Origin of the sequence: Bacillus sp. GbtcB10 (assembly GCF_019091365.1) — a bacterium.
In the GTDB taxonomy this organism is placed as follows: Bacteria; Bacillota; Bacilli; order Bacillales; family Bacillaceae; genus Bacillus; species Bacillus altitudinis.
In genome coordinates, this window is the sequence record NZ_JAGXJP010000001.1 from 774,422 (window position 1) to 869,707 (window position 95,286).

Below are 95,286 nucleotides of genomic sequence, written 5' to 3' on the forward strand. Positions count from 1 at the left end.
CAAACGTTCAAAGTATCAAAAATCGGTACAATTGCTGGTGGCTATGTCACTGAAGGTACCATTACTAGAGACAGTGGTATCCGCTTAATTCGTGATGGCGTCGTCATCTTTGAAGGTGAAGTCGACGTATTAAAACGATTCAAAGACGATGTGAAAGAAGTTTCACAAGGCTATGAATGTGGTATTACCATTAAGAAATACAATGATATCCGTGAAGGTGATGTCATGGAATCATTCGTTATGCAAGAAATCGAAAGAAAATGATCGGTTATACCGAGTGTGAGTGTATGATCTATGATGCATCCTCACTGAAGGAAAAACGTGCGGTTCTGCAGCGTATCATGACAAGAACGCGCCATAAATTCAATGTGACCATTGCTGAAATGGACTATCAGGATACATGGCAGCGTACTTCGATCGGAATCGCCGTCATTTCCTCCTCCCGGGTTCAAGTGGAAAAGGAACTTCAGCGTGTGTTAAGCTTTATTGATTCTTTTCCGGAAATTGAACGAACGATCACGAAAACTGAGTGGTTTTAATTAGAGGTGATAAGATCATGAGTATGAGAGCAACCCGTGTGGGTGAGCAAATGAAAAAAGAATTAGGCGACATCCTTGGCAGAAAGCTAAAAGATCCAAGAATCGGCTTTTTGACTGTAACGGATGTTGAAGTATCCGGTGATTTGCAAATTGCTAAAGTCTATATTTCTGTTCTTGGCGACGAGAAGAAAAGAGAGGAAACCTTAAAAGGCCTTGCAAAGGCGAAAGGGTATATCCGCTCTGAAATTGGCAATCGAATCAGACTTCGCAAAACACCAGAGCTTCACTTTGAATTCGATGAGTCTGTAGACTACGGTAACCGAATTGAAAGCCTGATTGCTGAACTAAACACAAAAGATCACGAATAAGACGTTGAAATAAGGATAGGCGATGATCGTCTGTCCTTTTTCATCGTTTATGAAAGGAGAGAACGCAGGTGCAAAACGGTGTTCTTTTATTACATAAAGAAAGAGGCATGACCTCTCACGACTGTGTGTTTAAAGTGAGAAAGATTTTACACACAAAAAAAGTGGGACATACAGGGACACTCGATCCAGAGGTTTCAGGTGTTCTGCCTATTTGTATTGGACGAGCGACAAAAATTGTGGAGTACTTAACAGATAAATCGAAAACGTATGATGCGGAAATCACCATTGGATTTTCTACAACGACAGAAGACCAAACAGGTGAAGTAGTAGAAGAAAAAAAGGTACCGGTACCGATGTCAGAAGATGACATTGATGCTGCGTTGAAACAATTTGAAGGAACCATTGAACAGATCCCTCCGATGTTTTCTGCTGTGAAAATTGGCGGAAAAAAGCTCTATGAATATGCAAGGCAAGGCATTGAAATTGAACGTCCAAGCCGTGAAATTACCATTCATCGCATCGAGCGGACAACACCTGTCACATTTGAAAATGGTAAGGTATCATTTAGATTCACCGTACTGTGTTCAAAAGGCACATATGTGAGAACGTTAGCCGTCGATATCGGAAAAAAACTTGGGTTTCCAGCCCACATGTCTCACCTCATTCGCATAGGATCTGGTGACTTTACGTTAGATGAATGTATCACTCTTGATGAGTTGCGGGAGATCAGCGAGAAAGGAACGGTTGAGGAACATCTTGTGCCGATCGAGCGTGCGCTCAATCATTTGCCGAAATGGGAGATAAATGATACATTAGCAAGTAAAGTGGAAAACGGTGCAGTCCTACCTATGCCTGATGAATTTGCTCATTTTGCAGAGGAAGATCGTGTCGCTGTCTTTGCTCCTTCAGGCCGTTGTATGGCGATTTATATGAAGCACCCGACCAAACAGAACCTGATGAAGCCGGCGAAGATTTTATCACAGGACAAGCAATCTTAAAGAAAAGGTGACCATCTCGTGAAGACTATACATATTTCACACCCACATACATTGAATCAAAAGGATCAAGTCCCGTCTGTGATGGCTTTAGGGTATTTTGACGGTGTTCACCTCGGACACCAAAAAGTGATTGATGCAGCGAAAAACATTGCGGAAAAAGAGGGTTTAGCTCTAGCTGTCATGACTTTTCATCCACATCCATCACATGTTCTGCAAAAAGCACGTGAACCAAAAGACTTAATCACACCGCTTGAGGATAAGATTGATTTTATCGAACAATTAGGTGCTGACTACTTATACATTGTGCAATTCAGCGAAAGCTTTGCAGCACTGTCTCCTCAAGAGTTTGTCGATCAGTATTTGGACGAACTGAATGTGAAGCATGCAGTCGCTGGTTTCGATTTTACATTCGGCCGGTTTGGCGCAGGCACAATGGAAACGTTTGATGAATACGGGAAAGGGCGGATTGCTGCGACCATTGTACCTAAGCTTTCCAACCAAGACCGGAAAGTCAGCTCGACCCTTATACGTTCCGCATTGAAAAATGGAGACGTTGAATATGTGAGTGAGCTTTTAGGGAAACCGTATCAGCTGCGAGGCATTGTGATTCATGGAGATAAACGAGGACGCACGATTGGCTTCCCAACCGCCAATGTTGGTTTATCTGCTGAATACATCATCCCGCCAACAGGCGTATATGCAGTGAGAGCGGAAGTGAAAGGCAAGGTGTATGACGGTGTTTGTAACGTTGGCTACAAACCAACATTTTACGAAAAACGTCCTGATCAGCCTGCGATTGAAGTGAACCTTTTTGATTTTAACGAAGAAATTTATGGTGAACCGATTAAATTACAGTGGTACAAGCGGATTCGCAGTGAACAAAAGTTTAACGGTATCCAAGAATTAACGGCTCAAATTAGTCAAGATAAAGAAGAAGCGATTCAGTTTTTTCAAGATCATCTTCATTAAACAAAAAAATCGCAGAAAAACCGCTCTATCATTTGCAAAATCGGCATATTTTTAGTATGATAATTCCTGTAGCTTTAAAACCACTTACTTGGCAGGCCGACTTCACCGACGGTTGCGAGGTAGATGGGGCTAACATGATTTGGAGGTGAAACAGGATGGCTATTACTCAAGAGCGTAAAACTCAATTAATTAATGAGTTCAAAACACACGAATCTGATACTGGATCTCCAGAAGTTCAGATCGCTGTCCTAACAGAATCAATTAACAACTTGAACGAGCATTTACGTACTCATAAGAAAGATCACCACTCACGTCGCGGTCTTTTGAAAATGGTAGGTAGACGTCGTAATCTTCTTACGTATCTACGTAATAAAGACGTAACTCGTTACCGTGAGTTAATTAACAAACTAGGCTTACGTCGATAATCGTAAAAAGCGGGAGGATTCCCGCTTTTTTATCGTATAATCACTAATATTTTATGGTTAAAATGTTGAAAGAATGGCAAAAACCCTTCTACATACAGCTTTCACATTGATATGTGAAAATCATTTTGTTCATAATAAGAAATAACCTAAAAACTTTACGACAAGAGAGGAGTTTATCTCAGAATGGGACAAGAGAAACAAGTCTTCACCATAGACTGGGCTGGACGTCAACTGACAGTTGAAACTGGCCAGCTTGCAAAGCAAGCAAACGGAGCGGTTCTCGTACGCTACGGAGATACGGCTGTGCTTAGCTCAGCAACAGCTTCTAAAGAACCAAAACCACTTGATTTTTTCCCGCTCACTGTAAACTACGAAGAAAGATTATATGCAGTTGGTAAAATTCCTGGTGGTTTCATTAAAAGAGAAGGCCGCCCAAGTGAAAAAGCAATCCTTGCGAGCCGCTTAATTGACAGACCGATCCGTCCACTATTTGCAGACGGATTTAGAAATGAAGTACAAGTCATTAGTATTGTCATGAGTGTGGATCAAGATTGTTCATCTGAAATGGCTGCAATGTTTGGCTCATCTTTAGCTTTATGTGTGTCTGACATTCCATTTGAGGGACCAATCGCTGGCGTGACAGTAGGACGAGTAGATGGAAAGCTCATCATCAACCCAAATGTTGAGCAGCTTGAACAAAGCGATATCAACCTTGTTGTAGCTGGAACAAAAGATGCAATCAACATGGTAGAAGCTGGTGCTGATGAAGTACCAGAAGAAACAATGCTTGAAGCCATCATGTACGGCCATCAAGAGATCAAACGCTTAATCGAATTCCAAGAAGAAATTGTAAAAGCTGTCGGTAAAGAAAAAATCGATATTCCTTTATATGAAGTCGATCAAGCATTAGCAGAGGAAGTAAAACAACTTGCTGAAGCGGATCTACTGAAAGCGATTCAAGTACATGAGAAGCATGCTCGTGAAGATGCCATCAGTGCTGTGAAAAAAGCTGTCGTTCAAAAATTTGAAGAAGAAGAGCGTGACGAAGCAACGATTAAACAAGCGAAGGATGTCTTAAACAAGCTTGTGAAAAACGAAGTTCGCCGCCTTATTACCGAAGAGAAAGTACGTCCAGATGGACGCGGTGTCGATCAAATCCGTCCACTTTCTTCAGAAGTAGGACTTCTTCCAAGAACGCACGGTTCAGGATTGTTTACAAGGGGCCAAACACAGGCACTCAGTATTTGTACATTAGGTGCACTTGGTGATGTACAGATTCTTGATGGTCTTGGTGTTGAAGAGTCTAAGCGATTCATGCACCATTATAACTTCCCGCAATTCAGTGTTGGTGAGACCGGCCCAATGCGTGGTCCAGGCCGTCGTGAGATTGGACATGGTGCGCTAGGCGAACGTGCATTAGAGCCAGTCATTCCATCTGAAAAAGATTTCCCTTATACGGTTCGCCTTGTGTCTGAGGTGTTAGAATCAAACGGTTCTACTTCACAAGCAAGTATTTGTGCGAGCACACTTGCGATGATGGATGCAGGTGTTCCAATTAAAGCACCAGTTGCAGGGATTGCAATGGGACTTGTTAAATCTGGTGAATACTACACAGTGCTGACAGACATTCAAGGAATGGAAGATGCACTTGGAGATATGGACTTTAAAGTAGCAGGTACATCTAAAGGTGTAACAGCGCTTCAAATGGACATCAAAATCGATGGTCTATCAAAAGACATTTTAGAAGAAGCACTTCAACAAGCGAAAAAAGGAAGAATGGAAATTTTAGATAGCATGCTGTCAACGATTCCAGCTTCTAGAGGAGAATTGTCACGTTATGCACCAAAAATCTTAACGATGACAATCAATCCAGATAAAATTCGCGATGTCATTGGACCAAGCGGTAAACAAATCAATAAAATCATTGAAGATACCGGTGTGAAAATTGATATTGAACAAGACGGTACAATCTTTATCTCTTCTACTGAAGAAGACATGAACCAAAAAGCGAAGAAAATCATTGAAGATCTTGTCAGAGAAGTTGAAGTTGGCCAACTTTACTTAGGTAAAGTAAAACGAATTGAAAAATTCGGTGCCTTCCTTGAAATCTTCAGCGGCAAAGATGGACTTGTTCATATTTCTGAGCTTGCACTTGAACGTGTTGGCAAAGTAGAAGATGTCGTGAAGATTGGTGACGAACTACTCGTCAAAGTCACTGAGATCGATAAACAAGGCCGTGTAAACCTTTCTCGTAAAGCTGTTTTACGTGAAGAAAAGGAAAAAGAAGAAAAGCAGTCTTAATGAGAACAAATAAAATGTGTTAGAAGCCAGGTATCCGTGCCAGGCTTCTTTCTTTTCTTGCGCGTAACAATAGTTCTAGCTTGTTTCTCCCCATCATAATTTGTGGTAAAGGGGAGGGACAACCATTGAAAAAAACGATACCATTCTTTGTGTTTGTATTTTTACTGCTCGTGTCATATCAAACGATGAAGCAGCCGGCTGCTGTTACATATATGAATTCAATGAAAGAGCACGCCGAGGTAGCATCTGTTTCAAAAGATATTCTGTATCAAGAGATCGAATCGAAGTCTTCTGACTATGAAGAGAAGCCGCAAAATGCTAAGATTGATAAAGTGTGGAAAAAGATGCCTGGTTTAAATGGACAGACAGTCGATATCGATGCTTCTTACGAAAAAATGAAAAAACAGGGCTCTTTCGATGAAAAGCTGCTTGTTTTTAAAGAAACAAAACCCTCTGTCCATTTACATGAACTTGGTGCTGAACCTATCTATAAGGGACATCCAGACAAAAAGATGAATGCATTCCTGATCAATGTAGCTTGGGGCGACGAGCATTTAACAAAGATGTTGAATACACTAGAAAAGCATCAAGTGAAGGCAACCTTTTTCTTAGAAGGCAAATGGGTGAAAAACAGTCCAGACCTTGCTAAAAAAATCGTGGCAGATGGTCATGAAATTGGAAATCATTCATACAATCACCCGGATATGCGCACACTGACAAGAGAACGAGCATTAGAGCAGATGATTAAAACAAATCGCCAAATTGAAGAATCCCTTGGGAAAAAACCGATATGGTTTGCGCCTCCAAGCGGCAGCTTTAAAGAAGAAACAGTAAAGCTTGCGAAACAAGAAGGAATGGAAACCATTATGTGGACAGTAGACACGATCGACTGGCAAAAACCATCACCAGCTGTATTACAAAAACGAGTGCTTGGGAAAATTCACAATGGGGCGATGATATTAATGCATCCAACAGACGCAACAGCGAGAAGTCTTGACGCACTTATCACTCAAATCAAAGAAAGAGGATATGAATTAGGAACGGTTTCTGACCTTCTAAGTGAAAAAAGACATCCGTGATGCGATCTGTTTGTTGAATAGGAGGAGCAAAACTTGGTCAAAACGTATACATGCCAAAACGGAGTAAGAATTGTACTTGAAAACAATCCCACTGTAAGGTCTGTCGCAATTGGCGTCTGGATTGGAACAGGTTCTAGACATGAGACACCAGAAGTAAATGGGATCTCACACTTTTTAGAGCATATGTTCTTTAAAGGAACAAGGACGAGATCTGCACGTGATATCGCAGAATCCTTTGACCGCATTGGTGGTCAAGTGAATGCCTTTACGTCAAAAGAATATACTTGCTATTATGCAAAGGTACTTGATTCACATGCTGGGTATGCCCTCGATGTATTGAGTGACATGTTTTTCAACTCTGCTTTTGACGAAGAAGAACTGAAGAAAGAAAAAAATGTGGTCTATGAAGAAATTAAAATGTATGAAGATACTCCTGATGACATCGTTCATGATTTGTTAAGCAAAGCCATTTACGGTGATCATTCATTAGGTTATCCGATTTTAGGGACAGAGGAAACACTCTCTACTTTTAACGGTGATTCCCTTCGAAAATATATGGATGAATTCTATACGCCGGATCGCGTCGTCATCTCTGTTGCAGGGAACGTCGATGACACTTTCATTCGTGAGGTAGAAACATTATTTGGCTCGTATGAAGGAAAGGGGAAAAAGCAGCCTGTCGAAGCCCCGCAATTCCACTATGACAAACTGACACGCAAAAAGGAAACAGAACAGGCGCACCTTTGCATGGGCTTTAACGGACTTCCTGCTGGAGATCAGGGCATCTATGACTTAATCGTCTTAAATAATGTTCTAGGCGGTAGCATGAGCAGCCGGTTGTTCCAAGACGTAAGAGAAGATAAAGGACTTGCGTATTCTGTATTCAGCTATCATAGTTCATTTGCAGATAACGGAATGCTGACGATCTATGGTGGAACTGGAGCGAAGCAGCTGAACCTGCTATCTGAAACCATCTTACAAACATTAGACGTCTTAAAACGTGAGGGAATTACGCAGAAAGAACTTGAAAACTCTAAGGAGCAAATGAAAGGCAACCTCATGCTCAGTCTTGAAAGCACAAACAGCAAGATGAGCCGAAATGGTAAAAATGAATTACTCCTTGGCAAACATCGTACGCTTGATGAAATTATTGATGAAATCAATCGCGTCTCATTAGACGGCGTGAATAATTTATCGAAAAGAATCTTTACAGAAGATTATGCGCTCTCGCTTATTAGTCCAACGGGTGATCAGCCATCATAATGTAAACAACACGGCAGACTTCTCAAGAGGTCTGCCGTTTATTGTATACCAAGAAGAAAGGGGCCCTGCGTTCATGAAACACGAAAAACTGAAACAGCTATCTCCGCTTCTTAAACAAGCCATCTCTTTCCAGCCGATGACATCTGGATTTTCGGGAGACCGCACCTTTTTGGTCATAACGCCTAGTGAAAAGCTAGTACTCAAGCTATCAGACATTCAGAAATATTCCAGTTTGAAAAAGAAAGCGTCCATTCAGCAGAAGTTAAAAAATCGAGGCGTTATTTGTTCTGAAGTGATGGAGGTCGGAGTGAGTGCTGAACAAAACTGTACCTTTCGTATTTTTCCATTTATCGAAGGAGAGATTGCTAGAGCATCCATTCATCTGCTCACAGAAGAAGAGCAGTATGAAATCGGAAGGCGGGCAGGCAGAGACTTGAGTATCATGCATACATGCGATGCCCCTTTTTATGCAGCCCCTTGGGATAAGAAGGTATTAGCGAAACATGAACGGTATGTATATGCCTATCAATCAAGTGGAGTTGCCTTTTCCCATGATCAATTCGTATTAGATTTTATTCAGTCACATGCTGATGTAGTTAAAGAGAGACCAAACCAGTTCCAGCACGATGATTTTCATGTAGGGAATATCATCATACAACGTCATCAATATGCGGGTGTGATCGACTTTGATCAATCCGACTGGGGTGATCCGATTCATGACTTTTATAAACTGTCTTTATTCAGTCGAGAAAGCAGCATTCCATTTTCAGCCGGGCAATTGGATGCCTATTTAAGTACGCAGACAACACATGATTTTTGGCTTCTTTTTTCCATCTATACAGCCATGAGCTGTTTTTCTTCTATTGTTTGGACGTTATCCTATGACCCGGGGCATGTAAAAGACATGGTGAATCGAGTGGAGAGAATGCTGACAGACCATAAGCGTTTTACTCAACTGACGCCAGTTTGGTATACAGATTGGCTTGATTCGTGCGTGTAGAACGGGACGGTCTATTCACCCTCCGTGCTGCATATATGATATGGAAGGGGAGTGATGCGATTTTGAGGCTGAGTGAGCTGTCAGGAAAAGAGATCGTCGATATTAAAAGAGCGGAGCGGCTTGGCGTGCTTGGACAAACCGACCTTGAAATAAATGAACAGGACGGTCAAATTACAGCACTCATCATACCTTCCGTCAAATGGTTTGGCTTTCGAAAACAAGGAAATGACATCCGCGTTCCGTGGAATCACATTCAAAAAATAGGATCAGATATGATCATTCTCGATGTGCCTGAAGAACTTCAGCCGCACGGAGAAAAAGAGCACCCATCATAAAAGGGTGCTCTTTTTCTTTTCTCTCCCCGATTTGTTCACAGGCTGAATCCTCTCCTCATATGCTGAAAGGGAGATTCGGAAAATATTACAGACTTTTTTAAATAAAGAAGGTGAACGGTCAGTATGTTGAGCGGTTTAACGGTTGCGGTGATCGGGGGAGATGCTAGGCAGCTTGAAATCATTCGCAAGCTGTCACAGCAGCATGCCAAAGTGTTTTTGGTCGGATTTGATCAGCTGGATCATGGATTTATTGGTGCTGAAAAGCTGAAAATGTCAGAGCTTCCATTTGAACAAGTGGATAGTATGATCCTTCCGGTATCAGGTGCTACAGACGAAGGGGTCGTTGCCACCGTTTTTTCAAATGAGAAGGTCGTGCTAGAAGCTAAATATTTAGAAAGAACCCCTGCACATTGTACCTTGTACTCAGGTATTTCTAATATGTACTTAGACAATATGGCAAAGCAGGTGAACCGGAAGCTTGTGAAGCTGTTTGAGCGAGATGATATTGCCATATATAACTCTATTCCAACAGTTGAAGGGATTATTATGATGGCTATTCAGCAAACGGACTATACGATTCATGGGTCACATGTCGCTGTTCTCGGACTTGGTCGAACAGGGCTCACCATTGCCCGCACTTTTCGGGCGCTAGGTGCGGAAGTGAAAGTTGGTGCTGCGGATACAGCCCATTTAGCGCGAGCCTTTGAGATGGGACTTGATCCATTTTCAATGGACCGTTTAAAAGATGAAGTTACGGATGTCGACATCATCATTAATACGATTCCAAGCTTAGTATTAGATTCATCTGTCATCGTCAGCATGACACCAAAGACACTCATTTTGGATATCGCCTCCCGCCCAGGTGGAACAGACTTTGACTTTGCACAAAAGCATGGAGTGAAGGCACTTCTTGCACCAGGACTTCCAGGGATTGTGGCACCAAAGACAGCCGGACAGATCATTGCAAAAGTGCTTTCTGGTCTCTTATGTGAACTTGCGGAGGAAAAAAGGGGGATGGAATCATGACTACACTAAAAGGGAAAAGAATTGGCTTTGGTTTAACAGGTTCTCACTGCACGTACGAAGCTGTTTTTCCGCAAATCGAATCACTCGTGAAAGAAGGGGCAGAAGTGCGTCCTGTCGTGTCATATACAGTGCAAAATACGAATACGAGATTCGGAGAAGGAGCGGACTGGATTGAGCGGATTGAGAAGCTGACAGGATTTCAAGCGATTGACTCAATCGTCAAAGCAGAGCCGCTTGGACCAAAACTTCCACTTGATTGTATGGTCATTGCACCTTTAACAGGCAATTCAATGGCGAAATTTGCAAATGCACTAACAGACAGTCCAGTCTTAATGGCTGCTAAGGCGACCATTCGTAATCATCGCCCTGTCGTTTTAGGCATTTCCACCAATGATGCATTAGGTTTAAATGGTACAAATCTCATGAGACTCATGTCGACAAAGAACATTTTCTTTATTCCATTCGGCCAAGATGATCCATTCAAAAAACCGACTTCCATGGTAGCGCATATGGATCTACTGACGAAAACAGTAGAAGAGGCGCTCGAGCATAGACAAATTCAGCCCATTTTAATTGGATCAAACGAATAATAGATTCACTAGAAAATCATGAAAGATTCAAAAAAGGTACTTCAAGCCTTGCTTTTCTATGGTAAAATAAAATGTAAAAAGTCATAGGATGGCCATCCGAAAGAAAAGAATCATGGATGGGTCGGAAGGAGTTTTACTGATGGGAAGAGGATTGCATGTAGCTGTAGTTGGAGCGACTGGAGCTGTCGGTCAACAAATGTTAAAAACACTAGCTGACAGAGATTTTGAAATGGATACACTTACCCTACTATCCTCAAAACGTTCTGCTGGAACAAAAGTGACATTCAGAGGTCAAGAGTATACCGTTCAAGAAGCAACACCTGAAAGCTTTGAAGGGGTCAATATTGCACTATTCAGTGCGGGAGGAAATGTTTCCAAAGCGCTAGCTCCTGAAGCAGTCAAACGAGGTGCAATTGTTGTCGATAATACAAGTGCTTTTCGTATGGACGAAAATACCCCTCTTGTCGTACCAGAGGTAAACGAAAAAGATTTGCATGACCATCAAGGGATCATTGCAAACCCTAACTGTTCAACGATTCAAATGGTGGCGGCGCTAGAACCGCTTCGTCAAGCGTATGGCATGAAAAAAGTCATTGTGTCTACTTACCAAGCAGTATCAGGTGCAGGACATGAAGCCATAGACGAACTGTACAGCCAGTCGCAAGCCATTTTAAATAAAGAAGATGTGAAACCAGAAGTCATGCCTTATCAAATTGCCTTTAATGCGATTCCGCAAATTGATAAATTCCAAGATAATGGCTATACATTTGAAGAAATGAAAATGATCAATGAAACGAAAAAAATCATGCATTTGCCAGAGCTAGAAGTAGCGGCAACATGTGTGAGACTGCCAATTGAAACGGGTCATTCAGAATCGGTTTACGTTGAACTTAAATCAAATGACGCAACGGTTGATGACATCAAGTCTATCCTAAAAGATGCACCAGGCATCACATTACAAGATGATCCGTCTCAGCAAATTTATCCAATGCCTGCAGATGCTGTTGGTAAAAACGACGTATTTGTCGGCCGCATTCGGAAGGATTTGGATCGTCCAAATGGCTTCCATATGTGGATTGTATCTGATAACCTGCTAAAAGGCGCTGCATGGAACTCCGTTCAAATTGCAGAAAGCTTACGAGCATTAAAATTAGTTTAACATTCAATGGATGATGAGGACGAATAGAAGAGAGTTAGGCATCTTTCGCCTGCTCTCTTCTGTTACGTCAGAATGAACTTGGAGTGAAAACAGTGAAAATAATTGTCCAAAAATTTGGCGGTACATCTGTCAAAGATGATCAAGGGAGAAAAAGGGCACTTGCACATATCTTATCTGCAAAAGAGAAAGGCTATAAATCGGTCGTTGTCGTGTCTGCGATGGGACGAAAAGGCGATCCTTATGCTACAGATACACTGCTAGGTCTGCTTTACGGCAGTGCGCAGCATATGACAAACCGAGAAAAAGATTTACTCGTGTCTTGCGGAGAAAATATTTCAGCTGTTGTTTTTTCAAGTATGCTGAATGAAAACGGGCTAAAGGCTGTTGCGATGACTGGATCACAGGCAGGCTTTGTGACGGATAAAGAACATACAAATGCGAAAATTATTGACATGAAGTGTGAACGTCTTGAGGCGGCACTTTCAGAGCATGATGTGGTTGTCGTAGCTGGATTCCAAGGCGCTGCAAAAAATGGAGACGTGACAACAATCGGACGAGGCGGCAGTGATACGTCAGCTGCTGCGTTAGGCGCTGCATTGCAGGCAGATTTCATCGATATTTTTACAGATGTAGAAGGGGTCATGACAGCAGATCCCCGTATCGTAGAAAATGCAAAACCACTGAGAGTCGTGACATACACAGAAATTTGTAACCTCGCATACCAAGGGGCAAAAGTCATTCACCCGAGAGCTGTTGAAATTGCCATGCAAGCAAAAGTACCAATGAGGGTCCGTTCAACATACTCTGATGATGAGGGCACACTCGTGACATCACACTACTCAGATAAAATGAGTCATGATGTGTACGACCGCCTGATTACGGGTATTGCACATGTCAATGATGTCACACAAATCAAAGTCCCAGCTAAAGAGGGACAGTACAGCGTACAAACAGAAGTCTTTAAAGCAATGGCAAATGCCCAAATCAGTGTCGATTTCTTCAACATTACACCGAGCGAAATCGTCTATACGGTGACAGGTGCAATGACTGAAAAAGCAACGGCGATCCTAAAAGATCTGGGCTATACGCCGATTGTCACGACAAACTGTGCAAAGGTATCAGCTGTTGGAGCAGGCATTATGGGTGTACCAGGTGTCACATCTAAAATTGTATCTGCACTATCTGAGCAAAATATTCCGATCTTACAGTCCGCTGACAGTCATACGACGATTTGGGTGTTAGTGAACGAAGAAAACATGAGAGCGGCTGTCAATGCCCTTCATGAAGTGTTTGAACTTTCAAGATAAATGTGATTGAATCATGATGAGGTGAAAAAAATGAATTTCGGAAATATCGCAACAGCTATGATTACACCTTTTGATAAAAAGGGCAACATTGATTTCCAAAAGCTATCAATTCTCATTGATTACTTGTTAAAAAACGGCAGTGACTCTTTAGTCGTTGCAGGGACAACAGGCGAATCGCCAACTTTATCGACTGAAGAAAAAGTCGCTCTTTTTCAGCAATCGGTGAAATTAGCAAATGGTCGTTGTAAAATCATTGCAGGAACAGGCAGTAATAACACAAATGCGTCTATTAAACTAACGAAAAAAGCAGAAGAAGCGGGCGTTGATGCAGTGATGCTTGTCGTACCTTACTACAACAAGCCATCACAGGAAGGCATGTATGCACACTTTAAAGCAATTGCCGAGTCTACATCTCTTCCTGTCATGCTTTACAATGTACCAGGAAGAACGGTTGCTTCATTAGCACCAGAAACAACGATTAAGCTTGCGCAAATACCGAACATTGTCGCAATCAAAGAAGCAAGCGGTGATCTAGATGCCATGACAAAAATCATTGCAGAGACACCAGAAGATTTTGACGTTTACTCTGGTGACGACAGCCTAACGCTTCCTGCGGTTGCGATTGGTGCAAGAGGAGTTGTCTCTGTGGCTTCTCATATCGTAGGCCTTGATATGCAGCAAATGCTAAAAAGCTACGCTTCAGGACAAACAGCGAATGCGGCATTGATTCATCAAAAGCTGGTGCCGATCATGAACCAGCTTTTCTCAGCGCCAAATCCAACGCCTGTCAAAACAGCTCTTCAGCTGAAAGGATTAGATGTCGGATCCGTTCGACTCCCGCTTTTACCTTTATCAGAAGAAGAAAGACTGAATTTAAGCAGCGTATTAAACAGCTGATCAAAACAAAAAAATTCGTAAGCGGTCATTCTCAGATGTCCCTGGGTATGACCGTTTTTTATACATAAACACTTTCTTAAAATGTGACTTCATCTTGTTTTCTAAAATTAGATTCAGTTATAATAGCATTAAGCGATGATGGACGGGCTTGAGACTAGGAGGATAAGAATTTTGAAAAAGAAAAATACAGAGAACGTAAGAATTATTGCACTGGGAGGCGTTGGAGAAATCGGGAAAAACTTATATGTCATTGAGATTGATTCCGACATATATGTTGTAGATGCAGGACTCATGCATCCAGAAAACGAAATGCTAGGCATTGACGTGGTCATTCCTGATATCTCTTATTTAACAGAACGAGCTGATCGGGTGAAAGCAATTTTTCTTACCCACGGACATGATGAAGCAATCGGAGGCGTATTCCATTGCTTAAGCAAATTGTCTGTACCAGTTTACGGCACGAAGCTGACCCTTGCGTTACTTCGAGAAAAGTTAAAGCAATACGGCTTCAATCAAAAAGCTGATTTGCGCGAGGTTCATGCAAAGTCAGTCATTACATTTGAAACAACAAAGGTATCGTTCTTTAGAACGAATCACAGTATTCCTGATTCAGTCGGAATCAGCTTCAAAACATCTCTTGGTTCAATCGTATGCACAGGTGATTTTAAATTTGATCAAACCCCAGCGCTTAACCAAGCCTGTGACATCGGAGAGATTGCGAAAATTGGAAACAATGGCGTTTTAGCACTTCTTTCAGACAGTGCAAATGCTGAAAAACCAGGCTATACACCTTCTGAGGCGCTCGTCCAAGACGAAATCTCAAATGCGATGTACAATGCTGAAAATCGTGTGATTGTCGCTGTATCTTCATCAAATATTAACCGTGTACAGCAAATCATTAATGCCACAAACCAAAATGGCCGTAAGCTTGCAGTAGCAGGAAAAAATATGATGACAACGCTTCAGCTTGCGATCAAACTTGGTTATGTGACAGCAGACGAAGAATTATTTGTTCCAGTCCAAGAAGTGAAAAAAATGGCGAAAAACAGTGTGGTCATTCTCACAGCAGGAAGCCACGGTGAGCCTCTCGCTGCTTTAACAAAAATGGCGAAACAAAATCACAAACAGCTTCATATTGAAAAAGATGACACGGTTGTGATTGCGTCTACACCTCTTCCGGGACAAGAACTCACCTATTCAAAAACGGTGGATTTCCTTACAAGAAGCGGAGCACAAGTGATTTTTGCTCAAAAACGAGTGCATGTATCTGGACATGGCTGTCAAGAAGAGTTAAAGCTCATGCTGAACTTACTGAAGCCGAAGTATTTAATTCCTGTAAATGGGGAATATCGCATGCAAAAAGCACATTCTCGTATTGCTGAAGAAGTGGGCATGAAACGAAGCGACATTTTCTTAATTGATAAAGGGGATGTTGTGGAATTTAGAGGTCAAAACGTCAAAATCGGTGAAAAAGTACACCAAGGGAACATTTTGATCGACGGTCTTGGCGTTGGTGACATCGGGAATATTGTCTTACGTGATAGACGCCTATTGTCTCAAGATGGCATCTTAATTGTAGTCATTACACTCGATAAACAAAAGAAACAATTAATTTCTGGACCTGAGATCATCACAAGAGGATTTGTTTATGTAAGAGAATCCGAAGAGCTGATTGTGAAAGCAACAGAAATGGTCAAAGGGATTGTGAAAGAGCAAACGGAAAACTCAATTGTTGAATGGTCAACACTGAAACAATCCATGCGCGATGTACTAAATCAATTCCTATATGAAAAAACTAAACGTAAGCCAATGATCATTCCAATTATTATGGAAGTGTGATGAGAAAAGCCCAAGGAGCACAAGCTCTTTGGGCTTTTTTGATGTGACATGATGAATGCGGATGGAATGTGACGATCTTGTTCATAATAGGAGGAGAGTTTTTAGGAAAGGATGGAGACAAATGGACGAACAGAATGAACAGCAGCCTGAGCGAAAACCAGAAGAAAAAGATAGCATTATGAGCAAAATACAACAGCTTGGTGAAACAGCCGTCCCGCAGTTGTCACAAGATACAAACATACATTGCCTCACCATTATTGGACAAATTGAAGGGCACATGCAGCTGCCGCCACAAAATAAAACAACCAAATACGAACATGTCATTCCACAAATCGTAGCAGTTGAACAAAACCCAAAAATTGAAGGACTTCTAATTATTTTAAATACAGTCGGCGGCGATGTAGAAGCAGGACTAGCCATTGCGGAAATGCTCGCTTCTTTATCCAAACCGACTGTATCCATTGTGCTTGGCGGCGGCCACTCTATTGGGGTCCCAATCGCCGTATCGTGTGATTATTCATACATTGCCGAAACAGCAACGATGACCATTCACCCTGTACGCTTAACCGGTCTAGTCATTGGTGTTCCGCAAACCTTTGAATACTTAGATAAAATGCAGGAAAGGGTCATTAATTTTGTCACGAGTCACTCAAACATTACAGAAGAGAAATTTAAAGAGCTTATGTTCTCTAAAGGCAATTTAACAAGAGACATCGGGACAAATGTCGTTGGTCATGAGGCGGCTGAATACGGACTGATGCATGAAGTCGGCGGCGTTGGACAAGCGATTAAAAAGCTGAACGAGCTTATTGGCGAACGGGCTGCACAAAACGAGGGGCTGATCCAATGATTTTATATACAACTATGCCTTATGAAGCCATTTACGCTGAGGAACAAGGAGAGCGCAAACTCCAGCAGGTATACATTCAGGGCGTGCCAGTGATGGTTGAAATGAAAGAAGATGAAGCGGAAATCGTTCAAGTAATGAGTACCAATCCAATGGACTTTTTGAATCAAGAGCTTGCACCAGGTAAGCGATTGAAGTTACATTTAGGCACCAATCAAACCGACTCATATGAATGATTCTATGCTATAATAAAGGGAAAACTTACAACAAGATGCAGCCAAAACCAGGCTGCTTTCTTTCTGATCTTTTCGTAGGTTATATTTTCTTTTGTAGTAAGGTGATGAGTATGGCGAAAAAGAGAAAACGTAAAACAAGAAAAAAACAAAATAAACAGCTAAAACTGAAATATGAACTAAATGGGTTAGTCTGTATTGCCATAGCGATCATTGCCATTTTACAGCTAGGTGTAGTTGGACAAACCTTTGTACATCTATTCCGATTCTTTGCAGGTGAATGGTTTATTCTCTGCCTTATCGGATTATTTCTTTTTGGTGTGACGATCTTTTGGAAAAAACAAATTCCTGATTTACTGACAAGAAGAAAAGCAGGTTTATACTGCATCATTGCGAGTATCTTGCTTTTGTCCCATGTGAAGCTTTTTCAGCATCTTTCAGCTGCAGGCGTGATAGGTTCTCAAAGTGTAATCAGAAATACGTTTGAGTTATTCTTAATGGATATGAAAGGTGAGACAGGCTCGCCCGATTTAGGAGGCGGTATGATCGGTGCTGTATTATTTGCGGCCTCCTATTTCTTGTTTGCACAAGCAGGGTCGCAAATCATGGCCATTGTGCTAATGCTGATCGGCATTGTGCTGATCACAAACCGGTCACTGCAAGAAATGGTCAAAAAAGTGACGCTGCCTGTATCACAATTTTTGGTGAAGCAGTGGAAAGCATTTATTGAAGATATGAAAGGCATAAGGCAGGCGAAAAAGAATGCACCTGCGCAGAAAACAAGTGAAAAGAAAAAACGTTCACGGTTGCAAGAAGAGACCGAAGAAGATCATGATCATATCTTGATCGAGGAAGAAGAGCAAGCTTCTGACAATCGTCAGCCGATTATCTCAAGTTTTGCTGATCGAGATGACATGCTCACACCGCAAGTTCAAAAAGATCAGCCGGTCAATGAGCCAGATCCTCTTCAAGAAACTGTACAAGGCACTCCGTCTCATGATACAGGGGATGAACCGAAAGAAGCTCCGCCTATGACGTTTACGGAGCTTGAAAACAAGGATTATGAGCTGCCATCGCTTGATATTTTAGCTGAGCCGCAGCATTCAGGTCAGCAAACAGATAAGAAGAATATTTATGAAAATGCAAGAAAGCTTGAAAAGACCTTCCAAAGCTTTGGTGTAAAAGCAAAAGTGACACAAGTTCATTTAGGGCCGGCCGTCACAAAATATGAAGTATACCCTGATGTCGGCGTGAAGGTAAGTAAGATCGTCAACTTGAGTGATGATTTAGCCCTTGCATTAGCAGCAAAAGACATTCGAATTGAAGCGCCGATTCCTGGTAAATCCGCCATCGGAATTGAAGTGCCCAACGCAGAAATTGCAATGGTTTCTTTAAAAGAGGTTTTAGAATCGAAACAAAATGACCGCCCAAATGCCAAGCTGCTCATCGGACTGGGCCGAAATATTTCTGGTGAAGCTGTGCTTGCTGAAATGAACAAAATGCCGCATTTACTTGTGGCTGGCTCAACAGGGAGCGGAAAAAGCGTATGTATCAATGGCATTATCACAAGTATTCTCATGAGAGCAAAACCTCATGAAGTGAAGATGATGATGATTGACCCGAAAATGGTTGAATTAAATGTTTATAATGGCATCCCGCATCTGTTGGCTCCAGTTGTGACTGATCCTAAGAAAGCCTCACAGGCACTTAAAAAAGTGGTTAGTGAAATGGAGCGCCGTTATGAATTGTTTTCTCATACGGGCACAAGAAATATTGAAGGGTACAATGATTACATTAAACGAATGAATCAATCAGAAGAGGCGAAGCAGCCAGAACTACCTTATATTGTCGTCATTGTAGACGAGCTTGCTGATTTAATGATGGTTGCTTCCTCTGATGTAGAAGATTCCATTACAAGGCTTTCTCAAATGGCACGTGCTGCGGGGATTCATTTAATTATTGCTACACAAAGGCCTTCTGTTGATGTCATTACAGGTGTCATTAAAGCAAATATCCCTTCCCGTATTGCATTTAGCGTATCGTCACAAACCGATTCAAGGACCATTCTTGATATGGGAGGCGCAGAAAAATTGCTGGGTAGAGGGGATATGTTGTTCTTACCTGTCGGTGCGAACAAACCAGTTCGTGTACAAGGCGCCTTTTTATCAGATGAAGAAGTGGAACATGTCGTTGATCATGTCATCACACAGCAAAAAGCACAATATCAAGAAGAAATGATCCCAAGTGAAGAAACGCAAGATCAGCTTGGGGCTGTGGACGACGACTTATATGATGAAGCAGTTGAACTGATCATTGGCATGCAGACGGCCTCTGTTTCTATGCTGCAAAGGAGGTTCCGCATCGGTTATACCCGTGCTGCACGTCTTATTGACGCAATGGAAGAGCGCGGGGTTGTCGGACCATATGAAGGAAGTAAACCGAGAGAAGTCCTCCTCTCAAAAGAACAACATGACGAGCTCTCTTCATAATTCGAAGAGAGCTTTCCTAACATGAAGTTAACGATATATTGATTATGTTAACTGGATGTCAGACTATTTATTTATTTGCAAAAACGTGATATAGTTATGTTCATCTTATCTCGGAATAGAGATTTCTCATCTTATCATTTGCATTGATTAGACGGAGGGAAAACATGTCGACCAAAACAGACAATCGCCATTTATATTTGAAAGTGATTGACCGTATTAAAGAAGATATTCAAACAGGTGTATATGCCGAAAAAGAAAAGCTGCCTTCTGAGTTTGAGCTCTCAAAGCTTTTAGGCGTGAGCAGAGCGACCCTTCGTGAAGCCCTTCGTATATTAGAAGAAGAGAAGTATTTAATTAGAAGGCATGGTGTGGGAACTTTCGTCAACTCAAGACCGCTTTTTTCTACTGGCATTGAACAGCTGACAAGTGTCACAAAAATGATTGAACAGGTCAATATGACGCCAGGTACCATCTTTTTGTCCTCACAAGAAGGAGAGCCGACAGAGAATGATGTCATTCGTTTTCAGTGTGATGAATCCGAGAAGGTTTTTTCAATGGAACGCGTTCGAACAGCAGATGGACAGCCAGTCGTCTATTGTTTAGATAAAATTCCGGTCAAACATCTTCCCGCTTCTTTTACTCATGAGGAAGAATCGCTTTTTGAGCTGTTTGGCAGAGAACCGCACAGCGGAATTAAATATGCAGTGGCAGACATCGAACCGATTGGTTATCACGATCAGGTTTCACCGATACTAGAATGTGACCCAGAAACAGCCTTACTATTACTGAAACAAATGCACTATGATCAAGATGATCAGCCGGTCTTATACTCGCTCAATTATTTTCGAGCGGATAAATTCAGCTTCCATGTCATACGTAAACGATTTTAACAAAGCAGTCGCTTCCATAGGCGGTTGCTTTTTGTTTGCCCATACATAAAACCCGTGAAACATGCCACACTAATACGTAACAGTATATAGAATTGGGTGAATGATGTTGGGCGAGAAAACAGTCAGTAAAAAGAATATTATTGCATTATCATCAGTGCCTCTAATCATGACACTTGGGAACTCGATGCTAATACCCGTATTACCAGAGATAGAAAAGAAACTCTCGATCACTTCCTTTCAAGTGTCACTCATTATTACGGTATACTCCGTAGTGGCGATTTTGTGTATTCCGATTGCCGGTTATTTATCTGACCGAATTGGGCGGAAAAAGGTACTTTTGCCGTGTCTTTTAATCGCAGGACTTGGAGGAGCTGTGGCAGCTGTTGCCTCAACCATCATGAAAGAACCCTATATGTGGATTCTATTTGGCAGGGTCCTTCAAGGAGTTGGCTCAGCCGGGGCAGCACCTGTCGTCATGCCGTTTATTGGCGATTTGTTTCACGATGATGAAGAGGTAAGTGCGGGACTTGGAGCCATTGAAACTTCTAATACAGCTGGAAAGGTACTAAGTCCTATTATTGGGGCACTTCTCGCTTCTTGGTTTTGGTTTGTACCGTTTTGGTTCATTCCATTCTTTTCAATCATCAGCTTTGTGATGGTACTGTTTATGGTTGAATCCGCAAAGAAAGAGGAAGATCCGCCTACATTTAAAGAGTTTTTAAAATCAACAAAGACGATTTTTAAGCATGAAGGACGTTGGCTTTATGCCATTTTTGCTATTGGCGGTTTTATTATGTTTCTTCTTTTTGGCGTGCTCTTTTATTTATCAGATAACCTAGAGGCGGCGTATCAAATAACGGGTGTCAAAAAAGGCTTGCTGCTAAGCATCCCGCTCCTTTTTTTATCAATCAGCTCGTACATTGCAGGGAAAACAATTGGAAAAGAAAAGGGGAAAATGAGGATATTTCTCATCGTTGGTATGGCTCTTTTATCACTTTCGTATATATTTTTATGGTGGAATCACAGTTTTTACGTGTTGTTTGTCTGCTTAAGTATTGGCGGCGTAGGGATTGGCATTGTGCTTCCAGCACTTGATGCGTTGATAACAGAAGGGATTGAAAAAGAGCAGTGCGGAACCATTACGTCATTTTATAGCAGCATGCGGTTTATCGGTGTTGCTTTAGGGCCTCCAATTTACGCATTTCTGATGGATAAAGGAGACGCCATCGTTTTTATTCTATCGACCATATGTAGTCTCATTTCATTATTTTTGGTCCTCTTTTTTATCCAGCCAGATGAAAAGGATGAAAGTGAACAATTGAAAACGGTTTAAACATAGAAAAAAGACGGTATTTTGCCATCTTTTTTCTTTTTTATAAATTGACATGTAAAATTTTGATAGTTAAACTAATGTATAGTAATATCTTTTAAATTATCCCAAATAGGAGGTGTTCAAAAACATTCATTTTCTGTCTTTGTTTTAAGGCAGAAATTGAGCTCGTGGCTGATGATGGATATGCGTTTCTTCAACACGAAAGGACAATTGAATAGGTCATCCTGCCATTAGCACGTTGAAGGAGACGAAGTCAGCACTTCAGACACGCTCAAAAACAGCAAATTGATTGATGAACTAGAAGGAGCTTGAAGCAGCTATGTTGCAAATAATTAAAGCAAGATGGATTGTATTAATGGTGTGGATGATAACAGCTGTGATTCTGTTTATTACTGCGCCCAATTTAGAGGAATTAACAAGAGAAAAAGGGCAGTTAAAGGTTCCAGAGGGGACACCAACAGCTGAGGCACTTCACTTATTGGATAAGCTTTCAGATCATAATGGGAAAAAAGATACTGGTGTGATTGTATTCTCCGAACAACATTTGTTCCCTGCAAAAGAGCAGGAATTAAAAAAGGCTTTAGCTGCACTCATGACACATGCCCCAGAACTCCACATTGACGGAATTACTTCGTATTTTCATGTAGAACGTGACATTCAAAAACAACTTTTATCAAAGGATAAAAGTACACTTCTTGTTCCATTCAAATTCGACCACTACGAAACAAAAGCTGTGAAGGTTAAAGAACGAATTGAGGAAGTTTTAAAGCCCTACAACGTCTCATATGAAATGACAGGTCAAAAATTTGTGGACTCAGATGTCATTAAAAGCTCTCAACAAGGTCTGAAGAAAACTGAACTTATTACGATGATTTTTATTTTCTTTATTTTAATAATTGTATTCAGATCGATACTGGCACCTGTTGTTCCGCTTATTACGATTGGCATTTCTTATGCTGTCAGCCGGTGTATTGTGGCTTTTCTCGTAGAATATACACCATTTCCTATTTCTAATTTCACTCAGATTTTTATGGTAGCTATTATGTTCGGTATAGGAACGGATTATTGTATATTACTTTTAAGCCGTTTTAAAGAGGAGATTGGTCAGGGGCGTGATGTCAAAGAATCGATTATCATCACGTATCAATGTGCAGGGAAAACAGTCTTTTTCAGCGGTTTAGCTGTGTTAGTCGGCTTCTCAAGTATTGGTTTTGCAAAATTCCAATTGTACCAATCAGCCGTCAGCGTTGCCGTAGGCGTTGGCATCCTGCTCATTGCACTTGTGACAATCGTTCCCTTTTTTATGTCGGTTTTCGGAAAATCCCTTTTTTGGCCGTCTAAAAGAGAAAACATTCGTCATCCACAAAGTAAGATATGGGAATGGGCAGGGCGCTTTTCATTTAAAAGACCGCTCATCAGCTTAGGTGTAGTTGCACTCATCACTGTTCCTCCGATTCTGATGTATGACGGCACTCTTTCTTATAATAGTTTAAATGAGATTGGAACTAAGTATGAGTCAGTGTCTGCATTTAATACGATATCTGAGCAATTTGGCTTTGGTGAAGCGCTGCCGCTGAATGTGCTTGTCGAAAGTGACAATGAGCTCGATAATCAAGAAAAGATTGTCATGATTGAAAAACTCACCCGTAAGTTAAATGACATTGAGGAAGTAAAAGCGGTTCGCAGTGTCACTCGCCCGGTTGGAGATGGGTTAAGTCAGCTCTACGTTACCTCTCAAGCGAAAGAGCTGGGAGGAGAGCTTGGGAAAGGTCATGAGGGCATCGGGAAAATTACAGATGGCTTGACCGAAACAAACTTAGCACTTCTCAAACAAAAACCAAAAATTGAAGAATCCGCTAAAGGGATTGATCAGTTGATTGATGGGACAAAAGCCATCAAAGGCGGGATCGGAGAAGTGAGGAAATCACTCATTTCTTTAGAGGATGGTGTTAGGCGCAGTAAAGAGGGCGTAGGAACCATTCGCACTGAAATCAAACAAGCGAAAAAAGAATTAGAGCAAGAATACCGCAGAAGTGAAACCATGATTCAAGACCTTGAACGAGTCGTAAGCACACTCGAAGGTCACGCAACATCAAATGAGCAACTGATGACAACGATTAAGAAAGTGAAACAATCCTATGAAAACGTATCATTTGAAGGACTTGAAAACCGGCTTCCAGAAATCAAAGATATGAATGAATATAAAGAAATCAAAAAAGTATTCAAAGACACAAAAGGAATGCTCGATCAAGCTGGAGAGCAAATGAGCGTCTATGAAGAGGAAGCATCTGCCTTTAAACAAAAGATCAAGAAAGCAGATCAAGTCATTCAAACGTTCTCAAGCAAGCAAAAAGAAATCAAACAACAAGTAAAGGCGCTGATGACAGGTCTAGATCAAATTTATGATGGTCTTGATGAAACGAATAAAGGACAAAAACAGCTCATCAAAGAAATGCCTAAAATTGAAGATGGTGCAGATCAACTGACTGATGGCCAAAAAGCCGTGAAAAAAGGGTTTAACCAGCTATCATCTAAACTCTCACTATTAACAGATGGATTAGATGAAAGTATTTCCGGACTTGAGCAAGTAAAAAGCGGCTTTACCGAGGCGGACAGCTACTTAAAACAGCTTCAGGAAGCACCAGATGAAGAAGTAACGGGCTGGTTTATACCAGAAGAAGTACTGAAACGCCATGAATTTAAGAAAATATTTAATACGTATATGTCCCCAGATCGTAAATTAACAACCTTTGAAGTGATTTTAAATGTAAATCCATACAGCAATGAAGCAATGAAAGGTGTAGCAAAAATTGAAGAAACCCTTGATCAATATTTACCTGTAAGTGGTTTGAAAAACGCCAACTACGGTGTATCTGGTATCTCCAGTTTAAATGTTGACTTAAAAGAAACGTCAGACGGTGACTTTATTAGAACGGTTATTTTCATGTTAATTGGTATCTTTATTATTTTAGTTATATTATTAAGGTCAATCGTCATGCCGATATACTTAACACTGTCACTCATATTAACGTATTTTACATCCATTGGCTTAACAGAATGGATTTTCAAAACATTCTTTGGCTACGATGGTGTCAGCTGGGCTGTTCCATTTTTCAGCTTTGTGATCCTTGTGACCCTCGGCATTGATTATTCGATCTTCCTCATGGATCGTTTTAATGAATGGAAGGGAGAGCATGTTCAAGCATCCATGATATCAGCGATGAGAAATATGGGGTCGGTCATTATTTCAGCAGTTGCTATTTTAGCGGGTACTTTTGCTGCGATGCTGCCCTCGGGTGTATTATCATTAGTTGAAATTGCAACGGTCGTACTCATTGGACTTTTATTATATGCTTTTGTTGTTCTACCACTCTTTATCCCGGTCATGGTTCGCATCTTTGGAAAATGGAATTGGTGGCCGTTTAGAATGAAATAACAACCTGCGTCTCTGCTTTTAGCAGAGGCGTTTTTATTTCCTATCCTTTCCTCTGATTGATATAATGACTATTAAATGGCTGTTTCACGTATATATCAGCTATGTTCTAATACATAATAAATAGGATGAACAAAGGAGGTTTCTCATGACGTACTTACAAGAGAAGACATTTGATACACCTGGTCTTCATACTCATATTGTCAAAACAGAAAAATTTAAAACCGTGACGATCCTTTTTAAAATGCTTGCGCCTTTATCCAAAGATGACGTCACCATGCGTTCTCTTTTCCCGCATGTGCTTTTAAGAGGAACAGAAAAAATGCCGAAAACGGGAGAGCTTCGTGCTTATTTCGACGAGCTCTATGGGGCGACCGTTTCCGCAGACATGGCGAAAAAAGGTGAAAATCACATCATTACCTTTCGTCTAGAAATGGCGAATGAAAAATATTTAAAGGATCAAACCCCTTTACTAGAAAAAGGGATTGCCTTACTTTCTGAACTATTATTCCACCCGTACGTGGAAAACGGGGTATTTCATGAATTGTACGTTGAGCAAGAAAAACGAACATTGAAACAGCGCATTCAAGCCGTTTATGATGACAAAATGCGCTATTCAAACTTAAGACTTGTGCAGGAAATGTGTAAAGGTGAGCCATATGCACTGCACGTCAATGGTGAAATGGAAGACGTCGAAGCGATTACGTCAGAAGCGCTCTTTAAAGCATACGAGCATGCACTTCAGTCAAACCAGCTGGATCTCTATGTTGTGGGAGACGTTGATGAACAAGACATCAATCGAATGGTCTCGCAATACTTTAAAACAAGTGAAAGAGAGCCGGTCAAACAAAATACCGAATCATCAAGATTACAAATAGAGCCAAAAGAAGTCATTGATGAAGAGGACGTAAAACAAGGAAAGCTAAACATTGGTTTTCGCACACATACAACGATAGCGGATAAAGATTATCCGGCGCTGCATTTGTTTAATGGCATATTCGGCGGCTTCTCGCATTCAAAGCTATTTATCAATGTGCGCGAAAAAGCAAGTCTTGCGTACTATGCTGTTTCTAGACTTGAGAGCTTTAAAGGTTTGATGATGGTCATGTCAGGAATTGAAGTCGGCAACTATCAGCAGGCAGTAGACATCATCAAAGAACAATTTGATGCCATGCAAAAAGGCGATTTTTCTGATGAAGCAATTGAACAGACAAAGGCTGTCGTCAAAAACCAGTTGCTCGAAACAATTGATACGTCTTATGGAACAGCGGAATACTTATATCAGCATGCCGTCGTGCCAACAGGGGAGAGCCTCGATTCCTTTTTAGATGCGTTAGACAGAGTGACAAAAGAGGACATCATCAAAGTGGGTCAAAAAATCGAATGGGATACGACCTATTTTCTTAAAGGAACGGAGGGTGCTTCATGACAGTGAAAACAATTCAATTCGATCAGCTGCAAGAGACGGTATATCACGAAAAAATGGACAGCGGACTAGACGTCTATGTGCTGCCAAAGCAAGGGTTTAACAAAACATATGCAACCTTCACAACAAAATATGGCTCTGTCGACAATGAATTTGTGCCGCTTGGCAAAGAAGACATGATCCGAGTGCCTGATGGAATTGCCCATTTCTTAGAGCATAAGCTGTTTGAAAAAGAAGATGGTGATGTGTTTCATACATTTAGTAAACAGGGAGCAGCCGCAAACGCATTTACGACGTTTACGAGAACGGCATACTTATTTTCAAGCACGGCCAATGTCGAACAGAATCTTGAAACACTCATTGATTTTGTGCAAGAGCCTTATTTTACTGAAAAAACGGTCGAAAAAGAAAAAGGCATCATTGGTCAAGAAATCAACATGTATGATGACAATCCAGATTGGCGTTTATTCTTTGGTCTGATCGAAAACCTCTATCAAGAGCACCCAGTGAGAATTGATATTGCTGGAACCGTTGAAAGCATTGCGCCAATTACGAAAGACCATTTATATGAATGCTACGAAACGTTCTATCACCCAAGCAATATGCTTCTTTTTGTAGTAGGTCCTGTTGATCCGGCGCAAATTTTAGACCAAGTAAGAGCGAATCAGGCAAAAAAACCATTTACCGATCAGCCGGATATTCAGCGGAAAGAGATCAATGAACCTGATCGTGTATACCGAAAAGAATACGAACTGAAAATGAATGTACAAGGCTCTAAGTGTATGTTTGGTTTGAAAACGAAAAACCCGCATAAAAAAGGAAAACAGCTCCTCAAACATGAGCTTGGCATGAATCTTATTTTAGAGACATTGTTTGGTAAAAGTTCTCTGCAATATGAGCGTATGTATGAAAAAGGCTTGATTGATGAGACATTCAGTTACGATTATACGGAAGAAGGCGGTTTTGGCTTCACTTCAGTTGGCGGAGATACAAATGACCCTGATCAACTCGCAGATGAATTAAAAGAAACGCTTCTTCAAGCAAAAAGCCTGATCACAGAAGAAAAGATTGAACTTGCTCGCAAGAAAAAAATTGGCAGCTTTTTAAAAGCGATGAACTCTCCAGAGTACATCGCCAATCAATTCACTCGATACGCATTCTTAGAAATGAGCTTATTTGATGTCGTGCCAGTACTGGAGCAAATCCAATTAACAGATATTCAGGAAATCTTAGACGAAGAAATTGATGAAGAAAGAATGTCAGTTTTCAAAGTCGTGCCGAAAGCAAAATAAATGAAAAAAAGACAAACTCAACGTATAAGAGTTTGTCTTTTTTGTGTCCAGCTAAAGAAAGCGCTTTATATGCGAAGATATTGATTGACAATTGTTTTGGGTATTAGTTAAACTCTTTAATAGTTAAACAATCAAACTAAAGGAGCAGCATATGGTACAAAATAAAATTGCCCAGCTCATCCAGAGATATGCGGACGTCTATCTCATGATGGAGAAAAAAGTATCGAGTATGATCACGGAAAAGCTCGATAAAGAACTGACACTTGATCAATATTACTCGCTTCGATACATCAATTTACACCCAGGATGTACATCAACAGACCTTGCCAACGAATGTAATGTCAACAAAAGTGCTGTGACATCCATGACCAATCGTCTTTTTAATAAAGATTATATTTATCGTGAGCATGATCAAGCTGACCGAAGAAACGTTCATCTCTATGTAACGCCCGAAGGAAAAGATGTAGTCAGCCGAATGGAAAAGCAGCTTCAGGATCTTGTTCGGTCATATTTAGAAAAATTTGATGAAAAAGAAATCGAATCATTTATTCAAACATATGAAAAGATTTATCAGATTATCATCGAAGAGGAGGCACAACATAGTAATGAGAGCAATCATAAAGGGTAGATGGCTGATCACGATCCTTTGGGTCGTACTAGCGGCTGTATTATTAATCACCGCTCCTAATATGGCGCAATTAACAAAAGAAAAAGGGCAGATTTCTGTTCCAGATGGTTATCCTTCTTCCTACGCCGATCAATTATTAAAGAACATGTCTGAAAATGGGGATACGGAAAAATCGATCGTCATTGTCTTTCAAGGAAAGGATATCGTCAAAGAAAGAGAAGCCTCTTTAAAGAAAGCGATGGAGATTTTAGAAAAGGATCAAGATCTCCATGTTGAAGACATCACTTCTTATTTTGATGCAAACAAAGATATTAAAAAACAGATGCTCTCTAAAGATCAAACAACACTTCTTGTTCCAGTTACATACGACTCGAACAAAATCAAAGCATCCGATTTTAAAGAAAGAGTCAATGAAAAGCTTAAGAGCCTGAACCTGAAATTTGAAATGACAGGGCAGCCGCTAATCGACGATGATGTCATCACAAGCTCACAAGAAGGTCTGAAAAAAACAGAATTCATTACAATTGGGTTTATTTTAATTGTTCTTGTGCTTGTCTTTAGATCCGCAGTGGCACCATTCGTTCCTTTAGTGGCCGTAGCGCTTTCCTATTTGGTCAGCCAATCCATTGTGGCTTACCTAGTAAAGTATGTTGATTTTCCGCTCTCGACCTTTACCCAAATTTTTATGGTCGCCATCATGTTTGGGATTGGAACCGACTACTGCATCCTGTTGCTAAGCCGGTTTAAAGAAGAACTATCTCACGGAAAAGATAAGATTGAGGCGATTATTACAACATATAAGACGGCAGGTAAAACCGTTTTATTCAGCGGAATTGCTGTCCTCATTGGTTTTACGTGTATCGGTTTAGCCGAATTCCAACTGTATAAATCAGCTGTAGCCGTGGCGGTTGGTGTCGCCGTGTTAATTGTGGCACTGCTCACTGTCGTTCCATTCTTTATGGCGGTTTTAGGAAAAGTGTTATTTTGGCCGATCAAAGGCGATATTGCCCACCCGCAATCGAAAATGTGGGAAACAGCTGGTCGTTTTTCATTTAAGAAACCACTTCTCAGCTTGCTAATCGTTGCAATTATTACCCTTCCAGCGATTCTCATGTATAAAGGGACACTTTCATATAACAACCTAGACGAAATCGGCAATAAATACGAATCCGTCAATGCATTTAATACGATCTCTGACAAATTTGGACCAGGTGAAGCCCTTCCAGCAACAGTTGTCGTGAAATCATCCGATCTTTTAGACAATAACGAAGGTCTGATTGCTATTGAAAAACTTAGTCGTGCGATTGAACAAACAGATGGCGTGAGTAAAGTGAGAAGTGCCACTCGTCCTGTTGGTAAAGGACTGAATGATCTGTACGTGAAATCTCAAGCCAAAGAGCTAAATAGCGGGCTTGATAAAAGTAACGAAGGGTTGAAAAAGATCCAAGATGCTCTTACAACCATGAGTAAATCCATCGAGGATCAAACACCACAAATTAAAGCGTCAGGAAAAGGCATTAACAAATTGATTACTGGAACCGAATCCGTAAAATCAGGTATTCAAAACGTCGAAAAATCGATGAGAGATCTGCAAAACGGAATTGATCAAAACAAAAAAGGTGTTTCTGAAATTAAAGAAAGAATAAAGGGTGCGAAAAAGGAATTAACAGATCAAGTCGCACAAGTAAATCAGCAAGTAGCACTGTATAAAAGCATTTCCAAAGAATTAAAAGCCGCATTGGCACAAGTCGATACGTCATCCTCTGCCGCAGCGGATGTGAAAGCTTTGATCAGTCAAGCGAATAAACAGTTCAGTACACTTGAGCAGCAAATTCCGCAGGTGAAAGAAAACCAATCATATCAAGCCATCAAAGCTTCATATAACGAACTTTCTGCTACTTTGCAAGAAGGCGCTAAACAGGCAGACAGTTATGCAAAACAAGCAAAAGAAGCAAAAAAACAGCTTGAAACAGCAGATGCTTTTATCGCAAATGCCTCAGAACAACAAAAAGTGTTTACAAATCAAATTGATGAGCTGATTGCTGGCTTAGAAGCCATTGAAAACGGGCTAGATCAAACGTCTAAAGGCCAAGGAAAGTTAGCTGATAGTATGCCTAAACTTGCAAATGGAGCCGGCGACATCATTAATGGTCAAAAACAAATGAAAGAAAAAATTGGCGGCTTTGGTGACGATCTGACCAAGCTGACGGATGGTCTAAACAAAAGTGTAGACGGCCTTGAGAAAATTTCAAACGGCTTAATGGGTGCAGGAGACTACTTAGATGAACTGAAAAACGCACCAGATCAAGACATGGCCGGTTGGTTTATTCCAAAAGATGTCCTAAAAAATAAAGCATTCAAGCAAGTGTTCGATTCCTACATGTCGGATGACCGCAAAATGACAAAGATTGACGTCATTTTAGAAGACAATCCATATGGAAACGACGCCATGAAAACAATTAAACAAGTAGAAGCTTCGGTCAAACGTGCACTTCCTGAAACAAACCTAAAAGATGTTTCATTTGGCGTATCTGGTGTATCAAGTATGAACGCTGATTTAAAACAGCTGTCAGACCAAGACTTCAATAAGACGGTTCTTTACATGATGATCGGTATTTTCTTAATACTAGTGATTCTCTTCCGTTCGCTCGTGATGCCGCTTTACTTAGTTGGATCGCTGATTTTAACGTACTTTACCGCCATCGGTATAACCGAATTTATTTTCACCCATTTCTTCGGATATCCAGGCATCAACTGGGCTGTTCCATTCTTTGGCTTTGTCATCTTAATGGCGCTTGGAGTCGATTATTCAATTTTCTTAATGGAACGTTTCAATGAATACAAAACAAAAGACATCCAGTTTGCCATGACTGAATCAATGAAAAATATGGGATCTGTTATTATGTCTGCTGCCGTCATTTTGGCAGGAACATTTGCAGCGATGCTACCTTCAGGTGTATTGTCACTCTTACAAATTGCAACACTTGTTCTAACTGGACTTTTATTGTATGCACTCGTTGTGCTACCATTGTTCGTACCTGTGATGGTCAAATTGTTCGGTTCAGCCAATTGGTTCCCATTTAAACGAAAAGAATAAGGATTCCATAAAGAAAGTAGGAACAAAGTATGAGTCGTTGGGCGCTGATTACTGGTGCCAGTGGCGGAATTGGGCAGGCGGCAGCCAAAAAGCTTGCCCAAGAAGGCTGCCATCTGATGCTCCATTATCATCAAAATGAACAAGCGGCTAGTCGTCTTTCCGCTGATCTCAAAGAAACATATCAAGTAGAAACGCACGTCGTTCAAGCTGATTTAGCGAAAACAGGCGGAGCAGCAGAGCTTGTCAGCCGCCTGCCGCTTGATCCAGATATTCTTGTTTTAAATAGCGGAAAGAGTCATGTTGGTTTAGTGACAGATACTGAAAAAGAAGTTCTAGCCAGCATGGTGCAGCTTCATGTGACAAGTCCATATGAGCTTACCCAATCTATTTTGCCTGCCATGATTCAAAAAAAGTCAGGTCATATTATTTCAGTTAGCTCAATATGGGGAGAAACGGGTGCCTCGTGTGAAGTACTGTACAGTATGGTCAAGGGTGCTCAAAATGCCTTCATTAAAGGGCTTGCCAAAGAGCTTGCCCCAAGTGGAATTAGAGCAAATGCAGTCTCACCAGGTGCGGTTCAGACTGATATGATGAAATGCTTCACACAAGAAGACCTTGCGATGATGGAAGAGGAGATTCCGCTCGGCCGTCTTGCCGCACCTGAAGAGATAGCCGATGCCATTTGGTTTCTTGCCTCCAAGCAGTCAAGTTATATCACAGGTCAAATTTTATCTGTGAATGGCGGCTGGTACTGTTAAAAAACGTGTATAATTCGTCTCTCCATGACAAAAGCTATGGCTGTAATTCATCTTTTCGAATGGAGGAATCGACATGTCTGTACTTGAGAGCTGGGACCATTGGAAAAACTTTTTAGGTGACCGTTTAAATCATGCACAGGATAAAGGTTTATCAGATGATACCATCAATAACCTTGCGTATGAAATTGGCGGATACCTGGCTAATGAAGTTGAAGCAAAGAATGAGCAAGAAAGAGTACTTTCTGATCTTTGGAGCGTTGCATCAGAAGATGAGCAGCGTGCCATTGCAAACATGATGGTCAAGCTAGTTGAAAATAATAGCTCGCACTAAACAAAAAGAGAGGTCGTTTGTGCCTCTCTTTTTATTTTAAACGTTTAGCAACATTGTGCTTTCTAAAAATGTGAAAATGCTTTATGATAAAGGAAGGTAAAAATTTGCCACAATGAAGGGGGTAATATCATTTGGCAAAGCTCGAATGGTATTTTGAATATGAGATACAGGTGAACCGTCCCGGACTTTTAGGAGACATTTCTTCTTTAATGGGGATGCTTTCAATTAATATTGTGACAATTAATGGTGTTGATGTATCAAGACGCGGCATGCTTCTTCGATGTGACCACACAGATCAAATTAAGCGGCTTGAATCAATTTTAAATACAATGGAAACGATAAAAGTAACGAAACTAAGACAGCCAAAACTTCGTGACCGTTTAGCTGTTCGTCATGGAAGATACATTCAGCGTGATGCGGATGACAAAAAGACGTTCCGTTTTGAAAGGGACGAGCTTGGTCTTCTTGTTGATTTTATGGCTGAATTATTTAAAAAAGAAGGACATAAATTGATTGGAATTCGCGGAATGCCGCGGGTTGGAAAAACAGAATCAATTGTTGCTTCAAGTGTATGTGCCAGTAAGAGATGGCTGTTTGTATCGTCGACTCTTTTGAAACAGACCATTCGCAGTCAGCTGATTGCAGATGAATACAGCCCAGATAACGTCTTTATTATTGATGGGATTGTGTCGACAAGAAGAGGTTCTGAAAAGCACTTGCAGCTTTTAAGAGAAATTATGAGACTGCCTGCTACAAAGGTGGTAGAGCATCCAGATATCTTTATTCAAAATTCAGAATATACAATGGATGATTTCGACTACATCATTGAATTGCGTAATAGTGCAGACGAAGAAATTACATACGAGCACGCTGAAGAACCACAAGTGTTTGATCATTCTGGTTTTTCTGGCTTCGATTTTTAATATGGTAATGGTAGGTGTTTGTTTTGACTGAATTGGGAAAACGGCTCGTTGAGGCCAGAGAGGAAAAAGGGATGTCGCTGGAGGATCTGATGGCGGCTACCAAAATCCAAAAGCGCTATTTGCTAGCAATAGAACAAGGAAACTATGATATCATTCCAGGTAAATTTTACGTCAGAGCGTTTATTAAACAATATGCCGAAGCCGTTGGACTGAATCCTGAACAATTGTTCGAAGAGTTTCGTAAAGATGTACCAAGTACGTATAACGATGAAGTGTCTGATAAATTATCAAATATTAAACCGCAAAGAGAGCTGCCAAAGCCTGCCTCAAAGGTACTGGAGCTGCTTCCGACGATTTTAATCATTGGAGGGATCCTTGTGGTGATCGCTATCATTTATGTGATCGTTCAAGCGGTTAATCATGATAGCGGACAGAAAAATAATCAGGCGGCTCCTCAGCAATCAGAATCAAAATACGAAGTGTCTGAGGATTCATCGCTGGCAAAGGATCAAAAGAAAAAGGAAAAAGCTTCGTCAGATGATCAAGAAAAATCATCTGAAAAAGACGATTCCTCAAAGGATTCATCTAAAGACGATGAAGATGTTTCTTTGAAGGCGACGAATACAGAGGGTTCTACTACAACGTATGAAGTATCAGGTGCAGAAGAGATGGAGCTAACCATTTCTGCCTCACAAGCTTCATGGCTTCGTGTGAGAGACGAATCTGGAAAAGTGCTGAAGATGGGTGAATTGAAAGATGGCGAATCGTTTAAAACAGACTTGACTGATCTTTCCCAAGTCGATATCCGCTTAGGAAATGCATCGGGAATCGATATTAAAGTCAATGACGAAACGCTGAAGTACGAATTAGACCCTAAAAACACCATGACACAAAACATTGTGATTGTGAATAAAGGAAAGGAAAAGTCATCTTAAGCAAGTAGATGACTTTTCTTTTGTTCCTACTATTATATACATAAAAAAATGCTTTATTGGAGGATTGGAATTCATGTTTAACTTACCGAATAAAATTACTCTTTCTAGGATCGCCTTGATTCCTGTGTTTATGTTGATTATGCTTGCTCCATTAGATTGGGGTGTTGCGCGCTTTGGTGACGTCAGTATCGAAGTCACTCACCTTGTTGGAGCGATCCTGTTTATTGTCGCTTCGACAACCGACTGGATTGATGGTTACTATGCACGTAAGCTCAATTTAGTCACAAACTTTGGTAAATTTTTAGATCCGCTTGCAGATAAATTGCTTGTTTCAGCGGCTTTAATTATACTTGTTCAATACAACCTCACACCGGCATGGATGGCAATTGTGATCATTAGCCGAGAATTTGCTGTAACAGGCCTAAGGCTTGTCTTAGCTGGAGGCGGTGAAGTGGTCGCAGCCAATATGCTTGGAAAAGTGAAGACGTGGGCGCAAATCATTGCGATTTCGGCACTTCTTTTGCATAACCTGCCGTTTGAACTTGTATCATTCCCATTTGGTGATCTTGCCATGTGGGTAGCGGTGTTCTTCACTGTTGTCTCAGGCTGGGATTACTTTGCGAAAAACTGGGAAGCCTTAAAGAATTCTAACTAAAAAGGACGTGTACGCTTTGAAGTCAGAGAGAAAAGCAGAAATTATTGCAGTCGGTTCCGAACTTTTGCTAGGGCAAATTACGAATACGAATGCACAATTCATCAGCAAACAACTAGCTGAAATTGGTGTGAATGTTTATTACCACACAGCAGTTGGTGACAATCCAGAGCGTTTAAAAAGGGCCATTCAAGTGGCACAGGAAAGATCGAATTTTATTATCTTCTCAGGGGGTCTTGGACCAACGAAAGATGATTTAACAAAAGAAACCATTGCAAATACGCTCGGTAAAGAGCTTGTGCTAAATGAAGAAGCATTTGAGTCTATTCAAGAGTACTTCCGTAAAACCGGACGTGATATGTCGCCGAACAACCGTAAACAGGCGCTCGTTCTAGAGGGATCTGATGTGCTCGTAAACCGTTTCGGAATGGCACCTGGTATGTTTATACAAGAGGGAGATACGTTTTACATTCTGCTCCCTGGACCGCCAAGTGAATTGCACCCGATGTTTGAAAACGAAGCGAAGCCGCTTATTTCTGAAAAACTCGGCCTAAAGGAAAAAATCGTGTCTGTTGTCTTGCGTTTCTTTGGCATCGGTGAATCTCAACTGGAAACAGATCTTGAAGATTTAATTGATGCACAGACCAATCCAACGATTGCACCGCTTGCAGCTGACGGGGAAGTGACGCTAAGGCTGACAGCCAAGCATGAGGATGAAAAAGAAACAGAGCGTCTGTTAAAAGAAACAGAAGCACAAATTTTAGAACGGGTCGGCGAGTACTTCTACGGATATGGTGATACATCTCTTGCCTTTGAAGCTTCAAAGGCCTTGCATGAACACGGGAAAACAGTAGCAGCGGCTGAAAGCCTGACTGGTGGTATGTTTTCAGAGTGGCTGACAGATCTCGAAGGGGCATCATCCATTTTAAACGGCAGTGTGGTTTGTTACACAAATCAAGTCAAGCAGCAAGTGCTGGGCTGCCGTGAAGAAACATTGTCTTCTCATGGTGCTGTCAGCAAAGAGTGTGCTTTAGAGCTCGCAGAAGGCGTTAGAAAACTGACGGGAAGCGATATCGGTATTAGCTTTACAGGTGTGGCAGGTCCTGAACCACACGAAGGACAGCCGGTTGGAAAAGTATTTATCGGGCTATCGACAAAAGATCAGACAGACGTGTTTGAATGGATGTTTACTGGCAGTCGATCAGGCATTCGCAAGCGTGCTGTGAAATATGGTTTGCACCACCTTCTCAAATTATTAAAAGAAAGTTAATTTTGTTTTTTATGAGGTTTACTCCTTTATAAAAGAGCGTTTTTTCTAATAGAAACAGCTCTTTTCTTAAATAATCTGCCAAGAAAAAATCGAATATGTGTTCGTTTTTTTCTTGGCAAATGACGTAAAACAAGGTATAGTATAGATAGTGGAATTGATAAAGGAGGAAACAATAGAATGAGTGATCGTCAAGCAGCCTTAGATATGGCTCTTAAACAAATAGAAAAACAGTTTGGTAAAGGCTCTATTATGAAACTAGGAGAGCAAACAGATACACGTATTTCAACAGTACCTAGTGGTTCGTTAGCACTTGATACTGCGCTTGGAATAGGTGGATACCCTCGCGGCCGTATTATTGAAGTATATGGTCCAGAGAGTTCTGGTAAAACGACAGTAGCACTTCATGCGATTGCTGAGGTTCAGCAGCAGGGAGGACAAGCTGCATTTATCGATGCGGAGCATGCGCTAGATCCAGTTTACGCTCAAAAATTAGGTGTCAACATTGATGAGTTGTTACTTTCTCAGCCGGATACAGGAGAACAAGCACTTGAAATTGCAGAAGCACTTGTTCGTAGTGGTGCAGTTGATATTGTTGTCATTGACTCAGTAGCTGCTCTTGTACCAAAAGCAGAGATCGAAGGAGACATGGGAGATTCACACGTTGGTCTTCAAGCACGTTTGATGTCTCAAGCACTTCGTAAACTATCTGGTGCTATCAACAAATCAAAAACAATTGCGATCTTTATTAACCAAATTCGTGAAAAAGTAGGGGTTATGTTTGGTAATCCTGAAACAACGCCTGGTGGACGTGCACTTAAGTTCTATTCATCTGTTCGTTTAGAAGTACGCCGTGCTGAACAGTTGAAACAAGGGAACGACATCATGGGGAACAAAACGAGAATTAAAGTTGTGAAAAACAAAGTGGCACCGCCATTCCGTATTGCCGAAGTAGACATTATGTACGGTGAAGGTATCTCGAAAGAGGGAGAAATCATCGACCTTGGAAGCGAACTAGATATCGTACAAAAGAGCGGGGCTTGGTATTCTTATCAAGAGGAACGTCTTGGACAAGGACGTGAAAATGCGAAGCAATTCCTAAAAGAGAATAAAGACATTCTACTTATGATTCAAGAGCAGATCAGGGAGCACTACGGTTTGGATACAAACGGAGTGAAATCAACTGACGAAGAAGGACAAGAAGAATTGGAATTGAATGACTAAAAAGACGCTGAAAAGCGTCTTTTTTTTACAATTACATAACAGCTAGCGGGTCAAAAGTTCTGTCTTTGCTTGAAATAACGACTTACGCCTCAGTCTGACTAGCTTGACAAGTATTTCCGACACAATTACAATGGGAATGTATCACTTGTTTTTCTTAACATGATTGATAACTAATTTAAACTTGACAAGGGCAGTGAGGATCTCATTCCCTGTGAAGGCCCTGTATGTTGAGACACAAAACAATGTACATGCCGACACTTTATTTGTAAAACCAAGTTCATAGCAAGAGGAGGTGAAAATATGTCGCCTACGATGTTTACGATCATCTCCATTTTGCTGAGCCTAATCTGTTTAGTTGTTGGCTACTTTGTTCGTAAAATCATTGCAGAAGCAAAAATATCCGGCGCAAGAAACATGGCCGAACAAATTGTTGAGGATGCAAAGCGTGATGCGGAAGCATTGAAGAAAGAAGCGCTCTTAGAAGCGAAAGATGAAATTCATTCGTTTCGTGTAGAGGCGGAGCAAGAAGTTCGTGAAAGACGTAATGAGCTTCAAAGACAAGAAAACCGTTTACTTCAAAAAGAGGAAAACCTTGATCGCAAGGACGAGACTTTAGATAAACGGGAGTCCCTGTTGGAGAAGAGAGATCATTCTCTGAATGAACGACAACAACATATTGAAGAGATGGAAAGCAAAGTGGATGATATGATTCGTTTGCAGAAAGCTGAGTTGGAGCGTATTTCTAGTCTAACTCGAGATGAAGCGAAACAAATCATTCTGGATCAAGTTGAAAATGAGCTTTCCCACGACATTGCAGTCATGACGAAAGAATCTGAAAACCGGGCGAAAGAAGAGGCTGATAAAAAAGCGAAAAACATTCTTTCACTTGCGTTACAGCGTTGTGCAGCTGATCATGTAGCTGAAACAACGGTATCTGTAGTCAATCTTCCAAATGATGAGATGAAAGGTCGTATTATCGGACGTGAAGGACGAAATATCCGTACGTTAGAAACGTTAACAGGTATTGACCTGATCATTGATGATACACCTGAAGCTGTCATCTTATCGGGCTTTGATCCGATAAGACGTGAAACAGCGAGGATAGCTCTGGACAAGCTAGTCCAGGATGGACGTATTCATCCTGCACGAATTGAAGAAATGGTGGAAAAATCACGCCGTGAAGTCGATGATTATATCCGCGAGATGGGTGAGCAAACGACATTTGAAGTCGGAGTTCACGGTTTGCATCCGGATCTCATCAAAATTCTCGGTCGCTTAAAATTCCGTACAAGTTATGGACAAAATGTCCTGAAGCATTCAATTGAGGTTGCACATCTTGCAGGTCTCATGGCTTCAGAGCTTGGAGAAGATGCAAAGCTTGCAAAACGAGCAGGTCTTCTGCATGACATTGGAAAAGCCATTGATCATGAAGTAGAAGGAAGCCACGTGGAAATTGGCGTTGAGCTTGCGACGAAATATAAAGAGCATCCTGTTGTCATCAACAGTATTGCATCTCACCATGGTGACCAAGAACCGACATCTATTATCGCTGTTCTTGTTGCGGCAGCCGATGCATTATCTGCAGCACGCCCTGGTGCAAGAAGTGAGACGCTTGAAAATTACATTCGGAGACTTGAGAAATTAGAAGACATCTCTGAATCTTATGAAGGTGTTGAAAAATCGTTTGCGATACAAGCTGGACGTGAAGTGCGTATTATGGTGAAGCCAGATTCAATTAATGATCTTGAAGCTCACCGTCTAGCAAGGGATATTCGTAAGCGGATTGAGGACGAGCTCGATTACCCTGGTCACATTAAAGTGACAGTTATTCGAGAAACTCGCGCAGTAGAGTATGCAAAATAGAGCGGTGCGCTTAGCGCCGCTTTATTTTTTTGTGTAAATATGCAACACTGATAAGAAGATCATTTTATAAGAGAAAGGGTTCAAAACGTATGAAAATATTATTTGTTGGAGATATCGTTGGTTCACCTGGCAGAGATACACTGAAAGAATACTTGCCAAAGCTAAAGAAAAAATATCAGCCGCACTTTACGATTGTCAATGGAGAAAATGCGGCTCATGGGAAAGGCCTTACTGAAAAAATCTATCACGAGCTGCTTCAAGCTGGGGCTGATGTGCTCACGATGGGGAACCATACATGGGATAAAAGAGACATTTTCGATTTCATCGATGATGCACCCCATATTGTTCGTCCGGCAAACTTCCCGCAAGGTACACCAGGGAAAGGGCTCACTTTTATTAAAAAACAAGGTAAAGAACTAGCTGTCATCAACTTGCAAGGCCGCACATTTTTACCTCCGATTGACTGCCCATTTCAAAAAGTAGATGAGCTTATAGCAGAAGCTTCAAAACGTACACCGTTTATTTTTATTGATTTTCATGGTGAAGCCACAAGTGAAAAGCAAGCAATGGGTTGGTATACAGATGGCCGTGCATCATGTGTCGTTGGAACACATACACATGTTCAAACAGCAGATAACCGTGTCTTGCCAAAAGGAACTGCTTATATTTCGGATGTTGGCATGACTGGTCCTTATGACGGTATTTTAGGTGTTGATCGGGAAACGATTATTAAACGATTTAAAACGAGCCTCCCTGTCCGTTTTGAAATTGCAGAAGGCCGCACGACATTAAGTGCAGTGATCGTAGAAATTGACGAATCGTCGAAAAAAGCTGTCAAAATTGATCGAATTTTGATAAATGATGACCATATTTTCTTTGAATAAATATTCACATATTTATTTCAGAAAAATATTAATCAGAAAGAAGGAATATGCGCCCTCTATCGTGAATATAGTAAAAATGGTAGGTAGCCTGCTATTTTTGAAAAACATTTTGGGGATGGATTTTCAAAAAAATAGCAACATCTAACAAAGATTGTTCTAATGAACACTCACTTATCCATTGTAAATTTAAGGGGGAGCAAAAATGGAAATTTTAAAAGTTTCAGCAAAGTCAAATCCAAATTCAGTAGCAGGAGCATTAGCCGGCGTTTTACGTGAACGCGGTGCAGCGGAAATACAGGCTATCGGCGCTGGAGCACTGAATCAGGCGGTCAAGGCTGTCGCCATTGCAAGGGGATTTGTTGCGCCTAGCGGAGTGGATTTGATATGCATTCCAGCCTTTACTGACATTCTTATCGATGGAGAAGAAAGAACAGCAATCAAACTGATTGTTGAACCACGATAATTCTAATTTTATTATTTTCAACCTGCTTACATCATGTAAGCAGGTTGTTTTTGTTTACCGCTATACATTTCTTATATAACATATTTCTTTCACAAAATAGATAGAAAATGACATATTAGAGCTTGCATTTTTTCACCATGATGATAAATTAAGATTAAGTTGAAAATACTTCATCAAAAATAAATATTTAAGTAGGTGAAATAATGATCGAAGCTTTTTTAAAAAGAGGAAAGCTTGTTTTTATTTTATTTTTTATCGTTCTCATTGCTGGAGGTTATTTGTTTACACAGCTTCCTAAACGAGAACTGCCAGAGTTTCAAGCGAATATTGTAACCATTTCGACTGTTTTTCCTGGTGCAGATGCAAAACAGGTAGAAAGTGATGTCACCAATAAGCTTGAGTCGGCCATTTCTGATATCAATGGTGTAGAGAAGACAAGCTCTGTTTCTGCTATTGGTTTCTCAAATATTGTGCTTGAAATTGATGATCAAGCCGATTTTCAAAAGGTGGCAAGTCAAATCAAGAGTGAAACCACAAATGCCGCCTCTTCTTTTCCAGATGGTGTGATGGAGCCAGATGTAAAGGATGAGTTTGGCAACGTGCCAGTTGGTTCTTATATGATTGTAGCAAGTAACTCATCTGATTTAGCAAAAAGTCAGGAATCGCTGCGTGCGTTAAAAGAAAAAGTGGAGGACATCAAAGGTGTTGATGGAGTCGTCATCAAAGGGTTCAATGACAAACAAGCAATATTGAACTTGGATTCAAGTAAACTGGAGGATAACGGGTTAAACGTGACCGATGTCACAAATGCCATCAATCAAGAATTTGACACATCCCCTCTAGGTGACGTCCAGGCAGATGGAGAAAAGGTCAAGCTGTCCATTGATGCCTATGATCGTTTAGATCAAATCAAAAAGATTGAGATCTTCTCAAAAACGAGCCGAGAGCCTGTTACAATCGGTCAGTTTGGTCGTTTAAAAGAAGTAGAAAAAGAGAAAAGTGATATCGTTTCATATAATGGAAAGCCAGCCTATTCATTTACAGTCAATATCAAGCCAGGACTGGATATTCCTAATATGTATGACAAAGTCAGTGCGGTCATTGAAAAAGAGAAAGAGCTGCCAAATGGTGTGGATTGGATAGACTACTATTCACAAAAAAGTGAAGTAGATGCTATTTTTAACGATTTAATCAAAGAAGCGATCGTGGCCGTCATCGCCGTCATTGTCGTCACCACACTTGGTCTAACCATTGGTGGTGCGTTTATCGTTTCACTTGCGATTCCGCTATCCATAACGATCGGAACCATCCCGCTGCCGTTTTTACAAGTGGACCTTAATCAAATTTCAATTATTGGCTTTATCATTGCGCTAGGGATACTTGTAGATGACGCCATTGTCGTCAACGATAATATTTTAAGGCAGATGAAAAAATACGAAAGTCCGCTTAAAGGAACAATTGCAGGTGTAAAAGAAGTGGCTGGATCTATTTTAACGTCAACACTGGCTGTTGTCTTTGCCTTCTTGCCGCTTGTTTTCCTTTCTGGTGCGAACGGTTCATTTATTCGAGCGTTACCGTCTGTTCTAGTCACAACTGTACTTGCGTCAATGGTCATTTCATTGACACTTGTGCCAGTGTATCAATATACAGCAAATCGAAAAAGAAAGAACAAGAAGATTCAAAAAGAACCGGGCTTTTTAGGCAAACCATTAAAAAGATTAGCCGATTTTTATGCAGATCGAGTACTGACAAACATCGTGAAGCGACCACTTCTCATTGGATTAAGTGGTTTGCTCGTTGCCACACTTGCCTTTTTGCTTATTTTCGCCACACCATTTGAGTTTTTCCCTGCGGCGAATAAGAAAGAAGTGGTTGTCACTGTGACACTTCCAAGTGAAACAACCTTAGATAAAACGAATGACACATTAGAGAAAATAGAACAAGAGATCAAACAGCAAAAAGGCATTGAAGAGACGGCCATTTTTGCAGGCGGCGGTGTGCCGAACTTGTTTAATGAAAGTATCTCAAACGCAAGTGATCATACGGGTCAGGTTGTTGTCAGAGTAGACAATGAGCAGATGACAAGCAAGGCATTGATCGATCGTATGACAGAGCCATTGCGAAAGAAATTTAAAGATGCTGATATCTTTATGAAAACCATTGTTCAAGGACCACCAACGGGAGCGCCTGTGACCGTCACTGTTGCAGGAGAACAATTTTCAAAACTCGTTGATGTGAAAGAGAAGCTCACAAAAGAAATGAAAGAAAGCGGAGCGAGCCTGATCACAGACGATGTCAATCAGCCGGTGAAAACCATCTCATTTGAATTAAATCGTGACCGAATGGCAGAGGATGGGCTCACTGCTCAGTTTGTCAGCAGACAGCTTGGCCTTGTTACAGAAGGAATTCCATTAGGCACATTTAAACAAGGAACAGATGACATCGACCTCGTAGTGAAACAAGACATGAGCACACATCAAAACGGACTGAAGCTAAAAGACATCAAGGTGCCTGTGAGTGCAAATGAGGGTGGCATGCCTCAACTTGAGCCGCTTAGCCGATACGTAAAAGAAAAAGAAACAGAGCAATTTGAAAGCATTCCGCATGAAAACGGGATGCCAACGATCACGTTAAAGGCATATCCTGGTACATCAGATACGTTTAAAGACGATATGACGGAAGTCGTAAATGAAGTTGGGAAAAGCGATGCGGCGAACAATTTGACCATTTCTCAGGGTGGAGAAAATGAAGATCAAACTCAATTCTTTATTGAAATTAGTCTCTTATTTGGGGTAGTCCTTCTGCTCATTTATGTGACCATCGCTTTCCAGTTCAATTCACTCATGCTGCCGCTTTTAGTTCTTGGAACGGTTTACTTAGCGATATCCGGAGCCATTATTGGACTATTTGTCACTCAAACGCCGTTTAGCTTTATGGCCACAATGGGGATTGTCTCATTGGCAGGTATTGTTGTCCGAAATGCGGTCGTTTTGTTTGAATTTATTGAACAGCGGCGCAAGCAAGGTCTCGGTCAACAGGCAGCTGTGATTGAAGCGGGGAGAGCAAGGATTAGACCTATTTTGCTGACAGCATTTACAGCACTTGTCGCTCTTATGCCCGTTGCTTTAAGTAATGACCCACTCTTTAAGCCGCTAGCGATCTGCATCGTATCAGGTGTCTTTTTCTCAACGATTCTGACACTACTGATTGTGCCGGCTTTATATGTAGCCGTTTCAAAAAAACGCTGACAACTTAAAAGCAAATCTCCTTTTATTCGGAGATTTGCTTTTTTTTTAGAAAAATATCTAAAAAAATATGTGGAGTGTTCATTTGTCTTCTCCTGAAAGACATCGGTATTTACGTCTAAAATAAGACATGATAAGATCGGATTGGGAGAAGTTTTTTAACAAAGGGGTTGTACGTCATGTGTGGAACGATGAAAGCGATTGTTAAAAAAGAAAGCGCTTACGGAGCGGCGATGATGGAAATGCCGTTTCCAGAAATAAGTGATCATGAAGTGCTTATCCAGGTAAAGGCTACATCGATATGCGGAACGGATGTGCATATTTATAATTGGGATGATTGGGCGAAGGGGAGAGTCAAAGCACCGTACATTTTTGGTCATGAATTCACAGGGGAAGTTGTCAAAAGGGGGAACCAAGTCTCACGAGCAAAAGTAGGGGACTTTGTATCGGCTGAGACGCATATTGTCTGTAATCAGTGTTATATGTGTTTAACGGGTCAGCAGCATTTATGCAGCGAAACGAAAATTTTAGGGGTCGACATTGATGGCTGTTTTGCTGAATATGTCAAAGTACCAGAACAAAATGTGTGGCATAATCCAGCTCAAATGCCAGTGGAACTTGCATCTATTCAAGAACCGCTTGGAAATGCTGTTCATACAGTTCTGCATACACCTGTTTCAGGAAAGTCAGTGGCGGTTTTTGGCTGTGGGCCCATTGGTTTAATGGCGATTGCGGTTGCAAAAGCCTCCGGGGCTGTCCAAGTGTTCGCTGTTGATAAAAATGAATACAGACTGGATCTTGCCCGTAAAATGGGTGCAGATCATATCGTGGATATCGGAAAAGATGATCCTGTTGCCATGATCAAGCAGCTCACGCGGATGGAAGGGGCAGACGTGATGTGTGAGATGTCAGGACATCCCGTTGCGATTAATCAAGCACTCGAAGCTTGTGCAAATGGAGGGAAAGTGAATATACTAAGTTTGCCAGAGCGGCCGGTAACCATTGACATTACGAATCAAATTGTTTTTAGGGGATTAACCGTGCAAGGGATCACGGGGAGAAAAATGTTTGAGACGTGGCGTCAAGTATCTGAACTTTTAAGAACGAATACCATTGATGTACAGCCGGTTGTCACCCATACGCTGCCATTTGAAGATTTTGAAAAGGGATTTGAACTCATGAGAAATGGTACGTGCGGGAAGGTCGTACTGATCATGCCATCATATCAAAGGGGGACGAAATGATGAAAGAATTTACGTATTTACAAGATGAATTGGGCACAATGAAGCAGCAAGGCACCCATCAAACACTGAAAGAAATCGATTCCAAACAATCATCCACGGTGACATTAAATGAACAATCCGTCATACAACTCTCTTCAAATAACTACTTAGGTCTCACCTCACATCCAAGGCTGATGAAAGCGGCAAAAGAGGCGATTGATGAATTCGGTGCTGGAACAGGATCTGTACGAACCATTGCTGGAACGATGACAATGCATGAACGGCTTGAAAAAAAGCTCGCAGCTTTTAAAAAGACAGAGGCAGCCCTCGTATTCCAATCAGGCTTTACGACCAACCAAGGGGTCTTATCCAGTATTCTCACAAAAGATGATATTGTCATTTCAGATGAGCTGAACCATGCCTCAATCATCGATGGGATTCGCTTAACAAAGGCAGATAAAAAAGTATATGCTCATTCTAATATGGAAGAGCTTGAGAAAATATTAAAGAAATCGATGAATTACCGCGTCCGTCTTATCGTGACAGATGGTGTGTTCTCAATGGATGGAGATATTGCACCGCTTCCTGAGATTGTAAGACTTGCAGAAGCATATGATGCCTTTGTGATGGTAGACGATGCCCATGCGTCTGGAGTACTTGGTGAAAATGGCCGCGGAACAGTGAATCATTTTCAACTTGACGGCAGAGTGCATATTCAGGTTGGCACACTTAGTAAGGCAGTTGGTGTGCTAGGCGGTTACGTCGCTGGTTCTGCCGTTTTAATCGACTATTTAAAGCATAAAGCAAGACCGTTTTTATTCAGCACCTCACATCCGCCGGCTGTCACAAGAGCCTGTGAAGAAGCCATTGAAGTGTTGTTAGACGAACCGGAGCGCATTGAAACACTTTGGGAGAACGCGGCCTATTTTAAAGAAAAAGTCATCGGTCTTGGATTTGAGGTGGCACCAACAGAAACGCCTATTATTCCGATGATGATTGGAGACGAGGCACTCACTTTCCGTTTTTCAAAAGCATTAATCGAGCGCGGCGTTTTCGCTCAAGGCATTGCTTTTCCAACTGTAGCGAAAGGAAAAGCGAGAATTAGAGCCATCATCACAGCAGAGCACACAAAAGAAGAGCTTGACCGTGCACTGACAATCATCGAAGAAGAAGCAAAAAAACTGAATATACTTGATTGAGAGAGCTGAGGCTCTCTTTTCTTTTGCGCTAATCTTTCCATATTTCATCAAATCTACCGTTTGTTATGTATAATGTATGTAAAAAGATCTATTGAGGTAAGTGGTGAGACAAATGTTATTTAATAAAGAAGATTTTCATGAACAATTTTTAGATTATAAGAATAAAGGGAGAACAGATAAAAACCATCCTTTTCACAACATGTTTAATAAAGAAATCCCAAACAACATTCGTTATGAATTAGAAAAACGCCATATGAGGAATTTGGATAGAATTGATATTAAATCTTCTACAGGAAATGGGAAAGTTGCAGAATGTTTTTGGATTGCACTTTTAGACAAGAGATTAACCACAAATCCTAATTCCCAAAAAACAACGACACAAAAAGGAATATTTATTGTTATTTTATTCGCTGAGAACGGGGAAGATTTTTATTTAACAATTGAAACTGGAACTGAAAATTTATCTCTATCTGAAATTAAGGAAGAGACAGCCATTTGGAGGGAAAGGCTACAGCCTGAATTAAAGCATCATAAAAGACTAGAGGGCTTTCATATAGGTGATTTTCATTTAGGTAAATCATTAAGACCTAAAAAATATGTAGCAAGCTCATTGGTCTTTAAAAAGTATAATATTGATCATTTTGACCATCACCAATTAATACAAGATATCAATTCTTTAAATGAGTTTTTTTATGATTTTGTTTACGAAGTATATTTGGATCAGGACCTTATTCCAAAAGTGGAACATCAGAACAAATTTAAAAGAAAAAGAATCATTCATAGAGATGTTTATAAACAATTAAGAGAAGAAAGATCAAAGCAAAACGAAGAGACGGGTAGAATAGCAGAGCAATTTGTTTATCATAAGGAAATAGAGCAATTAAAAGCAGTGGGAAGTGAACAATTAGCGGAAGCTGTCGTTTGGGTAGCTGAAACAGAAGATGGTCACGGATTTGATATCAAATCTTATTACCCCGATGGAAAAGAGAAGCTTATAGAAGTAAAAGGATCTAAACTGACTCACCATGACTTTCCATTCTTCTTATCTGAACAAGAAAGAATGGTAGCAGAAGAAGAAAAAGAATCATATGTAATTACTTTAGTTGAGAGTGTCGGTACACAGCAGATGAAGATTGTCAAAGAAATACAAAACCCTTTAGGAAAAGACGATCTTCATCTGAAGCCTACTCAATATTCATGTAAAATTCGTGTGGATTGAAAAGTGTGGACACATATGAATTTATTTTCAATTCACGACAAAATAGTCTATACTGTAGGGTGGAGCTTGGTTTGAAAGGAGTACAAATTCATGAATGAAGAGCAGAGAAAAGCGAGCGGACAAGTAAGTTCATCGGACAAAAAATCCGAGAAGGACTACAGCCAGTATTTTGAAGCTGTGTACATTCCGCCTTCCTTAAAAGATGCAAAAAAACGGGGTAAAGAAGAAGTCGAATACAATCAATTTCAAATTGACGAGCGTTTTCAAGGGTTAGGAAACGGCCGCAAGTTTTATATTCGCACATATGGCTGTCAAATGAATGAGCATGACACAGAAGTGATGGCTGGTATTTTTATGGCGCTTGGTTATGAACCAACAAATTCGACTGAAGATGCGAATGTCATCTTATTAAACACTTGTGCCATTCGTGAGAATGCAGAAAACAAAGTGTTTGGAGAGCTTGGTCATTTAAAAGCATTAAAGCGTGAAAAGCCAGATTTAATCTTAGGCGTCTGCGGATGCATGTCACAAGAAGAATCGGTCGTTAACCGTATTTTAAAGAAACACCCATTTGTTGACTTGATTTTCGGTACCCACAACATTCACCGCCTGCCAGAGCTATTATCTGAATGCTACCTTTCAAAAGAAATGGTCATTGAGGTTTGGTCTAAAGAAGGCGATGTGATTGAAAATCTTCCGAGAGCCCGCCAAGGAAAAATTAAGGGCTGGGTGAATATTATGTACGGCTGTGATAAATTCTGTACATACTGTATCGTCCCTTACACGCGCGGTAAGGAAAGAAGCCGCCGTCCGGATGAAATTATTCAAGAGGTCAGACGCTTAGCAGCAGAAGGATATAAAGAAATTACCCTTCTTGGTCAAAACGTGAATGCGTATGGAAAAGATTTTGAAGACATGGAATATGGTCTTGGTCACCTAATGGATGAGCTGCGTAAAATCGATATTCCACGTATCCGTTTTACAACAAGCCACCCGCGTGACTTTGATGATCACTTAATTGAAGTGCTTGCCAAAGGCGGAAACCTTCTCGATCATATTCATTTGCCGGTTCAATCAGGAAGTTCTTCTGTGCTGAAACTCATGGCAAGAAAATACGACCGTGAACGTTACCTTGACCTAGTGCGCAAAATCAAAGAGGCAATGCCAAATGCTTCATTAACAACGGACATTATCGTTGGGTTCCCAAATGAAACAGATGAGCAGTTTGAAGAGACGCTTTCCCTCTATCGTGAGGTTGAGTTTGATGCGGCTTATACGTTCATTTACTCTCCAAGAGAAGGAACACCAGCAGCCAATATGAAAGACAACGTGCCAATGCGTGTCAAAAAAGAACGTCTGCAGCGCCTGAATGCACTCGTAAATGAAATTTCTGCGAAAAAAATGAAGGAATATGAAGGGCAGACTGTCGAAGTATTAGTAGAGGGTGAAAGTAAAAACAACCCTGAGATCCTAGCCGGATATACAAGTAAAAGCAAGCTTGTGAATTTTAAAGCACCAAAAGAAGCGATTGGCAACATCGTCAAAGTGAAAATCACACAAGCCAAAACTTGGTCTCTTGACGGAGAAATGGTTGGAGAAGCTATCGAGGTGAATTAAAATGACGCTTTATTCAAAGAAAGAGATTGTCGAGCGCGCAAGAGAGCTCGCGAAAATGATTTCTGAAACAGAAGAAGTTGATTTCTTCAAAAAAGCAGAAGCGCAAATCAATGAAAATACAAAAATTGCAGCGATCATTAATCAAATTAAGGCGCTTCAAAAGCAAGCTGTGAATTTAAAGCATTATGGCAAACATGAAGCCTTAAAACAAGTGGAAGAAAAAATTGATGCCCTGCAAGAAGAACTGGATGAGATCCCAGTGATTCAAGAATTCAAAGAATCACAAACAGAGGTTAATTCCCTGCTTCAGCTTGTAGCGCACACGATTTCTAATCAAGTAACGGATGAAATCATTCTTTCAACCGGCGGTGACCTCTTATTAGGAGAAACCGGTTCAAAAGTGAAAAACTCATCCCAAAGTTGCTCCATTAAATGAGAAAACCCCGCAGATGCGGGGTTTTTTGTTTTCTGATGTAAGAATTGCATACCTTCTTTCTCCTTCAGCTTCCATCAACCCCAATCTCTCACTCTCCAACTTTTCCAATTTTCAAGGCAAGTTTATGGGCGACCATGCATACACTGAAACAGAAATGAATTTAATTGAACATGAGACTCAAAATCGTGACACACTAGACGAATGCCCAGCATAAGATAAAACGATCAAGAACAAGGAGGCATGCCGGAATGTCTGAATACAGAGAAATTATTACAAAAGCGGTGGTTGCAAAAGGGAGGAAATTTACCCAAAGCACACACACCATTTCTCCATCGCAAAAACCAACCAGCATCCTAGGCGGTTGGATCATTAATCATAAGTATGATGCTGAAAAGGTCGGTAAAACAGTTGAGATTGAAGGTACATTTGATATTAACGTGTGGTATTCTTACGCAGACAACACGAAAACCGAAGTGGTCACAGAACGTGTAAAATATGTAGATATCATCAAACTGAGATATAAAGATAAAAACTTCCTTGATGATGAGCACGAAGTGATTGCGAAAGTCTTACAGCAGCCCAATTGCTTAGAAGTCACGATTTCTCCAAATGGCAATAAAATTGTCGTTCAAGCAGAGCGTGAATTCATTGCTGAAGTAGTAGGGGAAACCAAAATTGTTGTAGAAGTCAATTCAAGCTGGAAAGAAAAAGATGATCACGAATGGGAAGAAGAAGTGGATGAGGAATTAGAAGATATTCATCCAGAATTCCTCGCGGGTGATCCAGAAGAGTAATTGATGACTAGGGCGCATATCCCCCTAGTTTTTTTGTGCTTTGATCTAGGGAAAAAAGGTGAATTTTTATGCTATAATGAAAGATGGTATGAATTCGAAAGTAATATAGTGAGGGATTAGAAATATGGCAAGTTATACGCCCATGATACAGCAATATTTAAAGATCAAGGCAGATTACCAAGATGCCTTTTTATTTTTTCGCTTAGGCGATTTTTATGAAATGTTTTTTGATGATGCAAAAGAAGCAGCACAAGAATTAGAAATTACGTTAACAAGCAGGGATGGCGGCACGATTCCAATGTGTGGTGTTCCATATCATTCTGCGTCTGCATACATAGAACAACTGATAGAAAAAGGCTATAAAGTCGCCATTTGTGAGCAGGTGGAAGACCCTAAAACGGCAAAAGGTGTGGTCAAAAGAGAGGTCGTTCAACTGATTACACCAGGTACGGTCATGGATGGCAAAGGACTGAATGAAAACGAAAATAACTTTATCGCGTCTGTTTCCAGCTTTCAAAATGGCTACGGTCTTGCGCTTTCCGATTTATCAACAGGTGAAAACATGGCGGCTTTCATTGAACGGTTAGATGAAGTTGTGTCTGAAATTTATTCTGTCGGTGCAAAAGAGATTGTGGTATCAAAGCAGCTCGAGGAAGAAACGGTGAAAACCCTGAAGGAACGCTGCCAAGCGACCATCTCATACGAAGATAGCGCTGAATTAATAGATGAAGCTGAACGACTCGTTGCTCATCTTGACGAACATCTGAAAATAGCATTTTTAACACTCTATGCATACTTAAGAAGAACGCAAAAAAGGAGTCTTGATCATCTTCAGCAAGTTCAAGTGTTTCAGCTTGAACAAACGATGAAAATTGATCTTTACTCAAAGCGAAACCTGGAATTAACAGAAACCATCCGTTCAAAAAGCAAGAAGGGTTCTTTATTATGGCTCTTAGATGAAACAAAAACGGCAATGGGCGGAAGATTGCTGAAGCAATGGATCGATCGTCCGCTCATCCGCCTTTCACAAATCAAAGAACGCCAGGAAATGGTGCAAATTCTGATGGAACATTTCTTTGAGCGAGAGGATCTGCGAGAACGTTTAAAGCAAGTGTATGATCTTGAACGTCTAGCAGGCCGTGTGGCATTTGGAAATGTGAATGCCCGTGATCTTATTCAATTGAAAGAATCTCTCAAGCAAGTGCCGGCTATTAAAGAGCTTGTCCATTCTCTCCCAGAGGATATGGCGAAATCTAGAGCAAATGACATTGACCCATGCGGTGATTTACTTGATTTATTAGAAGATGCTCTTTATGAGAATCCGCCGATGACGTTAAAAGAAGGCAATTTGATTAAAGACGGCTACAATGCAAAATTAGATGAATATCGTGATGCGAGCCGAAACGGGAAAGATTGGATTGCTCGTCTTGAACAGCAAGAAAGAGAATATACAGGCATTCGATCGTTGAAAGTCGGCTTTAATAAAGTGTTTGGCTACTATATCGAAGTGACCCGTGCAAATACGCATTTATTAGAAGAAGGCCGTTATGAAAGAAAACAAACCCTTGCCAATGCAGAGCGGTATATTACACCTGAATTGAAAGAAAAAGAAGCCCTTATTCTTGAGGCGGAATCAAATATTAGTGAATTGGAATATGAACTATTTTCTGCGCTTCGGGAACAAGTAAAAGCGTATATTCCTAGATTACAGCTGCTCGCAAAACAAATGAGTGAGCTTGATGCGCTGCAATGCTTTGCGACTGTGAGTGAAAAGCGGCGTTATGTTCGCCCTGAATTTTCATCAGATGAAGTGGAAGTCATTGATGGACGTCATCCTGTTGTTGAAAAAGTGATGGATCATCAAGAGTATGTGCCGAATGACTGCCAAATGGGCAAAGGGAGACAAACCTTGCTCATTACTGGTCCGAATATGTCAGGGAAAAGCACGTATATGAGACAAATGGCATTGATCTCGATTCTTGCGCAAATTGGCTGTTTTGTGCCAGCATCAAAGGCAACCCTTCCGATTTTTGATCAAATCTTTACACGCATTGGGGCGGCAGATGATTTGATTTCTGGTCAAAGTACTTTTATGGTAGAGATGCTCGAAGCAAAAAATGCGATGGTACATGCGACAAAGAACAGTTTGATTTTATTTGATGAAATTGGACGCGGGACAAGCACTTATGATGGAATGGCTCTTGCACAGGCAATCATTGAATTTGTGCATGATCATATTGGTGCCAAAACCCTTTTCTCCACTCATTATCATGAACTGACGGTACTGGAATCCCAATTAAGCGAACTGAAAAATGTCCACGTACGAGCAGAAGAACATGAAGGGACAGTTGTTTTCTTACATCAAATCAAAGAAGGGGCAGCGGATAAAAGCTACGGCATCCATGTAGCGCAGCTTGCTGAACTGCCTGATGCGATCATTGATCGAGCCCAGACCATCTTAACGGAGCTTGAGAGCGGATCACATGAAGTGATTCCGAGCGTCTCTAAAGCCCCGAAACAAGAAATGGCTGAGGAAAAACAGCAGCTTTCTTTCTTTGAAGTGGAAGAAAAACCGCAAACAAAACCTGTGCTGAAAAACAAAGATCAAGCAGTGATCGAAGAATTGAAGTCATTTAATTTAATGGATATGACACCGCTTGAAGCGATGACAAAGCTATATGAATTGCAAAAGAAATTATAATGTAAGGTGAGGTGAGCAAGAAATGGCAAAGATTATTCAGTTATCCGATGACCTATCAAATAAAATTGCAGCTGGTGAAGTGGTCGAACGCCCGGCTTCGGTCGTGAAAGAGCTCGTGGAAAATGCGATCGATGCTAGTAGTACTGTCATTGAAATCGATGTAGAAGAAGCAGGACTTTCTTCTATTAGAATTATTGATAATGGGGTGGGAATCGATGCTGAAGATTGTAAGCTCGCCTTTCAGCGTCATGCGACGAGTAAAATCAAAGATGAAAATGATCTGTTTCGTGTCAGGACGCTCGGTTTCAGGGGGGAGGCGCTGCCAAGTATTGCCTCCGTCTCTCACTTAGAAATGAAGACAAGTACCGGTGAAGGTGCTGGAACACACTTAGCTCTCCAAGGCGGGAAGATCATTTCGGAGAAAAAAACCACTGGCCGTCGCGGCACGGAAATTGTAGTCACCAATTTATTTTATAATACGCCAGCCCGTCTAAAATACATGAAAACGGTTCATACGGAGCTTGGCAACATTTCTGATGTTGTGAACCGAATTGCACTTGCTCATCCAGAAGTGTCGATTCGTTTGCGACATCAAGGAAAAGTGCTGCTTCAAACAAATGGAAACGGAGATGTGCGGCATGTGCTTGCGGCCATTTATGGAACGGCAGTGGCCAAAAAAATGCTGCCACTACATGTACAATCACTTGATTTTGAAGTGAAAGGCTATATTTCCTTACCAGAAGTGACAAGGGCATCACGTAATTATATGTCTTCTGTTGTCAACGGTAGATATGTCAAGCATTTCCCGCTGGTGAAAGCCATTCATGAAGGATACCATACACTGCTCCCGATCGGACGCCATCCAATTACATTTATTGAGATGAAGATGGACCCCATTTTAGTCGATGTGAACGTACATCCTTCTAAACTTGAAGTCAGACTAAGTAAAGAGCAAGAACTTCATGAGTTGATCAAACAAGGGATTAAGGACGTCTTTCAAAAGCAACAGCTCATTCCAAGTGCTTCAGTGCCAAAAAAAGCACCAATGCCAGCAGTGAAAAATGAGCAACAGTCCTTATCTTTTGATTCTAAACAAACAATGAAAAGCCGAATGGAAACACCTGTTTCCTATGAGCCGGACTCACTCGCATCGGCTGTATACGAGACTAGTCAGAACGACACATACGGGGTGCGTGAACCGGAAAGTACGGAAGCGCCTTTACCAGCATCGTCTGAAGAAACGTTTGACCATGTATATGTAGAGGAATCTGCAGCTTCGCATGAACAACATGACGAAGTGATACTGGAAGAGAGTGCAGCCCAGCATCAGGCTGAAAGTGAACGTGTCCCTGTGATGTATCCGATTGGACAAATGCATGGAACGTATATTTTGGCCCAAAATGAACGCGGTCTTTATATCATCGATCAGCACGCTGCCCAAGAGCGAATCAAGTATGAGTACTTTCGTGAAAAGGTAGGAGACATTGAACAGGAAGTGCAAGAAATGCTTGTTCCATTAACCTTTCACTACTCAAAAAACGATATGTTGATTATTGAAGAGCATATCGATATTTTAGCAAAAGTAGGGGTCTTCTTAGAGCCATTCGGATCAGGCAGTTATATCGTTCGATCGCATCCGCAGTGGTTTCCTAAAGGGGAAGAGGCTGAACTCATCGAAGAAATCATTCAGCAAGTACTTGATGAAAAGCGTGTGGATATCAAGAAACTGAGAGAAGAAGCGGCGATCATGATGAGCTGTAAAGGCTCGATTAAAGCAAATCGTCATTTGCGTCACGATGAAATCAAAGCCTTATTAGATGAACTTCGCCAAACACAAGACCCATTTACATGTCCGCATGGCCGGCCGATTATGATTCATCATTCCACTTATGAAATGGAGAAGATGTTTAAACGTGTGATGTAGCAGGATTTTAGCTGGTGGGTGAATCGGTTTGCCCACCAATTAATTTTTCAATCCGATAGTTTGGTTCCTGTTGTTGTGATGTGAAGATAAACATCCGCTGTCATGTTGTAAGGATAACCCCTTTCCTTAAATGGATAGGGGTTTTTGTTATTTGGTTATACGATTAGGTGAAGCGTGATATGATTGTAAAAAAAAGGGAATGTGATGACATTAAAAAAAGCGTCAATATAGGTTACTTTCTTTTGCTTTTATCTTTTTTTGTCGTATATTTTTTGCTTCCAGTCGATCAACTATTTACCGCAATGATGATTCTAACCTTACTATTTGGCGTATATCAATTTGTGATTTTTAAAAAACTAAAAGAGCAAAAATAACAATAAAAAACGCCATATATAGGTTTGCCAACTAATGATGACAGACCATCATGAGATATGGTGTAACAATTATATAAAATGCAGTAAGCACAGCGAAGAGATATGATAAATGAGAAAAAGCGCTCTAAGAGCGCTTTTTCGTTTAGCATCCGCAAGGATTTGGCGGTGTGACGACAACTGGTCGTTTATTAATATCAATCGTATCCTCTGCATAAAATGTGGAACCAATGCTGATCGCACGATTTTCTGCGCGGAACGTATATGTACCTGCAGCAGGAAGTACTTTATGAGAAAGTTGTAATGTATATTGGGAACTTCCGAATAAATCGAAACGAGCTGGAATGCGAACAGTTTTTCCATTGTTCAAAATGTAACTGTCTTTTAAAGCTTTTCCGTTGATAATATCTTTTGTTGTGGCTTGAAAACCTGCTGGTAAAGTAAATTCAACTGCACCAATACTAAGAACAGAATTTGGACGGTAAGTCAGGTCAATGTCAGAAAAAGACCATTCTTGTTTACTTGCTCCTGTGATTTTTGCATAAAGTGCAGCTGGTCGTGCATTTGTTGAAGCTTTGCCTTCCTCTGTTTTAGCCCCTTCAGCTGATGCGGCTAGCGGTACTGAGAGTGCCATGACCAATGTCAGCATCCCCATCATAATGATTGTCCATGTTTTCTTCATTTCTTCCTTCCCCCTTGGTTGATTATAGGTAAATAATAGATGATTACATCCATTATTTACCTATAAGGTTACCATATTCCTATATGTCATTAAATGGTATTTTATACCCTTATTTTGCTTGTTTTTTAGTAATAACGGGGTAGGAATGCATTTGGTTGGTTCATTCCGTAAGCATTTCCTGTCATATGATGATTTGCCGGCATCATCATTTGCATATCATGATAGCCGTATGGCTGGTGGGGAGCCATACCATAACCGCCGTAGTGACCGAAGTGATGGTGATCGTTCATCTGTACATTTGAATAGGGATCATACTGCTTCGTAAAAGGAGAATAGGCTGAATGATGATGCGGGTGGTGTCCGCTATAAGCATCTTTTTTACCGGTATGATAATGATTTGGCATATTCATAGGGTCATGCATGTTTGGTGCGATCATATGCTCATGATTGGCTGTATACACATTTTCAAACGTGTGATAGGGATTTCCTTGATGGTAATGGTTGGTTTGGTTATTCATATTGTTCATTTTGTATCTCATCCTTTTTTTCAGGTTGCCATATCTTATGAACTGCACCTGTTTCATGAGCCTATCCATATGAAAGAAAAGAACGACATGTAACAAAAAAACCGGCTTTTCAGCCGGGAAAACAAAAAGCAGGTGTAGCGTCAAACACTAAAATGAGAAGCTATGTCTTTTTCTGCGACGCTTCTTACATCTGCTGCAGACACTTTTAGGAAAATAATGGGGATCGTAGCTTCTTGAAGTATCCCAAAAATCGCTCTCAAACCAATCATCTTTTTTATGATAAAACTTCTTTTTTTCACACGGATCCATATGGTGATGATCGTCATGCTTTTTATAGCATTTTGAGTGGGAATGTTTGCTCTTGCATTTGCACATTGTCATCCCTCCTAAATGTGACTCAATGCTAGTATATGCAAGAAAGGTGTACGAGGACTGGATGGTGGCGCTCCTTTTGTAAAAAAAGGCTAATTCTTTAAAAACTCAAATAAAAAGAATTGACTAGTGCTAAATTAACATGATAAAATATAAATTTTTATCCTCTGCTGAAATGTGTTATAATGATATTGTGAATACTTTCGGAGGTGGCGGATTTGTTTCAAATAGGTGATAAAATTGTTTATCCAATGCATGGAGCCGGTGTGATTGAAGGAATGGAAGAAAAAGAGATTTTAGGTAAGACGCAGGAATATTTTCTGATTCAAATGCCGAATATGCAGATGATGGTCCCAAAAGGCAGAATCAATCAACTAGGTATACGTCCGGTAGCTGATCAAGCTACGCTGAAAGTTGTGATGAACAATTTTGCAGAAGAAACAAACGACGACACGCTTACTTGGAAGCAAAGATATGATGAAAATCTGAAAAAGCTAAAAACAGGTTCGATTGAAGATGGCGCAGACGTTGTCAAAGATCTGATGAGACGTAATCAGAAAAAAGCCTTAAATTCTAGTGAAAAGAAGATGCTTGAAGATGCACGGGGCATGTTAGTGAGCGAAATTTCACTTGCACAAGGCATGTCGCAAGATGAAGTGCTGACAGCATTAGAGAATGAATTAAGAGTTTAATGCTGGATATACAGAGACTGGCTGTAAACAGAAGGAGATATTCCTTTTGTTTACAGCTTTTTTATTTGAAAAAAAGATGAAAATTCCCAATTTTGTAGGTGTTTTTGACTAAAACTAAAATGAGGTCATAGGATTTAGTTTTTACTTGGACAAGAACCGTTTTAAAGAAGCCGAAAATACCTAGGGCAACATAAAAAAACAGGTAAGTTCTCCTGATTCATGAAAAGGAGCCGGACATTCTTTGTATTCTTTTAGCGATTGATAGTAAAATAATGCGATAAGATGACATCGAAGAGAATGAAAAGGAGCTGTGAAATGAAAAGACTACTCATAAGTGGATTCATCTTTCTCATCCTGTGTGCTCTTTTAATGGTGAAATGCAGCCATTCTATCCAAGAAAATAAAGAGCAAAAACAACATCATGAAGAAGTAGAAAAGTATAAGAAAGAGCGAAAAAAAGGGGATCAATATGAAAGTTTTAAACAGCTTATACGGCATGAAAGAGACGGCTATGAGATAGAGTTTCACGAAAAAGGGGGAAGTGACTTACTTGTCTTTTCTCCTCACGGCGGCGAAATTGAACCAGGAACAAGTGAAATTGTAGAAGCATTTGAAAAGAAGTACTCCACGTATTTATTTGAAGGGACAAAACAAGACAACAATCGTGACTTGCATATCACTAGTACAAAATTCGATGAACCGATTTTGGTTCAAATGATTAAAACATATCCCTTTTCTATATCTATCCACGGCTATAAAAGTGATAGAAGACATACACTTGTGGGTGGGACAAACGAAAAAATGCAAGAAGCGGTTGTGCGAGAACTAAAAGACCGGGGCTTCTCCGCAGAGCTCGTGCAAAAAGGCGAGCGCCTCTCTGGAACGGATCCAAACAACATTAATAATCAAAATGCAAGTGGAGAAAGTGTCCAGTTAGAAATTAGTACGGCGCAGAGAAAAGCCTTTTTTGACAACTTTGATACGAGAAAAGGAAAGAAAAAAGCATTTAGTCGCTATGTCAGTGGTTTAAAAGAAGTGCTTAGAGAATTCGACCCTTCTTCGTAGAAAAATGTTTTGATGGGCAAAAGTACTCTCTTTAAACTTGGTAAAAAAGATAGAAATGTGCAAAATCAACATAAAATATGAAATAAATGACAATTTGCCTTAAAATCATAAATTATGTAAAATAATAGTTATCAGTTTGATATGATAGAATGGGGCTGAAGTGGATGGCACACAAAATACCATCTTCCGAAGTAGGTGTAAAAATCAATCAATGGTACACACATATTTGCAAATTTGAAGTTGATCAGGCAAACGATATGAAGCGCCTTGTTGAAGAAGACATTCATGAGATGGAAGAAGATCAAGATTTATTACTCTATTATTCTCTCATGGATTTTCGCCATCAAATGATGCTTCAGCACTTAACGCCAGTCCATGCAGGGAATGAATCGCTTCAAGCGGTTTCTTTTCCAAAAGAAATTGAAGAGGCAGAAGATGAGATGACGGGTTTATTGGGCTATTACTTTCATTTTTTCCATGGAATGTATGCATTTACCCAGCACCGGTATATCGAAGCCATTTCCTATTATAAGCATGCGGAACATCAGCTGATCTTAGTGACAGATGAGATCGAAAAAGCGGAATTTTATTATAAAATTGCTGAAGTATACTATCATATGAAACAAACCTATTTTTCTATGCATTATGCGAAAAAAGCGAGAGACATCTATAAGAAACATCAGCTTTATGGAAAAAGAAGCATTCAATGCGATTTTGTGATGGCAGGTAATTGGATTGATGTAAGTCAGCATCAAAAAGCGCTCCCTTATTTAGAAAAAGCTTTAAAAGTGTGTGAATCAATGGAAAGAAAAGAATGCACATCTTATTTTAAGGCGATGGCCCTCAATAACTTAGGAACTTGTCATTATAGTATGGGAACCTACCATACAGCGACGGTCTTCTTTGAACAAGCCATTTCACTTTATCAAAAAGATCAAGCTGCAACGATGATCAAATCATTGTTTTCACTGGCTCTTACTTGTTTTAAACTCGAAGATATGGAGCGAGCGAGTGAGGCTATAAAGGAAGGCATGAATCAGGCATCTATATTGGGAGATGAAATTTATCAATTGAAATTCCAATTTTTACAGGCACTCTATATAGAAACAGACAGCTCTGAACAATTGAGATCAGCCCTTTTGGGACTACGAAACAAAAAAATGTTTGCTGATTTAGAGGAATTGGCACTTGATGCGGCTAATTATTATAAGGAACGCGACATGTACAAGGAATCTTCCACTTTTTTTGAAATTGTGATCGAAGCGCGTACGCACATTCAAAAAGGAGATGAGATGTATGAGAACGAAGCATAACATGTCAGCTGCTCAAGTAGAAGAAAGACTTCACACATAAAAACAGACAAAACAACACCCTTTACGAAAAACGTAAAGGGCTTTTTTATTTATTCTTGGATGGCTTTTTCTGCGTCGATGGCACCTGCTCCGTAAATCATTGGGTCCTCTCCAGACCACTTGCTTGTATTTTCTTTTAATAAGGCTTTGACTTCATCAGGTGTTAAATCTGGTGAATGCTCTAATAATAGTGCGCAGATACCGGCACAAATGGGTGTCGCCATCGAAGTGCCAGATAACGTCGTATAATCATCATCGACTCTACTTGATTTATCTAGTTTATCTAGGAATGATCTTGGTGATCTAAGAGAGACGATATTGACTCCTGGTGCGAGGAGGTCGGGCTTTGTTTCACCGTAGACCGTTGGACCTCTGCTCGAAAATGGTGCCACGACATCGTCACTTGATTCTGGCGTATTTCGATCATCATAGGCTCCGACCGTAATGACTTTTTGACTCACGGCAGGGCTTGCGATTGTTTGACTGTTAGGACCGGAGTTCCCAGCAGCAACGCATACAACAATCCCTTGATCCCAAGCTGCATTGACAGCGCGCACCATCGGATCGTCTTGTTCGTCATCATAACGCTGCGCATCGCCGCCTAGCGACATACTGATAATGTGAATTGGATCATCAGGATGGTCTTCGTTGAACTGTATGCACCATTCAACACCTTCTATAATAGTAGAAAGTGATCCAGCGCCTTGTTTATTTAACACTTTTACCCCAATGATATTGGCTTTTGGAGCGGGTCCTTTGTATAAGCCGTCTGAGGCAGCTCCGTCTCCAGCCACATCCCCAGCGCAATGCGTTCCATGACCGTTATCATCGTAAGGTTTCGTTTTTTGTTTGACTAAATCTACAAAGTCGCGAATTCTTCCATCTAAGTCCTCATGTGGGTATATGCCTGTGTCAACGACCGCTACCGTAATGCCTTCACCGGTTAAGGTTGTGCCATTTCGAACGACTTCATCCGCATGACTTGATTGTGTCGCCACATCCAGCAGTGCATGTACCTGTCTGTCTAAATATATTTTGCGAATATGCTCCCCATTTGCTAAGAGTTCCTCTAAAGCAGCAGGGGTAAGATCAGCTGCGCAGCAGTTAATATGTGAAAAATGTTTTTTGATGTTTGTTTTTCTGCTTTTTTTCATTAGCTGCTTTGTGCTTTGAATACCTGCTTCGACTGCATCTTCTTTAAATTCAATGATGACCCGAAGCTTCTTGCTCTTCTTTAACCTTCCTTCAAAAAAACGATGAAGAAAACAAGGCGTCCACTTAAAAGGCTTATAGAGGTGAAGGACGGTCTCTCTTAAAGGCTGATCCAATTTACTAGCATGTGTTCTGACCATTTGTACCATGGAAAATCCAAACATGTGATGCCCTCCATTCTAGCTATCCATTCTCGTACACTCTTACGTTATGAACATGACAGCATCTTTGTTCGGATTCTTGTCCCTTCTTTTGTTCATATTGGCGGCTGACTCATTCCCTTTAAAAAGAAAAGCGCTTACATTTTGTAAAATAATAGAAAAAGGTGGAAATCATATTAAAACTGCCGATGATAGGTGGGAGAGTTCTTCTTAGAGAACCAGTAAAACAGAGGATTCTGCAGAAAAAAGGGGGGTTCTAGACAGGGTCAATGCTCATACAAATGTGATTCATTCCAGATGAAAAAAATCAAATTCGCATAAAAAAAAGACGAATTAAAGAAAACAGACTGGGTAGGACTAGGTCATTTTAAACATAACTTCATTTGTTTGTCATACTATTCTAACTCTGTTTTCAATCAGGAAAGGCGTTTCTGTGTATATAAATGCAATTATCTTATTTTTGAGGAATCTCATGATCTAGAGTGTTATGATCAAATTTGAAGAGAAAATGTGGAAAAAATGAAAAGAAATGATGATTCAATATTAATCATAGAAACGGCTTAGAAATCTGTTAAAGGAGAACGGGAATGAAGAAGTTTTTTGCTTTGCTTCTCCTGCTTGTCATCGGATGGGGCGTCTATTATACCATGCAAGCACAGGAACATGATGAGCCAGTGTCATCAGGTGGAGAAGACGAAAGCGGTTCAAATGATATGTATCGCAATTTTAAAGAACTGGAAGAGAATGAATCAACAGATCATTATCAAATCACATCCAATCCAGTGCCCGGCAGCCGTCTTCTAGTGATGTCGCCTCATGGCGGGAGAATCGAAGGCGGCGTTAGTGAGATTGTCCATTTTTTTGATAACGATTTTTCTACGTACTTATTTGAAGGTTTTAGAGAAAATGCATCAGAACTTCATATTACAAGTACAAACTTCGATGAACCAATCGGAGTCGCACAGGCAAAAGCACATGATTATGTATTAGCTGTTCATGGATATAAAGGGGAGCCGGGAATTGACCACACCCTTGTTGGCGGAACAGACTATGACCGTGCTGAAAAAATTGTGAACTCATTAGAGCGCAACGGTTTTTCTGCTGAACTTGCAGTTGCACACGCAACCCTAAGCGGAACGAGCAATCATAATATTAATAATCTTACAAAAACAGGGCAAAGTGTACAGCTTGAGATTAGTAGAAGTCAACGGGAAGCGTTATTTGACAGTTTCGATTTTCGGTATCGATCGAGTACAAAAAACGAGACGTTCTACCGGTATGTCAGGGCGATTCGCACGGTGCTGGATGAAGAATATACGTAAGGATGGTGCACATCTTAAGACAGCAAGGTGAATTCTTGTTACACTATAAAAAGTGATAACAAAAGGAGAGACAGATATGGCGCGTCATCATTTTCATCTTCAGGCAAGCTGGCCTGGTCTGCGTAACGATGTGGGGACAATCGAATGTGAACAGTTAAAGACGAAGATTTCCATTCCAAAAGAAATGGATGGACCGGGTATCGGAACAAATCCAGATGAGATGCTCCTAGGTGCAGCAGCCACATGTTATATCATTACACTTGCAGCCATGATGGAGCGGAGTCAATTAGAGAAAGAGGATTTATCGATGAGCTCTGAGGCAGTTGTCGATGTGACAAACGGTGTGTTTACATATGAGAAAATCATTCACCGTCCTGTCATCATTCTCAAAGAGTCTGCTACTGCACAGGACATAGAACGAGCTCGTAAGCTTGCACATAAAGCTGAAAGCTCATGTATGATCTCTAGAGCTGTGCAAGGGAATGTCCATATTTCTTTAGAAGAAACCATCAAAGCGGGTCATTAAGACAAAAAAGTCATTTTCTCTTGATTAATGGAGAAAATGACTTTTTTTATGACGTCCATTCGGTTTGATCGAATGATTCTTTCTTTTGTTTTTTGGATTGATTTAAGACAATGACGCCGCATATGACAAGTGCAAGACCAATGAATCCTTTCATATGAATGGTTTCGTTAAATAGCACGAGGCCCACAAGAGCAGTAAGTGCTGTACCGACCCCAGACCAAGTGGCATATGCAGATGACAGCTCAATTGTTTTGAGTGCCAAACTGAGAAAGGTAAAGGCGCACCCAAATCCGATCAGGACCCCCATACTCGGCAGCACCTGTGTAAAACCTTGCGAAAGCTTCAGCATCGTACTGCCAAAAACCTCTGTCAAAATGGCTCCTGTTAAATAAAGCATTCCTTTCATATCACTTCACATCCTTTAAGACATATTTAATAGTACGACCCCTGAAACAAGCATTGCCATTCCAATAAGTGCTTGACGGTTCAAGGTTTCTTTGAAAAAGAGCACGCCAAAAAAAGCCGTGAGGACGGTACCTACCCCAGACCATGTGGCGTAAGACATGCTAAGTGGAATGATATTTAGGGTCAATGACAGCATGTAAAAAGCAAGTGTATAGCCAGCGACAACGACAGCGCTAGGTTTAAAGCGTGTGAAACCATTTGATAGTTTCAGCATCGCTGCCCCAATCGCTTCTGAAAAAATGGCGATAGCCAAAAAAAGATATCCGAGGATCATCATCATCCCTCCTCTAAAATGTGTAAAATCCGATGAAGTAAAAGGGTTTTTTCCTCTCGATTCAATGGTTCAAGCTGAAACATTTCTGAAAACCATATGCCATCACAGGCAAGACGGATCAATTGGCTAAGTGCAGGGTCATTGATTTCCTCGGCTGCTTTTTCTTTAAATTCCGCATAAAAATGACGCCAAGGATTTAATAACGCTTCATCAAATGACATGGTTGCCAGCATACTTGTACATAGCTGTGTGGTGTTTTGCCTATCAAGATCATTTAATGTGGCCAATATATAGGCACGTACATAAGGCGCCTTTTCGTTTTTGTATGTTTCCTGATACGTGTCAAGCTGCTGACGAAAAGAGGCAACCGCATGCTCATTCATTTGCTGGATCAGGTCTTCCTTGCTCGAAAAATGATACAGTAGCCCGGCTTTGGTCATATTTGCATGTTCTGCCACCTGCTGAAGGGTGAGCTGACTCAATCCTTCTTTTAGAATGGTGTGAGCTGCTGCCTCAAAAATTTGTTCTTTTTTCGTTTTAGACATAAAAAAAACACCTACTTTACTGAACGGTCGGTAAAGTAAATGTTAACCTATGAAAAACAAATGTGTCAATCGATTCATTTTATAAGAGGATGTTTTCACTAAATCGTCATATTTAATAATAAGGGTATGGTCCATATGGCGGGTATGGCGGTGGATAAGGATAACCATAGCCATATCCTGGAGCAAGAAGCGACCCAGCTAGAAGCCCTCCAGCAAAACCACCTAAAAATGGCGGTCCAAAAAATCCAGGTCTCCCATAGCCAAAACCAGGGCGCCCAAAACCAAACCCAGGTCTTCCAAAACCAAATCCAGGGCGTCCAAATCCAAAAGGTCTTCTCATCTCATCTTGAACAAACGGTGCGTCAAAATAATTCATAAAAAAAGACTCCTTTCACATAAAATCACTGTAACTGACATCAGTGTATTCGAGTGGCCCACTTGTGTTTGGGTGAATGCCTAAAATAAGGAGGAATGTAAAAAATGGGCCTGTATCCGTCTGATTGGGCTAAATGTCCACCTCATGCACATGCTTATAAAGCGCGAACGGATGTAACCGAAGAACATTATCATTTAATAGAAGGTATTTCTCAGCCTGTGAATGGAAGCAGTACCGACAGACATACTCATTATTACCGGGGGATCACGTCATTTGAAAGAGGGCATTTTCATAGATATTATGGCGTCACTGGACCTGCTATCCCAAGAGTGGACGGGACGCACTACCATGAAATTGAGGAAGTCACGTTTTCTGCCTATACCGACTCTGTCCCGATTCCATACGGGGGAGTCGTTTACAGTCCAGATGAAGAAAGGCCAACGCATAAGCACCGTTTAAAAGGAAAGACATATGAAGTGGTCGGGAATGAACCACTTGGCTGGTGACGGGAGGATATAGGAGAGAAAGAGAAGTTATGCTATACTGTAGGCAGTTTGTAAAAGAGAGTGATGTTATGAAAAAACAACCAGTGATTGTATTAGTAGGTCCGACGGCTGTCGGAAAAACAAAGCTGAGCATTGATATAGCGAAAGCATTTAATGGAGAAATTATCAGCGGGGATTCCATGCAGATCTATAAAGGGATGGATATTGGCACAGCGAAAATCACCCCTGAAGAAATGAATGGCGTTCCGCACCATTTAATCGATATTAAACAACCGGATGAATCGTTTTCTACAGCTGAATTTCAGCAGCTTGTCCGCTTAAAAATCAAAGAGATTGCTGCGAGAGGAAAAACGCCCATGATTGTTGGTGGAACTGGGCTATATATTCAGTCTGTTTTATATGATTACACGTTTACTGATGAGAAAAGTGATCCTGCTTTTAGAGAAGAGATGACGCTGTTTAAGCAGCAGCATGGACCGATCAAGCTGTATGAAAAGCTAAAAGAAGCCGATCCTGACGCTGCAAAAGCGATTCATCCGAATAACGTCCGCCGCGTGATCAGAGCGCTTGAAATCATCCATACAACAGGTCAGAAAATGTCTGATATGCAAAACGGGCATCAAGAAGTTCCTCTTTATGACACTGCCTTCATTGGGCTGAAAATGGACCGAGAGCTTTTGTACGAGCGCATTCATCAAAGAATTGATATGATGTTAGATGAAGGCTTAATTGAAGAAGTGAGCGCACTTTATCAATCTGGTTTGAAAGATTGTCAGTCTGTTCAAGCGATCGGTTATAAAGAGTTGTATGCCTATTTTCAAGGCGACTGCTCACTTGATGAAGCCATCCAGCAATTAAAACAAAATTCCCGCAGATATGCGAAGCGTCAGTTTACGTGGTTCCGTAATAAAATGGATGTCACCTGGTTTGATATGACACCACCTTGCCACTTTTCGGACAAAAAAGAGGAAATTTTCGCATATATAGCAGGAAAGCTTGGACTTAAAGCGAAACTGTAGTTATCAGAATCAAGGAGGACGAAACATGAAACCGATTAATATTCAGGACCAATTTTTGAATCAGATCCGCAAAGACAATACATTTGTCACAGTATTTTTACTGAATGGCTTTCAGCTTCGCGGTCAAGTAAAGGGATTTGACAATTTCACGGTGCTGCTTGAGACAGAAGGGAAGCAGCAGCTTATTTATAAACATGCGATTTCAACATTTGCACCTCAAAAAAATGTAAATCTTGAATTAGAATAAACACCCGTTTTCACCAATAGCCCCATGCAGCTGCGAATAAACCGGCCGAAACCCGCTACGTTTTTTGTCAGTGCAGAGGGGCTATTTTGCATGCCATGAAACTTTTCTGTCCAAGTTGCGTATAAATCCTTATTGGTCATTTAAAAGGTGAGGGGATTTATATGGAAAATGCAGAGCTTGAATTGAGAAGGATTCGAGTGATCCTTCTTTTGATTGGAATCGTTGTCTTATTTGGATCATGCGCCATCTCGAACATCGAAACGAGACAAGAAAGTTGGCATAACCATTCTGGTGAGCATGATGGGAGCCATGTTGATGGTCTTTTACCATCATCTGTTGCGCTAAAAAATAATCACATTGCTGTTGTAAAAGATGATGAAGTACATGTATACCGGTTTGATGAAAAAGAAGGAGAGCTGACGCTCATTACGACAAAGTACATAGATGAATGGGATGAAGATGATGGTGATAGTGAAGACTTTGATGAAGAGTAAGCACGTAAATTTACAAATGAATGTGAAGTCGCTACACTATAAACATGCATCAGACATCTAGACAGAAAAGGATGAGTTCATGACACACAAAATTAAAATTAATCATTGGGAACAAACTTGTGAAGATGACTCCTGTTTCGAATATGGAACAAGCGTTTCTGTAAACGGGAAAGAGTTAGTAAGAGAAGCCTCGATCGTCTCTGCGCTTGAAGCGGTGCTGAAAGAATTAGGTGTTGAAGTGGAAATAACAGAAGTGTCAGAAGATTTACAGTGCGACGCCTACAAAAAATAAAACAAAAAGTCTAGTCTACTAAGCGATTTTTTTTCGTGTTATGATAGATTTCGGTTTCAGTTGAATAGGGAGTAGGGCAGTCTATTTTTAGAACCTGCTCTGCTCTATTTATTTGAACGTACGAGTTCGGCTATGAATGTTCGGCCGGGTTGGTTGATTTTTTTCGTTTCGAACATCTATATGTTGTGTTTTGAAAAAACATAGTATACTATATATAGTGAATAACGAAATGATCAACAATACTAAAAACTAGGTCGTGATGGAATTGATTCAAATCGTATTTGATTCAAAAACAGGAAATGTTCAACGCTTTTTGGACAAGACCCCTTTTACAGACAAACGAAAATTGACTGGAGAAGAGTTTTTGGATACGCCGTTTATTCTCGTCACCTTTACGACAGGATTTGGACAAGTCCCTGGTACCACTCAGTCATTTTTAGAGAAAAATGCGCACCTTTTACTAGGTGTAGCGGTGAGTGGGAACAAAGTGTGGGGAGATAACTTTGCCAAAAGCGCCGATACGATTTCTAAACAATATCAAGTTCCTATTTTGCACACCTTTGAACTAAGCGGAACAAAAAGGGATGTTGAATTGTTTACACAGGAGGTAGAAAGAATTGTCACAAAATCAGGTTCCAAAGTGGATACAATTAAATAACGAGATTATGATTCAAAAAGAAGGAAAGTTTCAGTTCGACAAGGACAAAGAAGCTGTACATAGTTATTTCGTAGATTATATTAATCAAAACACGGTCTTCTTTCATAATCTAGAAGAGAAGATTGATTACTTAATAGAAAACGACTACTATGAAGAAGAATTTTTAAGACAATATAGCATGTCAGATATTAAAGAAGTATTTGAAGCTGCATATGCCAAGAAATTTAGATTCCCATCATTTATGAGTGCGTTTAAGTTTTACAATGACTATGCACTGAAAACAAATGACAAAAAGAAAATCCTTGAACGCTATGAAGACCGCATTTCAGTTGTGGCTCTTTTCTTTGCGGGCGGAGACAAAAAGAAAGCACTTGAGTTTGTGGAACTGATGATCAACCAAGAGTATCAGCCAAGTACACCAACATTCTTAAACGCAGGCCGTAAAAGACGTGGTGAGCTGGTGAGCTGCTTCTTGCTTGAAGTGAATGACTCATTAAACGATATTTCAAGAGCCATTGATATTTCCATGCAGCTTTCTAAATTAGGCGGCGGCGTCAGCTTGAACCTTTCAAAGCTTCGTGCGAAAGGTGAAGCGATCAAAGATGTTGAAAATGCGACCAAAGGTGTCGTAGGCGTCATGAAACTTCTTGATAATGCATTCCGATATGCAGATCAAATGGGACAAAGACAAGGTTCAGGAAGTGCGTACCTGAATATTTTCCACAGAGATATTAATGATTTCTTAGATACGAAAAAAATCTCTGCGGATGAAGATGTTCGTGTGAAAACACTTTCGATCGGTGTCGTCATCCCAGATAAATTTATCGAGCTTGCTAGAGAAGATAAAACAGCTTACACATTCTATCCTCATACAGTTTATAAAACTTATGGACAGCATCTTGATGAGATGGATATGGAAGAAATGTATGACGAGCTTGTAGAAAACCCGAAAGTCAAAAAAGAAAAAGTCAACCCGAGAAAACTTCTTGAAAAATTAGCTGTTCTGCGCTCAGAATCAGGCTATCCATATATCATGTTCCAAGATAATGTGAATAGAGAGCACGCTCTGAACCATATTTCACGTGTGAAATTCTCAAACCTTTGCTCAGAAGTACTTCAAGCTTCAGAAGTCTCTTCTTACACGGACTATGATCAAGATGATGAGATCGGACTTGATATTTCTTGTAACCTTGGTTCTTTAAATATCATGAACGTGATGAAAAACAAATCCATTGAAAAAACAGTCAAGCTTGCAACGGACTCACTTACACTTGTGTCTGAAACAACAGATATCCGCAATGCACCAGCTGTTAGAAAAGCGAACAAAGCGATGAAGTCGATTGGACTTGGTGCGATGAACCTTCACGGGTATTTAGCTCAAAACCAAATCGCTTATGAAAGTGAAGAAGCAAGAGATTTCGCTAATACGTTCTTTATGATGGTGAACTATTACTCCATTAAGCGTTCAAGTGAGCTTGCAAAAGAAAAAGGGGAAACATTCCACCGTTATGAGGGCTCTGGTTATGCAACAGGTGAGTACTTCAATAAATACGTAGAAAATGATTTCACTCCAAAAACAGAAAAAGCAGCTGCGCTATTTGAAGGCATGCACATTCCAACAAAAGAAGACTGGGCAGCACTCAAAGACTTTGTAGCGGAAAATGGCATGTACCATAGCTATCGATTATGTATTGCGCCAACAGGTTCTATTTCGTATGTTCAATCGGCAACAGCTTCTGTAATGCCAATTATGGAACGTATCGAAGAAAGAACATACGGAAACAGCAAAACGTATTATCCAATGCCAGGACTTTCAGCGCAAAACTGGTTCTTCTATAAAGAAGCATACGATATGGACATGTTTAAAGTAGTCGATATGATCGCAACCATTCAGCAGCACGTCGATCAAGGAATTAGCTTTACATTATTCCTAAAAGATACGATGACAACGCGTGACTTAAACCGCATCGATCTTTATGCACACCATAAAGGCATTAAGACACTTTATTATGCAAGAACGAAGGATACAGGGCAGGAAGGCTGTCTTTCTTGTGTTGTTTGATTAAAGGAGAGTTTAACGTGACAAAAATTTATGATGCAGCCAACTGGTCAAAACACGAAGATGATTTTACACAAATGTTTTACAACCAAAACGTCAAGCAATTCTGGCTTCCAGAAGAGATTTCCTTAAACGGGGATCTCTTAACATGGAAATATTTAGGTGAAGAAGAGCGAGATACGTACATGAAGGTACTGGCTGGACTGACGTTACTTGATACAGAACAAGGAAATACAGGAATGCCGATAGTGGCTGAACATGTGGACGGTCATCAGCGTAAAGCCGTGTTAAACTTTATGGCCATGATGGAAAATGCCGTGCATGCAAAATCATACTCAAATATCTTCATGACGCTTGCACCGACTGAAACGATTAGTGAAGTATTTGAATGGGTCAAGAAAAATAAATTCTTGCAAAAGAAAGCAGATATGATTGTAGGTCTGTACCGTTCCATTCAAAAGGATGACCCGATTTCCTTATTTAAAGCAATGGTTGCTTCAGTGTATTTAGAAAGCTTCCTATTCTATAGCGGCTTTTACTACCCGCTATATTTCTACGGTCAAGGAAAGCTCATGCAAAGTGGTGAAATCATTAACTTGATTTTGCGCGATGAAGCGATTCACGGTGTGTATGTTGGATTGTTAGCACAAGAAATTTACAACAAACAAACACCTGACGTGCAAAAAGAGCTTTATGATTTCTCTATCGATCTGCTTAATGAGCTTTATGAAAATGAACTTCATTACACTGAGGATATTTATGACCAAGTCAATTTATCGCATGATGTGAAAAAGTTCATTCGTTACAATGCCAATAAAGCGTTAATGAACCTTGGATTTGCCCCTTACTTTGAAGAAGAAGAGATCAACCCAATTGTATTGAACGGACTCAATACAAAAACAAAGTCACATGACTTCTTCTCAATGAAAGGGAACGGCTACAAAAAGGCAACAGTTGAGCCGTTAAAAGATGATGATTTCTTCTTTGGAGATGAATCATAAGGAAAGCGTAAAAGTCAAAACGCATCACTCGTTTTGGCTTTTTGCCATTTCTAACAATGTGTTACATACTGGAGGTTACCGAACATGGGAAAAATGGACGAAATCATTTTAGTTGCACCTCGCGCACGCGTGTTCCAAAACGAAACACTTGCGTTTAATGGTGTGAATAGTGAAGAGAAAACAATCAACACCATTATGAAAGAAATTGAAGAGCACTTCGAGCAAATGCGAAGAGGCGATGCAGAAGAAAATCCTGACTTTAAGCAGCCAATTCCATATGTTGTCATTAAGCGTGAGGACGAAGTGTATGTATATGAAAGACTTCAAGGTGGGGGAGAGACTCGCTTACATCATAAGTTATCTCTTGGCTTTGGCGGTCATATGAATTTCATTGAAGGAAAAAAATTTGCTGAAATTCTAAAAGAAAATACCGATCGTGAACTGGACGAGGAACTTTCGATTCAAAAAGAAGACAAACTTGAGATGAAAACCCTTGGACTCATTAATGATGATGACAATAGTGTCGGCCGTGTGCACATCGGACTGTTATCAGCCCTTGAATTATCGCCGGGTGCTCATGTAGAAGTAAAAGAAACAGATCAAATCTCAGGCAAATGGATGAAAGTAACAGATTTGAAAAAGCCTGAGTACTTCGATCGTCTTGAAACATGGTCTCAATTTGTCGTGAACATTTTAGCATAATTGGATAGACAACAAACCGGCTCTAAAGATGACTTGAGCCGGTTTGTTTTTTAGATTATTGAAAAACGAATGCGTCGTGACCGGCCTTCTTTAATCGAGCGACGAGGTCATCTGCATTTTGCTTTGAACGGAAAGCGCCAGCTTGGACTCGGTACATGCCGCTATCCAGTACGACCAGCGCTTCAAATCCTTTGGATCTGAGTGTAGCTGCTAGTTCATCCGCATTGGCTTTGACCTTGAAAGCCCCTGCTTGCACTTTATATAGGTTACTTGCTTTTTTTTTCAATTGAAGGGCTTTTTCTAATCCAGTGGCATGAGCACGAGCGATCCCTTGAAGGAAAGTAGCGTTACGGAGCTTATTTGCATCAGCTACCGTATCAATGAAACCGTTTTCAGTTAAAATGGCAGACATAGAAGTTTCCCGCAGAACGTGGAAGTTCGCCGTTTTCTTGCCGCGGTCGGCAAAATCAACGGAGCGGACAATCTCATCATGAAGGGCATTGCGATACGTGGTGGTTGGTGCTGAAACGCCAGGGTACACATAACTTTCAAAACCTGTGCCTCCGCCAGCATTAATATGAATAGACACGAAATAGTCAGCTCCCCAGCTGTTTGCCGCATTCGTGCGCTGGGATAACGTGACGGATTGGTCAATTGAACGACTTAAGCGGACGGAAACCCCATCATATTCACTAATCAACATATCCCTCAGAAAAAGCGCAATTTGCAGTGTGATATTTTTCTCCAAAAGTCCATTAGCAGCAGCTCCAGAATCTGTTCCTCCGTGGCCAGGATCAATAAAAATTTTCACCATCTATTCATCACCTCGTCTTTATTTTATGAGGAAATAGAAAAATTGCCTGTACAAAATGCGGAAATCATCGAGACTCTTTTCTGCACAATTTATGATGAAAAAGCGTCATTTTTCTAAGAAAAAACAAATTGTTGGTTTGTCCGCCCGAAATGGATGAATACAATGGAAATAGCACATCATTTCCTGGGAAACCGCACAATCCCCTACAATAACCGGTATCTCGGGTCATTTTGACAGTAAACTGATGCTAGTGCGGGCGATTGTCACGATTACAGCTCCACCCGAATAGATTAAAGAGAGAAGAGCGAGAGGTGAATACGTTGGAGCGAGCTGTCACATATAAAAATAACGGCCAAATCAACATTATACTTAATGGACAGAAGCAAGTATTGGTTGATGCAGATTCAGAGGCAGAATACTTAGAGGCCTTGCAAAAAAATGAGGCCAAACACAGCATCTTACGAGAAATAGAACGAGAAATGAACAGCCTTGTCGGGATGGATGAAATGAAACGAAACATAAAAGAAATTTATGCTTGGATTTTTGTCAATCAAAAAAGACAAGAACAAGGATTAAAGGTAGGAAAGCAAGCGCTTCATATGATGTTTAAAGGAAATCCTGGCACAGGGAAAACAACGGTTGCACGGCTTGTCGGGAAGCTTTTCTTTGAAATGAATGTTCTTTCAAAAGGGCACTTAATTGAGGCGGAACGAGGAGATCTGGTTGGAGAGTACATTGGACATACAGCTCAAAAAACAAGAGATTTGATTAAAAAATCACTAGGCGGCATTTTGTTCATCGATGAAGCCTATTCTCTTGCCCGCGGAGGAGAGAAAGATTTTGGGAAAGAAGCCATTGATACCCTTGTAAAACATATGGAGGATAAGCAGCATGAATTCATCCTCATCTTAGCTGGATACTCCAAGGAAATGGATCATTTTCTTTCTCTAAACCCTGGTCTGCAATCGAGATTTCCGATTAATATCAACTTCCCTGATTATACAGTCGATCAGCTGATGGATATTGCAAAACGAATGATGGCCGATCGGGAATATGTCTTTACTCAAGAGGCAGAATGGAAACTGCGAGACTATTTAATGCACATCAAGAGCACAACGAGTCCTGCCAAATTCAGCAACGGCCGTTTTGTGCGAAACACCATTGAAAAAGCGATTCGAACTCAGGCGATGAGGCTGCTTCTTGTGGATCATTATGATAAAAAAGACTTACTTACGATTAAAAGCCATGATCTGCAAATGAAAGAGGATACGCCTTCTTGAAATGGCGTATCCTTTTTGTAAAGAGACAAGAAATTAAACCTTCCGAATGGTGGTATACGTGTGGTGTGTTTGGTATGATGGTACTACTGAAACTTAAGTACAGAAAGGAAACAACTGACGTTGAATGAACATGAAATGATAGAAAAAGCGATCCTTGTCGGCTGTCAACTGCCGCATATAACGGATGAACGCTTTCAATATTCTATGGAAGAATTAGCTTCCTTAACCAAAACAGCTGGCGGTGAAGCTGTCAGCATCATGACGCAAAAAAGAAATAGACAAGACAGCGCGACTTACATCGGGAAAGGGAAAGTGGAAGAGCTTGAAGTGCTTTGCGACGAGTTAGACTGTGACGTTATTATTTTTAACGACGAGCTTTCGCCTAGCCAGTTAAAAGCTTTGGCGACTGCCTTAGATGTGAAAATCATTGACCGTACGCAATTGATTCTAGACATCTTTGCCAAAAGAGCCCGTACAAGAGAGGGGAAGCTGCAAATAGAGCTTGCCCAGCTTCAGTATGCCTTGCCGAGGCTAAGTGGACAAGGGATCAGCCTTTCAAGACAAGGCGGTGGAATTGGCGCAAGAGGTCCAGGTGAAACAAAACTTGAGACAGACAGACGTCATATTCGAAACCGCATACACGAAATTCACGGACAACTATCTGCAGTCAAAGAACATCGCACGAGATACCGGGAACGACGGAAGAAAAATGGCGTATTCCAAATCGCTATTGTCGGGTACACAAATGCCGGGAAATCAACATTGTTTAACCAGTTAACAGAAGCGGATAGCCATGAAGAAGATTTGCTGTTTGCCACACTTGACCCAATGACGCGTAAAATGACACTTGAATCTGGCTACAGTGTACTGATTTCCGATACAGTTGGTTTTATTCAAGACCTTCCAACCACACTGATTGCAGCATTTCGTTCCACTCTTGAAGAAGTAAAAGAAGCAGACTATTTGCTTCATGTGATCGATTCTTCGAATGAGGATTATGAAGGGCATGAACGAACGGTTCATAAGCTTTTAGAAGAATTAGAAGCTGACCGTATTCCGATGCTGACTGTCTATAACAAAAAAGACCAAATCCGGCCGGATTTTATCCCTTCCTCAAAGCAGCGCCACATTTTAATCAGTGCTAGGCGCGAGGAAGATGTGAAGCGGTTAAAAGCGGATATCATGGCTGAACTGAAAAAAGATTTTTTAAAGCCATATCATGTAAGGATTCCGGCATATGAAGGGAAACTCATATCTGCCTTAAAGTCAGAAACCTTGGTGGAATCACTGGAATTTCAAAAGGAAGCAGAGCTTTATGACATCACTGGATTTAGTGGTGAAGAGCAAACCATATTAGGACAAATCAAGAAGTATATGTTGTAGGAAAGGAATTAAATCACGATGTTTCACACTTTAAAACATGGCACCATTTTAGAAAAAATAGCAGCAGAAGCAGAACAAGACATTTCACAAATACATCAGCAAATTGATCGAAAGAGCGAACAAAATGAGTGGCGGGTTCTTGAAAGCTACCGGAAACATAAAGTCAGCGACTCTCATTTTAACCCGACAACTGGTTATGGCTACGATGATATGGGAAGAGACACGTTAGAAAATATCTATGCGGATGTATTTGGAGGGGAAAGCGGTCTTGTACGCCCGCAGATCATTTCTGGAACACATGCCATTTCCATCGCCTTATTCGGTGTGCTAAGACCTGGTGATGAATTGATCTACATGACGGGGAAACCTTACGATACCCTAGAAGAGATTGTTGGGATTCGCGGCAAAAAAGGGACAGGCTCATTAAAAGATTTTCAGATCGATTACAAAGCCATTGATTTGCGTCAAGATGGATCTGTCGATTTCGACAAAGTCAAAGAATCTATTTCTCCCAAAACAAAAGTCATCGGGATTCAGCGTTCTAAAGGCTATGCGTCAAGACCATCCTTTACAATAGAAGAAATTGAACAAATGATTTCATTTGTGAAAGACATCAATGAGGACATCATTGTGTTTGTTGACAACTGTTATGGTGAATTTACTGAATTACAAGAGCCGTGTCATGTGGGCGCAGACCTGATGGCAGGTTCTCTCATTAAAAACCCAGGCGGCGGCCTTGCCAAAACGGGCGGCTACATCGTCGGAAAAGAAAAATGGGTAGAAGCTTGCTCTTATCGAATGACATCTCCAGGCATCGGCAGTGAAGCGGGTGCATCGCTGTATGCGCTCCAGGAAATGTATCAAGGATTTTTCTTAGCACCGCATGTTGTTGCACAAAGTTTAAAAGGCGCCGTGTTTACAGCGCGTTTTCTTGAAAAACTCGGGTTCCAAACAAACCCGTCGTGGAATGCGAAAAGAACCGACTTGATTCAATCTGTAGAATTTGGAGACCCTAAAAAAATGATTGCATTTTGTCAGGCCATTCAATATGCATCACCGATTAACAGTCATGTCACACCGCATGCGAGCTATATGCCGGGATACGAGGACGATGTGATTATGGCAGCGGGCACATTTGTCCAAGGAGCCAGCATTGAATTATCAGCTGATGGTCCGATTAGACCGCCTTACACAGCCTATGTTCAGGGCGGTCTCACGTACGCCCATGTGAAAAATGCCATTTGCAGTGCTGTAGATGCCTTATTAGAGCAAGGTTTTATTGAAGTGCCTGCTCGATAAAAAAATCCATGTTAATATTCCTAACATTTCGTTGACACATAATATAACATGACATATAATAAATTTAAGCAAAGAGGAGGAGACAGTTGAGATGAGTGATAACATTCGCCGCTCAATGCCTTTATTCCCAATTGGGATTGTCATGCAGCTAACTGAATTATCTGCAAGACAAATTCGCTATTATGAGGAAAATGGTTTAGTATTTCCAGCGAGAAGTGATGGGAATCGCCGATTATTTTCTTTCCATGATGTTGATAAATTACTAGAAATCAAAAACCTCATCGAACAAGGTGTAAACATGGCAGGAATCAAAAAACTTTTTGCCAAAGCTGAGGCTGAAAATCCATCGTCTGAAATAAAGACAGAGGAGAAAACCACAGCGAAGCACAACTTGACAGATGATGAACTCAGGAAGCTACTGAAGAAGGAACTCATTCAGGCTGGACGTTTCCAACAAGGAACGACCTTTAGGCAGGGGGATATGTCAAGGTTCTTCCGTTAACCAATTAGCAAAAGCATTGCTATACACATTTTACCTTTTGTAGGGGAGGAGTTTTACGAAATGGCAAAGTACACAAGAGAAGATATCGTAAAATTAGTAAATGAGGAAAACGTAAAGTACATCCGTCTGCAATTTACAGACATTCTCGGAACAATTAAAAATGTTGAGATTCCTGTGAGCCAGTTAGAAAAAGCTCTCGATAACAAATGTATGTTTGATGGTTCATCTATTGAAGGGTTTGTACGTATCGAAGAATCAGATATGTACCTATATCCAGATCTAAACACGTTTGTTATTTTCCCTTGGACAGCAGAAAAAGGTAAAGTGGCACGCTTTATTTGTGACATTTATAAGCCAGACGGAACACCATTTGATGGAGACCCTCGTAACAACTTAAAGCGTATCTTAAAGGAAATGGAAGAACTAGGATTTAGTGATTTCAACCTTGGACCTGAGCCAGAATTCTTCTTATTTAAATTAGACGAAAAAGGCGAGCCAACGCTCGAACTAAACGATAAAGGTGGATACTTTGACCTTGCACCAACAGATTTAGGTGAAAACTGCCGCCGTGACATCGTGCTTGAGCTTGAAGAAATGGGCTTTGAAATTGAAGCTTCTCACCACGAAGTAGCACCTGGTCAGCATGAAATTGATTTCAAATATGCAGGCGCCATCCGTTCTTGTGATGACATTCAAACGTTCAAGCTTGTTGTGAAAACAATCGCTAGAAAGCACGGACTTCATGCGACATTCATGCCAAAACCATTGTTCGGTGTAAACGGATCTGGTATGCACTGTAACCTATCATTATTCAAAAATGGCAAAAACGCATTCTTTGATGAAAAAGCAGATTTACAATTAAGCGAGACAGCTAGACACTTTATCGCAGGTATTGTGAAGCACGCAACAAGCTTCACAGCGGTCACAAACCCGACGGTGAACTCTTACAAACGTCTTGTTCCTGGCTATGAAGCACCTTGCTACGTAGCATGGAGTGCACAAAACCGCAGCCCATTGATTCGTATTCCAGCATCACGCGGCATTAGCACACGTGTAGAAGTACGCAGTGTAGACCCATCTGCAAACCCATACCTTGCACTAAGTGTATTACTTGCAGCAGGTCTAGACGGAATCAAAAACAAACTAGACGCACCAGCGCCAATCGACAGAAACATCTATGTCATGGACAAAGAAGAGCGCCTTGAAAACGGCATCGCTGACTTACCTGCAACACTTGCAGAAGCACTTGAGCTGCTCAAGTCAAACGAAGTCATGATCAACGCACTAGGCGATCACTTATTCGAGCACTTCATCGAATCAAAAGAAATCGAATGGGATATGTTCCGCACCCAAGTACACCCATGGGAACGCGATCAGTATATGTCTCAGTATTAATAAAGAAAACCCCTTGGAGCCATTGGCTTCAGGGGGATTTTTGTTTTTGTGGGTGTTTCTTATATTTTAAAATGAAGCAGGCACCACCCACCATTCACCCACAAAAAAGTGATAAAAAACCACTCCATTATCTTGGAGATATACTCTTCATAATTATTCATTGAATCTGTGTCTATTTTTTCTAGTATGAGGTCCAAGCCAACGAAGCTGTACCTATGCAGAAAGATGAGAAGCAGCTACTAATGATTAGATTGCCCTCAAAGTGTGCAAGACGATTCTGACGAGAATGATTAAAAAGAAGAGGAAGACCGGGGCTGCTTAAGATGGCACGCAAACGATCAAAACGGTGGTTCCTACTTTATCGCTTAGAGGATGGACATCGTGTTCATCTCTATGAACTGCTTAGTCGGATCAGGAAAAGGTGGAGGATTATCAGATGAAAAACAAATTCTTAGAAGGAGACTGGATTAAAGCATCTAAGAAAGGAAAAAGAGAACAACTTAATAAAGCAGGTTATGTACTTAAAGTAGCCGAGGATGATATTTTAGTAAGGTTCCTTAGTGGTAATACCTTGGTTGTTCAAAAGTCTTGGGCTGAAAATTTGGATGAGGCACTTATTGTTGTAATATCATCGGTTGGGAATTATGGGTTACAAGAAAAGAGTGATATACTCTACCCTGCTAAATTTGAAGGTGTTATTGCTGTAGGAGCATTAAATATGAACGGTGATATATGGAAAGGGACAACTGTAGGTAATGGATTAAATGTGTTACTTCCGGGGCATTATATAAAAAGTTATTCAAAAGATGGTTCTTTTTTATATAGTAGTGGTACTTCAATGGCGGCTGCCTACATGGCAGGTCTTGCTGCTCTCTTTTTTGAAGAATATTCTTCTTATAATAAATCCACAATCTCTAAAAAATCATGGGAAAAAATCAAAAATTCAGATAAAATAAATGGGTATTCAGTTATGGATACAGTTAAATTTTTTTGAGAAACTAAGGTTTATATGAAGAATAAGCTTATTTTAGTAGTACTGTCTTTTATTCTATGTTTTCCGCGGTGACTCCAGCATATTCTTAGAGCGTAACTTCACTGAATAGTGAACTTGTGGTTAGTGATCAATTGATTGAACAAGATACGAGGATACCAGTATAGATGTTTCAAACTTTAATAAAGAATTTGACTTTCTTTTGAATGATCCAGTATTTATTGAAATAGAAGAAACTTTAGCGTTACAGAGTCAGAATGCTGAATTGAAAGAAGACAGTGTAACTGGTCAGTGGATACCGGTGGTGGCTGCTGCTTTAAGATTATTAATTTCTCAAGTTGGAAAAAAGGGAATGCAAAAAGGATGGAAAGTAGCTAGACCATATGTGCAGAAAGCATTAAAGGCGCCTCAAAATCGTATTATTGATGGCCCTGGATCAGGAGGGCGCATTATACAGGTACGTAGCAAAAAAACCACTATTCAGACTAGATTATGCACCTATAAAACATGGAAGACCTGCTGTTCTGCATTATCATGTTCCACCAAATCTAAAAGATCATCATGTTATTTTCTAAAGGGGAGATCAACGTTGCTTAACTTAGACGATACAATGCATTTGCATGTAGGCTATTATGAAAATGATTTAGATTATGAAGGAGTGTTTTTAAAAAGTTTAGATTCAGGGAAATGGTTATTGTTTTTTTATCAAGAAAGCTATGGTATAAAACTTGAACAAAAATATGAAAAATATGATGATTTTGTTTTGTTGGTTGGAGAGTATAATATTGATGATGAAGATATTGAGGATAAAGGTGATGCATTGTTCGAACAATTTCTAAAAGAAAATGGTTTAATAAAAGCATAGCGTTTTTGTGTGATACGTTACAATAAATAAAATGATATAGAAGAAGATATCTTTATCTGTTTAAAGACTGTTATGTAGACTTTAAAACTTTTCTAGAAGTATATTGATTCTGAAGGCGATGCGTTTTGGGAATAATAGAACCAAAGTGTCCATGTTTATGGGCACTTTTTTTATTTGCATTGCCGAGAAAAAGCGAACATGAATATTTTGTCCAGAAAGAAGAACCTGCGGACGCTGACCATTGGGCGCTTTAAGTGCCACACAATGGGTGTCCACTTTTATGTTGTGTTTTTTGTATCTTTACTCCTATTTAATGACAGCCATCACGTTGGTAAAATTGACCTTGTTAATGGATAGGAGGGAGTGACTTCTTCTGGGGAAGATACTTGATGCTAAAGCACTAATCAGTGCCATGGACGCAAGGGCGAAACATTATCAGGAACTCCGCGAACAAATGATTGATTTAAAAAAGGCACTACAAGGCGTAGCAAATCTCAGTGACGATTTCACTGTGAAAGGTGCGGATAACATTAAAAGTTTCTACAAAGAGCTCGCCGGAAATGTAGATATGTTTATCAGCTTCATCGATAAGCAGAAAGCCTTTCATGATGGTGTATCTGGTATGATTGATGATACGAGCTTTGGCGGGGACACCTTTGTAGAAGAACACTTTTTAGACAATGCAGTACATATGGTCATGAAAAACGCCAAAAGCATTGTGAAGGATCAAAAAAATGCTCTTAAAACGATTTTTGAAGATATCGATGACCTCATTTCACTGGAGGTATTCGATAGCAAAACCAAGCCTTATTCCGCAGCGTAAGGAAGGTGGGAAGAGGGTAACACTTAAGCATTTCCTCCAATTATTGAAAGGGTCGAAGCACTTTTAAAAGCATGTCCGTTATCTTTGAGTACCCTGAAGATTAAAAAGTACGCAACTTCTGAATTGGAAGTTGCTCTATGTTATTTACTCCTAAAATAACTCAAGATGGCATTTATAATTAAGGTGATCACAGATGCAATCAGTAAAGATATACTGATTGCACCCAGTCCTAAACCTTCCCACTTTCCTACGAAAAAACTGATTAATAATAAGATCATACTGATGAAGATGAGAATTGATGGTATTCCATACTGTAAAGGTGCATTCTTTCTTTTAAAGATCAAAGAAACACCCAGTATAAAAATCGTAAGAATAACTGTTAGCAGCCAAAATGATGACATTTGTTGACCTTCCTTCTTTTAAAAATATATGAAATTATCTTATTTCCTCATCCATTACTTTCTTATACTTTTCAAATTCAGAATCTTTCATTTCACCGTTCATTTGTAATAGAAAATTCCCCTTTGAATAGGTGTGAGAGAAGAACATAGATCCAGCATTGCCTAACTCATCATAATAGGATTTCGCCTGCTGTAAATCAGTTTCATTTCCAAATTTAAAAATCCTTCCACCAGCATTTTCACCTAAGGAAGGAATAAGAATTCTTTTTCCTTCTTCTCTTATATTTCCAAACTCTTTTTGTTTAAGATCAGATGGTTTTTCTGCTTCAAGCCCAGCACTTTTAAAAGCTTCAATAATATTGGCTGTCGTGAGCTGTTTTTCATTTGATGCTGCGCTACTGCAGGCTGTTAGCATCATTAAACAAATAAAAATGAATATAGATAATTTCTTCATATTGGATCCTCCTGATTTTTAGGTGCAAAGGAAATTTTACATGAAGTACCTTCTTTTTACTATCGTTTCGACAAAAATAGACAACGTGAATGACTAAGTAACTAATATTCTTCTTTTATTTTGCCTAAATTGTTAAATATACTCAGCAAGATGGTATACTTATGTGCATATTTTACTAGGAGGCATTCATCTTGAAATCATTTTGGGAAATAGACGAGGAAGGTTACTATACGTTAAAAAAGGTCAACGAAGCAGAAATAGCTAAGGCTGAAAAGAAACTTGGTATCACTTTGCCAGATACATATAAAAAGCTCATATTAGAACAGAATGGTGGTTATACCATTCATAATGCTTTTCCAACCACTCACTCTAATTCATGGGCCGAGGATCATATTCAATTTAATCACCTGCTGGGAATTGCTGAAGATGAAGGAATTATGGATAGTGCCTATTTGATAAAAGAGTGGGAGCTGCCAGAAGGGCTTGTCTTAATTAACGGGGATGGTCACACTTGGGTAGCGATGGATTATCGAAAAACGAAAGAGAATCCTGCCATTCATTATTTTGATGTTGAGATGGAAGAAGACTTTAAGTTAGCTGATTCCTTTGATGAATTCATTGAGGGGCTTTATACAGCTGAGTATACTGTTGATGAGGAAGCAGCAGCGGCTGAATATGAACTTTCTGAAGATCATTTAAGTAAAGAAGAACTCGAAGCTATATTTGAATTGGACGTGCTTGATGAAGGTAATCTGTATAAAATTCAATATTACCCGATGGTTGATTTGAACGAAAATGAATGGTTTTTTAAAAAGATGCAATATCACATTGAAAAAACAAAAGATGAAGATGATCTTTATCAAGTAGCTGATACGATTATTAACATTCTCTTATTGAATCCAAATATGCCAATTAATAATAATATTAAAGAGCTGGTGCAACAAATATCCGATTTCTTACAAAGTAATGAAGATCCACTTGTAGTAAATGTAGGCGAACTTATTCTTAGTCAGTTCGAGAGTATTATTTAAGGTGAATTTTAAGAAAAAGAGGTTAAGCAATGAGAGCACCGTATCAAGTATTGATATTTCCTTATATAGAAACTGAAAATTCCATTCTATATGCTATTTTTCATCGAAGCGATTATGGTTATTGGCAAGGAATAGCTGGTGGTGGGGAAGATGGTGAGGCTCCTATTGAAGCAGCAAAACGGGAAGCGTTTGAAGAGGCTGGTATTATAAGAGAATGTCCATATATAACACTCGATTCTGTGTCTTCACTACCCGTAGAGGATGTAGTTGGTGAATTTCTTTGGGGAAAAGATGTTTATGTGATAAAAGAATTTTCTTTTGGCGTTAAAGTTTCTACAAAAAATATTAAATTATCTAAAGAACACGTTGATTATAAATGGGTGTGTTTTGAGGAAGCGGTAACTCTTTTAAAATGGGATAGTAACAAAACAGCTTTGTGGGAACTAAATAAAAGGCTATCAAAATAATTGAAATGTTGTTAACAAAGCCAATAGTAGAACGAGAATTAAACGGAAGAAACTTTGCTACACCTCTAAAGCAAAGCTCTTTTGCTTCTTCAATCAATTCAGGTTCCTCCTTACATAGTGAAATATGAAGTATCCTATCAAGTTCTTCTTTAGGCGCATTCCCAATAAAACATTTAAATAACCCTGTGTTCATCTAAGTCCTTCTTTTTATTTAAGTAAATCAAAAATCTACACTTTACTTTATTTTATTTTTGAAAAACTTCTAAATAGCGAATGAGAACAAAAGTTTGATTAACGGTTTGGATTTCATGTATTTTGCGGGATACCGAAAACTTTTAAAATAAGCACCTTGTCTTTACATATGTTGTAAATGTCATGTTAAAATTATACAAAGGAAATGATAGCAAGGGGGTAATGGAATGTCGAATTTGATTGCTTCTGTAGATGTAGCAAACACTCTCAACAAATGGTATTTACATATTAAAAAGAGGGAAGTTTCACAAGCAGTAGAGTTGAGGGATGAGATTCAAGATATGTTAGACGAAATGGAAGAAAATCAAGATGTTTTACTCTATTTCAATATTCTTGATTACAGGTTTAAGGTACTGATGGAAGATTTAGTGGGGCAACCAACAATAACAGAAAGTGAAAGAGTCAAAACAGATGACATGCTAAGGTTTTACTTTTATCTTTTTAAAGGTATGTATGAGAGTGCAAAGAATAACTATTCAGAAGCTCTAGTCCTATTCAGAGTAGCTGAGAGACAACTGGACAAGGTACATGATGAAATTGAAAAGGCCGAATTCCATTATAAAATTGGTACACTCTACTATTTCAATAAGGTCACGCTCCTTTCTCACCATCATCTACAAACAGCAAAGGACATCTACAAGGGTCATGAAGGCTACAGCATACAGACCATAAACTGTAATATGTTGTTGGCACTGAATTTGATTGATGATGGTAGACTAGACAAAGCTGAAAAAATGCTTTTGGATTGTGTTGAGAGACTAATTGAAAAGAATGATAAGAGATTGTTAGCGTTAGCTTATTATGATCTAGGATTTCTAAAAATTCAGGATGACCACCATATAGAAGCAATTGAATATTTCAACAAAGCAATTTCCGCAGATGATCTAAAACAGTCAGCTCCCGTTTCATACTTACAATGTGCGTATGAATTTGCAAGATCAAGCTATAAATCAAATCAGTTGGATCAGGCAATAAGTTGGGTTGCTGAGGGGAAAGCCTTTTCTAAAGAACAGCAGAACACAAACTTTATTTTGAAATTCAATATCCTTGAGAAATGTTATACAACACCACAGGAAAGCTCTGAGGATATTAAGAAAGAACTAGGACTTTTGGAAGAAAGAAAAGCATATGTTGATATAGAGGCTTTAGCTCCTGATGTTGCCTCCATTTATAAGAAGTTAAATCTTTATGAAGAAAGTAACTATTTCTTGGAATTGGCTTTAAAATCTTGTACGCTTATAGGAAAGGAGGTCATATGATCATGAAAAAAGTAATGATGATGATTACTACTGCTTTGCTATTAGGTACAATTCTTGGAATGCCTGTTGTACAACAAACTCAGTCAGATGTTAAAGATGAGATAGTGTTACTTTCCTCAAGAGGTGCAGGATCATAAAAGGGATAGGGTTTTAATTCATCACTGCGAAGTATAATTGTTTAAAAAATGATAAAGTGGATTAAAGTGTCAGGCTCCTTATGGTATAAAAGAATATGCCATAATGGAGTCTTTTTTATATTAGATGCTCCATTTACTTTGATGGCAGCGTATAGAGATACTAAAAAACAAATGAATTTATTAAGCTTTTTGAAGAGGAAACTTTTAATGTCAGTTAGAGAAAATATGGGTATTACCCAATTTCACTGTATATATTTATGTGAGAGCTGTATAAAGTATGGGATTCTGAAAAGCTGAAAAAATGTATGAAGAATTTCAAGATGTTTTTATGAAGAAAGAGAAGAAAACAATTTGAGGTAAAAACAAATATAGTACATACTTTCAATTTTGTTACTTAAATCCTAAATATGGAACTGACTGTAGAATGTTGAAACTGATTGTTTTATAATTTCACGGTAACATAACTTTCTCTGGATTGTAATTAAAAGTATAAAACGTAAGTGAAAGTATATCGGAGGATTTGGATGATAAAAAAAGAAGTTTTTCAAATAATTTTGTTTACAGTCCTTTTAGCAATTTTTCTTTATCAAGGTGTACAAAGAGATTTTCCTTTTGAATATCTGATTACCTTAGTTGTGTGCTATGTTGCTGTAATAGTTTATAGAATTATAAAAGTAATGAAATATAAAAAGGAGCAAAGTACAGTTAAGTAGTTTGAGCTATTTTTGTTTGCGGTGTCCGCAATCACTATTGGGATCAGACGTTTGAGGTCATGGCTCTTTGGCATGTTGACATTAAGAATTATAAAATGAACTAAATTTAACTTCGGAGGTGCTTTTATATGTCTATTCAAGTGGATGATGATGATGTTCTAGAGATGTGTAATATATATGCTCAAGAAACTCATCACAGAGAAGCATTGATTTTAGGAAACAGGAAGGGTCTATTGGAATTAAAAAATGCGATAGATCAGGCTTTAAAAACTGGTAGTGCTGTTGCAAATTTATACCCATCTGATTTTGAAGGGTATGAAACTTGTATTGCTCTAGTGGATGATGAAAAGCAGTTTGAGAAATTAATTACTCCTTATGTAGAGGAATATACACAAGATGATGATGCGATTGATCCAATTGATATTATTAAAGACTACGATTCCAAAAAAGAAAAACTCTTATAATAGGGTTTTTCTTTTTTTAGTGGAGTATAGTTTCACCTTTTTTAGCTTTGTGTTTACTTGGAGTAAGGGATGGAGAAAGTTATGTAGGTGTGAAAATAAATAAATGGTAAACAGAATATTACAGGGTGGCATTACAACCCCAAGTGATTTGAGATGCAAAAAATTAATAAGTGTCTTAATGATTGCTATCATAATTTGATGAAGTTGTGATGGAGTTTGAACGTGAAAGTAATCTATGTGAGTACTGCCTACCGAAGTGTAGACTATAAGAGCAACTTTGCTAAATCATTTTTGAAAGGTCTTAAAAAATATGATATCGTTGAGAAAAAATTGTTGGGGGGATGTAAATGAAACGCACATTATATATGTTGTTAGGAGCCATCATTTTAACTTATTTTACTTTGATTTTACCTTTTTCAAAAATATACAACAGTGGACTGTTTGAAGTATTGTCTTTTTGGTTAATTCTAATCTTTGTATTTTCTTATAATAATAAAAACCATACTTGAGATATTTACGATTTTTTCTTTATATGGTAGTGTGTGGGCGGAGGTGTTTGGGATGAAAATCAGGTTCATACTCATTTTACTAGCTTTCGTATTCTCATTGACAATGTTTGGGGGTATTTCAAGTGCAAAAAGTAAGGAAACTAAAGATAATACAAGCCAAGAACATTCAGTCAAACTTGAAGTTGTCAAGTCTACTACATATTATAATTCACTAGATGGAGAACGAATTGAATATAATTCTGAGAATGAAAAGCGGATTGCAAAAACAAAATTAGAGGACATAAAGAAGTATAAAAAGCTCACAGGAAAAAGTATTTCATACGAAGATGTAGGGTTGAAAGATAATGGTGATTTAGGAGAATCTGATAAAATACATACCTTATCATCTTTACCGCCAACCGATCCGGCAACAAATAGCAAACTGCTTATTTCTCAACAAGTTTTTTATAAAGGTACATCTGGAACTAATTATAAATATCAATATCATTCTTATGCCGAATGGTTTAAAAAGCCTGTTAACCATAAAAAAGATGCGTTTGCAGTAGCTTGGGATACATCTGCAGTCCCTTTATCAGGTACTTTTGAGGGGTATTGGCAGCAACAAAAGGCCGTTGCTGATGGTAAAGGTGGCCTCACACATGTAACAGAAGATAAACAACTATCAGCTGATACAGACTCATACAAAAATTATGGTCATGGAGTTATTCTTTCACCTGGCTATGGAGATACTCAATTTATAACAATGGATAGAGATGTACTTGTTCCAAAGTCTAAAAAAGGAGATCCTGCAAATATTATCACAAAATATCATCACACTTATGCAACAATAAATGGTATTTCCATTAGTGTTGGCCCAGCTTCAATAAGTTTTAGTGATAGTTGGGGAGATGATTTAGTTACAGAATATAGCTTTGTATATGGAGATAGATAAGAGAAGAGGGAAGCCCTTCTCTTTATTAGGATTCCTTATTAATTCCTATTGATAACAGCATCTCATTCAATGAGTATGTTCAAATTCTTCAAAATTGGTTAAAAAACGATAAAGTGGATTAAAGTGTCAGGCTCCTTATGGTATTCTAGTAAAAGAATATGCCATAAAAGGAGTCTTTTTTATATGAAAATATTAGATGCTCCATCTTTACTATCAGCTGTAGAACAGAGATCAAAGGCCTATCATGAGCTTCAAGAAGAAATGAAACTTGTGAAAAAAGCATTAAAAAGTGTGTCGGGCTTAGGTGATGAATTTACTGGAAAAGGTGCAGACAATATCAAATCTTTTTATGAGGATCTTGCGCTGTACACAGACACATATCTTGATTTTATCGATATGCAGAAAGCTTTTTTAGATGGGGTGAAAGGAAAGCTTGATGATGAATCATTAGGCGGGAGTACTTTTATTGATGAGCACTTTTTAGACACTCAATTGAAACAAGGGATTCAGAACAATAAAGATATGGTCAAAGAACAAAAAGAGGCACTTTCCACTATTTTTGATGATATTAGTGATTTAATTGAATTACATACTTTTTCAAGTAAAGAGGTCAATGAACATTTAGACGATGCGAACAAAAAAAGAAAAGAGACCATTGAAGTTTTACATCAAATAGACAATGATTTAAAAACGGAATACGCAAAGTCAGAAGCGGTTGAGAACCACCTCAACACTTTTTATGCAAAGATGATGGCTGCTACTGGAAAAGGAAAGAATGCGCAGCCAATGTATTATGATGCAAAAGCATTTCATGAGACAGACGTGTACAAGAACCATGATCAAATTGATGCTCAAGTAAAAGCCTATTTAAAGGTGAAAAACGAAGAAAAAGAAAAACGAAGAATCAAAGAATTGAAAGAAAAGCTCAATGATCCTTCGTGTCTATCAGAAGCGAAATACTTTGAGATTGTAGACGAGATCGGATATGAGAATCTCACATATGATCAAAAAATGTATTACAGCCAGCTTCTCCAAATCAAAGCTCAGGAAGAGGCCTCGGAGGTATTTATTGATAGTGTCAAAGGTGCTGCAGTTGGTCTATATGATGTGGCAAAAGATACAGTAGTTGGCATCTACGATCTTGTGACAGATCCTGGAGGTGCCGTTGAATCTGTCGTAACGGCTGTTTCTCATCCAATTGAAACGTCGAAAGCGATTGGAAAATCTATTTCTGATTCATTCCAAAAAGAGGTCATTGAAGGTGATGCCTACTCGAGATCACACTGGTTCGCCTATGCGACTGGTTCTCTAGCAGAAATTGTCTTTGGGTCTAAAGGGGCAGGAGCCATCACAAAAACAGGGACAACAGCGGCCAAAACAACAGTGAAGAAAGGCCTTGAACAAGGAGCAAAATCATTAGATAGAGTCTCTATTCCTGGTCTATTGCCATATTCACCAAAGTTTCAAATGGCTGGTGGACCGAAGCTCCCGTACAATGTATTTGATGGAGAAAATCTCAAAAATAAACTCCTCTCCATGGCAAAGCGTCTAGACAACAACTCAGGATACGGTACCTCTCAGACAGGCAGAAGATTACCAGCACCTAAATCACCACCGACCGTTGTCAGTTACGGAGAGCACTATGTGCGATGGAAACGCAAAAAGGTATTAAAACCGAATGTCGTTTATTCAACAAAGCAAGGTTACACCTACACAACAGATCACTATGGCCGCATTGTCAAAGTCGAAGCAAGTGATTTAAAATATGGAGAGATGAAAAGAAACCAATATGCTCAATCCAATTCAGGAAAGCCGGATCGATTACTGGATGATGATGGAGGGCATTTAATTGCATCTATTTTTAAAGGGTCTGGGGATATTGATAACCTACTTCCGATGAATTCCCAGATTAATCGTAGTGGCGGGAAATGGTATAACATGGAGCAGGAATGGTTGGCTGCACTCAAAGAGATTCCACCTAAACATGTAGAGGTAAGTATTGAGCCTATTTATCAAGGTGATTTGCTAAGACCTGATAGTTTTTTTGTGGAATATAAAGTAGGAAAAAGTTATGTTCAAGAATTTATCAAGAATCAACCTGGAGGTTAAAGATAATGGAATCAATAGAACACTATTATAAAAAGATAGCAGAATCAATTAATGAATTAATACCATATGATTGGGATAAAGTTTGGATGTATGCAGAAATCCTTGATGATTCGGCTGGAATTACATTTTGTTTCAACGAGACTAATAGTGAAGAGTATGTTTATGGACATGAAATTCCACTTAAATATAATGTAAGTAAGTCAACATACATTCATTTATTATACGAACTAAGTAAAACTTTTGAAGAATTGAAAAAAGCATATATACAAAATGATTTAGGTGCTTGGACAACAGCTACCCTACAATTAGATAAAACAGGGAAATTCTCGATTGATTATGGCTATGAAGATATTTTATCTATAGGGCTTTATGGTATCCAGAGAAGAGCCGTATGGGAGTATAAAACGTTCGGGTTTTTACCAGAAGACGAGAAAGATAAAGAAGCTGTGCTAAATTATTTGAAAAATAAAGAAGAAAATAGCAAATAGCAAATGACCCTCCAAATGAATGAAGGAGGGTTTTTGTAATATTTGTTTCATAAGAATTTCCCATTTTACCTATTTAAACCGATAAACCGTCACTTCACACTCACCAAGGACCTCTTCTATCATCTCTCGAACAACCGTCCAATCGCCACCTGCCAAGCCGCAGCCGATCCCATAAGGAATGGCGATAGAATGAAGGAGGTTCTCTTCATTTGGATTTGTCACTGTCTGTTTTAGATGTTCAAAGCAGCTGCGTAATGCGTCGTCATCTGTTTGTTTTGTTTTTCTTCCGTATCCAACTTGAGCGAATAAGTTGGCAATGGTTTTTCCGTCGTTTGTTGTGATGAGCTGGACGGAGCTTAATAAGTCATCTCCTTGTTCTGCACATAAACGTTTATAGTCTTTATACACATTTGGGTATTTGCTTTTGATTTGCTTTGCTAATCCTGCTCCCATGACACCCTTACAATTCACTTGGTGACAGATGATATCTTCTTCTGCGTCTAAAATATTGCCTTCTATCGTTTTGATCATTTCAAGTCATCCCTTTTCAATAAAATGCAAACTTATGTTCTATTATATCAGTTTTGGTGACATTATTTCATTACAAAAAGCGCTTGGAGTTTAAAAAATGGATACGTCCATGCGATCAAATGATCAAAAACAGTCCATGACATCTAAAATTATGAAAGATAAAGAAGAAATAGTAAGGAGAGCCTTATGGATAAAATAGAAACAAAACGGTTAATTCTTAGACCATTTCGCGATGAAGATGCACCTGGAATGCTTGCATACTTATCTCATCCAAGAGTAAATTGTTTTCTGGATGATCAAATCTCTACATTAGAAGAAGCGGTCGCTAAGGTGCAAAAAAGAAAAGCAGATCACTCTTATATGGCGATTTGTTTAAAAGAAAGTCAGTTGATTATCGGTGAACTGTTTCATTTAAAAGATAAGCCTGACACGTATTCAATTGGCTGGAATTTTCATGCGTTATATGAAGGGAAGGGATATGCCCGTGAAAGTGCAGAAGCTCTCTTGTCATATCTATTTGTCAATCAAGGAGCAAGGCGCTTATATGCATATGTAGAAGATGACAATGATCGATCTCAAACATTATGTGAGCGTTTAGGCATGAGGAAAGAAGGCCTCTTTCTTGAGTTTGTTTCATTTACTACAAATGAGGATGGCACCCCTAAATATGACAACACCTATCAATATGCTTTGCTGAAAAAAGAATGGGAGCAGTATCATTCTAAATAGTGCTTTGTTTCTTGGTATCCGAATGACAACGAAGTAACAAAAATGTGAGATGATCCCTTTATTTTGTTCGCTCGATCGATGTCACGGTCTTCTTTTTTCATTTATCCTTTTCCTAAACGAAGCAAAAGGAATGAAATGAGATGCAGGAGTTTAATGAACGGGTATTTCGGTCGATTAATCAACTTAGTATGAATCACGATGTCTTAAATCCAGTTCTTATTGGATTGGCTGAATATTCAGTGATGTTCATTGCGATCATATTTTTGATCATGTGGTTTCAAAATCGGAGCAGAAGAAACAGATGGATGATGATATCTGCTGGGTTGACCTTTATCTTGGCAGAGATGTTAGGGAAAGTCGCTGGGCTCTTTTATTCCAATCAGCAACCCTTTGCAGAATTGAATCATGTTAATCTTTTAATCGAAAAGGAAGTGAACAACTCTTTTCCGAGTGATCACACCATTTTTATTTTTTCCATTTGTATAGTCTTATGGCTTTTTCACAAGCGTCGTATTTATTGGCTTTTCATTGCCTGCGCTGTAGGATTTTCAAGGATTTGGGTAGGTGTTCATTATCCATTTGATGTGCTGGCAGGTGCTGTGATCGCTTGTTTAACGGCGGTAACGGTTGTTTATTTGCCGCTATTCCAAAAGGGCGTTAGCCTGCTTCTGTCGTGCTTTGAATGGGTGGAGCAGAAATGGGCAGGAGAGAGAACCAAATAAAATGTAAGTCCACGAAAAAACACCCCAATCTGTTATGAAATCAGATCGGGGTGTTTATTATTTTCGCCAAAATGTGGAACAATCTGCTTTGTCTTCAATGTTAAATTCAATGATTTTTTTAAGTAGAGGATAGTCAATCGGTAAGCTTTCCTTCATCCGAAACATCTTTTTTCCATGGTCATAACCAGCTTGTACAATATCTGCTGAAAAGTGATCAATCCCTTTTCCTTCTGGTGCGACAGAAATGTGGTGTTTTGCGACGCTAAATCCGATAATAAATGTGCCATGATCTGTGAACATGGGCTGATTCCAAGCAATTCTGGGCTCTAATTGAGGGAATGTGTCTGAAATCCATTGTAAGATGTCTTGCATGCGCTGTTTCAGCTCTGGATGACCGATGTTGCTTACATATTCTTCAAAAACCTGCATTGTTTTCATCCTCCATATTCATCAAGCCTCAGACGGGATTCGAACCCGCACTCCTTTCGTAAGCATAGGCTAGGGGGCAACACGCTTCCCTACGGAATTTCACCGACAGGAGTTTCACCTGTCTCAGCTCATTTGCTTTTCGGTGCTTCTGAAACCCTTGCCTTGCGACCCGCCAGCTACAATTGTTTTACGGCGCTCTTCCCTTCTAGAGCTACTGAGGCACGGAAGTTCTTGTTCATATTATATAGAGAAACTTGAAAAATGAAAAGCTATGCTCATCATCTAATCCAATCGCGCACAAAATAGTCAAAGGCACATATGATAAAAGACCATATAGTTATGTATACAGCATGGAATTGGGCTGATTGTAAGTGACAAACCTGTTGATGAGTAAACTAAAAGAGATAAACAATCAAACAAAATTAGAAGGCTTTACTCACAAACGTTCGATGAGTTCTCCCTTTTTGCTCACCATGGAAGATGGGGAACCTTTTTACTCATGGGTGTTTTTTGAAAGAAGTGTGTTTAAGACTTGCTATTTTTCTTTGAGCTCTATCAATGAAAAGCAAAATTGTGTGCTGTTGGAACTTCTTGTACCGTGCTGCAATAGATCAACATGCTGTCAAAAAGTTTTGTATCGATCCAGTTCGAAAATTCTTGTAGATCTTTCTTTTTTATGTGGAATGATTGAAGTAGAGCTTCCTGTATATGATGCGCTTATTTTAAAGAATATAGAATCTCACCACATCTTTCTTTGTTTTTCCACATCGCCCAGTTCGGTGGAAGTATGGCGGAATGAAACGAAATTTCTCAATACGGCAACTGTTGTGTTGCATCATCAAGATCATCAGGATGTACCAGTCGCTATTAGGATTCAAACTGGTACATTTTGTTATGATCTTCTTGTCCAAAAAGGAGAAAGTCGTGCGATTACTGTGAAAGATGTGAAATTTATCTTAAAATCTCCATCAACTGAAAGTGTGCAAGCACGATTAGACATGCAAATCAACATGGTGAAAAAAAGAAAAATAAAGCTTTGAAGCTGTGATAATCGCACAATCTTCAAAGGTCAATGGATCATAGTCTATCAAGACTAGGTTGAAGGAGGGTTAAAATGGCTATTTTAGGCGGATGTAGTAATGAACAAGCGGGCTTTGTAAATGATGCAGTATGCTTCACACTTGATTTAGCAGCAGCAGCTGATGCAGTTGTCGTCTGGACAGATGGAACACCTTATGTCATAAACGGAACCATCATGGTGGAAAACAATGGGATTGTGGCTGTAGCACCTACCGTGGCTTTAGAGGTAAACGGTACAGCTGTTCCTGATTTCACGGTACCGCCAGGAGAGAGTCGATCCATTACGCTCAGTGATCTGAACTCGATTGGGATTTTAGCTACTGGTGGAACCTCGACTGGAAGTATTGTCGTTTCGTTTTCTCTCAATTATCAGTATTAGTGTGTGTGTCTTGAAGATTCCACAGTTTGAAAGTAGTGTGAGACATGTGCGCCCAACTTAATATGTGTGGAGGAATAACCGGTCCGACTGGAGCCACGGGTTCAACAGGAGTAACTGGTCCAACGGGAGCCACGGGTTCAACAGGAGTAACTGGTCCAACGGGAGCCACGGGTTCAACCGGAGTAACTGGCCCAACGGGAGCCACAGGTTCAACAGGAGTAACCGGTCCAACGGGAGCCACGGGTTCAACAGGAATAACTGGTCCAACCGGAGCCACGGGTTCAACCGGAGTAACTGGCCCAACGGGAGCCACGGGTTCAACAGGAATAACTGGTCCAACGGGAGCCACGGGTTCAACCGGAATAACTGGTCCAACCGGAGCTACGGGTTCAACCGGAGTAACCGGTCCAACCGGGGCCACAGGTTCAACCGGAATAACTGGTCCAACGGGAGCCACGGGTTCAACCGGAATAACTGGTCCAACCGGAGCTACGGGTTCAACCGGAGT

93 protein-coding genes and 2 pseudogenes (1 of these 95 running past the window's edge) are annotated in these 95,286 nt (G+C 40.0%); 83 read left to right on the forward strand and 12 right to left on the reverse strand.

All coding sequences use genetic code 11. The features are described 5' to 3' along the window. From infB to KVT11_RS04390, 47 genes are all read left to right on the forward strand, one after another. On the forward strand, window positions 1–264 hold the final stretch of the coding sequence (gene infB / locus KVT11_RS04160; protein WP_007499526.1) for a translation initiation factor IF-2. The gene continues 1,857 nt to the left of window position 1, outside the view; the window shows 264 of its 2,121 coding nt (coding positions 1,858–2,121); the start codon falls outside the window, past its left edge; it ends in the stop codon at window positions 262–264. Beyond that, entirely contained in the window at window positions 261–539 is a 279-nt protein-coding gene (locus tag KVT11_RS04165; protein WP_017359071.1) for a DUF503 domain-containing protein, read from the forward strand. The genes infB and KVT11_RS04165 overlap by 4 nt, the downstream gene beginning before the upstream one ends. Before the next feature lie 17 nt (window positions 540–556). After that, entirely contained in the window at window positions 557–907 is a 351-nt protein-coding gene (rbfA, locus tag KVT11_RS04170; RefSeq protein ID WP_007499525.1) for a 30S ribosome-binding factor RbfA, read from the forward strand. A 68-nt stretch (window positions 908–975) separates the two neighbouring features. Continuing rightward, on the forward strand, window positions 976–1,905 hold the full coding sequence (truB, locus tag KVT11_RS04175; protein ID WP_008344736.1) for a tRNA pseudouridine(55) synthase TruB: 930 nt from the start codon (window positions 976–978) through the stop codon (window positions 1,903–1,905). Window positions 1,906–1,923: 18 nt separating this feature from the next. Next, a complete protein-coding gene (ribF, locus tag KVT11_RS04180) occupies window positions 1,924–2,874 on the forward strand; it encodes a bifunctional riboflavin kinase/FAD synthetase (RefSeq protein ID WP_017359069.1) in 951 nt (316 codons plus the stop codon). Window positions 2,875–3,029: 155 nt separating this feature from the next. Then, complete coding sequence (gene rpsO, locus KVT11_RS04185) at window positions 3,030–3,299, forward strand: 30S ribosomal protein S15 (RefSeq protein WP_008354438.1); 270 nt, start codon at window positions 3,030–3,032, stop codon at window positions 3,297–3,299. 183 nt (window positions 3,300–3,482) lie between these two features. Continuing rightward, window positions 3,483–5,600 (forward strand): polyribonucleotide nucleotidyltransferase, encoded by a 2,118-nt coding sequence (gene pnp, locus KVT11_RS04190; protein WP_007499522.1) that lies wholly within the window; start codon window positions 3,483–3,485, stop codon window positions 5,598–5,600. Window positions 5,601–5,725: 125 nt separating this feature from the next. Then, window positions 5,726–6,679: a polysaccharide deacetylase family protein gene (locus KVT11_RS04195; protein ID WP_017359068.1), complete on the forward strand. Its 954-nt coding sequence runs from the start codon at window positions 5,726–5,728 to the stop codon at window positions 6,677–6,679. A 33-nt stretch (window positions 6,680–6,712) separates the two neighbouring features. Next, window positions 6,713–7,942, forward strand: a complete 1,230-nt coding sequence (locus KVT11_RS04200; protein ID WP_017359067.1) for a M16 family metallopeptidase — start codon at window positions 6,713–6,715, stop codon at window positions 7,940–7,942. Window positions 7,943–8,015: 73 nt separating this feature from the next. Then, complete coding sequence (locus KVT11_RS04205) at window positions 8,016–8,942, forward strand: aminoglycoside phosphotransferase family protein (protein ID WP_025207347.1); 927 nt, start codon at window positions 8,016–8,018, stop codon at window positions 8,940–8,942. 62 nt (window positions 8,943–9,004) lie between these two features. After that, window positions 9,005–9,277, forward strand: a complete 273-nt coding sequence (locus KVT11_RS04210) for a YlmC/YmxH family sporulation protein (protein ID WP_008344726.1) — start codon at window positions 9,005–9,007, stop codon at window positions 9,275–9,277. 123 nt (window positions 9,278–9,400) lie between these two features. After that, on the forward strand, window positions 9,401–10,303 hold the full coding sequence (dpaA, locus tag KVT11_RS04215; protein WP_017359065.1) for a dipicolinic acid synthetase subunit A: 903 nt from the start codon (window positions 9,401–9,403) through the stop codon (window positions 10,301–10,303). Then, entirely contained in the window at window positions 10,300–10,893 is a 594-nt protein-coding gene (gene dpaB, locus KVT11_RS04220; RefSeq protein WP_017367267.1) for a dipicolinate synthase subunit B, read from the forward strand. The genes dpaA and dpaB overlap by 4 nt, the downstream gene beginning before the upstream one ends. 139 nt (window positions 10,894–11,032) lie before the next feature. After that, window positions 11,033–12,052: an aspartate-semialdehyde dehydrogenase gene (gene asd, locus KVT11_RS04225; RefSeq protein ID WP_008344721.1), complete on the forward strand. Its 1,020-nt coding sequence runs from the start codon at window positions 11,033–11,035 to the stop codon at window positions 12,050–12,052. 92 nt (window positions 12,053–12,144) lie between these two features. Further along, window positions 12,145–13,359, forward strand: a complete 1,215-nt coding sequence (dapG, locus tag KVT11_RS04230) for an aspartate kinase (protein WP_025207348.1) — start codon at window positions 12,145–12,147, stop codon at window positions 13,357–13,359. Window positions 13,360–13,389: 30 nt separating this feature from the next. Continuing rightward, entirely contained in the window at window positions 13,390–14,256 is an 867-nt protein-coding gene (dapA, locus tag KVT11_RS04235; protein WP_019744174.1) for a 4-hydroxy-tetrahydrodipicolinate synthase, read from the forward strand. Window positions 14,257–14,427: 171 nt separating this feature from the next. After that, window positions 14,428–16,095 (forward strand): ribonuclease J2, encoded by a 1,668-nt coding sequence (gene rnjB, locus KVT11_RS04240; protein ID WP_008344715.1) that lies wholly within the window; start codon window positions 14,428–14,430, stop codon window positions 16,093–16,095. A gap of 121 nt (window positions 16,096–16,216) precedes the next feature. Beyond that, window positions 16,217–16,945, forward strand: a complete 729-nt coding sequence (locus tag KVT11_RS04245) for a ClpP family protease (protein ID WP_008344713.1) — start codon at window positions 16,217–16,219, stop codon at window positions 16,943–16,945. Then, window positions 16,942–17,178: a YlzJ-like family protein gene (locus tag KVT11_RS04250; protein ID WP_041090415.1), complete on the forward strand. Its 237-nt coding sequence runs from the start codon at window positions 16,942–16,944 to the stop codon at window positions 17,176–17,178. Before KVT11_RS04245 ends, KVT11_RS04250 begins: the two co-directional genes overlap by 4 nt. Window positions 17,179–17,288: 110 nt before the next feature. After that, window positions 17,289–19,664: an FtsK/SpoIIIE family DNA translocase gene (locus KVT11_RS04255; protein ID WP_017359059.1), complete on the forward strand. Its 2,376-nt coding sequence runs from the start codon at window positions 17,289–17,291 to the stop codon at window positions 19,662–19,664. A 164-nt stretch (window positions 19,665–19,828) separates the two neighbouring features. After that, window positions 19,829–20,554, forward strand: coding sequence for a GntR family transcriptional regulator (locus tag KVT11_RS04260; protein ID WP_008344706.1), 726 nt, complete (start codon window positions 19,829–19,831; stop codon window positions 20,552–20,554). A gap of 103 nt (window positions 20,555–20,657) precedes the next feature. After that, window positions 20,658–21,887, forward strand: a complete 1,230-nt coding sequence (bcbE, locus tag KVT11_RS04265; RefSeq protein ID WP_227820623.1) for a bacillibactin exporter BcbE — start codon at window positions 20,658–20,660, stop codon at window positions 21,885–21,887. A gap of 319 nt (window positions 21,888–22,206) precedes the next feature. Then, a complete protein-coding gene (locus KVT11_RS04270) occupies window positions 22,207–25,323 on the forward strand; it encodes an MMPL family transporter (protein WP_210552442.1) in 3,117 nt (1,038 codons plus the stop codon). 145 nt (window positions 25,324–25,468) lie between these two features. Then, complete coding sequence (yfmF, locus tag KVT11_RS04275; RefSeq protein ID WP_048002210.1) at window positions 25,469–26,749, forward strand: EF-P 5-aminopentanol modification-associated protein YfmF; 1,281 nt, start codon at window positions 25,469–25,471, stop codon at window positions 26,747–26,749. After that, on the forward strand, window positions 26,746–28,038 hold the full coding sequence (gene yfmH, locus KVT11_RS04280; protein ID WP_017359055.1) for an EF-P 5-aminopentanol modification-associated protein YfmH: 1,293 nt from the start codon (window positions 26,746–26,748) through the stop codon (window positions 28,036–28,038). The genes yfmF and yfmH overlap by 4 nt, the downstream gene beginning before the upstream one ends. A 151-nt stretch (window positions 28,039–28,189) precedes the next feature. Then, the gene (locus KVT11_RS04285; RefSeq protein ID WP_017359054.1) at window positions 28,190–28,666 is read left to right on the forward strand and encodes a MarR family winged helix-turn-helix transcriptional regulator; all 477 of its coding nucleotides are present in this window, start codon (window positions 28,190–28,192) and stop codon (window positions 28,664–28,666) included. Then, window positions 28,644–31,763, forward strand: a complete 3,120-nt coding sequence (locus KVT11_RS04290; protein ID WP_116306867.1) for an MMPL family transporter — start codon at window positions 28,644–28,646, stop codon at window positions 31,761–31,763. Before KVT11_RS04285 ends, KVT11_RS04290 begins: the two co-directional genes overlap by 23 nt. Before the next feature lie 29 nt (window positions 31,764–31,792). After that, window positions 31,793–32,521 (forward strand): elongation factor P 5-aminopentanone reductase, encoded by a 729-nt coding sequence (gene ymfI / locus KVT11_RS04295; protein WP_116306869.1) that lies wholly within the window; start codon window positions 31,793–31,795, stop codon window positions 32,519–32,521. Between the two features lie 73 nt (window positions 32,522–32,594). Further along, on the forward strand, window positions 32,595–32,852 hold the full coding sequence (locus KVT11_RS04300) for a DUF3243 domain-containing protein (protein WP_008344693.1): 258 nt from the start codon (window positions 32,595–32,597) through the stop codon (window positions 32,850–32,852). Between the two features lie 131 nt (window positions 32,853–32,983). Beyond that, window positions 32,984–33,775, forward strand: coding sequence for a DUF3388 domain-containing protein (locus KVT11_RS04305; RefSeq protein ID WP_003211480.1), 792 nt, complete (start codon window positions 32,984–32,986; stop codon window positions 33,773–33,775). A 23-nt stretch (window positions 33,776–33,798) separates the two neighbouring features. Next, window positions 33,799–34,710, forward strand: coding sequence for a helix-turn-helix domain-containing protein (locus tag KVT11_RS04310; protein WP_019744182.1), 912 nt, complete (start codon window positions 33,799–33,801; stop codon window positions 34,708–34,710). Between the two features lie 73 nt (window positions 34,711–34,783). Continuing rightward, a complete protein-coding gene (gene pgsA, locus KVT11_RS04315; RefSeq protein WP_008344688.1) occupies window positions 34,784–35,365 on the forward strand; it encodes a CDP-diacylglycerol--glycerol-3-phosphate 3-phosphatidyltransferase in 582 nt (193 codons plus the stop codon). 16 nt (window positions 35,366–35,381) lie between these two features. Further along, a complete protein-coding gene (locus tag KVT11_RS04320; protein WP_116306871.1) occupies window positions 35,382–36,632 on the forward strand; it encodes a competence/damage-inducible protein A in 1,251 nt (416 codons plus the stop codon). Window positions 36,633–36,809: 177 nt separating this feature from the next. Beyond that, complete coding sequence (recA, locus tag KVT11_RS04325) at window positions 36,810–37,853, forward strand: recombinase RecA (protein WP_007499478.1); 1,044 nt, start codon at window positions 36,810–36,812, stop codon at window positions 37,851–37,853. Between the two features lie 300 nt (window positions 37,854–38,153). Next, window positions 38,154–39,716 (forward strand): ribonuclease Y, encoded by a 1,563-nt coding sequence (rny, locus tag KVT11_RS04330; protein WP_113747382.1) that lies wholly within the window; start codon window positions 38,154–38,156, stop codon window positions 39,714–39,716. 89 nt (window positions 39,717–39,805) lie between these two features. Continuing rightward, entirely contained in the window at window positions 39,806–40,600 is a 795-nt protein-coding gene (locus KVT11_RS04335) for a TIGR00282 family metallophosphoesterase (RefSeq protein ID WP_008344680.1), read from the forward strand. 202 nt (window positions 40,601–40,802) lie between these two features. Then, a complete protein-coding gene (gene spoVS, locus KVT11_RS04340; protein ID WP_003211281.1) occupies window positions 40,803–41,063 on the forward strand; it encodes a stage V sporulation protein SpoVS in 261 nt (86 codons plus the stop codon). A 203-nt stretch (window positions 41,064–41,266) separates the two neighbouring features. Next, window positions 41,267–44,311 (forward strand): efflux RND transporter permease subunit, encoded by a 3,045-nt coding sequence (locus tag KVT11_RS04345; protein WP_025207358.1) that lies wholly within the window; start codon window positions 41,267–41,269, stop codon window positions 44,309–44,311. A 176-nt stretch (window positions 44,312–44,487) separates the two neighbouring features. Then, a complete protein-coding gene (gene tdh / locus KVT11_RS04350; RefSeq protein WP_025207359.1) occupies window positions 44,488–45,552 on the forward strand; it encodes an L-threonine 3-dehydrogenase in 1,065 nt (354 codons plus the stop codon). Further along, window positions 45,549–46,730 (forward strand): glycine C-acetyltransferase, encoded by a 1,182-nt coding sequence (locus KVT11_RS04355; protein WP_116306873.1) that lies wholly within the window; start codon window positions 45,549–45,551, stop codon window positions 46,728–46,730. The genes tdh and KVT11_RS04355 overlap by 4 nt, the downstream gene beginning before the upstream one ends. A 112-nt stretch (window positions 46,731–46,842) precedes the next feature. Next, window positions 46,843–47,949 carry an MrcB family domain-containing protein gene (locus KVT11_RS04360; RefSeq protein ID WP_025207361.1) on the forward strand — a complete coding sequence of 369 codons (1,107 nt, stop codon included), beginning with the start codon at window positions 46,843–46,845 and terminating at the stop codon, window positions 47,947–47,949. Window positions 47,950–48,039: 90 nt separating this feature from the next. Then, window positions 48,040–49,566, forward strand: a complete 1,527-nt coding sequence (miaB, locus tag KVT11_RS04365; RefSeq protein ID WP_007499471.1) for a tRNA (N6-isopentenyl adenosine(37)-C2)-methylthiotransferase MiaB — start codon at window positions 48,040–48,042, stop codon at window positions 49,564–49,566. 1 nt (window position 49,567) lies between these two features. Further along, the gene (ricA, locus tag KVT11_RS04370) at window positions 49,568–50,002 is read left to right on the forward strand and encodes a regulatory iron-sulfur-containing complex subunit RicA (RefSeq protein WP_060832340.1); all 435 of its coding nucleotides are present in this window, start codon (window positions 49,568–49,570) and stop codon (window positions 50,000–50,002) included. A 248-nt stretch (window positions 50,003–50,250) separates the two neighbouring features. Next, complete coding sequence (gene cotE, locus KVT11_RS04375) at window positions 50,251–50,796, forward strand: outer spore coat protein CotE (RefSeq protein ID WP_007499466.1); 546 nt, start codon at window positions 50,251–50,253, stop codon at window positions 50,794–50,796. Between the two features lie 124 nt (window positions 50,797–50,920). Next, the gene (mutS, locus tag KVT11_RS04380; protein WP_024720388.1) at window positions 50,921–53,497 is read left to right on the forward strand and encodes a DNA mismatch repair protein MutS; all 2,577 of its coding nucleotides are present in this window, start codon (window positions 50,921–50,923) and stop codon (window positions 53,495–53,497) included. Between the two features lie 22 nt (window positions 53,498–53,519). Beyond that, window positions 53,520–55,421 carry a DNA mismatch repair endonuclease MutL gene (gene mutL / locus KVT11_RS04385; protein ID WP_017367278.1) on the forward strand — a complete coding sequence of 634 codons (1,902 nt, stop codon included), beginning with the start codon at window positions 53,520–53,522 and terminating at the stop codon, window positions 55,419–55,421. Window positions 55,422–55,600: 179 nt separating this feature from the next. Next, entirely contained in the window at window positions 55,601–55,795 is a 195-nt protein-coding gene (locus tag KVT11_RS04390) for a hypothetical protein (protein ID WP_046526671.1), read from the forward strand. Window positions 55,796–55,937: 142 nt separating this feature from the next. On the opposite strand, the gene bslA is transcribed toward KVT11_RS04390, so the two are convergent. Continuing rightward, a complete protein-coding gene (gene bslA, locus KVT11_RS04395; RefSeq protein WP_017359045.1) occupies window positions 55,938–56,474 on the reverse strand; it encodes a biofilm surface layer hydrophobin BslA in 537 nt (178 codons plus the stop codon). Between the two features lie 125 nt (window positions 56,475–56,599). Continuing rightward, window positions 56,600–57,001 (reverse strand): hypothetical protein, encoded by a 402-nt coding sequence (locus KVT11_RS04400; RefSeq protein ID WP_169476032.1) that lies wholly within the window; start codon window positions 56,999–57,001, stop codon window positions 56,600–56,602. A gap of 590 nt (window positions 57,002–57,591) precedes the next feature. On the opposite strand from KVT11_RS04400, the gene KVT11_RS04405 reads away from it, so the two are divergent. The 3 genes from KVT11_RS04405 (at window position 57,592) to KVT11_RS04415 (ending at window position 60,443) form a co-directional block, all read left to right on the forward strand. Further along, window positions 57,592–58,065 carry a CarD family transcriptional regulator gene (locus tag KVT11_RS04405; protein WP_007499456.1) on the forward strand — a complete coding sequence of 158 codons (474 nt, stop codon included), beginning with the start codon at window positions 57,592–57,594 and terminating at the stop codon, window positions 58,063–58,065. 315 nt (window positions 58,066–58,380) lie between these two features. After that, complete coding sequence (locus tag KVT11_RS04410) at window positions 58,381–59,130, forward strand: poly-gamma-glutamate hydrolase family protein (RefSeq protein WP_008344021.1); 750 nt, start codon at window positions 58,381–58,383, stop codon at window positions 59,128–59,130. Between the two features lie 164 nt (window positions 59,131–59,294). Further along, window positions 59,295–60,443 carry a Rap family tetratricopeptide repeat protein gene (locus tag KVT11_RS04415; protein WP_217608981.1) on the forward strand — a complete coding sequence of 383 codons (1,149 nt, stop codon included), beginning with the start codon at window positions 59,295–59,297 and terminating at the stop codon, window positions 60,441–60,443. An 89-nt stretch (window positions 60,444–60,532) separates the two neighbouring features. Here KVT11_RS04415 and KVT11_RS04420 read toward each other — a convergent pair whose 3' ends face one another. Then, on the reverse strand, window positions 60,533–61,858 hold the full coding sequence (locus KVT11_RS04420) for a S8 family peptidase (RefSeq protein WP_017367283.1): 1,326 nt from the start codon (window positions 61,856–61,858) through the stop codon (window positions 60,533–60,535). A gap of 584 nt (window positions 61,859–62,442) precedes the next feature. On the opposite strand from KVT11_RS04420, the gene KVT11_RS04425 reads away from it, so the two are divergent. Then, window positions 62,443–63,177: a poly-gamma-glutamate hydrolase family protein gene (locus KVT11_RS04425; protein ID WP_017359039.1), complete on the forward strand. Its 735-nt coding sequence runs from the start codon at window positions 62,443–62,445 to the stop codon at window positions 63,175–63,177. Between the two features lie 76 nt (window positions 63,178–63,253). After that, window positions 63,254–63,703 (forward strand): OsmC family protein, encoded by a 450-nt coding sequence (locus tag KVT11_RS04430; protein WP_007499445.1) that lies wholly within the window; start codon window positions 63,254–63,256, stop codon window positions 63,701–63,703. Window positions 63,704–63,749: 46 nt separating this feature from the next. Here the strand turns inward: KVT11_RS04430 and erbB are convergent, their stop codons facing one another. The 4 genes from erbB to KVT11_RS04450 all read right to left on the reverse strand — a co-directional run bounded on the left by erbB (window position 63,750) and on the right by KVT11_RS04450 (window position 65,363). Next, window positions 63,750–64,109, reverse strand: a complete 360-nt coding sequence (erbB, locus tag KVT11_RS04435) for an SMR family multidrug efflux transporter EbrB (protein ID WP_144610106.1) — start codon at window positions 64,107–64,109, stop codon at window positions 63,750–63,752. A 15-nt stretch (window positions 64,110–64,124) separates the two neighbouring features. Continuing rightward, window positions 64,125–64,442: an SMR family multidrug efflux transporter EbrA gene (gene erbA, locus KVT11_RS04440; protein WP_017367286.1), complete on the reverse strand. Its 318-nt coding sequence runs from the start codon at window positions 64,440–64,442 to the stop codon at window positions 64,125–64,127. A gap of 2 nt (window positions 64,443–64,444) precedes the next feature. Continuing rightward, on the reverse strand, window positions 64,445–64,987 hold the full coding sequence (locus tag KVT11_RS04445; protein ID WP_008344015.1) for a TetR/AcrR family transcriptional regulator: 543 nt from the start codon (window positions 64,985–64,987) through the stop codon (window positions 64,445–64,447). Between the two features lie 112 nt (window positions 64,988–65,099). Continuing rightward, entirely contained in the window at window positions 65,100–65,363 is a 264-nt protein-coding gene (locus tag KVT11_RS04450; protein WP_017359036.1) for a hypothetical protein, read from the reverse strand. A 104-nt stretch (window positions 65,364–65,467) separates the two neighbouring features. Between KVT11_RS04450 and KVT11_RS04455 the strand changes: the two genes are divergently transcribed. From KVT11_RS04455 to KVT11_RS04495, 9 genes are all read left to right on the forward strand, one after another. Beyond that, window positions 65,468–65,869 (forward strand): YmaF family protein, encoded by a 402-nt coding sequence (locus KVT11_RS04455; RefSeq protein ID WP_007499437.1) that lies wholly within the window; start codon window positions 65,468–65,470, stop codon window positions 65,867–65,869. Window positions 65,870–65,937: 68 nt separating this feature from the next. After that, window positions 65,938–66,888, forward strand: a complete 951-nt coding sequence (gene miaA, locus KVT11_RS04460) for a tRNA (adenosine(37)-N6)-dimethylallyltransferase MiaA (protein ID WP_039166571.1) — start codon at window positions 65,938–65,940, stop codon at window positions 66,886–66,888. A gap of 25 nt (window positions 66,889–66,913) precedes the next feature. Next, window positions 66,914–67,135 carry an RNA chaperone Hfq gene (hfq, locus tag KVT11_RS04465; protein ID WP_003211269.1) on the forward strand — a complete coding sequence of 74 codons (222 nt, stop codon included), beginning with the start codon at window positions 66,914–66,916 and terminating at the stop codon, window positions 67,133–67,135. A gap of 161 nt (window positions 67,136–67,296) precedes the next feature. Next, a complete protein-coding gene (locus tag KVT11_RS04470) occupies window positions 67,297–67,629 on the forward strand; it encodes a YmzC family protein (RefSeq protein WP_025207367.1) in 333 nt (110 codons plus the stop codon). 79 nt (window positions 67,630–67,708) lie between these two features. Further along, window positions 67,709–67,921, forward strand: a complete 213-nt coding sequence (locus KVT11_RS04475; RefSeq protein ID WP_003212415.1) for a hypothetical protein — start codon at window positions 67,709–67,711, stop codon at window positions 67,919–67,921. A gap of 265 nt (window positions 67,922–68,186) precedes the next feature. Then, on the forward strand, window positions 68,187–68,579 hold the full coding sequence (gene nrdI / locus KVT11_RS04480; protein WP_017359034.1) for a class Ib ribonucleoside-diphosphate reductase assembly flavoprotein NrdI: 393 nt from the start codon (window positions 68,187–68,189) through the stop codon (window positions 68,577–68,579). Continuing rightward, window positions 68,539–70,641, forward strand: a complete 2,103-nt coding sequence (gene nrdE, locus KVT11_RS04485; RefSeq protein WP_019743850.1) for a class 1b ribonucleoside-diphosphate reductase subunit alpha — start codon at window positions 68,539–68,541, stop codon at window positions 70,639–70,641. Before nrdI ends, nrdE begins: the two co-directional genes overlap by 41 nt. A gap of 17 nt (window positions 70,642–70,658) precedes the next feature. Next, window positions 70,659–71,639: a class 1b ribonucleoside-diphosphate reductase subunit beta gene (nrdF, locus tag KVT11_RS04490; protein ID WP_008344010.1), complete on the forward strand. Its 981-nt coding sequence runs from the start codon at window positions 70,659–70,661 to the stop codon at window positions 71,637–71,639. A gap of 84 nt (window positions 71,640–71,723) precedes the next feature. Next, window positions 71,724–72,341, forward strand: a complete 618-nt coding sequence (locus tag KVT11_RS04495; RefSeq protein ID WP_052320357.1) for a hypothetical protein — start codon at window positions 71,724–71,726, stop codon at window positions 72,339–72,341. A gap of 55 nt (window positions 72,342–72,396) precedes the next feature. Here the strand turns inward: KVT11_RS04495 and KVT11_RS04500 are convergent, their stop codons facing one another. Continuing rightward, the gene (locus KVT11_RS04500) at window positions 72,397–73,155 is read right to left on the reverse strand and encodes an N-acetylmuramoyl-L-alanine amidase (protein ID WP_217608982.1); all 759 of its coding nucleotides are present in this window, start codon (window positions 73,153–73,155) and stop codon (window positions 72,397–72,399) included. 320 nt (window positions 73,156–73,475) lie between these two features. On the opposite strand from KVT11_RS04500, the gene spoVK reads away from it, so the two are divergent. The 8 genes and pseudogenes from spoVK to KVT11_RS04540 all read left to right on the forward strand — a co-directional run. Next, window positions 73,476–74,435, forward strand: coding sequence for a stage V sporulation protein K (gene spoVK, locus KVT11_RS04505; RefSeq protein ID WP_008344008.1), 960 nt, complete (start codon window positions 73,476–73,478; stop codon window positions 74,433–74,435). A 120-nt stretch (window positions 74,436–74,555) separates the two neighbouring features. Then, complete coding sequence (hflX, locus tag KVT11_RS04510; RefSeq protein ID WP_017359031.1) at window positions 74,556–75,818, forward strand: GTPase HflX; 1,263 nt, start codon at window positions 74,556–74,558, stop codon at window positions 75,816–75,818. A gap of 18 nt (window positions 75,819–75,836) precedes the next feature. Continuing rightward, on the forward strand, window positions 75,837–77,117 hold the full coding sequence (locus KVT11_RS04515; RefSeq protein ID WP_052320360.1) for a methionine gamma-lyase family protein: 1,281 nt from the start codon (window positions 75,837–75,839) through the stop codon (window positions 77,115–77,117). Window positions 77,118–77,208: 91 nt separating this feature from the next. Further along, window positions 77,209–77,619 (forward strand): MerR family transcriptional regulator, encoded by a 411-nt coding sequence (locus tag KVT11_RS04520; RefSeq protein WP_017359029.1) that lies wholly within the window; start codon window positions 77,209–77,211, stop codon window positions 77,617–77,619. A gap of 60 nt (window positions 77,620–77,679) precedes the next feature. Beyond that, entirely contained in the window at window positions 77,680–79,014 is a 1,335-nt protein-coding gene (gene glnA, locus KVT11_RS04525) for a type I glutamate--ammonia ligase (protein WP_007499421.1), read from the forward strand. Window positions 79,015–79,450: 436 nt separating this feature from the next. Then, window positions 79,451–80,008, forward strand: a complete 558-nt coding sequence (locus KVT11_RS04530; RefSeq protein WP_017359028.1) for a S8 family serine peptidase — start codon at window positions 79,451–79,453, stop codon at window positions 80,006–80,008. A gap of 199 nt (window positions 80,009–80,207) precedes the next feature. After that, window positions 80,208–80,870 carry a DUF3986 family protein gene (locus KVT11_RS20985; RefSeq protein WP_235690794.1) on the forward strand — a complete coding sequence of 221 codons (663 nt, stop codon included), beginning with the start codon at window positions 80,208–80,210 and terminating at the stop codon, window positions 80,868–80,870. Between the two features lie 373 nt (window positions 80,871–81,243). Then, window positions 81,244–81,672, forward strand: a pseudogene (locus tag KVT11_RS04540) (T7SS effector LXG polymorphic toxin); the annotation flags it as partial. A 161-nt stretch (window positions 81,673–81,833) separates the two neighbouring features. On the opposite strand, the gene KVT11_RS04545 reads toward KVT11_RS04540, so the two are convergent. Then, window positions 81,834–82,094 (reverse strand): YesK family protein, encoded by a 261-nt coding sequence (locus KVT11_RS04545; RefSeq protein ID WP_017359025.1) that lies wholly within the window; start codon window positions 82,092–82,094, stop codon window positions 81,834–81,836. A 34-nt stretch (window positions 82,095–82,128) separates the two neighbouring features. Further along, a complete protein-coding gene (locus KVT11_RS04550; RefSeq protein ID WP_080995767.1) occupies window positions 82,129–82,548 on the reverse strand; it encodes a stress protein in 420 nt (139 codons plus the stop codon). A gap of 191 nt (window positions 82,549–82,739) precedes the next feature. Here KVT11_RS04550 and KVT11_RS04555 point away from each other — a divergent pair, with 191 nt between their 5' ends. The 9 genes from KVT11_RS04555 to KVT11_RS04590 all read left to right on the forward strand — a co-directional run bounded on the left by KVT11_RS04555 (window position 82,740) and on the right by KVT11_RS04590 (window position 90,908). After that, window positions 82,740–83,579, forward strand: coding sequence for an SMI1/KNR4 family protein (locus KVT11_RS04555; RefSeq protein WP_017359024.1), 840 nt, complete (start codon window positions 82,740–82,742; stop codon window positions 83,577–83,579). A 29-nt stretch (window positions 83,580–83,608) separates the two neighbouring features. Further along, window positions 83,609–84,046: an NUDIX hydrolase gene (locus KVT11_RS04560; RefSeq protein WP_017359023.1), complete on the forward strand. Its 438-nt coding sequence runs from the start codon at window positions 83,609–83,611 to the stop codon at window positions 84,044–84,046. Between the two features lie 419 nt (window positions 84,047–84,465). Further along, on the forward strand, window positions 84,466–85,557 hold the full coding sequence (locus KVT11_RS04565; protein ID WP_017359022.1) for a Rap family tetratricopeptide repeat protein: 1,092 nt from the start codon (window positions 84,466–84,468) through the stop codon (window positions 85,555–85,557). Between the two features lie 2 nt (window positions 85,558–85,559). Continuing rightward, window positions 85,560–85,694, forward strand: a complete 135-nt coding sequence (locus KVT11_RS21250; protein ID WP_255201816.1) for a hypothetical protein — start codon at window positions 85,560–85,562, stop codon at window positions 85,692–85,694. Between the two features lie 524 nt (window positions 85,695–86,218). After that, window positions 86,219–86,407, forward strand: coding sequence for a hypothetical protein (locus tag KVT11_RS04570; RefSeq protein WP_017357918.1), 189 nt, complete (start codon window positions 86,219–86,221; stop codon window positions 86,405–86,407). A gap of 128 nt (window positions 86,408–86,535) precedes the next feature. Next, on the forward strand, window positions 86,536–86,871 hold the full coding sequence (locus tag KVT11_RS04575; protein ID WP_076821683.1) for a hypothetical protein: 336 nt from the start codon (window positions 86,536–86,538) through the stop codon (window positions 86,869–86,871). 561 nt (window positions 86,872–87,432) lie between these two features. After that, window positions 87,433–88,311, forward strand: coding sequence for a hypothetical protein (locus KVT11_RS04580; RefSeq protein WP_008343961.1), 879 nt, complete (start codon window positions 87,433–87,435; stop codon window positions 88,309–88,311). Between the two features lie 183 nt (window positions 88,312–88,494). Next, window positions 88,495–90,420, forward strand: coding sequence for a T7SS effector LXG polymorphic toxin (locus KVT11_RS04585; protein WP_008343960.1), 1,926 nt, complete (start codon window positions 88,495–88,497; stop codon window positions 90,418–90,420). Window positions 90,421–90,425: 5 nt separating this feature from the next. Further along, complete coding sequence (locus KVT11_RS04590) at window positions 90,426–90,908, forward strand: TIGR01741 family protein (RefSeq protein ID WP_008343959.1); 483 nt, start codon at window positions 90,426–90,428, stop codon at window positions 90,906–90,908. 69 nt (window positions 90,909–90,977) lie between these two features. Here KVT11_RS04590 and KVT11_RS04595 read toward each other — a convergent pair whose 3' ends face one another. Beyond that, entirely contained in the window at window positions 90,978–91,439 is a 462-nt protein-coding gene (locus KVT11_RS04595) for a macro domain-containing protein (RefSeq protein WP_008343958.1), read from the reverse strand. A 186-nt stretch (window positions 91,440–91,625) separates the two neighbouring features. Here KVT11_RS04595 and KVT11_RS04600 point away from each other — a divergent pair, with 186 nt between their 5' ends. Together KVT11_RS04600 and KVT11_RS04605 are read left to right on the forward strand one after the other, a co-directional pair. After that, window positions 91,626–92,168: a GNAT family N-acetyltransferase gene (locus KVT11_RS04600; RefSeq protein WP_008343957.1), complete on the forward strand. Its 543-nt coding sequence runs from the start codon at window positions 91,626–91,628 to the stop codon at window positions 92,166–92,168. A 140-nt stretch (window positions 92,169–92,308) separates the two neighbouring features. Next, the gene (locus KVT11_RS04605; RefSeq protein WP_008343955.1) at window positions 92,309–92,890 is read left to right on the forward strand and encodes an undecaprenyl-diphosphatase; all 582 of its coding nucleotides are present in this window, start codon (window positions 92,309–92,311) and stop codon (window positions 92,888–92,890) included. Between the two features lie 57 nt (window positions 92,891–92,947). Here KVT11_RS04605 and KVT11_RS04610 read toward each other — a convergent pair whose 3' ends face one another. Further along, window positions 92,948–93,319 (reverse strand): iron chaperone, encoded by a 372-nt coding sequence (locus KVT11_RS04610; RefSeq protein ID WP_008343954.1) that lies wholly within the window; start codon window positions 93,317–93,319, stop codon window positions 92,948–92,950. A gap of 386 nt (window positions 93,320–93,705) precedes the next feature. On the opposite strand from KVT11_RS04610, the gene KVT11_RS04615 reads away from it, so the two are divergent. The 3 genes and pseudogenes from KVT11_RS04615 to KVT11_RS04625 form a co-directional block, all read left to right on the forward strand. Next, window positions 93,706–94,359 carry a CotZ-related putative spore coat protein gene (locus tag KVT11_RS04615; protein ID WP_008343953.1) on the forward strand — a complete coding sequence of 218 codons (654 nt, stop codon included), beginning with the start codon at window positions 93,706–93,708 and terminating at the stop codon, window positions 94,357–94,359. A 74-nt stretch (window positions 94,360–94,433) separates the two neighbouring features. Then, on the forward strand, window positions 94,434–94,778 hold the full coding sequence (locus tag KVT11_RS04620) for a DUF3992 domain-containing protein (protein ID WP_008343952.1): 345 nt from the start codon (window positions 94,434–94,436) through the stop codon (window positions 94,776–94,778). Window positions 94,779–94,822: 44 nt separating this feature from the next. After that, window positions 94,823–95,286 (forward strand): annotated as a pseudogene (locus KVT11_RS04625) (collagen-like triple helix repeat-containing protein); the annotation flags it as partial.

Bases quoted from the DNA above. Each gene is read 5' to 3' on its own strand.
- pnp (WP_007499522.1), top strand. From the start codon at position 3,483: ATGGGACAAGAGAAACAAGTCTTCACCATAGACTGGGCTGGACGTCAA.
- KVT11_RS04590 (WP_008343959.1), top strand. From the start codon at position 90,426: ATGGAATCAATAGAACACTATTATAAAAAGATAGCAGAATCAATTAAT.
- KVT11_RS04420 (WP_017367283.1), bottom strand. From the start codon at position 61,858: ATGTTTGGATTTTCCATGGTACAAATGGTCAGAACACATGCTAGTAAA.
- KVT11_RS21250 (WP_255201816.1), top strand. From the start codon at position 85,560: ATGAAAAAAGTAATGATGATGATTACTACTGCTTTGCTATTAGGTACA.
- KVT11_RS04285 (WP_017359054.1), top strand. From the start codon at position 28,190: ATGGTACAAAATAAAATTGCCCAGCTCATCCAGAGATATGCGGACGTC.
- KVT11_RS04455 (WP_007499437.1), top strand. From the start codon at position 65,468: ATGGGCCTGTATCCGTCTGATTGGGCTAAATGTCCACCTCATGCACAT.
- KVT11_RS04300 (WP_008344693.1), top strand. From the start codon at position 32,595: ATGTCTGTACTTGAGAGCTGGGACCATTGGAAAAACTTTTTAGGTGAC.
- bslA (WP_017359045.1), bottom strand. From the start codon at position 56,474: ATGAAGAAAACATGGACAATCATTATGATGGGGATGCTGACATTGGTC.
- mutS (WP_024720388.1), top strand. From the start codon at position 50,921: ATGGCAAGTTATACGCCCATGATACAGCAATATTTAAAGATCAAGGCA.
- KVT11_RS04470 (WP_025207367.1), top strand. From the start codon at position 67,297: ATGGAAAATGCAGAGCTTGAATTGAGAAGGATTCGAGTGATCCTTCTT.
- hfq (WP_003211269.1), top strand. From the start codon at position 66,914: ATGAAACCGATTAATATTCAGGACCAATTTTTGAATCAGATCCGCAAA.
- KVT11_RS04410 (WP_008344021.1), top strand. From the start codon at position 58,381: ATGAAAAGACTACTCATAAGTGGATTCATCTTTCTCATCCTGTGTGCT.
- KVT11_RS04270 (WP_210552442.1), top strand. From the start codon at position 22,207: ATGTTGCAAATAATTAAAGCAAGATGGATTGTATTAATGGTGTGGATG.
- KVT11_RS04390 (WP_046526671.1), top strand. From the start codon at position 55,601: ATGATTGTAAAAAAAAGGGAATGTGATGACATTAAAAAAAGCGTCAAT.
- KVT11_RS04575 (WP_076821683.1), top strand. From the start codon at position 86,536: ATGTCTATTCAAGTGGATGATGATGATGTTCTAGAGATGTGTAATATA.
- recA (WP_007499478.1), top strand. From the start codon at position 36,810: ATGAGTGATCGTCAAGCAGCCTTAGATATGGCTCTTAAACAAATAGAA.
- KVT11_RS04620 (WP_008343952.1), top strand. From the start codon at position 94,434: ATGGCTATTTTAGGCGGATGTAGTAATGAACAAGCGGGCTTTGTAAAT.
- asd (WP_008344721.1), top strand. From the start codon at position 11,033: ATGGGAAGAGGATTGCATGTAGCTGTAGTTGGAGCGACTGGAGCTGTC.
- KVT11_RS04255 (WP_017359059.1), top strand. From the start codon at position 17,289: ATGGCGAAAAAGAGAAAACGTAAAACAAGAAAAAAACAAAATAAACAG.
- KVT11_RS04605 (WP_008343955.1), top strand. From the start codon at position 92,309: ATGCAGGAGTTTAATGAACGGGTATTTCGGTCGATTAATCAACTTAGT.
- KVT11_RS04415 (WP_217608981.1), top strand. From the start codon at position 59,295: ATGGCACACAAAATACCATCTTCCGAAGTAGGTGTAAAAATCAATCAA.
- KVT11_RS04560 (WP_017359023.1), top strand. From the start codon at position 83,609: ATGAGAGCACCGTATCAAGTATTGATATTTCCTTATATAGAAACTGAA.
- KVT11_RS04515 (WP_052320360.1), top strand. From the start codon at position 75,837: ATGTTTCACACTTTAAAACATGGCACCATTTTAGAAAAAATAGCAGCA.
- KVT11_RS04570 (WP_017357918.1), top strand. From the start codon at position 86,219: ATGATAAAAAAAGAAGTTTTTCAAATAATTTTGTTTACAGTCCTTTTA.
- bcbE (WP_227820623.1), top strand. From the start codon at position 20,658: ATGTTGGGCGAGAAAACAGTCAGTAAAAAGAATATTATTGCATTATCA.
- KVT11_RS04520 (WP_017359029.1), top strand. From the start codon at position 77,209: ATGAGTGATAACATTCGCCGCTCAATGCCTTTATTCCCAATTGGGATT.
- KVT11_RS04585 (WP_008343960.1), top strand. From the start codon at position 88,495: ATGAAAATATTAGATGCTCCATCTTTACTATCAGCTGTAGAACAGAGA.
- KVT11_RS04610 (WP_008343954.1), bottom strand. From the start codon at position 93,319: ATGCAGGTTTTTGAAGAATATGTAAGCAACATCGGTCATCCAGAGCTG.
- erbA (WP_017367286.1), bottom strand. From the start codon at position 64,442: ATGATCCTCGGATATCTTTTTTTGGCTATCGCCATTTTTTCAGAAGCG.
- KVT11_RS04345 (WP_025207358.1), top strand. From the start codon at position 41,267: ATGATCGAAGCTTTTTTAAAAAGAGGAAAGCTTGTTTTTATTTTATTT.
- KVT11_RS04495 (WP_052320357.1), top strand. From the start codon at position 71,724: ATGGGAAAAATGGACGAAATCATTTTAGTTGCACCTCGCGCACGCGTG.
- KVT11_RS04245 (WP_008344713.1), top strand. From the start codon at position 16,217: ATGGACGAACAGAATGAACAGCAGCCTGAGCGAAAACCAGAAGAAAAA.
- pgsA (WP_008344688.1), top strand. From the start codon at position 34,784: ATGTTTAACTTACCGAATAAAATTACTCTTTCTAGGATCGCCTTGATT.
- rpsO (WP_008354438.1), top strand. From the start codon at position 3,030: ATGGCTATTACTCAAGAGCGTAAAACTCAATTAATTAATGAGTTCAAA.
- KVT11_RS04550 (WP_080995767.1), bottom strand. From the start codon at position 82,548: ATGAAGAAATTATCTATATTCATTTTTATTTGTTTAATGATGCTAACA.
- tdh (WP_025207359.1), top strand. From the start codon at position 44,488: ATGTGTGGAACGATGAAAGCGATTGTTAAAAAAGAAAGCGCTTACGGA.
- KVT11_RS04430 (WP_007499445.1), top strand. From the start codon at position 63,254: ATGGCGCGTCATCATTTTCATCTTCAGGCAAGCTGGCCTGGTCTGCGT.
- KVT11_RS04335 (WP_008344680.1), top strand. From the start codon at position 39,806: ATGAAAATATTATTTGTTGGAGATATCGTTGGTTCACCTGGCAGAGAT.
- KVT11_RS04205 (WP_025207347.1), top strand. From the start codon at position 8,016: ATGAAACACGAAAAACTGAAACAGCTATCTCCGCTTCTTAAACAAGCC.
- yfmH (WP_017359055.1), top strand. From the start codon at position 26,746: ATGACAGTGAAAACAATTCAATTCGATCAGCTGCAAGAGACGGTATAT.
- miaB (WP_007499471.1), top strand. From the start codon at position 48,040: ATGAATGAAGAGCAGAGAAAAGCGAGCGGACAAGTAAGTTCATCGGAC.
- dpaB (WP_017367267.1), top strand. From the start codon at position 10,300: ATGACTACACTAAAAGGGAAAAGAATTGGCTTTGGTTTAACAGGTTCT.
- KVT11_RS04165 (WP_017359071.1), top strand. From the start codon at position 261: ATGATCGGTTATACCGAGTGTGAGTGTATGATCTATGATGCATCCTCA.
- cotE (WP_007499466.1), top strand. From the start codon at position 50,251: ATGTCTGAATACAGAGAAATTATTACAAAAGCGGTGGTTGCAAAAGGG.
- KVT11_RS04445 (WP_008344015.1), bottom strand. From the start codon at position 64,987: ATGTCTAAAACGAAAAAAGAACAAATTTTTGAGGCAGCAGCTCACACC.
- KVT11_RS04400 (WP_169476032.1), bottom strand. From the start codon at position 57,001: ATGAACAATATGAATAACCAAACCAACCATTACCATCAAGGAAATCCC.
- KVT11_RS04545 (WP_017359025.1), bottom strand. From the start codon at position 82,094: ATGTCATCATTTTGGCTGCTAACAGTTATTCTTACGATTTTTATACTG.
- erbB (WP_144610106.1), bottom strand. From the start codon at position 64,109: ATGAAAGGAATGCTTTATTTAACAGGAGCCATTTTGACAGAGGTTTTT.
- KVT11_RS04580 (WP_008343961.1), top strand. From the start codon at position 87,433: ATGAAAATCAGGTTCATACTCATTTTACTAGCTTTCGTATTCTCATTG.
- KVT11_RS04595 (WP_008343958.1), bottom strand. From the start codon at position 91,439: ATGATCAAAACGATAGAAGGCAATATTTTAGACGCAGAAGAAGATATC.
- mutL (WP_017367278.1), top strand. From the start codon at position 53,520: ATGGCAAAGATTATTCAGTTATCCGATGACCTATCAAATAAAATTGCA.
- KVT11_RS04250 (WP_041090415.1), top strand. From the start codon at position 16,942: ATGATTTTATATACAACTATGCCTTATGAAGCCATTTACGCTGAGGAA.
- KVT11_RS04425 (WP_017359039.1), top strand. From the start codon at position 62,443: ATGAAGAAGTTTTTTGCTTTGCTTCTCCTGCTTGTCATCGGATGGGGC.
- ymfI (WP_116306869.1), top strand. From the start codon at position 31,793: ATGAGTCGTTGGGCGCTGATTACTGGTGCCAGTGGCGGAATTGGGCAG.
- KVT11_RS04530 (WP_017359028.1), top strand. From the start codon at position 79,451: ATGAAAAACAAATTCTTAGAAGGAGACTGGATTAAAGCATCTAAGAAA.
- KVT11_RS04475 (WP_003212415.1), top strand. From the start codon at position 67,709: ATGACACACAAAATTAAAATTAATCATTGGGAACAAACTTGTGAAGAT.
- KVT11_RS04500 (WP_217608982.1), bottom strand. From the start codon at position 73,155: ATGGTGAAAATTTTTATTGATCCTGGCCACGGAGGAACAGATTCTGGA.
- KVT11_RS04450 (WP_017359036.1), bottom strand. From the start codon at position 65,363: ATGAATTATTTTGACGCACCGTTTGTTCAAGATGAGATGAGAAGACCT.
- yfmF (WP_048002210.1), top strand. From the start codon at position 25,469: ATGACGTACTTACAAGAGAAGACATTTGATACACCTGGTCTTCATACT.
- glnA (WP_007499421.1), top strand. From the start codon at position 77,680: ATGGCAAAGTACACAAGAGAAGATATCGTAAAATTAGTAAATGAGGAA.
- rny (WP_113747382.1), top strand. From the start codon at position 38,154: ATGTCGCCTACGATGTTTACGATCATCTCCATTTTGCTGAGCCTAATC.
- KVT11_RS04260 (WP_008344706.1), top strand. From the start codon at position 19,829: ATGTCGACCAAAACAGACAATCGCCATTTATATTTGAAAGTGATTGAC.
- dpaA (WP_017359065.1), top strand. From the start codon at position 9,401: ATGTTGAGCGGTTTAACGGTTGCGGTGATCGGGGGAGATGCTAGGCAG.
- spoVS (WP_003211281.1), top strand. From the start codon at position 40,803: ATGGAAATTTTAAAAGTTTCAGCAAAGTCAAATCCAAATTCAGTAGCA.
- KVT11_RS04565 (WP_017359022.1), top strand. From the start codon at position 84,466: ATGTCGAATTTGATTGCTTCTGTAGATGTAGCAAACACTCTCAACAAA.
- KVT11_RS04600 (WP_008343957.1), top strand. From the start codon at position 91,626: ATGGATAAAATAGAAACAAAACGGTTAATTCTTAGACCATTTCGCGAT.
- KVT11_RS04355 (WP_116306873.1), top strand. From the start codon at position 45,549: ATGATGAAAGAATTTACGTATTTACAAGATGAATTGGGCACAATGAAG.
- KVT11_RS04360 (WP_025207361.1), top strand. From the start codon at position 46,843: ATGTTATTTAATAAAGAAGATTTTCATGAACAATTTTTAGATTATAAG.
- rbfA (WP_007499525.1), top strand. From the start codon at position 557: ATGAGTATGAGAGCAACCCGTGTGGGTGAGCAAATGAAAAAAGAATTA.
- KVT11_RS04290 (WP_116306867.1), top strand. From the start codon at position 28,644: ATGAGAGCAATCATAAAGGGTAGATGGCTGATCACGATCCTTTGGGTC.
- dapA (WP_019744174.1), top strand. From the start codon at position 13,390: ATGAATTTCGGAAATATCGCAACAGCTATGATTACACCTTTTGATAAA.
- KVT11_RS04615 (WP_008343953.1), top strand. From the start codon at position 93,706: ATGAGTAAACTAAAAGAGATAAACAATCAAACAAAATTAGAAGGCTTT.
- miaA (WP_039166571.1), top strand. From the start codon at position 65,938: ATGAAAAAACAACCAGTGATTGTATTAGTAGGTCCGACGGCTGTCGGA.
- ricA (WP_060832340.1), top strand. From the start codon at position 49,568: ATGACGCTTTATTCAAAGAAAGAGATTGTCGAGCGCGCAAGAGAGCTC.